This is a genomic window from Devosia sp. WQ 349K1 (assembly GCF_016595685.1).
Lineage (GTDB): Bacteria > Pseudomonadota > Alphaproteobacteria > Rhizobiales > Devosiaceae > Devosia.
Map to the genome: position 1 here is coordinate 225,800 of NZ_JAENGO010000005.1, position 111,651 is coordinate 337,450.

Genomic DNA, 111,651 nt, shown 5'->3' on the forward strand with positions numbered 1-111,651 from the left:
GTCGCCTGGGTCGCCTTAAAATTAGGCGGCGCGATAACACTCTGATTTAGAACGATTTTCTTACGGCAACTATAGTTGGCATGGCGCTTGAGTCTGAGTTGGCATTCCACACTGCGCCAGATGGCGCCAAGGGGGTAAGATGAAACTCGTTGTTGCCATCATTAAGCCGTCGCGCTTGGAAGAAGTCCGTCAGGCACTGAATTCGCTCGACGTCCACGGCATGACTGTCACTGAAGTCAAAGGCTATGGTCGCCAGAAGGGCCATTCCGAAATCTATCGCGGCACCGAATATGCCGTGCATTTCCTTCCCAAGCTGAAAGTCGAAATCGCTGTCGAAAGTGATCAGGCCGACGCTGTTGTTGTCGCCATCCGCGACGCCGCCCAGACCGGCCGCATCGGCGACGGCAAGATTTTTGTCCTCGATCTGCTCGCAGCGACCCGGATTCGTACCGGTGAAACCGGCGCGTCCGCGCTCTGATCCGCCCTTTCAGGAGAATTATTGTATGATTGCGTTGAACGCTCCTCTTAAGATTGCAGGCGGTGTCGCGCTCGCGACAGCTTTGCTGGCGCTGCCCGCCGCAGCCCAAGATGCAGCTCCAGAAGCCGTTGCAGCCATTGTTGGTGAAGCGACGCTTCACACCCAGTTTATTCTGAACAGTTTCCTTATGTTGTTCGGTGGCATCCTTGTTTTCTGGATGGCTGCTGGTTTTGCCATGCTCGAAGCGGGCATGGTCCGTAAGAAAAACGTCTCAATGCAGCTGCTCAAGAACATCTTGATGTACTCGCTCGCATGTCTTGCTTACTACGTCATCGGCTACAAGTTGATGTACCCCGGCGATGCGTGGATCATCCCGAACGTCTTGGGCGCGCTTGGCATTGCTGTTCTAGAACCCGTTGGCCTCACTGCTGACGCTGCTGATCTGACCTACGCAACCACCAGCTCGGACTTCTTCTTCCAGGTGATGTTCTGCGCCACTGCTGCTTCGATCGTATCGGGCACTGTTGCCGAGCGCATCAAGCTGGTTCCGTTCATGATCTTTGTCGCGATCCTGACTGCGCTGGTTTACCCAATCCAGGCATCTTGGAAGTGGGGCGGCGGCTTCCTCGACACCAACTTCGGTTTCCTCGACTTCGCCGGGTCGACAGTTGTTCACTCCGTTGGCGGTTGGGCTGCCCTCGCAGGTGCAATTGTTCTGGGTGCTCGCAAGGGCAAGTACAATGCCGATGGTTCGGTGAACCCGATCCCGGGCTCCAACATGCCGCTTGTTGTTCTGGGCATGTTCATCCTCTGGATGGGTTGGTACGGCTTTAACGGTGCGTCGCAGCTGGCCATGGGCACTATTGGTGATATCGCTGACGTTGGTCGCGTTATGGCAAACACCAATGCCGGTGCTCTTGGTGGCGCGCTTGCAGCCGCTCTGCTGGCTGGCGTGATGTATAAAAAGGTCGACCTGACCTTTGTGGTCAATGGCGCTCTCGCAGGCCTCGTCTCGATCACTGCTGAACCACTCACCCCAGGCCTTGGCACCGCATCGCTGATCGGTGCTGTCGGTGGCGTTATCGTTGTTCTCTCCGTTCCGCTGCTCGACAAGTTCAAGATCGACGACGTTGTCGGCGCGATCCCAGTTCACCTATTTGCAGGCATGTGGGGCACCATCGCCGTCGTCTTCACCAATGCTGATGCCACCCTTGGCGGCCAGTTGATCTCGATCCTTGTTGTTGGTGTGTTCACCTTCGTCATCAGCTTTGCTGCCTGGACCATCCTCAAGGCAGTGATGGGCCTGCGCCCAAGCGCCGACGATGAAGAAGTTGGTCTCGACGTTGCTGAAGTCGGCGTCGAAGCCTACCCGCAGTTCAAGTAATTGCCGCGAAAGCCGGGCGTGTCTCACGGCCGGCTTTCCCTCCTCTTATTAGCGGCGTGCAGCTCGCGTCCCTCTTGGCCCGCCACAGAGGCTTCCCACTCGCACTGCGCGTGCTGCACACCCCTAATAAGCTCTGCACAAATAATAAGCGTCGAAAGAATATTCCGCTCAGTAATTGTGCAAATTAGATCTCCGTTTTTAGCGGACGCATTCCCCAACTTCCTAAGTATTTGTTGCTTCTGCAAGATTCTTGTTTCGCTCAATTGGCATGCGAATTGAGTCTCATCTTGTATTCGACACTGCGTCCTGTGACGCGAAGGGGGTCAGATGAAACTTGTTGTTGCCATCATCAAGCCATCGCGGCTGGAAGAGGTCCGGCAGGCGCTCAATTCACTGGATATTCACGGCATGACCGTGACCGAGGTGAAAGGCTATGGGCGCCAGAAAGGGCACTCGGAAATCTACCGTGGCACTGAATATGCCGTGAATTTCCTGCCCAAGCTCAAAATCGAAATCGCCGTTGAAGACGATCAGGCGGACACCGTCGGCTCGACCATCCGCGATGCTGCCCAAACCGGCCGTATCGGCGACGGTAAAATCTTCACTCTCGACCTGCTCGCTGTCACCCGTATTCGCACCGGCGAAACCGGCGCATCGGCGCTTTAATCACTCCTGGAGACCAAGATGAAATCATCAAAACTTTTTGGGAGTGCGGCGTTAGCCTCCCTCTTATTAGCCTTGCCGGCCCTCGGGCAGGATGCCGCCCCCGCTGAAGTGGTGGAGATCGCAACCATCGACTCTGGCGACACTGCTTGGATGATTGTTTCGACCCTGTTGGTCATCCTGATGACCATCCCGGGCGTTGCCCTGTTCTACGGCGGGCTGGTGCGGTCCAAGAACATTCTCTCGGTGATCACCCCAGTCTTCGGCGCCTTTTCGATGATAGCGCTGCTTTGGGTCGCTTTCGGATATTCCCTAGCCTTCTCGGGCCCCAGCGAAGGTGGATTGTCGGCGTACATCGGCGATCTCTCCAATCTCTTCCTCGCCAATGTAACCCCAGACTCGGTGTCAGGATCAATTCCAGAACTCGTCTTCGTTGTCTTCCAGCTGACCTTCGCTTGTATCACCGCGACGCTGGTTGTCGGCGGCATTGCTGAACGCATGAAGTTCGGTGCTGTGATGGCGTTTCTCGCCATCTGGTTTGTTTTCTCCTACCTGCCGATTGCACACATGGTGTGGTCTGGCGCCGGCCTGTTCTTCAACATGGGCGCGCTCGATTTTGCTGGTGGCACGGTCGTCCACATCAACTCCGGCGTTGCTGCACTGGTCGCGGCCATCGTGCTTGGGCCTCGCCTTGGCTACATGAAAGAGCCAATCGCGCCACATAACCTCGTCTTCACCTATGTCGGTGCTTGCCTTCTGTGGGTTGGTTGGTTCGGCTTTAATGCTGGTTCGGCTCTGGGTGCGAACGGGCTGGCCGCTCAAGCCTTCCTCAACACCATCACGGCTCCTGCTGCGGCTGGCATTGCCTGGGCTGTCGGCGAAAAAATCACTCGCGGTCATGCGTCGTCGCTGGGCTTTGTTTCGGGCGCTGTTGCGGGCTTGGTCGCCATCACTCCGGCAGCGGGTTTTGCCGGTACGTTCGGCGCGATCGTTCTCGGCGCTGTCACCGGCTTTATCTGCCTGTGGGCCGTTGTGACCCTCAAGCCACTGCTCAAATACGACGATAGCCTTGACGTCTTCGGCATTCACGGGGTCGGCGGGATTGTCGGCGCTATCGGCACAGCCATTGTCGCAGCACCTTCCCTCGGCGGGTTTGGTGCGGAAGGCTATGACATGTTTGCTCAACTCGGAACGCAGACGCTGGCCGTGCTTGTGGCAATTGTCTGGTCCGGCGTGGTGGCCTTTGTCGCAATCCTGATTGTGAAAGCGATATTCGGCGGCATCCGCGCTTCGGAAGCTGCAGAAATCGATGGTCTCGATCTCTCGAGCCATGGCGAACGCGCTTACAACTAAGCTCTTGGTGGCCGGAGTGATCCGGCCACCGAAACTTGTTAGTGGCGTGCAGCTCGCGTCCCTCTTGGCATCAAGAGAAGCTTCCCACTCGCAATGGTCGAGCTGCACACCACTAACAAGCCCCTCGCTTTAGCCGAAATGCGTAGCACTTGTCGCGGCCAATTTGATTCTCGTCTTTATCGCCGACAAGCCCCGCTAAACGCCTCAGGTCCTATCATTTTAGATGGTTAGCACCCGATTAACCCCACATGGTTAGCATAGGGCGCAAACGGCCCAGTCCGATGGTTTGAGGGCCGGCAACGAGTACGCGTATCCATGCCCAGCCATCCTCTTCCCTATGTCGAAGACACCAGACCCGTACCGCCACGCGGCAAAAGCGCAGGCAAGGTGCCAACGCCGCCGCCCGCGATAGCCATTCGCATCCCGCTTCGGGTTGCGGGCGCTATCCTGCTGGTCCTGTCCGCCATCATTCTGGCGTCTATGGCCTCATGGTCGGTCGATGATCCAAGCTTTTCGCTGGCGACGGCGAAATCGGCTGAGAATTGGTTGGGCTATCCCGGTGCGGTGATTGCTGATCTCGTGTTCCAGTTTCTGGGGCTGGGCGGCATTGTCATGGTTGTGCCGCTTGCTCTGTGGGGCTGGGCTATGGCGCGACGTCACTCGTTAACGCGAACCGGCTTGCGGGTGCTGTGCTGGTTGGGCGCAACTGTTTTGTCGACTGGCGTTTTCTCATTCGTGGCGATGCCACAAAGCTGGCCGCTGCCGACAGGCTTGGGTGGTCTCAGCGGCATGATGTTCAGCAATCTGGCGAGCACCATCGTTGGCGACGAGCCGCAGGCTATCACCTCGACTTTGTTCGCGATTATTTTGGCTGCACCAGCATTTGCACTCCTTTGGGTGGCCATGGGCCTCGGCACGACCGTCCCCGTTAAGCCCCAAAAGGGCAAAGCTGGGAGCAAATCGGCTCGCGACGAGGACTACGACGAGCCAGAAAACAGCCCGTTCCTTGATGTTGCTATGGGCGCAGTGGTCCATGCCGGCTATTCGATCCGCACCGCTTTCCGCCGGGCGCGGCAAAGCTATGCCGATCGTCAACGCGCCGACGACCACGATGCGGTTTACGATCACGACGAAGAGCCCTCCATGGAGCCCGCGCGCGCGGCTCAGCCTGCCTCGGCGCGCGAAGTCTTCCGTGAGCCCATGCAGCGCCGTATTCATGCGCCAGTTGATCACGATATCGAGCCTGCCTTCGGTGATGAACCGGCGGTGGCCGCGAGCCCGCGTGTCAATATGGGCCCGTCCTATGACGAGACCGCGATCGATTATCCCGATGATCTGGAAGATGACGACGTGGGCTACGTGCCGGACGCTCCGGTTCCAGCACATACCCAGCGCGGTGATTCTCGTTTCCAGGCCGTCGACCCAGTGGCGCCTCGTGTGACCGCTCCGGCGCCGCGCCCCGCTCAGGGGCAGCGCCAGTTCCGCGAAGCGCAGCCTTCGTTGCTCGATGAGCCACAGGGCTTTGAGCTGCCAGCCCTTAGCCTATTGGCAGAACCGAAGCGGAGCGGTCCATCTCCGGAGCACGATCCTATTCGCCTTGAATCGATGGCGCGCCAGCTTGAGGCGGTGCTGCAGGACTTTGGCGTTAAGGGCGACATTATCAACGTTCGCCCCGGTCCGGTCGTCACGCTGTTCGAACTCGAACCGGCTCCGGGCATTAAGTCCAGCCGCGTGATTTCACTGGCTGATGACATTGCCCGCTCGATGAGCGCGATCTCTGCCCGTGTTGCCGTCGTTCCTGGCCGCAACGCTATCGGTATCGAACTGCCAAATCAGCAGCGCGAAACTGTGTTCTTCCGCGAAATGTTGGCCTCGTCCGATTTCGAAAAGATGAAAGGCAAGCTGCCGATCTGTCTGGGTAAGACCATTGGCGGCGAACCTGTTATCGCCGATCTCGCGCGCATGCCGCACTTGCTGATTGCCGGTACCACCGGCTCGGGCAAGTCCGTGGGCATCAACACCTTCATCCTCTCGCTGCTCTATCAGATGACGCCTGATCAGTGCCGCATGATCATGATCGACCCTAAGATGCTGGAGTTGTCGATCTATGACGGCATCCCGCATTTGCTGACCCCGGTCGTGACCGACCCGCAGAAGGCCGTCGTGGCGCTCAAATGGGCCGTGCGCGAGATGGAAGATCGCTATCGCAAGATGAGCAAGATCGGTGTGCGTAACATCGACGGTTTCAACCAGCGCGTAAATGAGGCAGCTGCCGAAGGGCGCGTTATCAGCCGTACAGTGCAGACTGGCTTTGATCGCGAAACCGGCGAAGCGATCTTTGAGAGCGAAGAGTTCAATCTTGAGCCCTTGCCCTATATCGTCATCATCGTCGACGAAATGGCCGATCTGATGATGGTTGCTGGTAAGGACATCGAAGGCGCGATCCAGCGTCTGGCACAGATGGCCCGTGCGGCAGGTATTCACATCGTAACCGCCACGCAGCGTCCATCCGTCGACGTCATCACCGGTACCATCAAGGCTAACTTCCCGACCCGTATCTCCTTCATGGTGACGTCCAAGATCGACAGTCGCACCATTCTGGGCGAGCAGGGCGCGGAACAGCTCCTTGGCAACGGTGACATGCTCTACATGGCCTCGGGCGGCCGTACTAAACGTCTGCATGGCGCATTCGTTTCGGATCTGGAAGTCGAATCCGTCGTCAATCACCTCAAGTCGCAGGGCTCGCCTGATTACCTCGAAAACATCACCGAGGAAGAAGAAGAGGGCGGCTATGGCGAGGGCGGTTCAAGCGAGGAAGGTTACGCCGGGTCTGGCGACGAGCTTTACGACAAGGCCGTACACATCGTCCTTACGGACAAGAAGGCTTCCACCTCCTATGTGCAACGACGCTTGGCCATTGGCTATAACAAGGCTGCGACCCTGATTGAGCGCATGGAACGCGAAGGCGTGATCAGCCCGGCGAACCATGCGGGCAAGCGTGAAATTCTCGTCGGCAACAATGCTGACGGCTATTGACCTGTCGCGCAGATGATCTCTTCGGGCTGCGCCTCAAACTGGCGTGGCCCGACCATCATTGTTCCCCCGTTTGACGCGACGTCCTTAATCCGTACGGCAAGAGTGCAGTTGCCCGAGGTGACGACATAGAGGTCGGGTTCAGTCAGCTCTATTGTGTCAATGATGTGCTGCACGCCCAAAACCTCGGTCGCCGCGTTGAGCACGGCAACAAACTCGGCCTGCCGTTGATACTGCGGAGGAAGTGCTGCGTGAGCGGGGATTGTGGCAATGGCTGCTATAAAAATTGCCGAAATTATTGTTTTCATGACTTTAACTCCCCACATGCAAGCAGCATCGGAACCTTCCTGCTGTTGCCGTAATTGCTGACTAGGCTAGGTTTAGTCAAACGCCTCGAGAGGACAAGCTGCCAATGATTCGACGCCATGCTTTGATGCTCGGTTTTGCTGCCGCCCTAGTGTCAGCGTTCCCCGCTTATGCACAGCGCACGTTGACGCCAGAAGAGCAGCAATTGGTCAGTGAGATCAATGCGCACAACGGCGCCATCCGCACCATGGTCGGACGGTTCTTGCAGATTGATACCAATGGTGGCCGTAGCGAGGGGACCTTCTTCCTTGAGCGCCCCAACAAGATTGCGTTCCGCTATGCTCCGCCCTCGCGTGAGGAAATTGTCTCGCGCGGCAGTGGCTTTTACGTCGTCGATCGTCGGGAAGAGACCTATTACGCCTATCCGCAGGATTCGATCCCGCTGCGCCAGTTTTTGGGCACAGAAATCAATATCCTGTCGGGCAATGTTGTCGATCTCACCACCACTGATGGTTACCTCAGTGTGACCCTGCAAGATCAGACCATCGCCGGGACCGTGCAAGTCTCGCTCGTCTTCGACACACAAACCAAAGATTTGGCACAGTGGACACTGGTGGAGCCCAATGGCAGCCAGCTGACCTTCTCGCTCTACGATGTGCAGCAGGGCGTAGAAATCCCAAGCCACTTCTTCACCTTCCCGTCGACCTTCAAGGGACGGGACCCGGCCAAGAACTAGGCCTTCTTCGGAAATGGAAATCCCCGCTGCAGCGGGGATTTTTGTTTTCAGAGGCCAAAGCCGAGAATGGCGATGAGGCCTATTGTGCCAATCGCAATACGCCACCAGGCAAATGGCGCAAATCCGTGCTTGGAAACAAAGTCCAAGAGATACCGAACCACAATCGCACCCACGACAAACGCCGCGGCAAAGCCAATAGCGATATTGATGCCAAGGCTCGCGTCCAGCATGTCGCGGCTCTTGTAAAGGTCGTAGCCAAAAGCCCCAACCATGATCGGCAGCGCGATAAAGAAGGTGAACTCTGCGGCAGCGCGTTTGGTCGCGCCAAACAGCATTCCGCCCACGACAGTTGCCCCAGAACGCGAAACACCGGGGATAAGTGCTACCATCTGAAACAGGCCCATGATGAAGGCGAGTTTCCAAGGGAAGGCATAAATTACGTCATGCTCTTCGCGCTTTGGCATGCGGTCAACGATAAGCAAAATGATGCCACCGACGAGCAAGGAGACGCATATCACTATCGGCGTTTCGTAGATAACGGTCTGGATGAAATCGCGTAGCAAAACACCCGCCAAAGCCGCAGGAATGCTGGCTAAAATCACAGCTACAGCAAAGTGCCAAGCGTAGGCTTTGCCCTTCAAAGCGTCTGCGATGAGCAATGCGAGTTTGGCGAAATAAATGGTGACGACAGCGAGAATTGCACCGAGCTGAATGAGCACGATGAAGGTCGCTGGCTGGCTCCAGCCGAAGAAGTGTCCGGCCAAAAGCAGGTGCCCGGTCGAGCTGACGGGAAGGAATTCGGTCAGGCCTTCGAGAATTCCCAGTGCCAGCGGCACAAAAAGACCTTGATCCCCGTTCATTTCATCCCCTAACTCGTCCAAGAAGGCTTCAGTCTGCCAAACCTCTTAGCCTTGTTCGCGAAACGCGCCAAGGCAGAGCGGCAGGCAGGTTGGCCCCCAACAGTAGAGCGTCCTTATGCCCAGCCTCGTGCACTACCCTCTTGATCCCTCATCCCGCCTGATCCGGCTGATGTGCGCGGAATACGGTGTGCCTCTGGACCTTGAGGAAATGCGCCCTTGGTTGCGTGAAGCAGAGCTACTGGCGGTTAATCCGGCCGCGACGCTCCCCATTTTGCTCGAAGGGGAAACCCCCATCGTCGGCATTTGGGCAGTGATGCATGCCGTAGAGGATTTTTATACGCCGGACACTGTTGGCGGATTGGTGCCGCCCGACCCTCTTGCGCGCGCAGAGATGTGGCGCTTGGTTGAGTGGACACTGGTCAAACTCAATGAAGAAGTGACGCGCTATCTCTTTGAGGAAAAAATCTCCAAGCGCGACATCCGCGGCGCGACGCCGGACCCTTCGGTACTGCGGGCCGCTAAGGCAAACCTGAATGAGCACATGCTGTATTTCAACTGGCTTTTAGCCAGCCGCAATTGGCTCGCAGGTCCCGACATGACGCTCGCCGACTTTGCGCTGGCAGCGCATCTATCGACGTTGGACTATATGGGGGACGTTGATTGGTCCAAGTCCGCGGAGACCAAGGATTGGTATTCGCGGATTAAGTCGCGTCCGGCGTTCCGCACCCTTCTCAATGATCGCGTCGTCGCCATGCCGCCATCGCGCGGCTATTCGGATCTGGATTTTTGAGTGACCTGAATGTTCTCGTTAAAGAGCTCAAGCATCGTGCCTCATCCCTAGGGTTCGATGCTTTTGGCATTGCGCCAGCCGATGCGCGGCCTGATCTCCCAGAAAAACTGCGCCATGCGATAGAGCTGGGCTATCACGCCGAAATGGAGTGGATGGCCGAAACTGAGGATCGCCGTGGTCATCCCAATCAGCTTTGGCCAGAGGCGCGCTCGGTCATTCTCGTGGGCATGAACTATGGCCCGGCGACCAATCCGATGGATTTGCTGGCAGAAAAAGACATCGGAATTCTGTCGGCCTATGCGCGAAATCGCGATTATCACGAGATCATCAAGGGCAAGCTGAAAGAGCTTGCTGGCATTTTGGCCCGTCGGTCGGGGGCGGACGTAAAAGTCTTTGTCGACACCGCTCCGCTAATGGAAAAGCCGCTGGCCGAAGCTGCGGGCCTAGGTTGGCAGGGTAAACATACGGTGCTCGTCAGTCGCGATATGGGCTCTTGGTCGTTCTTGGGCGCCATTCTCACCACGGCGGAACTGCCAGCTGATAAGCCCCACAAGGAAAGTTGCGGCTCCTGCACGCGCTGCCTCGATACCTGCCCAACCAACGCCTTCCCTGCACCCTTCCAGTTGGATGCCCGCAAATGCCTGGCCTATTATTCGGTCGAGCATAAGGGACAAATTCCGCGCGAGCTGCGTACGCCCATGGGCAACCGCATCTATGGCTGCGACGATTGCCTCGCTGTCTGCCCATGGAACAAGTTTGCCAAAATCGCCCACGAAGCCAAGCTGATCGGCCGACCCGAACTGGAACGGCCGGCCCTGGCCGACCTCGTCCAGCTCGATGACGAGGGTTTCAGGGAGATGTTTTCTGGCTCGCCGATAAAACGTATCGGTCACGCTCGCTTCTTGCGCAATGTTCTCATCGGTATCGGCAATTCGCAAAATACCGCCTATTTGCCAGCTATACGCCAGCGCCTGAACGATCCGTCCCCGCTCATTCGCGGTGCTGCCATCTGGGCACTCCGAAAGCTCGCTTGGGAGGAAGCCGAAACGCTCAAGGCCACTCGGCGCATGCGGGACGAGGACGCTGAAGTGGAGCGGGAGTGGGAAGGGCAGGTGTGATGCAGGTTTTGTTTTTTGGTTTTGGCTATTCCTCAAAAGCCAGTGCCGAGGCACTCGAATCGATCGCCCCAAGCGCCGTGCTCTTGGGCACCTCGCGGACACCGGGCTCGCCCCAGTCGGTATTTTTTGATGGGACCAGTCCCAGCCAAGCTCTCAGTGAGTTTCTCGCCAATTCTGCCACCCACGTCGTTGGCTCCATCGGCCCAGACGCTGATGGTGACCCATCACTGCGCCACCATCGCGATGACATTTTGAACGCGCCCGACGTCAAATGGCTGGGCTATTTTTCTACCGTTGGGGTTTATGGTGATCGCAATGGCGCTTGGGTCGACGAAACAGCCCCGCTAGAGCCCGAAAACCTCCGGTCGCAATGGCGGGTTGCGGCGGAGGCTGAATGGCAGTCCTTGGCCGCCGAAAAAAACGTTCCGCTTTTCATCCTGCGCCTTGCCGGGATTTACGGCCCCGGCCGTTCGGCTTTTGACAAGCTGCGCGACGGCACCGCCAAACGCATCATCAAGCCGGGCCAAGTGTTCAACCGCATCCATGTTGCCGACATTGGCCGCGTGACCGCCTTGGCCGCAGAGCGCGGGCTGGGTGGCGTGTTCAATCTTGCCGATGACGAACCGGCGCCACCACAGGATGTCATCACCCACGCTGCCGCCATGATGGACCTCCCCGCACCGCAAGAGGTTCCGTTTGAACTAGCGAACATGTCGCCCATGGCGCGGAGTTTTTACGCAGACAACAAACGCGTCGCCAACAGCGCCATCAAGCAGGCCCTGCAAATTGAATTGCTCTATCCAAACTTTCGCGTGGGATTGGAAAGCATTTTAGAGAGTGAGCGATGAGCCCAACACCGGCTAAATCTATCGAGCGCATTGTGCTTGAGGGGCGTTACATTCGCCTAGAACCGGTCGAACAGCGCCACGCTTCGGAGCTTTTTGCGGTCTCGTACACGCCAGATGCTTCGGCGCGCTATCAATGGTTGCCGAGCAATCCCCCCGAAACGGAGGATGCGGTCGCGCAATGGATCGAACACGCCAATGCGGGTGATGACATCTATTATGCGGTTATCGACAAAAGAACGGGCAAGGCTGTTGGTCGTCAAGGCTGGATGCGCATACGGCCTGAGCATGGTTCGGTGGAAATCGGCGGGATCTACTGGGGGCTTCCCATGGCCCGCTCGCGGCTTTCGACAGAAGCGCTTTTTCTCTTCGCTCAGCACGCCTTTGATAACCTCGGATATCGGCGTTTTGAGTGGAAATGCAACAATCGCAATGAACCCTCTAGGGCGGCCGCTCAGCGCTTTGGCTTTGTGTATGAGGGCCTGTTCCGTAATGACATGATCGTTAAAGGCGAGAGCCGCGATACGGCTTGGTTCTCAATTATTGAGAGCGAATGGCCAGTGATCCGCGCTGAGTTTGCGCGCTGGTTGGACCCCGGCAATTTTGACGATTTGGGCCAGCAGAAGTCGAAGCTGGTGACCAGGCGCTGATGGCGAGCGGCAATGTCCAATCCAAAAAAGAAAACCCGGGTTTTGGCCCGGGTTTTGTATTTCGTAGATCTTGGATCGCTTAAGCGTCTGGGTGCTTAAAGACCAGAGCGGCATTTGTGCCGCCGAAGCCGAACGAGTTCGAGAGCACATAGCCCAGATCGACATTGTCGCGACGCTGACGCAGAATTGGCATGTCGGCCATAGCTGGGTCGAGGTCGACGATATTGGCGCTTTCGGCAATGAAGCGGTGCTTCATCATCAGGATCGAATAGATCGATTCATGCACCCCAGTCGCGCCTTGGCTGTGGCCGGTAAGCGACTTCGTGGCAGAGATCGGCGGGCAGCTGTTTTCGTTGCCGAAAACATTGCGCAGCGCTTCAATTTCCTTGAGATCGCCCACTGGCGTCGAGGTGGCGTGCGGGTTGATGTAGTCAATTGGTGCTTTGACATTGGCCAGAGCCAAACGCATGCAGCGTTCTGCGCCTTCACCCGATGGGGCAACCATGTCGAGACCATCAGAGGTCGCGCCGTAACCCACCAACTCAGCCCAAATCTTGGCGCCGCGAGCCTTGGCGTGTTCGTATTCTTCGAGCACGAGAACGCCTGCACCACCAGCGATAACAAAGCCATCGCGGTTCGCGTCGTAGCAACGCGAGGCGACCGATGGGGTCTCGTTATACTTCGAGCTCATCGCGCCCATGGCGTCGAAGAGGTTCGACAGCGACCAGTCGAGATCTTCGTGACCACCAGCGAACATGATGTTTTGCTTGCCGAGCATGATCTGCTCAGCGGCATTGCCAATGCAGTGCTTGGACGTCGCGCAGGCTGCGGTGATCGTATAGTTGATGCCCTTGATGGCAAAGGCCGTCGCCATGGTTGCCGACGCAGTGGAGCCCATTGCCTTTGGCACCGCCAAAGGCCCAATCCGCTTGGGACTAGTGTTTTTGCGGGTGATGTCGGCCGCATCAACGATCGTGCGCGTCGATGCGCCGCCAGAACCCATGACGATACCGGTCATCGGGTTCGACACGTCGCTTTCAGACAGGCCTGCGTCAGCAATTGCCTGCTGCATGGCCATATAATTCCACGCAGCACCCTTGCCCATAAAGCGGGTGACGCGGCGATCCAGAATTTCGAACGGATCAATGCGTGGATCGCCCTTTACCTGGCTACGGAAGCCCAGTTCGGCATAATCCTCGGCAAAAACAATGCCTGACTTTGCTGTGCGCAGGCTTTCAGTGACCTCATCGAGGCTGTTGCCGATCGGGGAGATGACTCCCATTCCGGTTACAACAACACGTCTCATTTGGTCCTCGTCAGGTCGTATACAAAGTTCGCCATGGGGCGGGCGAATCCTTTTCCCGGTGCTAATCCAGAAATGGGCTTAGCGTTTTTGTTCAAGCAGTTGCGAGTCGGTGAACAGGCCAACGCGCAAATCCTTAGCTTCATAGATGAGCTTGCCATCGGCCTTCACCCAACCGTCAGCAATGCCGAGGGTGAGCTTGGACTTCAGAACCCGCTTCAAATCGATACCATACTCTACCAGCTTGACGTCATCGGTCACCTGACCGGTGAACTTGATCTCGCCGCCAAGAGCACGGCCTTTACCCGGCTGACCGAGCCAGCTCAGGAAAAAGCCAGTCATCTGCCAAATTGCGTCAAGGCCAAGGCAGCCCGGCATAACCGGATCACCAATGAAGTGGCACTTGAAGAACCAGAGGTCTGGGCTCACATCGAGCTCAGCGCGCACCATGCCCTTGCCATAGGCGCCGCCATCCTCGGAAATTTCGGTGATGCGATTAAACATCAGCATTGGCGGCGCAGGTAGGCGCGCATCGCCCTGACCGGGCAGTTCACCGCGGCCATGGGCCAGCAATTCTTCATAATTAAATGCGTGTTGCCGGTCGGCCATCAGCACGTCCCCACTAAAATTCAAGCCTTGTCTCGTATAGGGGCTCCCCCGGAGGGTCAAGCCAGCCGGTAGGCTTACTCAGTAACCTTATACGGGCCAGAGCTTGTCTCCGCAGCCGTCCGGCACTATAAAGAAGGCAGGATTTCCGGATGCAAGAAGACGACTAGTTCTCGCCACATGCACGATAGCAGCCTAGCCGCTCGGCCTCAATCGCACAGACCATGTTTGACAGCAGTTCTGCGAATGGCAGGATTGCGCCCTACGCGACAACGTGTTGCGCTGGCTGAACTCCTGTTTAATGGACCGCACCGGCACGTTAGCGCCGAGCAACTGCATGACGAGGCGGCCACTGCCAGCGTCGATGTCTCGCTCGCGACAATCTACAACACGTTGCATCAGTTTCATGAAGCAGGCTTGCTGCGTGAAGTCGCGATTGATGCCTCCCGCTCCTATTTCGATACCGACACCTCAGATCACCACCATTTTTACGTGGAAGACGAGCAACGGATGATCGATATCCCCGCTGATTCGGTGATCTTCAAGTCGCTACCTGCGGCGCCTGAAGGCATGGAAGTGGCGCACGTTGATGTCGTCATCCGCGTCCGCAAAGCGATCTAACGAGCAGCACAGAGCAATGCTGTGATGAACCATTACAACCCCGTGGCGTTGCCAAGGGGTTCTTTTTTGCCCTTCTGAGCAACTGTGACTTTTGCCAAGAGGGTGGTAAAAGAGACGCGATATAAACAGCGGCAAGGATGGCTTATGGCTGACAAGGTCAATCTCAAAGCCTATTTCGACCGAATCGGATTTGCTGGATCGATCGCCCCCACTCTGGCGACACTTGAGGCGCTTCATGCGCTCCATCCAGCGGTCATTCCCTTTGAGAACCTCAGTCCATTGCTCGGTGTGCCTGTCGCGCTAGACCAGCTAAGCCTCGAGAAAAAGCTGCTGATTGATCGGCGCGGTGGGTATTGCTTCGAGCACAATACGCTTTTGCAGCGTGTTTTAACCGATCTCGACTACACGGTCCGGCCGTTGCTGGCGCGCGTGGTCTGGACGGATGAAACTGGAAGGGATCGGCCTCCGACCCATATGCTGCTGCTGGTTGAAATTTCTGGCCAAAGCTACATTGCCGATGTGGGCTTTGGTGGGTTGTCGCTGTCTGCGCCTTTGCGGTTACGAGCCGATGTCGATCAGCAGACCCCCCATGAAGTGTTCAAGCTGACCCAATCGGATGGACAGTGGACGCTGCTTGTTAAAATCAATGATGACTATAAGCCGGTTTATGTTTTCACCACCGAAACGGTGAACGAGGAGACCATCGCGGCGATCAACCATGAGATCGCGTTTGGGGACGGCAGCCCATTTACAACAGAGCTGCGGGTCGCCCTCGCTCCGCCTGGGAAACGCCTGAAACTGCACAATACAAGCTATGCCGAGCAGGTTGTGGGCGAGGCGCCAGTAAAAACCGAACTTACCGCCTGGCAGGATATCAAGCAGGTCCTGATTGCCGATTTTGGTTTAGTTCTGCCCGAGCCCGATCTCATTGACCCCATTCTGGCGCGGTTTGCACCACCAAGACCGGTCGTAGATCCAGTGACAAGCGAAGCCTAACGATGGCGCCGGTCGTTGTTGCTCAAGAGGCACTGCGAGAGTTTGTGAGCTTTCAGGAGTTCTACGACTGGCTGGCGAACCACCACGATCGTGACGCAGAAATATGGATTCGGATTTTCAAAAAATCCTCGGGTCGCGCCACAATTAGCCCAGTAGAGGCGATAGACGCGGTTCTCTGCTGGGGATGGATTGATGCGATTAAGAAGAGCTGGGACGACGTCTCCTTCGTGCAGCGTTATTGTCCGCGCCGAAAGAAATCCGTGTGGAGCCAGGTCAATAGAGACAATGTCGCGCGGTTAAGTGCGGCGGGGCTGATGACACCATACGGCCTCGCTCACGTGGAGACCGCCAAAGCGGACGGTCGCTGGGACGCGGCTTATGCGACGACACAAGAGGCTCCCGACGACCTCCTTGCTGCGATTGCCGCCAATCCATCGTCACAAAGACAATATGATATTCTCACCGCCCAAAACCGCTTCGCTCTGATCTATCGCACAAATGGGGCTAAGACGGCCGCGACGCGCCAGAAGCGGATAGCGCAATTTGTCGAGATGCTGGCGCGCGGCGAAACGATCTATCCGCAAAAAGCGCGATTGGCTGAGACATGAGTGTCTGGGTGGGATTGCTGCAGGGCGTCAATGTCGGCAAGCGCCAGATGAAAATGGTGGAGCTGAAAGCAGCGCTTGAGAAGGCCGGATTTGAAGAGGTGCGAACCATATTGGCGAGCGGCAATTTCTGCGCTCGATACGACGGGAGCGAGGATGAAGTGAAAGCGAGAGCAGAGGCAGCGCTGGCTGCTGCTTTCGATTTTCCGGTTCTCGTTGTCGTTCGCACCGGTCACGAGCTTGACGCCTTGCGCGCGAGCGAGCCGTTCGCATCGCTTGACCCCAATGCAGACCTTACCCGGCATGTTGTTTTCTTTGACACGCCGCTGCCGCTTGACGTGAGCGTCGAAAGCAGGCCGCGCGATACCGAAATCTTGCGCATTACCGAGCGTGAGGTCATCATTGCGGCTTATCGCCAGCCCAATGGGCGCTATACAGAGAATGTTGAAGCGGTTCTCAAGCCGCTCTACCGGGCCCTGGGAGACTCTAGGCTCAGCACCATGCGCAACTGGAACACAATAGAAAAGCTGCTCACGTGATTACTGTTTTTGGTTCTACCAATCTCGACCAAGTCGGCACTGTGACCCGTCTGCCCAAGCCCGGTGAAACAGTGGCCGGTGGCACCTTCTCCATGGCCCCAGGGGGAAAAGGCGCGAACCAGGCTTTGGCCGCCCGCCGCGCTGGTGCGGAGGTGCTGCATGTCTCGGCGGTCGGCGACGACGCCTTTGCAGGCATGGCGCTTGAGTTATTGGAAAAGGGCGGCGTTGACCTGTCGCAGCTGCGTAAGGCGCAAGCCGCAACTGGCATCGCGATGATCTTTGTCGACGCGGATGGCGAGAACGTCATCGCTGTTCTGCCCGGTGCCAACGGCACGGTGAGCGCAGCAGACGCCGACACAGGGCTGGCCAGGCTCTCGGCCAACGACACTCTTCTCGTGCAGCAAGAAGTGCCTCAGGCAGCGACCCGGCGTGCGCTTGAAATTGCCCGCGAAAAAGGTGCGCGCAGCGTGCTCAACACCGCGCCATTCCTCGAAGACACATTTGAGCTCGCCCCACTTGCCGATATCGTTGTGGCCAATGAAACGGAGTTTTCTCTGCTCTCGGGGCGTCCGATTGAAGAGCTGGATGCCGCAATGGCCGAATGGGCTGACAAGACCGGCAAGACTATTGTTGTCACCCTGGGGCCTGACGGTGCGCGTGCGAACGGGCCAGAAGGCGTCATTTCCGTTGCGGCTCATAAGGTGACCCCTGTCGATACCGTTGGCGCCGGTGATACCTTCTGTGGCTATCTTGCGGCAGCACTCGACGCAGGTTTTTCACTCAAGGACGCGATGGCGCGGGCAGCAGTTGCCGGCTCGCTTGCCTGCCTCAAGGCTGGTGCCCAGCCAGCCATCCCAACCAAGGCAGATGTCGAAGCCATTTTGGTCGCTTAACAGTTAGACAGCAGATGCCTCATTGATCCCCGCGCGAGCGGGGATTTTTGTTTTTAAGGATCACATTTGCGGCATGGCGCAGGTCTGCTCCTTCGCCGCGTAATGGTGCAGCCAATAAAAAAGCGGGCCCGAGGACCCGCTTTTCAAAACTCGTATAAGTCGGTGCGACTTATTTCGGTGCCAACACCATGACCATCTGACGGCCTTCGGCGCGCGGCTGAGATTCGACCTTAGCAACAGCTTCAGTCTGTTCTTTGACCTTGATGAGCAAGGCCATGCCGAGATCTTGGTGTGCCATTTCACGACCACGGAAACGCATCGTGACTTTCACGCGGTCGCCGTCTTCGAGGAAGCGCTGCACAGCCTTCATCTTGGTGTTGTAGTCGTGGTCATCGATGTTCGGACGCATCTGAACTTCTTTGACTTCAATAACCTTCTGCTTCTTGCGCGCTTCCGCTGCCTTCTTTTGGGCGGCGTACTTGTAGCGGCCAAGATCAAGCATCTTGGCGACCGGCGGCTGCGAATTAGCGGCGATCAGAACTAGGTCAAGGCCAGCTTCCTGCGCTTCGGCGAGCGCTTCGCGGGTGCGGACGATGCCACGATTCTGGCCTTCCGCATCAATGAGCTGAACGTCGGGGCTAGTGATGTCCTCGTTTGCAAGCGGCCCATCTTTCTGGGGCGCAACGGGTCTCATTGGACGGCGAATGGCAAGCGTTCCTTGTGCTATTATTAGGAAGGGCTGAAATCGGCCCTAAAATCGTGCTAGCTGCGTCATAAGTCAACAGCCGAAGCAGTTGATTTATGCGCTCAATGGCATGAAATCCATTGCTGCTCTATCACAAAATCGACCAAGTCACGCATGAGTTCCTTAAACAAACGCATTATTACCCTTGGTAACGGCTCTGAAGCCCGAGAAATCGCCTCATTGCAGCGTGACGGACACGGCCCCGGGCTATTTTGGATTAATGGTTTTCGATCCGGTATGACCGGCGACAAAGCAACGGCCTTGGATGCGTTTGGGGCAGAAAAGGGTCTTTCGGTCACGCGGTTTGACCACGCTGGCATTGGCGACTCGCCCGGAGACTTTAACGCGGGAACCATCAGTCGCTGGCTGGAAGAGGCCGAGGCGGCGTTTTCGACGACGACGGGACCGCAGATTGTTGTCGGCTCGTCCATGGGCGGTTGGTTGGCGCTGCTGCTCGCGCGTAAACGCCTCGACGAAGGAAAACCTCTAAAAGGTCTCGTCTTGATCGCTCCTGCGGTGGACGCCACGGAAGTGTTGATCCCAGCGCGGCTTAGCCCGGAAGAGCGCGCGCTGATTCTCACTCAAGGCTATTATGACCGTGTCAGCGCCTATGGAGACGGCAGCTATCGCTATACGCGAGAACTGCTCGAAGACGGGCGTAATCATTTGCTCTTGGGCAAGGTGATTGAGACGGGGTGTCCGGTGCATATTCTGCAAGGCGGTTTAGACACAGACGTGCCGCGGCAGCATGTCGAAAAACTGCTCACCCATATTCTGCATGATCCGGTGACGTTCTCTTTGATCCCCGATGGCGACCATCGCTTATCGCGGCCACAGGATCTGGCCCTCTTGCGCGCGGCGCTAGAGCCCATGATTGCCTCTTAAAGGGCAATCTCGGTAAACCGCGCGTCCTTGGCGTCATAGAGCATCAGCCGACCGATCAGCGACGTGCCAACACCGCTGACGAGCTTAATGGCCTCCATGGCCATCAGCGTACCGATGACGCCAGTCACCGGACCCAAAATGCCATTGGCCTCGCAGGAGGGGAGGGTGTCATCGTTTGCCTCATCGGCAAAGACGTCGCTGTGCTTGGGGCCGCCCAGATGCGGCGCAAAGACGGTAAGTTGGCCTGAAAAACTCGACACGGCACCAGAGACGAGCGGCTTTTGTAATTTTTCGCAGGCGTCTGCCACGGCGCGGCGCGTGGCGAGATTGTCCGTGCCATCAAGCACGATGTCATAGGGCGTGAGGAAACGCTGCGCGGTTTCACCCGTGAGCCTTTCGGCATAAAGCTCGAGTGCGACATGCTCATTGAGTGACAGGGCAAAGCGTCCAGCGCTTTCGGCCTTATTGATTCCAATGCGAGCCGTGCTGTGCACGATCTGCCGCTGCAAATTGCTCAGCGAAACAGTGTCGGCGTCGAAAATCCCCAAGCGGCCAATGCCTGCGGCCGCGAGATAAGCAATGGCTGGGCTGCCAAGGCCGCCCGCGCCAATAATCGCTATTCTTGAGCCCTTGAGCGCTTGCTGCCCCGCACCCCCAAAATCTTTGAGCACAAGATGACGCGCGTAGCGCTTGGTCTCATCACCAGAAAGATGGGGCGGGGTGTGGGGCGTCATTTAAGCCGTGCCGGTCGATCCAAAGCCACCTGCGCCACGCACGGTCTCGTCGAGATCGGTCACGACCTCAAAGCGAGGCTGCACCACAGGGGCAATCACCATCTGTGCAATGCGTTCGCCACGCGTGATTGTGAAGGGCACATCGCTGGTGTTGAGCAGGATCACCATGACCTCGCCGCGATAATCAGCGTCGATCGTGCCTGGAGAATTGAGGACTGTGAGACCATGCTTGGCCGCGAGACCCGAACGCGGGCGGACTTGCGCCTCATAGCCAGCGGGAATGGCCATGGCGAAACCGCAGGGAATGATGGCGCGCCTGCCGGGCAAAAGCTCGACAGGCTCAGTTTCACCAACCGCAGCTCGCATGTCCGCCCCAGCCGCTAAAGCCGACTGATAGGCCGGGAGGGCAAGGCCCTCGCCATGGGGGAGGAGTTTAAAGCGAACGGTCAGGTCTTGTGTCACGGAGTGCGTACCAGTGCGTAGTATTCTTCAGGGAATTCGGTGTCGCCCGCGAGGAGCTTGGCGAATTCGAGTTCGAGGGAAACCGAGGTCTTGTCGTCAGACACGGTCATATTGGTGTCGAGGATCTCTTCGCCAATAATGGTGAAGGTGATGGCATGGCCTTCGAACATAGCGACCATCATCGCCTTGGTGTCCGCATCCATTTCTTCCTCAGCACCCAGCTGGGCGTTGAGTGCGGACATCGGCATAGAGACGCGGACCGTGCCATCGTCCTGAGCGGCGAACTGAATGCCGCCTTCTTCTTCGTTCTGCGCGTTTAGCTCATCGAGCGTGCCGTGCATCATTTCAACGCAAACAGCGCTGCCATCGGCGTTTTCAGTCAAATCGCCTTCCGCACAGAAGGATTCGCTGAATTCGCCCATGGCATCGTCGCCATCGGCTGGAGCTTCGGCCTCGGCGGCCTTGATCATGCCGTAGAAGTCCGCACCCATGGTTGTTGTGGTCATGACATGGGCGGTTTCGCTATCCATGAACGACACTTCTACGTCGGCGTCCATGCAGCCAGCCAAGCCAGCGCCAAGAAGCAGGACCGCCGCCAGTTTGCCAATAATGTTCGAAGTCATGGGTATCCCCCCATATTGAAATTAGCGGGCAAATTATTGTGGGCGTGCATTTTGCGCAAGACGATGCTCCGCCAAGCCAATTTCTTAGTTTATGAAGTGGCCAATCAGCACAAAAATAAGAATGAGCCCGCCCAATTGTAGCCCGAGCGAGAGCGCTTTCGAGAGGCGTTTGTGCGGGCGATTGAGGAAAGCGCGGTGCTCTTCCAGCGTGGCTTCAGCTTGCGCGATCAAATTGGGCACTCGCCCCGCTGCTTCATAAGCGCGGGTGAAGTGACCATAGAGATCTGCTAAGCGCCCGATCGGGCCTTGTTCACGGCGCAACCACTCGCCAACCACAGGCTCTGCCACGGTCCAGATATCGAGCTCTGGATCAAGGGTACGAGCGACCCCTTCGACCAGCACCATCGACTTCTGCAGCAGCACCAGCTCCGGACGTGTCTGCATTTGGAAGAGGTCGGTGATGGTAAAAAGCTGGCCGAGGACGCGCGCCATGGAAATGTTCTCGGCTGTGCGCCCGTGCAGCGGCTCGCCGATGGAGCGAATGGCAAGAGTGAAATCATCCACCGATTGGCTCGGTGGAACATAGCCAATGTCGAAATGGCGCTGCGCTACGAGACGATAGTCGCGGGTGATGAAGCCATAAAGAATATCGGCCAGGAAGCGACGCTCGCGCATCGACAGGCGTCCCATAATGCCGAAGTCGACAGCGATGACATCGCCGCTCTTTGGGTCGGCAAAGAGATTTCCCGGATGCATGTCGGCATGGAAGAAGCCGTCACGAATGGCGTGGCGCAAGAACGACTGGAGCACGTTGGAGGCCAGTTTTTTGCGGTCGATGCCAGCGGCGTCTATCGCCGCGTGATCGCGAATGGGAATGCCGTCCACCCAAGTGGTGGTCAGCACATTCTGCGCGACATGGTCCCATTGTACGTCCGGGATTTGGAAGCCGGCGTCGTCTTTAATGTTCTCGGCCATTTCCGAGATGGCCGCAGCCTCAAGGCGCAGGTCCAGCTCAAGGCGCATAGAATGGTCGAGTGTTTTGACCACCTCTGTCGGGCGTAGACGTCTGCTCTTGGAGGAGAAAGTTTCGGCAAGGCGTGCACCGGCGTAGAGCGCGTCAGTGTCGGCATGAAAACGCTCAGAGACGCCCGGGCGGAGCATTTTGACGGCGACAGTTTTCGGCAGCTCACCGGGTTCGACGAGCTTTGCCCTATGCACCTGCGCAATCGAGGCAGCAGCAATGGGGCCGCTCATTTCGGTCAGTTGGTTGGCCTTGGGGCCTAGCGCCTCAGACAAAATGCCGGGCACCAGCTTTTCGTCAAAAGCGGGCATGCGGTCCTGCAATCCGGAAAGTTCGGCCGCCGCCTGTGCGCCAACAATGTCAGGACGCGTTGCTAGAGTCTGACCAAACTTCACAAAGCTGGGGCCCAGCTTGTGGAGTGCCGCGTTGAGACGCTCGACGCTCCCCGTTTTGCGCACTGAGGGACGCTCGACGATGCGCCCCATGCGAATCCCCAGCTTCATCATTGGCGGTAACGATTCGCTTGGGAGCACCGATAGGGCGCCTTCGCGCGCCAAAACCCAGCCAGCGTTGAGCAGACGGAAATACGACGTCAAAGCCATGCTTAGAGTTTCCACCCGGAGAAGAGGGTGGCGATATTGCCTGTCATAGAGGTGTGTTTGACGCGTTTGAACGCAGCTTGGGTCATCATCGCTTCAAAAGCGGGCGGGTTCGGGAACTTCCGAATCGATTCGATGAAATATTGGTAGGGCTGCGCGTCGCCCGTGACGAGCTTGCCCATCGGCGGAATGACCGTGTCTGAATAGAAATTGTAGACCGCGTCAAAGCCTGGGACATCCACTTGGCTAAATTCGAGCACCAAGAGGCGTCCGCTACGCTTCAAAACGCGATGGGCTTCGTCGAGTGCCCGCTGGATACGAGGCACATTGCGAATGCCAAAAGCGATTGTGTAGGCGTCAAAGCTATCGTTCTCGAAGGGCAGTTCTTCGGCATTGGCCTCAACAAAGCTCACCTGATCGGGATAGCGCCACGTTTTGGCGCGCTCGGCGCCGACGCGCAGCATGTCCGAATTAATGTCAGAGACGACGACAGAAGCGTGGCCGAGCGATGAGTTGATGATGCGCTCGCCTATGTCGCCTGTGCCGCCCGCCATATCGAGCACACGATAGGGGCGCGAGCCGGACTTGGGCGGCGCCAGCTCGGCGACCATAGCGCTTTTCCAGAGGCGGTGGACGCCGACACTCATCAGATCATTCATCAGATCGTAGCGGTCCGCTACGTCATGGAACACCTTGTTGACGAGGCCCTGCTTTTCTTCCAGCGGGACTGTCTGCTCGCCAAAATGTGTGGTTTCGCGTGGCTCTGTCATGGCTTGGCCTCGATAGTCGGTTTTGCGCGCACCATATATAAAGCCCAACAAAATGCCCATGCCTGTTCGGCAAGAGGGTGAAGGAGTTCAGAGACGATGCCGGAATTGCCAGAGGTAGAGACTGTTCGCAGAGGCTTGGAGCCTTGGCTGACGGGCGCGCGCTTTGAGGCTGTCACGCTCAACCGCCCGAACCTGCGCTTTCCCTTTCCGGTCAGTCTGAAAGAACGGCTCGAAGGGGCGAGGGTGCTCAACGTTGGGCGGCGCGCAAAATACCTTCTTATTGCGCTTTCAAACGGCCACACCTTGCTCAGCCATTTGGGCATGACCGGGTCATGGCGCTTTGCCGAACATGGAATCGATAAGCCTCCGCGCTATTACGAACCGGGCACTGAACCCAAGCATGATCACTTTGTCGCAGAGATCTCTCATCCAGAGCATGGATCGAGCCATCTCATTTATGCAGACCCGCGGCGGTTCGGCTTTCTCGATCTCTTTGAGACCGGCGCCGACAATGCCTATCTTTTGGGAATCGGTCCCGAGCCTTTAGGCAATGATTTCAATGCTGAAGCATTAGCCAGAGGCTTTTTCGGTAAAAAAGCTCCCGTCAAAGCCGCGCTGCTCGATCAACGAGTCGTGGCGGGCCTGGGTAATATCTATGTCGCGGAAGCCCTTTACCGCGCTCATATCTTGCCAACTGTTGAGGCGAGATCTTTGGTGACACCCAAAGGAAAGCCCAAAAAAGCACTGGAGGATCTCACCATTGCTGTCCGTCATGTGTTGACGGAAGCGATCCATTCCGGGGGCTCGACCTTGCAGGATTTCCGCAATGCAGAAGGTGGAACTGGCTATTTCCAGCATAATTTTGCTGTCTACGATCGAGAAGGGGAGCCCTGCCGGAGCGCCAATTGCGCAGGTCAGGTTCAACGCATTGTGCAATCAGGGCGCTCGACTTTTTTCTGCCCTTCGTGCCAGAAGAGCCATTAGCGCATTTGGTATGCGGCAGAGCAGCTCTCAGGGTTTGAATCCAGTTGACGCTCCACTGCCAATCCCCTATAGCACCCCGAACTTGGCGGCATCTTGCTGCCGCATTCATTTTTCCCGGTGGGCCGGACGCGAGCAATTCGCGCTGAGTTTGCCGGCTGGACGATCAAGAGGACCGACATGGCCAATACGCCGTCAGCCAAGAAGGCGACCCGCAAGATTGCTGCTCGCACCGCGATCAACAAGTCGCGTCGCAGCCGCGTACGTACCTTCATCCGTAAGGTTGAAGAAGCAATCACCGCTGGTGATCACGCAGTAGCATTTGCCGCTCTCAAGGTTGCGGAACCAGAAATCAATCGCGCTGCGACCAAGGGCATCGTTCATGCCAACTTGGCAGCTCGTAAGGTTTCCCGCCTGAACAGCCGCGTTAAGGCTCTCGCCGTCTAAGACGCGAGGCTCCGCGGCGCCACTCGGCAGACGCGGGACGTCAGAAAATTGGGCTCCTTAGGGAGCCCTTTTTGTTGGTGAGTCCCGGGAACGCTTTTCTGTCATCAATTTGTAATGTGTCGATCTACGGACACGACTGCACGATCCGGAACGGATCGGGCACAGGCTGTTTTATTCCTTTAGGGCAGCGGGTTGATGCGGTTAGGGGTTGCGCGGAGAATGCTGCGGCAAAGCGACTTTCAGAGCTAGGCCGAATAAATTTTTCACCTTTATCGTTCAGCTAAGGTTTGGAATCTGCTTTGAGTCACAAGCCCTTGCTGAGAGGGGCTTTTGAGAGGCGGGTGACGTGAAAAAATGAGGTTCGGAGTCAAGCCCCTATTTCAACGATTCACGTGTTGCGGCATGAAAACCGTCACTCTAATGTACCTTGGTCAGCGGGAGAAAACGGAGCCTGAATACAGGAGCCGACCCAAAGATAAGCCCAGTTTGGGTGAGGGTTTGGGGTGGTACTTTTGACGGCCTCGTCAGAAGGAATGCCAGAGTTAGATTGTTTTGGCGGCAGCGTAGCGTAACGCCGTCGGGTCATTCGAGGTTGGCATAGCGTAGACCTTCGGCCGGGTAGGCCGGATCAATAAAAGGTCAATAGGATAACGGCGACGTCTGTCGGCCGGGGATTTTATTTGTGCCCGAATTCGGGCGCAACGGCGAAGCATTGCGTCTGGCGGAAAGCTGGCGCGATGCGAATTTGAACACTACTGCCGGGCTTTGCGGATCCGGCAGAACAACCATGGGGTCACGACCAATGATGCGACAGGCGACCGCGGGCAGGGATGACTTGGCTTTAGCTAGCGACCCCTCCTCTACTATTTTGAACAAAGGCGGCGATTCTGTTATGTCGGGCACCCAAGACTCTTCCGAAAATCAGCGCGAACTTTGGGTTCGTGTCCGTGCCCGTCTGAAGGCATCTGTCGGTGAAGACGTCTTTACCTCCTGGTTTGCGCGTCTCGAACTTGAAGAAATCGTCGAAGATCTGGTCCACTTGAGCGCGCCAACGCGTTTCTTGTGCTCGTGGGTTCAGTCCAATTATTCCGATCGTATCGTTGAGGCTTTCCGCAATGATCTGCCTGATCTTGCCCGCATCCAGGTGACCATGCGCGTCAACGGTCAGGTCAAGCGCATCATGCCGGTCGTTGAAGCTCCTGCCCCAGAAGCGCCAGTGCTGGAAATCGCCCACAGCTCAAGCGCTGCCGCATCGCCTTCAGCCTCCGCAGCTGCCCAGCCGCGTCTTGTGCCGCAGAGCACAGCAAAGAATGGTGACGCCCTTTCGGGGAGCGCGATCGATCCGCGCATGACCTTCGAGACCTTTGTCTCCGGCGAAGCCAATGACATGGCCTTCGGTGTGGCCAAGCAGATTGCCAACGCTGCCATCAACAATACCGTGACCTTCAATCCGGTCTTTATTCATTCCTCCGTCGGTCTGGGTAAATCGCACCTTCTCAATGCAATTGCGCATGCTGTTTCGGAAGCCGATCCGTCCAAGAACATCGTCTATCTGACCGCTGACCACTTTATGTATCACTTCATTACTGCCGTTCAGCGCCAGTCCGCGCTCGGCTTTAAGGAATGGTTGCGCCGTGTTGACCTGTTGCTGATCGATGACATGCAGTTCCTGCAGGGCAAGTCGGCGACCGAGTTCGGTCACACGCTGGGCACTCTGCTCACCGGCGCCAAGCAGGTTGTTGTGGCGGCCGACAGCCCGCCGCGCGATCTCGAAATGCTTGATGATCGGGTTAAGTCGCGTCTGTCGGGCGGCTTGGTCGTTCCAATCCAGAATTTTGATGTCGAGCTGCGCCGTGCCATCGTTCAGCGCCGGGCTGATCAGGTCAATTCGCGCTTTGGCATGCAGTTCCCAACTGCGGTCATCGACTACATCGCACGCGCTGTGAATAGCCATGGTCGTGACCTAGATGGCGCCGTGAACCGTCTCGTGGCTGCAAATCAGCTGACCGGTGAATTGATCACCGTACCGCTTGCGGAAAAGACCCTCGCCGATCTCATTCGTGCTCGCGATGCCAAGCGCGTCCGCATTGAAGACATTCTCAAGATCGTCTCGCGCCACTACAAGGTGCCACGTAACGAGCTTTTGTCGGCCCGTCGTTCGCGTGACGTTGTGCGCCCACGCCAGATCGCCATGTTCTTGGCCAAGGCGCTCACCCAGCGTTCGCTGCCGGAAATTGGCCGCCGCTTTGGCGGTCGCGATCACACCACCGTTCTTCACTCGGTTCGTAAGGTCGAGCAGATGATCAAGGACGATGTGGAATTGGGTCAGGAAATCGAGCTCTTGAAGCGCATGCTTGAGGAATAAGCCTCCTCGTCTGACACGCAATCAAAGGGCGGCCCTAGGGTCGCCTTTTTTCGTAAGTGCGGGTTGTGGATGGCGAGAAAATGAAGCCCTGATCCACAGCTTGCAGAGGAGTGGTCTTGCCAATTTGCGGCGAAACTGTAAACGTCCCAGACCCGGCCATCGGCCGGTGTTTGCAGCAGCGTACCGCCAGGATTAGCCGGATATGAAAGTTACCCTCGAACGCAATCACCTGCTCAAGTCGCTGAGCCATGTGCATCGGGTGGTCGAGCGCCGTAATACCTACCCAATTCTGGCCAACGTGCTGTTCAAGGCCAGTGAAGACCATATCGAGTTGCGCGCGACCGACCTTGATATCGAGGTCACCGAAAGCGTGCCTGCCATGGTCTCGACCCCAGGGTCGACCACCGTTCCGGCTCACACCCTTTATGAAATCGTGCGCAAGCTCGCCGATGGTTCAGAAGTGAAGCTCGAAACCGACGGTGGGGACAATATGGTCCTGACCTCCGGTCGTTCGCGCTTTAACTTGGCGTGCCTGTCGCCTGACAGCTTCCCCGATCTCAAGTCGGGCACATTCGCGCATGAATTTGAAATCGCAGCGTCTTCGCTGCGAGAATTGATCGAACGCACACAGTTTGCGATCTCAAACGAAGAAACCCGTTATTATCTCAACGGCATCTACTTCCATGCCATTGAAAACTCGGCGACCGGCAGCCTCTTCCGCGCCGTTGCGACGGACGGTCACCGTATGGCCCGTGCTGAAATCCCAGCGCCAAATGGCGCCGAAGGCATGAGCGGCATCATCGTCCCGAAGAAGACCGTTGGCGAAGTTCAAAAACTTCTCGATGGCGTTGATGGTGACATCCACGTTGAAGTGTCGGACACCAAGATCCGCTTCACCGTTGGTCCTGTTGTGCTGCTCTCCAAGCTCATCGAAGGCACCTTCCCGGACTACGATCGCGTCACGCCAAAGAACAACGACAAGCTGATGATCGTTGATAAGGCGGGCTTTGCGACCGCAGTTGACCGTGTGTCGACCATTGCTTCGGATCGCGGCGGTAAGGCTGTAAAGCTTCAGGCTTCCAATGGCCTTCTCGAACTCACTGTGACCAATCCGGATCACGGTACGGCAAGCGAAGAAGTGGCGGTTGAGTTCGACGTCGACGGTTTTGAGATCGGCTTCAATGCCCGTTACCTTCTCGACATCATCACCCAGATCCGCTCTGAAAGCGCCGAGTTCCTGTTTAACGACGCGAACTCGCCAACGCTCGTCAAGGAAGAGGGCGAAGCCAATGCGCTTTATGTCCTTATGCCGATGCGCGTCTAGGACGCTTCGGCGTTAGAGCCCATCTATAGACGAACAGGACCTCTCCCGTCGGGGGAGGTCTTCCGATTCAAAGGCCTAGTGGGAAAGGGGCTAGAATTTGATCCGCCATCTTTCTCGTATTCGCCTTACCGCCTTCCGGAATTATGCGAGCGCCGCGCTCGACATTGATGAGCGCCATGTCGTGCTCACAGGCGCAAACGGCTCGGGTAAAACCAATCTATTGGAAGCGGTGTCTGTTTTATCACCCGGTCGCGGATTGCGCGGGGCCAGCTTTGACACGCTCCAGGGTTACGGATCGGATCTGCCGTGGGCCGTCGCCGCGACAATTGAGACCGAGCTGGGTCCCACAGATATCGGCACTGGCGCCTTGGCCGACGGCGGTCGTCGCGTGCGGATCAATGGGGCCAATGCGCGATCCATTGAGGCCATGAGTGACTATATGCGCGTGCTCTGGCTCACCCCGGCCATGGATGGGCTTTTCTCGGGGCCCGCAGGCGAACGGCGGCGGTTTCTCGATCGCTTGGTCACGACACTCATCCCTTCCCACTCCTCCGCTGTAACTGACTTTGAAAAAGCCATGCGGCAACGCAATAAGCTGCTTGAAGAGGGCGGGGACGCGCGTTGGCTTTCGGCGGTCGAGGCGCAGATGGCGCAGTTCGGCGCATCGGTCTATCTCAATCGGACCGACAGCCTACAGCATCTTCAGGCGCTGATCGTCGAAAGTGTTGAAGAGGGCAGTTTCCCAGCAGCACAGTTGTCGCTGACGCCCTTGTTTGACGATGTGGCTGTGCCTGAGACGTCTGCTGATCTTGAAAGTCTTCTCGCGCAACGCTGGCATGATTTGCGGGGGCTTGATCGTGCTGCAGGACGCACCACATCAGGACCGCATAGGGTGGATCTCGAAGTCGTCCACAGCCAAAAGGCGATGCCTGCCGCCTTAGGGTCTACTGGGGAGCAAAAGGCGCTCCTAATCGGGCTTATTTTGGCGCACGCCCGTTTGGTGCGACTGCGCACCGGGATTGTGCCTTTCCTGCTTCTTGACGAAATTGCCGCCCATCTCGACCCAGATCGGCGCCGGGCCCTTTTTGCAGCCCTTGATGGGCTCGAAACGCAGTGTTTTTTGACGGGTACAGACCCTATTCTCTTCGAGGCGCTCGAAGATCGGGCACAAAGAATTACCGTGCGTGATGGGCGCTTGAGCCTTCATTCGCACTAAGCTGCGAGAGGGTGCGGCAATACCGGCCGCAATCCCCGGTCAAACACCGTCAAAGTGCCAATTTCCTTGGGGTTTGCGCCCCTTTGGGCTAGTACTAAAGATATCTGAAATCGAGCGATTCGGACCTCATGAGCGATAGCGAAAACCCGACCCCGAATGAGTATGGTGCCGACAGCATTCGCGTGCTGAAAGGCCTCGACGCGGTGCGTAAACGCCCCGGCATGTACATCGGGGACACGGACGACGGTTCCGGCCTGCACCACATGGTCTATGAGGTGGTCGATAACGCCATCGACGAAGCTCTGGCCGGGCACGCCGACCTTGTGACGGTAACGCTGAACGCAGACGGTTCTTGCACCGTGACTGACAATGGTCGCGGTATTCCTGTGGGCATCCACAAGGAAGAAGGCGTTTCGGCTGCCGAAGTGATCATGACCCAGCTGCACGCTGGCGGTAAGTTCGACCAGAACTCCTACAAGGTTTCCGGTGGCTTGCACGGCGTGGGCGTGTCGGTGGTGAACGCGCTGTCAGTGTTCCTGAAGCTGCGCATTCGTCGCGATGGTCAGATCCACGAGATGAGCTTCACCCATGGGGACGCCAACGAGCCGTTGGCGGTCGTGGGCGAATATGAAGGTCGCTCGGGCACCGAAGTCACCTTCCTGCCAAGCACCGACACCTTCACCATGGTGGAGTTTGATTACAAGACGCTGGAGCATCGCCTGCGCGAGCTCGCGTTCTTGAATTCTGGCGTTCGCATCAATTTGGCGGACAATCGTCCGTCTGAGCCGATCACCACCGAGCTTTTCTACGAAGGTGGTCTTGAAGCCTTCGTGTCCTATCTCGATAAGGGTAAGACACCTGGCATCGACAAGCCCATCTACATGATCTCGGAAAAAGACGGGATCACAGTGGAAGTGGCGCTGCAGTGGAACGACAGCTACCACGAAAACGTGCTGTGCTTCACCAATAACATCCCCCAGCGCGATGGCGGCACGCACCTTGCCGGTCTGCGCGGTGCGCTGACCCGTCAGGTGACGGGCTATGCCGAAAGCTCTGGCATCACCAAGAAGGAAAAGGTCAATCTCACTGGTGATGACACCCGTGAAGGCTTGACCTGCGTTCTTTCGGTGAAAGTGCCAGATCCCAAGTTCTCGTCCCAGACCAAGGACAAGCTGGTTTCTTCCGAAGTTCGCCCGGTCGTTGAAAACATCGTCAACGAGAAGCTCGGCCAATGGTTTGAAGAGCACCCGGCGGAAGCCAAAGCCATCGTCATGAAGGTGGTGGAAGCGGCGTCGGCGCGTGAAGCGGCGCGCAAGGCACGCGAGTTGACCCGTCGTAAGGGCGCGCTCGAAATTTCCTCGCTCCCCGGCAAGCTTGCAGACTGCCAGGAGCGCGATCCGACAAAGTCTGAAATCTTCATCGTGGAAGGTGACTCCGCAGGTGGTTCGGCCAAGCAGGGGCGTGATCGCTCCAATCAGGCTGTGCTTCCCCTGCGTGGTAAAATCCTCAACGTCGAACGCGCACGCTTTGACCGTATGATCTCGTCCGATCAGGTCGGCACGCTCATCACGGCGCTGGGCACCGGTATTGGTCGCGAAGAGTTTGATCCTGATAAGCTGCGCTATCACAAGATCATCATCATGACCGACGCGGACGTCGACGGCGCGCATATTCGCACCCTGTTGTTGACCTTCTTCTACCGCCAGACCCCAGCTCTGCTGGAACGTGGTCATATCTATATCGCGCAGCCGCCGCTCTATAAGGCGACCCGTGGTCGTTCTGAGCTTTACCTCAAGAACGAACGCGCGTTGGAAGATTACCTGCTCGAAAATGGTATTGAAGACGCTGTCTTTAACACCCGCAACGGCTCGAGCCATGCTGGCGCTGACCTGCTTTCCATTCTGCAGCAGGCCCGTGACATCACCCACGCCATCAACAATCTGAACCTGCGATACAACCGTAGCCTGGTTGAGCAGGCCGCAATTGTTGGCGGTTTGGATATGGAAGGGCTGACAGAACCTGCAAAGATGCAGGAGACGCTGACCCGCGTATCAAACCGTCTGGATCGCATTTCGGACGAGCTTGAGCGCGGTTGGACGGGTGCGGTCAATGACGAGGACGCCCTTGTCTTCTCGCGCACTGTTCGCGGCGTGACCGAGAACCATGCGATTGACCGGGCGCTGCTTCAGTCCGCCGATGCGCGCAAGCTGCGCCAGATGGCCGAGCGTCTCGATGATCTCTACGGCGGCGTACCGACCCTAACTCGTAAGGGCGATACCATTCCCGTCTATGGTCCCGGTTCGCTGTTTAAGGCGGTCACGGACTTTGGCCGTAAGGGACTGTCGCTGCAGCGTTATAAAGGTCTTGGCGAGATGAATGCCGAGCAGCTTTGGGAAACGACGCTCGATCCAAATGCTCGTACTCTGCTGCGCGTTCAACTCAATGAAACGGCCGGTGAAGCCGATCAGATTTTCACTCAGTTGATGGGGGATCTGGTTGAACCTCGCCGTGAATTTATTCAGGAAAACGCACTGAACGTTTCTAACCTGGACGTGTAAGGCCGGGGATAAGTTTGACGATAAAAGCGGCTCCTTCGGGGGCCGTTTTTTTGTTTTGCGCGAGCCGAAATTGTTCAGGAAACCGAACATCACTGTTCCCTGCGCGGGGGTTATCTCGGGGGCCGACAGCGCCTAAATTGGCTGTCAATGTTGCGCTATCGCGCTGAAAGGTTTGCCATGAAAAAGATTGGCTTTTTGTCCTTTGGACATTGGAGTGCTGCGCCCAATTCCCAAGCGCGGAGCGCTTCGGATGTTTTGCTGCAGTCGATTGATTTAGCTGTTGCCGCAGAAGAACTTGGCGCTGATGGCGCGTATTTCCGCGTGCATCATTTCGCCCGCCAACTGGCTTCGCCTTTCCCTCTTTTGGCGGCTATTGGCGCGAAAACCAAAAAGATCGAAATCGGCACGGCCGTTATCGATATGCGATATGAGAACCCGCTCTATATGGCGGAGGACGCTGGCGCAGCCGATCTCATTTCGGGCGGCCGTTTGCAGCTTGGTATTAGCCGCGGCTCGCCGGAGCAGGTGATCGATGGCTATCGCTATTTCGGCTACAACCCGGAAGAGGGCAAAACCGATCAGGACATGGCGCGCCAAAACGCCGAGATCTTCTGGGAGGTGTTGAAGGGGCGCGGGTTCGCGCAGCCTAACCCACGGCCGATGTTCCCTAATCCTCCAGGTCTCCTGCGTCTCGAGCCACATTCTGAAGGTCTTCGTGACCGGATTTGGTGGGGTGCAGCGAGCGATGCGACGGCGATTTGGGCTGCGCAGCTCGGGATGAATTTGCAGTCTTCGACGCTGAAATTTGATGAGAGCGGCAAGCCCTTCCATGTCCAGCAAGCCGAACAAATTCGGGCTTATCGGGCTGCTTGGAAAGAAGCGGGACATGAGCGGGAGCCGCGTGTTTCGGTGAGCCGGTCGATCTTTGCGATCACCTCTGACGAGGACCGAGCCTACTTTGGCGCAGGTCAGCGCGAGGAAGATCAGTTCGGCTATATTGAGCCAGAAAAACGCGCTGTGTTTGGGCGCGGTTATACCGGCGCGCCGGAGCGGATTATTGAGGAGCTGCGGCAGGATGAGGCGATTGCAGAAGCCGACACGCTGCTCATTACGGTGCCGAACCAATTGGGTGTCGACTATAATGCTCACGTGATCGAGAATATTCTCAAGCACGTGGCCCCGGCGCTTGGCTGGCGCTAGGGCGATAAAGCCGACCTCTCGATTTTCGACTGGTCGGCTTTTTTAAGGCGGAGAACTGCCAGCTTGTCTGCCCTGTCCGTGCCGTGTTCAGTGGCGCTATGGAGCACCTGTTGAAAGACAGCCGGTTGATCATCAAGCGGCTTGAACACGATGGTTTTGTGTTGATTTCGGTGCGCGGGTCCCAGCACAAATTTAAGCATCCAATGACCGGAAAACTCGTTATTGTAACGCATCCTAGGCGGGACATTCCGACGGGAACGGCGCGTTCGATTTATCGACAGGCGGGTTGGTTAGATGACAACAGCTAGTGCTCACTATGTGGTTTTGATTCACAAGGACGAGGGCTCGGGTTATGGTGCGTCATTTCCCGATGTCCCCGGCGTAACTGCTGTCGCTTCGACCTTGGACGAAGCTGTCGCCGAAGCTGCCGCCGTGCTGGAGTTCGCATTTGAGGACTGGGATGGCGACTTGCCCAAACCACGCGATCTCGATGCCTTGCGGGCCGATCCTGCCTTTCGATTAGCGTCGCAAGATGCCGTCGTGGCGCTGGTTAAACCGTCTGCGCAGTACTACGCCGCAGCGGAGTAGCCCGCTATGGCATTTTATGGGCGGAGTGCTGGCATTTATTGGCCTCCCAATAGGCATCTACGCGCGAAAAAGAGCCTGAGGCCAAAAATTCTACCTGCGCAGCGAAGGCCATAGCGCGGCATTCGTCTGGTCCGGCGACGACGTGAACGAGTTCATGTAAAATGGTGAGGGTGCGTAGCCCATCTGAGCCTTGCCGCGAAAACTGCGGGCAGAGGGTTAGCGTGATTGTACCATTGCGCGGCGGGGTGGTGACAAATGCCGCAAACTTACCGCAGAGGCCGCTGGTGTCGGGTTGATCGAAAATGATGAGCTCGACGGTTTTGCCCCAATAGGGTGAGGTAAAGCGGCGGTGCTCGAGGGCGTCGCTATAGGCGCGCAGATCGATGTCGAAGGCAGCGCCGTTCAGTGCGGGCGCTGCAGAGCGAAAATAGGCTTTGGCATCATCGAGCGAGCGGCCAATAGGGTCTGCTTGCGTTGGGACAACGCAGGAGAACAGGGCGAAAAGAACCAAAAGCCAAAGACGCATTTGGTTGTTCTCGCCGCAAATTGTGGCAGTGACAAGCCTAGGTTTTGAGGAAGCGGATCAGGTCTGCGACCAACTCGGTTTTGTGGGTCGCAAAGAGCCCGTGCGGGCCATCGTATTCAATCAGCGTCGCATCCTTGATCCCGGCGGCAGCGGCATGCGCGGAGGCTTCAATCGGCACCGTCTTGTCCTTGGTGCCGTGAATAATGAGGGTTGGAACGTTAAAGGCTGCAACATCGGGCCGGAAATCGGTCGTGGCAAACGCCGCAGCGCAGGCTAGAGTTGGTTTTAGCCCTGCCTGCATGGCAACCGCCCAGGCGTGATGCACTTCTTCGTCAGAGGTGGCGTTGCCGAAGAGGCCAATCCCAAAAAAGTCCTGAAAGAAGCTGGCAAAGAACTTGGCACGATCCTCTTTCATGCCTGCGGTCATGTCGTCGAAAACCGATTGCGGCGTGCCGTTGGGATTGTCCTCGGTCTTGAGCATATAGGGAACGACGGAGGCGACTAGCGCTGCTTGGCTGATTTTAGCGCCACCGTGGCGGGACATATAGCGGGCGACTTCTCCTCCGCCCATGGAAAAGCCAACGAGGGCCGCATCGTCTGCCCCGGTATGGGCAATAACATCGGCGAGATCATCAGCCAGCGTGTCGTAATCGTAGCCGTCCCAAGGCTGTTCGGAGCGGCCAAATCCCCGGCGGTCATAGCTGATGGCGCGGAAGCCCGCCTCGGCGAGCGCCAAAGCGCCATCGTCCCAGCTGTCAGCCGAGAGGGGCCAGCCATGAAGCAGGATCACAGGGCGTCCTGTGCCCCAATCCTTGTAATAGAGCGCGGTGCCGTCACGGGTGTTGAGATAGGGCATATCAGCCTCCAGGGGTTTTCCTGAGAAGGGTGCTGGCCCCAAATTGTTCCCAAGTGTCGGCTCCTGCGCGCATGGGTTAAGCCTACTCCCTTGTTTCTACACGGATCGGTGAGCCGCTAAACGCTCTACAAAGTGCCACATTTTGGGGCGATAAGGCGCAATCGCGCTGCGAAGCAATGGGGAAGGGTGCGTTCATCTTCTCCATTCGCTCGGCCGTGGTTTCCCTCAGCTTGGGAAAGAGGTAGAAGCTGCGTAATCCACTTCTGGACAGGACTGCTTGATGGACTTCCGCATTTCGGCCGATGACCGCGTTGGTGCCCCAGCCAAATCGCAGGGTAAAGCTCAAAGCCGCACCGCGCCTAAGGGGCAGCGTCAAGAGCCGTCCCTGTCTGGTGCCAGCATGGGCGAGAGCATGAGCTTCTCGGTTGACGCCGAACCGCCGCGCGTTGGCGGTGGCTCAGGGCGCGGGGGCAATGGCGGTCGTGGCGGTTCGGGTGGTGGCAAGCCTCCGAGAAGCGAAAAGCCCGCGCGTCGCGGCAAAGCACAGCCAACGCGTCAGAAAAAGCGTAAGAAACGTTCAGGCGGTTTCCTGCTCGGCCTTGTGTGGTGGGGCTTTGTGGCCTGCCTATGGGGCGGCTTGGCTGTTATTGGCGTCATCGTTTATTACGGCGCGCAGCTGCCGTCGTCCGACACTTGGGCGATCCCAGAGCGTCCGCCCAATATTCGTATTCTGGCGGCAGATGGCAGCCTCATTTCCAACCGCGGTCAGACCGGGGGTGAAGCGATCACCTTCCGCGAATTGCCAAGCTATGTCCCGGCAGCGTTTATCGCTTCGGAAGACCGTCGCTTTATGAGCCATTTTGGTGTCGATCCGATCGGCCTGATGGCTGTGGCGGTGGAATCCATCCAAGCGCGCGGTGTGACCCGTGGTGCATCGACCCTGACCCAGCAGGTGGCAAAGAACCTATTCCTGACCCCAGACCAAACGCTTGGTCGTAAGGTGCAGGAAGCCATTTTGGCGGTCTGGCTCGAACAGAGCTTTACCAAGGAAGAAATTCTCGAACTCTATATGAACCGCGTCTATTTCGGCGCTGGTGCCTATGGGATCGAAGCGGCGGCACAGACCTATTTTGGTGTGTCGGCGCGCAATCTCTCGCTCGGACAGGCTGCGATGCTGGTGGGTATTCTGCCTGCGCCGTCGGCCTATAATCCCAAGACAAACCCTGAAACGGCCAAGAACCGTCAACGTCTTGTGCTCAATGCCATGGCGCAAGAGGGCTATATCTCGACCGCTGAAGCCTCGGCGGCGCAGATCAACCCTGACCAGCAGGTTCGCACCGTCGTGGCTGGCGCAGAAAGCTATGTTGCGGACTGGGTTGAAAGCCTGATGACCGCCTATATTGGCGATATTTCTGGCGACGTCGTGGTGCAGACCACCATCGACTACAAGCTGCAGCGTGACGCCGAGTTTATCGTCAAGGAAGCTGTTGCCAGTGAAGGGCCAAAGCGTGGCTTTACGCAGGGCGCCTTGGTGGCCATGGACATTGATGGTTCGGTCCGCGCTATGGTGGGCGGTGTTGATTATCAGCAGAGCCAGTACAACCGTGCTGTGACGGCCAAGCGCCAACCCGGTTCAGCCTTCAAACCATTCGTGTTCCTCGCAGCTATGGAAAAGGGCTACACGCCCGAGACTTTGGCTGAGGATGCCCAGTTTGACTACAATGGCTGGAGCCCCCGAAATGCGACTGGCAAGTATTCTGGCACGGTGACGCTGCGTCAGGGGTTGGCTTACTCGCTCAACACGATTGCAGCGCGTCTGGCGATTGACGTTACCCCTGAAAAGGTCGTGGAAGTGGCGATGCGTTTGGGCATCTCGTCCAATCTCACGGCCGTGCCTTCGATCTCGCTGGGCACGCAGGAAGTGAACCTGCTTGAGTTGACCAATGCCTATGTGCCGTTCGCTAACGGGGGTAATGGCGTTATTCCAAACGTGATCACCAAGATTTCCGATATGGAAGGCAAGGTGCTCTATGAAGCCTCTACAGCTGGTCCGGGCCGTGTGATCGACCCAACAACGCTCGCCTATATGAACGATATGATGGAAACCGCTGTTGAAGTGGGCACCGGTCGTGGGGCGAACCTTGGCGGCTGGCAGGTTGGTGGCAAGACCGGCACATCGCAGGAAAGCCGAGACGCGCTCTTTGTGGGCTATACCTCGGCTATGATCACCGGCGTGTGGTTGGGCAATGACGACAATAAGGGCACCAAGCTTTCGGGCGGCAATGTTCCGGCCACCATCTGGCGTGATTTCATGACCAAGGCGCTGGAAGGCAAATCGCCAAATCCAATTCCCGGTGGCAGCTACGCCGGCCAATTGGTGGCCCAGCAGATGATCGATCCAAACACCGGACAGGTCGCGATTGACCCCAATACCGGCATGCCGATGGTTCAATATGTCGATGGTGGTACAGGCCAGCCGGTTCAGACCGTGCAGGACCCGAACACCGGGCAGATTTTTGGCGTTGATCCGAACACCGGACAGCCCATTGAAGGTCTGCAGCCCTTGGCGAACCCGCAAGCGGGCGGCGGCATGATGCAGCCGGGCGTGGGTACAGATCCTGCATCTGGCATGCAGATTGATCCCAACACCGGTCTACCCTTGTCGAGCCAGATTGACCCGAACACCGGCATGCCTATGGGCCAGCAGGGCGTTGATCAGGGCTTCGGCCAAGCGCCGATTGATTCCGGGTTTGGGCAGGCGCCGATTGATCCGGAAACCGGGATGCCGATGACGCTGATCGTTGACCCTCAGACGGGCCAGCAGGTTTGGGTGCCAAGTGCACCAGTGTCACAGAACCAGCCGCTCCAACAGCAGCAGCCCACAACCATTTGGGGTGATCAGGTGATCCAGCAAGTGCCCAATGGTGGTCAGCAATTTGCGCCACCGGCCGATCTGGGACAGCAGCCTGTCTATCAGAACGAGAACAGCCAGCGCACGCTGATGGACATGATCTTCGGCAACTGAGGATCACACACATCATCATACAAAAGGCCCCGGACACGTGTCCGGGGCCTTTTTGTTTGCTGGCATGGGCCGACTAGATAACGACGATCTTTGAGCCCGGAATGACGCGATCATGCAGATCGATGACATCGTGGAAGAGCAAGCGCACGCAGCCGCTCGATACGGCCTTGCCAATGGTGGGGACGTCCATGGTGCCGTGGATACGGTAGAGCGTGTCCTTCTGGCCCTGATGGATATAGAGCGCGCGCGCGCCCAGAGCATTGTCCAGGCCAGGCGGCTGACCGTGACGGTACTTTTCGATCTCGGGCTGACGCAGGATCATTTCGGCAGGCGGGGTCCACACGGGCCATTTGCGCTTGTAAGCAATGTGACCTTCGCCGGACCACTCAAAGCCAGCGCGGCCGAGGCCGACGCCATAGCGCATGGCGCGGCCGTTAGGCATGGTCCAGTAGAGAACGAAATTGGCCGTATCGACGACAACAGTATGCTGTGGCTGACCGGTGATGTTTTCGACTTCCTGACGCCAGAAGCGCGGGTCCATGAGGGACACGTCAGCCGCCGGAATAGGGAATTCTTCGAGCGGCAATGGGCCGTACATCATGGCGACATCTGGCGGTACGATGGGGCGCAGTGGCTCAACGGGAGCGCTTGGGCGCGCGGTGGTGGCGCAACCGGCCAGAAGCAAAGCGCTGGTGCTGGCGAGGCCTGCCAGCAAGGTGCGGCGCGACAGCGTCGCGTCGAGAGCGATAGTCATATGAAATCCTTGGGCCCAAGGGGCCGAGAGTATGTGCGGGAAGAGGGCGTGACGGCGAACTAGCCGTGCCGCGGTGGCCGCAAAATACTCAAACGCGTGCCTGCAGGGGCGGTCTCATCAACCATCAGGACATGATGGTCTTCGCCTTCAGTCTTGGGCAATTGCGGCACATCGGGCGCAATCGCGAGGTGCGAACCACAGGAGAGAACCAAGCCATTGCCAAGGTCGATATGCCCACAGGGCTGGATTTTGACCACGACGGGGATCGGGCGATTGTCCTCATCGACGTGGTTGAGAACCACAAGCGGCTGGGCGACATCGACCACATAGCGGTGCGAATGCGCCAAGACACTCCCCGCCATATTGGCGAAGGTGAACAGCATGGCGATGAGCACGAGCAGGCGTTTCATAGCTCGCTCCTAACCGAGACAATGCGGCGCAAACAAGACCGAACGCGGAAAGACGTGGTTTTTAAGGAGCTTGCCATGACATGAGTTGGCGGCCGTGTGTTTTTAGCCACGCTCGTCCGCGCTCCATATCGGGCAGGGTGCGCTCCACCGTCGCCCAGAAGGCTGGCGAGTGGTTCATCTCTACAAGATGGGCAACCTCATGGGCGGCCACATAATCGAGCACGTGGGGCGGCGCCAGGATCAGTCGCCAATTGTAATTGATCGAGCCGGTTGAGGAGCACGAGCCCCAGCGGCTGGCTTGGCTGCGCAGGCGAACGCTTTCCACTTTGACCCCGAGCCGCTGGGCGTGAAATGCGCTTTGGGTTGTGAGGTCGTGGAGGGCTTCAGCCTTGAGCCAATCATAGAGACGGCGCGGCAGGTGTTCGGGCGCGCCAGGCACGCTGATCCGCCGGTCTGGGAGGACTTCTACCCGCCCGCGCACTTGGCCCGAGGCGATGATCTGATAGGGGAGCCCACGTACAGGAAGCTCAACCCCAGGGGCCAAGATTTGTGGCCCAGCGCCTATGGGCAGGCGTTCGGCCAGCCAATCGGTGTGGCGATGGAGAAAGGCTTCAGCGTCCGCCCAGCGCGATTTAACCGGAATGGTCAGCAGCGGCCCAGCCGGCGGCAGCGACAGGCGAAAGCTTTTGGCGCGCGCGCTGGTTTTTACGCTCACAGTGACAACCCGCCCTGCGAACTCGACCTTGGTTTCGCTGGGAGGCTTGTTGGCACGAGCACGCAGGAACGACAGCATGGGCACTTTCAGGAGGGGTGAGTCGGTGGCGCCAGTTTAGCCAAACAGAGCGGGCAAAAGGCAAAGAAAAAGCGCCCCGAAGGGCGCTAGTGGGGAGGGATGATGATGGGGCTTAGGTGTTGTCGCTATAACCCTGGCGGGAGCCGCGGTGCTCAGACATGAAGCGATCGAACTCTTCACGGTCGCGCGCCTTATGCAGGTTCGCCATATATTCCTGGAACGCACCAACTTCAGCGTCGAGACGGGCGCGCTCTTCGTCGAGGCGACGGAGCTGTTCTGCGCGGTAGTCGTCAAAAGCGGCGTTGCCCGAGCCGCCAGCGGTGAATACTGGGCCCGAGGATTTCTTGGTCATATTGCGCACGAAGTCTGTTCCCTTGTTCACATAGCGCTGTGCCTTTTCGGCAGAGCCGCCAAAGTTTTCGCCCCACAAAATATAGGCCAGCATGGCCAGGCCGGCGGGGAAGAAGAAGATAAAGCCCAGCACCATCAACGTGATGGTGAGGGGCGACCATTGCGGTTTGATAATTGCTGTGCTCATGTTGTTGCACTCTCCTGTGTCACTGCACAGGAGGTGGTTCTGTTTTGGGACAGGATCAAGCGTGTGCCTACCGGTATTTTACTCTTGAAATCGCCACGGCACGTCCCTAAGCGCGGAAGCGAACGAGGACATTAGATGAGCGAATTCACGAGTGTTTCCCCATTAGCGCCAGAGCCTTGGCGCCCATTGCGGATGCAGACCCTAGTGCTGTTGCGTTGGCTCGCTGTGGCGGGTCAGACCGGGGCAGTGCTGTTTGTGCATTGGGGGCTGGGCTTCCCATTGCCCTTGTGGAGCTGCCTAGGGCTAATCGCTTTTTCGGCGCTCCTCAATATCTTGATGGTACTGCGCTTTGGCTCGATGGGCCGGTTGACGGCCCGCGCCGCTGGTTGGCTGCTGGCCTTTGACGTCTGCCAATTGGCGGGGTTGCTGGCGCTCACCGGGGGGCTAACCAATCCCTTCTGTATTCTTCTTCTCGCGCCGGTTTCGGTCGCAGCGACGACGCTTCCGGCCAAACAGGCCTTTCTCATCGCCTTCATGGTTTCGGCCTGTGCATCGGTGATTTCCATCCTTCACCTGCCCCTGCCATGGATGCCTGGTGAGGATTTGGTCTTTGATCGCATATTTGTGATCGGGATTTGGGTGTCGATCGTGTGTGGGGCGGTTTTCATCACCGCCTACACCAATCGGGTTGCTTATGATGCGCGCCAAATTGGCGATGCGCTGGCGGCGACGGAGCTGGCTTTGTCGCGTCGCGAGCAGCTTTCCGCGCTCGATGGTTTGGCGGCGGCGGCGGCCCATGAGCTGGGGACACCGCTTTCAACAATTGTTTTGGCTGCCAAAGAGATGCGTGCCGACGTCGAGCCCAAGACGCAACTGGCCGAAGATATCGAACTGATCATTGAACAGGCCGCGCGCTGTCGGGCAATCTTGGCCAAGTTGCGCAATCTTGGGTCCGAACCTGCTGAGATGTTCGCAGAGGCGCCACTGCTCGAAATCCTAGATGAAGTGGCCCGTCCGCATGAAAGTCGGGGCAAGGTCATCCTCTTTTACTCAGAGGATGTTACCGGCGACATTCCGGTGTTCCCGCGCAGTGTCGGATTGCTCTACGGCCTTGGTAACCTTATTGAAAACGCTACGGACTTCGCCAAGCAAACGGTTCGGATCGAGACCAAGTGGGATGACGAAAGAATTAGCGTCAGCATTATTGACGATGGTCCCGGTTTTGCTCCAGAACTTGCCGCACGGCTCGGAGAGCCTTATCTAACCACCAGACCGCGCGACCCCGCCGGTAGCGATGCGCATAAACCCGGCGGACTTGGGCTGGGTATTTTCATCGCGAAGACGCTTCTGGAACGAACCGGGGCTCGCCTCACGTTCGATAATGCTGAAATACATGGTCATGCGCGCGTACATATCGTGTGGCAGCGGAATGGCCAGTCGTCGCGTTAGTAGCTCCGGCTTTTTGACGGAAAGGCTGCGAGCGCCTAAGGAAGAACAATGGATACGATAGAAGATCTTTTGGCAGGAGACCCGAGCTTATTGCTTGTGGATGACGATGCCGCCTTTCTGACCCGCCTCGAACGTGCCATGGCGCGCCGTGGTTTTGAAGTACGTGTTGCCAATTCGGTTGCTGAGGGTCTTGCGGCCGTCAACGAGCGCGCGCCGGCCTATGCGGTCGTGGATATGCGCCTTGAAGACGGCAATGGCCTGGAAGTGGTTTCGGCTCTGCATCAGAAGCGCGCCGATGCGCGGGCTGTTGTGCTGACCGGTTACGGCAATATCGCCACGGCTGTGACCGCTGTTAAGCTCGGCGCGACGGACTATTTGTCTAAGCCTGCCGACGCCGACGACGTGATCAACGCACTGCTGGCGACAGGCGAAGAAAAGCCAGAGCCACCGGAAAACCCAATGTCGGCCGATCGCGTCCGTTGGGAACATATCCAGCGCGTTTATGAGCTGTGTGATCGCAATGTGTCGGAAACCGCACGTCGCCTCAACATGCACCGCCGGACACTCCAGCGCATTCTGGCCAAGCGCGCTCCGCGCTAAGCGACACGGAAACTGAACAAGAAAATGGCGGGCCTTGGCCCGCCATTTTTGTTTTAGACCGCTGCAATGCTGGCCCGGCGTGATCCGATCATGGCGACGATGAAAACGACGCTCATGAGCAAGACGATTGTCGGGGCTGGAGCGCTGTCGAGAAAGAAGCTGATATAGACGCCCAGCAGGCTGCACACCGTGGCGACTATCACGGAGATGATCAGCATTGTCCCGAAGCGCTTGGTGATGAGAAACGCTATAGCGCCCGGGGCAATCAGCAGGGCAATGACGAGCACAATGCCAACGGCCTGCAATGCACCCACCACGGTGAGCGAAATCAGCGCCAGAAGGCCATAGTGCAGCATTCTCGTCCGCAGACCGATGGCACCGGCCTGCTGGGGATCGAAGATGAAGAGCATCAGGTCACGCCATTTCGCGCCGATGATCAGGGCTACGACCAAAGCAATGACCCCTGACTGGACGAGATCGAAGGTGCTGGTCCCCAAAATATTGCCGAAGAGAATATGGGTGAGGTGAACATCGGTCTCGATGGCGGTGAAAAGAACGATGCCGAGGCCAAAGAGGCCAGCAAAGACCACGCCCATGACCGTATCTTCCTTTATCCGGCTGTTTTCCTTGAGAAAACCAACCGAAAGCGCGCAAACCATGCCTGCGATAAAGGCGCCGACACCAAGGGGTAGGCCCACGACATAGGCCAAAACCACGCCCGGAAGCACAGCGTGAGAGATCGCGTCACCCATGAGCGACCAGCCCTTGAGCACCAGAAAGCACGAGAGAAGTGCCGCTGGAATGGCCACCAGAACAGCAATGACCATGGCCTGAACCATGAAGGGCAGTTGGAACGGCCACAGGGCTAATTCATACCAAGCCATTAGGCGTTCTCCTCGGCTATGCGGCGGCGCGCGGCGAGATAGCCATGCTTGGGGGCGAACACAAAGGCTGTGAGGAAGACCAGCGTTTGCAGCACAACAATGATGCCGCCCGTGGCGCCATCGAGGAAATAACTCAAATAAGCGCCCAAAAAGCTCGTGAGCACGCCCAGTGTGATGGCGATGAGGATCAACCGAGGGAAGCGATCGGCAAGCAGGTAGGCCGTTGCGCCGGGCGTGACGACCATGGCGATGACGAGAAACGCACCAACCGTTTGCATGGCAGCAACGGTTGCAGCGCTCAGCAGCGCAAAGAACACCAGCTTCAAAAGCGTGGTGCGAATGCCGATGGATCGCGCATGGTTTTCATCAAAGAAGGTGACCATGAGGTCTTTCCAGATGACGGCCATGACCAGAAGTGTAATCGCGCAAATGACGACCAGCTGCAGCGTGTCGCTCGGGGTGATGGCCAAGATATTGCCCAGCACAATCGACTGTACGTCGACCGCGGTGGGGGAGACCGAAACCATGAACAGCCCCAAGCCGAAAAAGCTCGAAAAAATGAGCCCGATCACCGCGTCTTCGCGCAGCTTGGTGCGCTGCGTAAGAAACAGCATGGCGCCAGCTGCCAGACCCCCGGAGAGAAAAGCGCCGAGCGAGAACGGCAGGCCCAACATATAAGCGCCAGCAACGCCGGGCACGATGGAGTGCGAAAGGGCGTCGCCAATCAGCGACCAGCCCTTGAGCATGAGATAGGCCGAGAGAAAGGCGCAGACCCCGCCGACGAGGGCGGAAACCCACATGGCATTGACCATGTAATTGTAGCTGAACGGCTCAAGCAGCACTTCGATCATTGCTTGTCGCTCGATTGCTGGTGCGTTTCATTGCCCTTCTCGCCGTAAAGAACGAGCGGGCGCTCGTCGTCCGTCAGCACCGAGAGGTGGCGCGGATCATCGTCGTCATGGAGGCCTGCGCCAGACAGAACGAAATGGCGCAAGACGCCGCCAAAAGCGACTTCGAGCTTTTCGCGGGTGAAAATTTCTGGCGTGGGGCCATAGGCGAGGACAGTGCCTTTGACCAAAACGGTGCGGTCGCAGAACTCGGGCACAGAGCCCAGATTATGGGTGGAGACAAGGATCACCTTGCCCTCGTCGCGAAGGTCGCGCAGCAGGGCAATAATGGCATCCTCGGTTTTGACATCGACGCCGGTGAAGGGTTCGTCGAGGAGGATGACTTCGCCTTCCTGTGCGAGGGCGCGGGCCAGAAACACACGCTTCTTTTGGCCGCCGGAAAGCTCGCCGATTTGCCGCTTGGCATAGGCGGTCATATCCACGCGCGCCAAAGCGGACGCGACTTTTTCACGGTCGACAGGGCGGGGTATGCGCAGCATGTTCATGTGACCAAAGCGGCCCATCATCACCACGTCTTCAACGAGCACTGGGAAATTCCAGTCAACGTCTTCGGACTGAGGCACATAGGCGACCTTGTTTTGGCGCTGGGCGTTTTTGCCATCAATGCCCAAAATCGAAATGCGGCCGGAGACCACGGGCACGAAGCCCATGATCGCCTTAAAAATGGTCGACTTGCCCGCGCCATTGACGCCAACCAAAGCGGTGATGGAGCCGCGCGGGCTAGAGAAACTGGCCTGTTTGAGCGCCGTTGTGCCGTTGCGATAGGCTACGGTGATATTGTCGACCAGAATCCCATCAGCGTCGGTCATTTCGTCAAGCCTTGTGCGATCGTTGTCGTCGTCACGCGCAGAAGGTCCAAATAGGTCGGCACTGGACCATCAGGTTCTGAGAGTGAATCGACATAGAGAACGCCGCCATAGGCTATTCCGGTCTCGCGCGCCACTTGTTCCGCAGGGCTCGAGGAAATGGTCGATTCGGAGAAGATCACCGGAATAGAATTTTCGCGGACGGCATCGATCACATCGCGCACCTGACGCGGCGAGCCTTGCTGATCGGAATTCATTGGCCAGAGATAAAGCTCTTTGAGACCAAAATCGCGCGTCAGATAAGAAAACGCACCTTCCGAGCTGACGAGCCAGCGCTTGTCTTCCGGCACGCCAGCGAGGGCTTGGCGGATGGGTTCGGCAGTGGCTGTGATCTGCGCGCTATAGGCTTGTGCGTTGGCGGCGTAGATTTCCGCATTGGCAGGGTCCACCTCCGCGAAGGCCTTGCGAATGTTTTCGACATAAATGAGCGCGTCGGTCGGTGACATCCACGCATGGGGGTTCGGCTTGCCTTCGTAGGGGCCTTTGCCAATGCCGATAGGCGCGATGCCGTCGGTCAGCACATAGCTTGGGACATCAGGAAGATTGCCCAGGAATTGCTCGAACCATTGTTCGAGATTGAGGCCGTTCCACAAGACGACATCGGCGTCCTGCGCTGCCAAGAGGTCGCCGGGGGTTGGCTGGTAGTTGTGGATTTCGGCGCCAGGCTTGGTGATCGAGACGACATCGGCGGCGTCACCGGCAACATTGCGCGCCATATCCGCGAGAATGGTGAAGCTCGTGACGGCCTTTATGCGCTCCTGGGCAATGGCAGGCATGGAGAAGGCAGCGGTGGCGAGCAGGGTGGCGACAAGAAAACTTCGACGAAGCATGAATGTTCCTGGGAGGAGACGAATAGGTTGCAGTTGCAAATCATTTGCAAGAAGCGACTTGTATGTCAACACACGTGTGGAAAGTTTTTTGAGAATGAAAAAAGGCACTTGCTCAAAGCGGAAGGGATGGGGCATATGCGGGTCAACGAACTGATGCGCCCTTCGTCTATCGGTTAGGACGGCACCCTTTCACGGTGCAGAGAGGGGTTCGATTCCCCTAGGGCGTACCAATCGTGCTTCACGAAACACGTGAAGCGAAGGCTTATGATGATCTTCGGATCACGGTATGCGCCCTTCGTCTATCGGTTAGGACGGCACCCTTTCACGGTGCAGAGAGGGGTTCGATTCCCCTAGGGCGTACCATTTTTTAAGCCTGAGATGAGCAAATCCAACTACATTGCTGAACGCTTCATTCAAGAAATGTAGCGTGTGCGTAGAAATTGGACGCAGCCAGTTTACTGGTTTTCATGCAGTCCCGTCTCATCTAGTTTGCGCGCGTCCGGGCATTGTTGGAGCAGGGTTTGTCTTTTCATAGTCTCACGGTACGCGTTGCCACTGTTATGGCAGTTCTTGCGTGCCTCAGCATTTTTGTAGCTTGGGCGATTTTTGGAAACTACGCTGCCTACATAGGTGCGATCTTCGTTGTCCTTGCGTTCATTCCCACAGCGTTCGGGGCGCAGTGGAAGCAAGTTATGCTTGCGCCTTGGGTTTTGGCATTCGTGAGTGCGTTTTTCCTCGTAACGCTGGCTTTCAGTCTGCAGTCCGCTCACGGGAGTACGAACTTCATTGGTGACTTTGCACTTTTCGCACTCGCACCTGTCTTTGCAGTGGCAGCGCAGCCACTGGCGGAAAAGCGTTTTACGGTGATCCATTTCGGATGGATATTTTGGTCAGGCTCGGTAGTTGCGGCTGGTTGGGCGTTGTTCCGTCAATCCCAGGGAGTTTATCGCGGCACGGCCATTGAGTTGAGCCCAATTCATTTTGCGGACCTTGCAATGATTTGCGGCTTCTTGGGGCTGGTGGTGCTGTTTGACACAGCCTCGCGTTGGCGCTGGCTTGTTCTGAGCGGCCCGATCTTCGCAATTATTGCCGTGCTGATCGCCGAGACGCGGTCTGCCGTATTGGTGGGCATTTGCCTCTCTGGGGTATGCGGCGTGTTCTTGTGGCGCGCGTGGTCGATCGAGACCTGGAAAAAACTGGTCGTATTGGCTTGCGTACCCTTGTGCATGGTTACGGCCTTCTATTTGGCGAGCCTGCTGGGTTTCGACAGAGCATTTCAGGTGTTCGACGCAGTGGGGAAGACGCTGACTGGAGACGAAGGCCTAGATTCTTCCTCTTATGCCCGGGTTGAAATGTATCGCGCGGCGCTGATTGCTATCGCTGATTCACCCTGGATTGGGCACGGTTGGCATGAACAGCTTGCCGTCACGCTCGAGCACATGTCCGAATATGCTCAACAGCGGTACGAAATAGAAAAATGGGGCTACATCCATAACGACTTCCTGAGCTTAACAGTATCTGCTGGCCTTGCAGGTGCGCTTGCATATTTCCTTGCATTTGCAGCTCCGTTGTTGGCCGTGCGCTGGCGCTCTGGTCGTGATGAACGCCTTGTATTCGTTGCTGTGACGGCTTCTAGCGGCATTTTTCTAAGTGGTATGACCGACGTTCTTTTCATGGTTGAGATCCCCAAGATCTTTTTGGTCATGACTGCGGCGGTGCTGTTTGCGTTGAGCGCCTCGAACCGGACATCAATCGCCCATGACTGACGTGATTCATATTGGCCTTTCATTCGACGATAATTTTTGGGCGCCGGCCTATGCGACGATGCGGTCAATCTGTATCTCGACGCAGCGACGGAAAGATTTGGTCTTTCATCTGCTCCATTTCCCACTCAGCGATGAGCATCGTGCGGACTTGGAAAAGATCACGTCTGAATATGGCGCCAAGCTCAACTTCTATCCACTGGAGAGCCAACCAGATTTTCAGGCTCTGGTTCAGAACTTGCCCACCAGTGCGCGATGGCCTGCCATCGTTTATGCGCGTCTCGCGCTGACAAAGCTCCTGCCAGCGGACATCAACCGGGTCATTTATCTTGATACTGACGTTCTCGTCCGCTGGCCGATCGAGAAGTTGTATGAGACGGATCTGGCCGGCGCTGACTTAGGCGCCGTGAAGGAGGCTTTGTCTCCTTTCATTCCTTTGCGTACTGACATGCGCCAAAACGCTGATATCTTTGACGGGGCTGAGCCTTACTTTAATTCTGGGGTTCTGCTGATTGACCTGGATGCTTGGCGCAGAATTGACTTTCCTGCGGAGATCGCCGCGCTAGCCTCGAGCGGCGTACTGTCTCGCCTCTATTTTGATCAGGATATGCTCAACCTGATCTTCCGTGGTCGCTGGGCACAGCTTGAATGGCGCTGGAACACGATCGACGCTCACCCGGCACACGAGGCCCTCGATCCGGCAATTTTGCATTTCACTTACGCGACGAAGCCTTGGGCACTGCGAGCCGGCATCATGCGCTCGACGGCTTATGCGCGTTGGTATCGCCACGTCATGACCAATGAGCTTTTCTATCGTTTCGCGCGCCATCGCTGGAAGCGTTGGTGGCTAAAGCGATTGGGTATTGGGCGTTAAGGCGCAGTTGACAGCGGAATAGCTATTGGTGAACAGCCATAAGCAAGCGCAAAAGCGGATGGAATGAACGATGGCTATGCACATTGCCCTGACATTTGACGAGAATTTCTGGGCCCCAGCCTTCGCAACCATGCGTTCGGTTTGTTTATTTACACAGACACCTGAAGAGCTGGTTTTTCACCTCTGCCACCGGACGCTGAGCCGGGGCCATAAGGCCGACCTTGAGGCAATACGAAAAGAGTTTGCCGTCGAGCTGCGCTGGTATGATCTCGATCAATCCGACCTTTTCCGAGACATTGCGACCCGCATGCCGGAAAACAAGCGTCTCTCCAACATCGTCTATGCTCGATTGATGATCGATAAGCTCGTTGGCCCGGACGTCGAGCGCATTCTGTATCTCGATTGCGATATGATGGTACGCGATGACGTACGCTACCTCTTCGATATTGATCTAGAGGGTAATTCCATCGCTGCAGTACGCGATACCGCGGGTGCACTGATCACCGGCGGCCGCGATCTCTTGGGCAATCGCGACATTTTTAATCCGGCGGATTACTACTTCAACGCGGGCATGGTCCTGATCGACATTACCAAATGGCGTGAGGCGGACATTCTTGCTCGGATGGAAGAGGCTTACGCGACAGGCGTTATGCAGCGCATCTACTATGACCAGGATTTGCTCAACCTCATTTTTAAGGGCAAGTGGCATCGCCTCAATTGGCGCTGGAACCTTATTGACGCGCGCGTGGTCCACGAAAGCTTCGACCCTGCCATTGTTCACTACACGGGCGATATGAAGCCGTGGGGCACGCTTGCGGGTCTATTCCGCACTGTCGCCTTTGCCCGCCTCTATCGCCATGTCATGACCAATGAGCTGTTTTATCGTTTTGCCAAGCACCGTTGGATGCGGTGGTGGAAGAAGACGTTGCGGATTGGCTGAGATCTAGACGCTGGTGGGGTCGAAGTTCTCGGCCGCGCAAAGCTGAGCGAGGGCGCTTCCCGCTTCAGGCAGGGGCATGTCGCCGCGACCGCGATTGGTCAGCTGACTGCGCCAGATATGAATGCCCAAGGTTTCGGCTGTTACTGACGATGCGAGGCTCGACCCGGCTTTGATCAGCTCGGGAATGCCTTCATAAGGCACGGGATAGAAAGTCGCGGCAGAGCGTACCTGATCCTTAAAGCCATGCTTTTGGACGTAATAGGTCAGAGCCATCGGGCCGGTCGCGCCATATTGCATGTGCTCAGGGGTGACCCGATCGCCTAAAAGGCGGCGAATGGCCACTTCGTAACGACGCAGGGGCGGCAGGTGAGGCTCCAAGAGTGGGCGCTTTTCCTGCGTGAAGATGGTCATCAGATCGGCCAGAAGCGGCGCGTCGGCGGGGATGTGCAACACCGCGCCATTGATCGAGCCCGGGCGCTCCCAAGCGAAGAGATAATCTGGCGGCCCCTCGATGGCGCGAACGCAATAGATGTCGAGATCTGAGTAGATGCCGAGGCCCGCTTTGAGAGCGGCGTAGCGGAAATGATCGGAGAAGACGCCCGGCGTGCCGCGGCCTTTGTAGAACACCAGCTTTTCTTGTGGCAGGACTTCATTCGCATCATGCCACACGGCGCCTTCGGGCAGGTTCTCGATCCGCTCATAGGAATAGACCGAAACCGGATGACCGCGGCGGCGGAAGGAGATGATGGAGAGGTGCTCCAGCCAGCTGAGCGGGCCATGCCAAAAACTGACGATCGTGGGCAGGGTCATAGCGCCTCAGCAAGTTTGTTTGCCGCGCTCTAGCATGTTTGATGGAGCGGTTGAACCGGGCAGATGGTCTCCGCCCGGTGATGCTGGTTTAGTTCGCTGCAGAGCGTCGGCGATATTCGGATGCCGCCACCATGAGAACGATGGCAACAACGACACCAATGCCCGCTTGCAGCCAATCATAGGTGGAGAGGAAGTGGGTGGTGAATTCACCCGTGTTCCAATTGGATGCGCCATCCAGCACCGAGCCGACATAGTCGGTGTCGATGGGCAATTGCGAACGCGCGTTGAGGAATTCCCAAGTGCGCGTCGCAAAGGGATGGGGCCCGCCCAAGGCGACCCACTCAACCGATGAGATGAGGGCCGGCACAAAGAACGACAGAGGGATCGCCCAGCGTCCCACAGCGGTGGCCATAGACCCAACGAGAGCCATATAGGGCAGGTACCAAAGGAGGCCCGCTGCGACGACGGCGAGGAAGAGGAGACTCATCTGGCCAAAACTGCCGACAATCGCGCTCAGCAATTCCCCTGAGCCCAAGCCTGCGGCCATGCTGGCGACATAGGCGACGCCGTAGAGCAGCGCGAGGCTGATGAGCGCGACCGCAAAGACCGTACCGGGCAAGAGCGTGATGGCTGCGGTCAGCTTGGACATCAGAACTTTAAAGTCCGATACCGGCATGGACTTCCAAAACAGCATGGCATTGTTGCGCTTGTCGGCTGCAAAGCCGTCGGCGCAATAGAAGAACAGCACGAATGCGAGGTACAGCAGCCAAGCGCCAGCCAGGCCCGCATAGCTGGCTTCAAACACCCAAGTGGGCACGACCGTGGCCAATTGGCCAGTTGTGGTAAAGTCGACGCGATTAACGCCAAAGGCAAAGAGGGCAAGCGCCAGAACAACGGCAACGAGGCCGAGCGGCGCATAGAAGAACGCGCCCTTGTGTTCGAGAAATTCGCGACGGATGAGGGCTACAAAACTCTTCATTTTGCGCCTCCCACACTGGTGGTGGGTCGTTCCATCATGGCAACGAAGAGATCGGAAATGGTTGGAGCGGACAGTCGGCCATAGGGTTCAAGACGATCTGCACCGATGCCATCAAAGATCATGACAGTCTGGCCAAAGCGGGTTTCCTCATACACAGGATTGAGCGCGCGCGCGGCGTCTTGATGGGCTGGATCGCTGAGCACCAGCTGGGCGAAACGGGTTGAGACCGCGTCCATGGGGGCATCCAAGATAATGGAGCCGTCGCGGATAAAAATGAGGTCGGTGAGCATGAATTCGATCTCATCCACCTGGTGGGTGGTGATGATCAACGTGCGTTCGCCGGTCATATAGTCTTCCAGCAGGCGCTTGTAGAACCGCTTGCGGTAGGTGATGTCGAGGCCAAGGGTCGGTTCATCAAGGACCAAGAGTTTGGCATCAATCGCCATAACGACAGCCAGGTGGAGCTGCGCCAGCATGCCCTTTGAGAGGGCTTTGATTTTTGCGTCCGGTTTGACGTCCGTGCCCTCAAGAAAGCTCTTGGCCTTCTCAACGCTGAATTTGGGGTGGATGTCGCTGAGCATGGTGAAGAGCTCGCGCACGCGCAAGAAGCGCGGCAGGCTCGCCACATCGGAAATAAAGGCAACGTCCTGCATCAGACGCGCGCGGTGAGCAAATGGGTCCTGACCCAGAACTGTCATCTTGCCTTGATAGCTGGTCAGGCCCAGCATGGCGTTGAGCGTTGTGGTCTTGCCCGCGCCATTGTGCCCGATCAAGCCATAGATGCGGCCCGGCGGGATGTCGAAATCTAGACCGTGCAGAATTTCTCGCCCACCGAAGGATTTCTTCAGGCCGCGTGCCGACACGATTGGCACAGGGGCGACGCTCGTCGTTGTCATCAAGAATTGTCTTTCGGCTCAGAGCTGCGCCATGCAGCGGTCCAGTAATGTATCGAACGCGACACCATCGTCATGTGATGAAGGGGCGATGGCTGTAGAGGATGAGGAAAGCCTAGGCGTTTAGAGGATCAGGGTTGGGGCGGCGCACCGCACGCCGAGCACTTTGACATCTGCCTCACCCAGTTTGACACCGAGCAAAGATAAAAGCCCATCTATGGTCATGTCCAGTGTTGGGGCTAAGGGCATGATAAGCGTTCTCACAAGGCCAGTTACAACGTCTACAACCCCCAAGAGCGGGAGTTGATCCACACGCAATTCCAAGCCCGTCAGAATGGCTGTGCCCAGTGAGCCGACGATCGTGCTGGTCTTGGCTGATTTTATCGTGCCATTGGCAATCTCGGAGGACGAAAAACTCAGCGGTATGGACTTGGTTTGGCCCACGGCGAGATCGATCCTTCCACTGACACTCAGCAGCAAAACGTCGATCATCTTCGTCCACTTCGCCACGGGCTTTTTGGTGAGGTCCAATATCTGGCTTTGCGGCAGGTCTGACATGCCAACATGGGCGATGCCGGGTGTCACATTGAGCACAGCGGCACCATTGGGGGCGGCGGAGCTGGGGCAGGAGAGCGAGCTCAATTGGGCTTCGGCATAAGCGACGTCGATCCAAAGCGGCAGACTAACGGTGGCCCCTAAAAGACCCAAGCCCCCCAATAGCTCGGCTTTGAGGTAGAGTCGGATTTGCGCTGTGCGCGCAATAGTCGAGGCGGGGCCGAACTGGAACCACGGCACTGTGTTGGGTGGGTCTCCAACCGCCAAGGCGAGATGCAATGAGGCAAGACCGGGAACGCCGGCATTGAGCCCAAGGTCGATCATGCGCGCGCCATTGCTCACCGAGGCAGCGGCCCCCAGCAGCTCCATCGCGGACAGCTGTAGTCCCGCCACGCCGCGCGCATCGCCCAACGCCATATTGGCCATGCGCCCGACAGAGATGAGTTTGTTTAAAGGCACAGTGCTGCCGTCCTCGCCAGAAGCGCGGGGCTGTTGGTTCAGAACATCTAAAGCTGATTTGGTGAGGCCACTGGCGGTCTGCGTCAACGCACGGGACAATTGCCCGGCTGTCGCGTTCATTTTTAGGAGGTCGGAATAGGTGCCGACATCGGCGTCCATCTCTTGGGCGAGCTGATCAAGGAAGTTCAGGAGTTCTATGCGCGCGCCGATCAGCGAATTGTAGTCGGCAACTTTAAGAGACACATTGGTGCCGAGCAGTGCGCCGAGCAGCGCGTTGGCAAGGCCATCATTAAGGCTCGCTAGTCGGGAGCCGACATAGAACGAGGCTTCAGGGATGCGCGTCGCGGCTCCGGAAACTTTGAGCTCCGGGGGCGCAATCAGGCTCTGACCGAAGAAGAGTGTTCCCTTTTTCGCAAAGGAGACATCGACAGCATTATAGGGCTGAGTGCCAGCAACGAAGCGTTTGGCAGGGTCGGTGATGGTGGTGTCATAGCGCCCGAGAGTGACGGTCAGCCCGGCCGTGGAGCCGGGTGCCAGCTGGCCGGAGTCGACGAGGGTCTGGTGCGCGAGAAACTGCGCTTTGGAGACGTCGGAGGCCGCCGCGATTGCGGCCAGATCGACCGCCGATTGCATCTGGCGACGCTCATAATAAAGCGACCCGGCATCGACCACTAAAGTAGAGGCCATGAGCCCCAGGGTAATAGCGACAGCAAACATAATGCCCATGTTTGCCGACGTGTCGCGCCAAAACCGGGACAGCATTTAGATGCCGCCGTTACGGATGGTCGCCTGATGCTCGATTATTTTGCTTGGCAGGGGGAGCGGAACATAGAGGTTCCAAATCGGGAGGTCCGAAGCGTCATAGGTGAGGGTAACAGCAAACTGATTGGCGTCTTTGCGGGTAATCTCAAAACTATGGGCAATCGTGGCGGTGTTCAAAAGCACGTAGGCGCCAGCATTTTTGACGAGGAATCGTTGGACGAGCGTGCGCCGTTCCGTGTCATTGATCCCCGCTATGGAGGTGCGAGCGGCGTCGGCGGCCAGTTGTTGGAGGCTTAATGACGCCCCGAAATATATGCCGTATGCGAGCATGCCGGTGAGCAAAAACAAAAACACCGGCGTGAGAATGGCGAACTCAACGGCCGCCGCGCCCTTGGTATTTTTCCGTATAGTGGCAAATGCTTTAAACACGTATGCCTCCGCGGCTAACGCCCTAAAAACATTAGGCTGGACCGCTAAAATTACTGAACTGCTAATATAGGCACTCAAAAAACCCTGGGATTTCTACGTATAAAAATTCACGGCACCGTAGACTTTCCAATGCCCCCTTCAAGCGGTAGGTAGAGCCAACAGGAGAGTCTGAGTTGACGCGCAACTTTCTTTTTGCCCCCTCTGCCGATGATATCGCGCTCACGCGGTTTATCGCGACCGCTGATGCCGTCTCGGGGTTTTTAAAAGGGGCGCCGGGTGGCCCCTTGCCGGGTTGGTATCAGATGGGGGGCAATAACTTAGATTTCCTCCAGCACATGAACGCGCATTTAGCGCTTTCGTTCCCGGCTGCGGGACAGCCTTTTTACGCGGTACGGCTGTGGACCAATGTGCTCTGGCAGCCAGCTTATATTGCTGTTTTGGGAGCTCATGTTGTCGGCTCAGTGCCCAATATGGGACTGCTGTCGCAGGCGCGGCAGAACAATGACATCAACGGCTATCGTCTACTCTCCTCGCCGCAGGTCTCGGGCAGTCTCGAGACCATGATTGACCACGCAGGGCGACAGCTGCGCGCCTTAGCCGATGTCGCTTTGGCCGAGATAAATACGGTGACCAAGCTCAAGCGCGTGCCAGCACTGCGCTTGCTGACTGATCGCATGCTCTCGCTCATGGTCCGGCTAAAGGATTATGTGCCGGGCATTAGCCCCCAAGAGCAGCACCATTATTGTGCGCTGTGGCTCGATGCGATGGGGCTGACCGGCATGGGCACGCTTGAAACGCTGGACCTTCAGGATGGGCGGCAGGTGGTCATTACCGCCCGCAAGGGCTGCTGCCTCGACTATCTCGCCTTCCCAGACGCCTATTGTGCCTCTTGCCCCAAACAAGACGACGCCTTGCGCCTAAAGCGGCAGCGAGACGATGCGGTGGCCGAGCTTGATGCGCGGGATTAGTCGAAGACTTCGTTGGGATAAACGCCCCAAAGTTCTTCCTGCTTGACCCAACCATTATAGCTGGCGCGTTCGCCGGGGTGCCCGGCCGACACCTGACACCATTGCCCATCACACTCACTGACCGAGACGCGCACGCCCGCCTTGAGGTGAGCGCGCGGAGCCGATTCGGCTGAGCGATTGGCGCGCATCAGCACGTCGCCATTGGCAAGCAGAGGCTGGGCGTAGCCCGCACGATTGCCGGACAACAGGTTCTGGTGAATCCAGCCCTCTTCGCCGTCGGCATCGCGGATTTTACGCCAAGTGTCGAACTCTTGGATGATCTCGACCGGAACGCCCGATACCAGATAGTTCCACGCGACTTCGTATTTGGTGCCGGGGCCAACGCGCACGTTGATCGGGTTAGAGCGCGTGGTGACGAAACGGGGCAGTGGTAGACCGCTCGGATTGTCCTGCGCCAAGCTTGGGACAGGAGACAATACGGGGACTGCACACAGCGATAGGACGGTAAAAAGAATAGGGCGCAGGCGACCCGCGAGGGCTGACACTAACAACATCACTTTGCAGACAGTTCGGAATTGCCCTATCACTAGCCCATGATCCTTAATGGTCACTGAACCTTGGCTCAATCCAAGCAGACGTGATCGGGCCCGACTGGTACGAATGACATCAACAAAACCCAAGATTTTGGTCACTCGACGGCTGCCTGCGACGATTGAAGCGCGCATGGCCACCTTGTTTGAGACCGATGTCAACGAAGCGGACGACGCCTTGAGCGGGGCGGACATCGTGTTCGGCCTCGCGGGTAAGGATGTGTTGGTGTCCACCATCACCGACCGAATTGACGCGTCGCTCATTGCCCAACTCCCTGCCAGCGTGCGGTTGATCGCGCAGTTTGGCAATGGGGTGGACAATATTGACCTTGAGGCCGCTTGGGCCGCTGGCATTACGGTGACCAATACGCCCAGCGTGCTCACTGAAGATACGGCTGATATGGCGATGGCGCTGATGCTGGCGCTGCCGCGGCGCTTGGTCGAGGGCACTCAAATCCTTCTGCGCGATCGCGCCTGGGCGGGCTGGTCCCCAACCTCCATGCTTGGCCATCGTTTGCGCGGCAAGGCCTTGGGTATTGTCGGCATGGGGCGCATTGGCACGGCGGTGGCGCAGCGGGCCAAGGCCTTTGGGCTCTCGATCCATTACTATTCCCGCAATCGGCGTCCTCCAGCGGTGGAAGCGCCGCTTGATGCAAGATATTGGGATGATCTCGATGCCATGTTGGCCGAGGTGGACATTGTCTCCCTGCACACGCCCTTAACACGGGACACCAATGGGATTTTGTCCGAGCAACGTCTCGCGGCGATGAAGCCGGGAGCCTATGTGGTCAATGTCAGCCGCCCCGAATTGATAGAAGAAACCGCGCTGATCGAGCGGCTTGAGGCCGGGCATTTGGCAGGCGCGGCGCTCGACGTGTTTGACAACCGTTTTGGCATCAACCCGCGACTGCTGGAGTTGGCGCAGGACAATCGCGTTGTGCTCACCGGCCATATGGCGTCAGCAACGCTCGAAGCCCGGGTTGAAATGGGCGAGGCCGTGATCGTCAATATCCGCACTTTTATGGACGGGCATCAACCTCCCCATCGCCTTTTGCCCGAAAGCTTAGGCCCGCGATTGTCGCGCGGCGCTTGAAAACTGTTGCGCATCGGACGCAGCACTAACTTTGCGTCAATCAGAATTTGTTCTGCTGCTTGCATGCAAGTTCGCGGGGCCATAACTCTGCAACGACTACGCTAGTGGCTCGTTGACTACTCAAGAGCCGCGCTTGGAACTGCTGCGTAGGCGAGGAGTATGCCGTTGAGACGCCCCTTAATTGCCGTGTGTTTGCTGTTTGTTGCGCCCGTTTATGCGCAGGGTCTGGGTGATGCCCCTCTCAGCGAAGTCGACGGCCAGCTGGCGCTGGATGCTTTGGGGCAACGCTTGGTCATGCCCATGCCGGATTGGGCGGCGGATACCAAAAGCCTCGTCGAATTGAGCGATAAGGCCCTCGCACGCTATTCCGAGGACGACAGCCAAGCGCAGTTGGAACTCTATCGCGCGGGCGAGAATGAAAAATTCTGGACCACCATGTATGGGGCGCGCCTGAGCACGCGCGCCAGCATGAGCCTGCAGGATTTTCGCACCTCGGTGATCAATGTGTATGCGCAGGGGTGCGATCCGGACACGATCGCGCTGTTCCAGCTGGAGCCGGACGAAGGCGATGTTCTGCCGCCCCTGGGCTATGTCTGCGGCGCCTATGCCGATCACATCATCGACTTTGTCGGCGAAGGCGAAGTGATGATCATGGGCTTTTATCGCTCTGAAGTGGGCATCGGCATGGTCTATCAAGAGTGGCGCACGCCGCGCTTTGATGCGAGCAAGAGCGATACTTGGCCGATCTCGCCCGACGAGATCGAAGCGCGAATTGCCCAGCTCAAGGAACAGGTATCGCTGCTGCGAGCGGATTGACGAGAAGCCCACAAGGGCCTATCGCAACGCTTATGAAGAAAGACAACAAGCCCTCAGGCCCGAGCCAGCGCCAGCTGCGCGTTGGGGAACTGGTGCGCCACGCAATGGCGGACGTGCTCGCGCGCGGCGAGATCGAAGACGAAGCTCTGGTTGGCACAGTCGTGACCGTGCCAGAAGTGCGTATGTCGAACGATCTCAAGCTCGCGAATGCCTATGTCATGCCGCTCGGTGGCTTGCACGCGCAAGAAATCGTTGACGCACTCAACCGCCACAAGAAGTTTGTCCGCGGTCGCATCGCGCCGCAGCTGAACCTCAAGTTCGCGCCGGACATTCGTTTCCACGTGGACGAGACCTTCGAAGAAGCCGGGCGCATCGATGCGCTGCTGCGCTCTGACCGCGTAAAGCGCGATCTCGAAGACAATTCTGACGACAGCGAAGACTAAGCCTTGACGCAAGCCAAGTCGAAGAAGCGCGCCATCTCCGGGTGGATCGTGCTCAACAAGCCATATGACTTCACCTCCACCCAAGCCGTTGGCAAGGTGCGTTGGTTATTGTCTGCAGCCAAGGGCGGCCACGCCGGAACCCTTGATCCGCTCGCGACCGGTATTCTGCCTATTGCCTTGGGTGAAGCCACCAAGGCTGTGCCGCAGGTGCAGGACGGAACCAAGGTCTATCGGTTCACCATCGGTTGGGGCAAATCCACAACTACGGATGACACTGAAGGCGAAGTGGTCGCCACCTCGGATGTGCGCGCCGATCAGGCTGCGCTTGAAGCGGTGCTGCCACAGTTCACCGGCCTCATCATGCAGCGCCCGCCGATCTTTTCGGCGATTAAGGTCGATGGCGAGCGCGCCTATGATCTTGCGCGCGCAGGCGAAGAGGTCGAACTGGCGGCTCGCCCGATTGAAGTGGACGCGATCAACATCGTGTCGCATGGCGATAGCGAAACCGTTCTGGAAGTCACCTGCGGCAAGGGCACTTATGTGCGCTCATTGGCGCGTGACATTGCCGAAGCACTCGGCACCGTCGGCCATGTGACAACGCTCCATCGTGCGCAGGTTGGTCCTTTCACCGACGCTGACGCGGTGACGCTCGAAGAGCTGGAAGCAGCGGAAGCGGGCGAGGTGCGCGATGCGCTGCTGAAGCCCGTACATGCGGCCTTGGTTGATGTTCCAGAGATCCGTCTCGACGCTTTGCAAGCAACAGCGGTGCAGCATGGCAATGCGGTTCTACTGACGGGCGCTAATGCGCCGGTCAACATGGACGAATGCTGGGTCAGCTTTAAGGGCAAAGTGATCGCTACGGGCGGAGTGGCATTTGGCCAGTTCCAGCCTCGGCGCGTCTTTAACCTCTAGACGCCATCCAATCGCGGACCCGGGTGCATCAAGGCATGGATCCGGTTCGCGCCCAAACGCGCCAGTTTGAGCATCATTGCCTTACGGCGTGCGGGCGGAAGCGGGGTATCCGGGCTGTCCCGCAGAATTGCGCCATCATGGCCATCGGCCACGATGAGACCTTCGCTCTCCGGAAAAATCTCGCTGTCGAGTTCCGGTGGCTTGGCGAAGAAGAATTTATCAGAATATTCGCGGTACTCGGGCCATTTCCGGTCGACCTGAAAATCGATCAGGCTCGATTTGATCTCGATGATCCAAATCTCGCCTTTGGGACCGACGGCGAGCACATCGGCACGCCGCCCATTATTGAGTGCGACCTCAGCATAACAAGCCATATCGTGTCGCTCCCGCAGCATCCGCATCACCCCGCGCTGGACGCGCAGGGCTGTTGCTGATTGCCGGAGGTCAACAATGGCGGGCAGCTCGTCACTCATGCTCTGCGCTTACCCCGCCGCTTTGGCAGAACTGTGTTTGCCGCCGAGCGCAAAGCTCGACGCCCAAAGACCTGCAATGAGGAGCGGTAGGCAGACCATGTAGGAGGCGCGAATGCCGAAGAATTCGGCAACAAAGCCGAGCAGCGGCGGCGCGAGGAAAAACACTACAAAGCTCACCTGACCAAGCGCCGCCACGTTGACGGCCGCCGGACGATCGGTGCGCTGCGCGGCAGCGGACACAGCCAGCGGATAGACAGACGAGCAACCTGCACCCATGAGGGCAAAGCCAAGGAGGGCGAGCTCGGAGTTTGGTGCGAGCCAAACCAAGGTTGCGCCAAGGCTTGCGACTGCAAGCATGACCATGGCGACATTGCGTGGACCATAACGCGCGACGACCGGGTCAGCGGTAAGGCGGACGAGGGCCATGAAGAATGCGAAGATGGTGAGGCTCATGCCGCCGACGAATGGCTCAACAGCAAAGACATCGCGCATATAGATCGCCGACCAATCGATGCCCGCGCCTTCAACCAAGAAGGCGGCAAAGCCGATGAGGCAAAGGGGCAGCAAGCCAAGGGTTGGGAAGGCGAACTTGTGGGTATCGCCGTCGGTAGCGCGGACCGGCTTTGGGGCGTTAGTTGCGCCATAGATCAACCAGCCAGCAATGGCGACAACAATGACGGCAATGGCCAGCAGGTGCCAATTGGTGGTGAGACCCGATTGACGGATCATCGCGCCAAACAGTGCGGTGACGAAAAACCCGACGCTCCAGAAGCCGTGGGCCCGGTTCATAAACCGCCCGCCGGTTTGCGTTTCGAGGCGGTCGATTTCGACGTTGAGGTTTATCTCCAGCGCGCCTGAACAAATGCCGGCCAAGAACAGAACCGCAAACATGAAGGGCGCGGAGGGCAACCAAGGAATGGTTGCGAACAGCAATGATGGTCCCAACACCGTGATGAAGGCCGTGGTGCGGAAGCCCATTTTCTCGATGATCGGCGCTCCAAAGGTCAAGGATAGGAGCGAGCCGATTGCCATGCCGATCATGGTCAAGCCGAGCTGGCCCTCAGAAAGGCCGAACTGAGTTTGAAGGTCTGGCAGGCGCGCCATCAGCGCGCCCGTTGTCAGCGCAAAGAAGAAGAAGCTGGCGTAGATGCGGTGTTGTGGAGCGATCATCGGGGAACAGTCGTAGAAACGGGCTTGGGCGCCAGAACGTGGGAGGTGAGGAGGCTGATCAGGATTAGGGGCAGGCCCACACCGAACGTCCACTGAATGCCCCAATGCTCGGCGATGAAGCCAAGAAGCGGTGGGCCAAGCAAGAAGGCTGTAAAGGAGAACTGGGCAAGGGCTGCGACATTGATCGCCGCTGGGCGGTCGGTTTGCTGCGCGGCGGCCGACATGGCCAGCGGGAACAGCGCTGAGGAGCCGACACCGATAAGAGCAAAGCCGAGATAGGAGGCGATTGCCGATGGAGCCCAGAAAACGATGAGGGTGCCGATGAGCAAAATGGTCAGCAGAACGCGGGCGACCCGAACCGGGCTATAGCGTTCAACAAAGCTATCGGCGACGAAACGGGTCGCAGCCTGGCTGCCCGCCACAAAGGCAACGGCAATGCCGGCCCAGAACGGCTCAACGCCGAACAGGTCCTTCATATAGATCGCAGACCAATCAATGCCAGCGCCTTCCATCAGCATGGCCGAAAGGCAGACGCCGACCAGAGCCATAATGGTCATCGTCGGGCGTGCAAACTTTGGTCCGCTCTCCGCGCTGGTCTGGCGATGGGGAGCGGCCTTGAATTGACCCAAGAGCAGCAAGGTCGCGACCAGCACCACGGGAACCATCAGCATCAGATGTAGCTGAGGCGATAGGCCGGTCTGCGCAACCGTGGCTCCGACAATGCCAGCGGCAAAGAACCCAAGGCTCCAGAAGCCGTGGGCGCGGTTCATAATCCGACGGCCAATCAGATGCTCGACGCGATCGGCCTCGATATTGATGATGATCTCAATGGCGCCAATGGTGAGGCCCACCGGCACGAGCAACAAGAAGAACGCCAGTGGTGTCTGGGCCCACATCGACGCGGCGTAGAGCACCGAGAGTAGGGGAATGGCGATCAAGAGCACGCGCTTATGGCCATATTTTTCGATAACCGGGCCTGCAAAGGTCAGAGAGATTAGCGTGCCAACAGCAGAGCCGATAAGGGCCAAGCCGAGCATGCCCTCAGCGACATTCATGGCAGAGCGAATATCGGGCAGTCGGGGAAACATGCTGCCCATGCAAAAGGAATATACAAAAAACGCCCCGAAGACGGAAATCTGGGGCGGCAGGCTTAGGCCGAATCGCATGGTCAAAGTGCTCGAACTCGAAGTTGAGCTAAGCTAGGCCAAGCAGATCACTGAGAGAATAGTTGGCGGCTGAAATTATATCGATTTCGAGGCGCGCAAGAAAAAGGCCGCCCGGAGGCGGCCTGAACGTCTCAGCCCTCAGAGACGGTCATTTTTGCGCGATGCAAACCGAAGTGACACCAGCGTTCTTAAAGCCAAGAGCGCTTGCTGCAGCCTTGGACAGATCGATGATGCGCTTGCCATGGAATGGACCACGGTCATTGATGGTGACTTCGATTGATTTGCCGGTGCGTTGATCTTCAACTTCCACGACGGTTCCAAATGGAAGCGTGCGGTGCGCAGCGGTCATTGCATTTTCGTTGAACACTTGGCCAGAAGCAGCAGTTTTGCCGTGGAAGCCAGGTCCGTACCAAGAGGCGCCGCCGCATTGGGCGTAGGCTGCTGGGACGAAGGCGAAGAGTGCCGCAGCCGAGGCAGCAACAATGAGGACTTTCTTAGTCAATGATCTAGAGCTCGCAGTAGTTGTCGTTGCCGACTAACTACCCCGTGGCGCGGACAAGATTGTGGGCAAGTTGCCACACTTTGGTAATTGCGGGCTCTGAAGGGGCGAATTTGGCGCATTCACGCGGGTTTCACGCAAAGTTGCGAGTCTAGCGATCAGCTGATTTAGAGATTCAGAATCTCAGCTTTTTTCTCGATCGCTGATCTGGAGCAAGATGAGGAACGGAATCCGGATTCATTTTCTCCCTGTGGGAAATGTGCAACGGTTCCCGATTAGGTGGCATTTTTCTCCAAATATGGCCCGTGGAGAATGTGGAAAAAGCCCTTGCAAGCGCCGAAGCGCCTCCATTTGTGGCGTGATTTGGGCGGGAGAGCCCGATTTTGGCGGCCGAACGAGCAAGAAAAAGGGCGATGACAAGGTCACCGCCCGAAGGTCAGTCAGGGAGAAAACAGGGTGCCGTTAGTTCTTCGGCTGAGGAACAATGCGCAGATATGGCTTTAGTTCCGTCCAGCCTTCAGGAAATTTCGTTTTGGCCTGTTCGTTGGAGACGGCGGGTACAATGATCACGTCATCGCCGCTCTTCCAATTGACCGGCGTCGCTACCTGATGCTTGGCGGTGAGCTGGAGGCTGTCGATGACGCGGATGACTTCATCGAAGTTCCGGCCGGTTGACGCTGGGTATTCAATTTTCAACTTCACCTTCTTGTCCGGGCCGATGACGAAGACCGAACGCACGGTGAGCGTGTTGTCAGCGTTAGGGTGGATCATGTCGTACTTGCGTGCGACTTCACCCTTGGTGTCAGCCAGAAGCGGGAAGTTAAGAGCCGCGCCCTGAGTTTCCTCAATGTCGCTGGCCCAGCCTGCGTGATCTTCAAGCTTATCGACCGAGAGGCCCAAAACTTTGACTCCGCGCTTCTCAAACTCAGGCTTGAGCTTGGCGGTGTAGCCCAGTTCGGTGGTGCAGACCGGTGTGAAATTCTTCGGGTGGCTGAAGAGAACGGCCCACGATCCTTCGATGAAGTCGTGGAAGTGGATGGTGCCCTCAGTGCTTTCGAGGGTGAAATCTGGTGCGGTATCGCCGATCAGGATCGCCATTGTCTATTCCTTCGCCCAAGCGGTGGGCTCTGTGCTTGTTTGTAGAATATCGTGCCCGTGATTGCCGATTGAAGTGGGGGCGCGGGGAACGCTTTTGCCAATGCGGGACGGTTTGGATGCGTTCCTTGCGCAAACCAAAGTGAAAAGGAAATGAGCGTTCTATTCGCCCGAAATCATGACGGAGCCCTGCATCGGCGTGGTGGCTGGAGCGCCATTTTCCCAAGTGACATCAAGCCCGTTAAGGGGAACCACCGAGAGGCTCATTTTGCCAGAGCCTTGGTTCACCTCGCGCGCGTGGGCGAGATAGATGAGGGCATTATTGGCGCTGTCGTAGATGCGGGTAACGCGGAGCGACTTCCAAATCAGAGAGCGGTTCTGTTTGAAAATCTCTTCGCCACCCGAGCTGGTGCGGATGTTGCCAATGGTGATTGGGCCCACAGCATTGCAGTCGAGGGCGGAATGGGAGGGGTCTTCAAACCAATTGCCCTGGCTCACGCGGTCAATGAACGAGCGGTTGAAATAGGAAAGGTGGCAGACAACGCCTTGCACATTGGGATCGGCGACAGCCTCAATCGAGATGTCATTGCCAGTCCAGTCGACGCCAACACTGCCCACTTCGGATTGACGCCCACAGGCGATCAGGGCAAGCGCAGCAGTGGCGAGAACGGCAACTCGGGCAATAGCGTTCATCAACTTCTCCATTCGTGTCTCTATGAGATTGGGAACGATCTGCCGCGCTACAAGGTTTCGCGGAGCCTTAGCGCAAGTTTTGTCGGTCCATGACTTTTTCGAGCCATCGCACCAGCAGCGAAAGCGACAGCGTCATGGTCAGATAGAGAAAGGCCACAACGTTATAGGTCTCGAAGAACAGGAAGCTGTTCGAGGCGGACAGCTTACCCAGCTGGGTAATGTCCTGAACGCCGAGGGCTGACACAAGCGCGGAATCTTTGACCATAGAGACAAAGTCATTGCCGAGCGGTGGCAGCACAGTGCGGAACGCCTGGGGGAAGATGATGTGACGGAAGCAATTCCAACGCGACAGACCAAGCGCGCGGGCGGCCTCGATCTGGCCCTTGTCGACGGACTCTATACCAGCGCGGAAAATCTCGGCGATGAAGGCCGAGTAGCAGACCGTGAGCGCGAAGATGGCGCGCCAGACGAAATCAAAGCCGCGCACACTGGCCGGAGCCAGCCAGCCCAGCTCGATCACAGGCGAGAAGAGCCAGTTAAAGCCCGACACCATGGCCGGTGCGGCAACGAAGGCGATGTAAAAGAGGAAGACCAGGATGGGGATGCCGCGGATCAATTCAACGTAAAATGTTGCGATCTCGCTCAAGACCCGAATGCCCGAGGTGCGCGCTAAGGCCACCAAAAGGCCGAGCACGATTGCTGCGGCAAAGGCAAGTAGCGTGACCCAGAGTGTCGTGACCACGCCACCCGACACCGTGTCGAAGATTTTCGAATAGGTTTGATCGGCCGATATCGCCCAGAAGCCAAGAACGAAGATCAGGGCAAGGGTTACCAGCCACCAAGGCGTGCGGCTCATGAGCGAGGGGCGGCGGGGTTTATAAGTCATCAGACGCCAGTATTTTCTTTCGCCCTATAGGGCATAGCAAAGGCCCACTCGGCAAGCCGGAGTGGGCCTTTTTCAGTCAAAGCTCTGTCTTGAGCGTGCAGACTATTCGGCGGCGTATTCGAAGAACCAATAGTTGATGCGCTCATCGAGCCAGCCATCCTCGCGCATGCTGTCGAGGGCGGCATTGAACGGCTCAACGAGATCGGAGCCTGGGGTCAGAATGAAGCCCAGAGGGTCGGATTTGAGCGTTTCATCAATCTGCTTAAAGGCTCCGGGATCAGCGCCCATATAGCCGGTCGCAGCGGCCTGATCGGCGATAATGGCGTCGACGTCGCCAGCCTTTACGGCTTGAACGGCAGCGCCAAAGCTATCGAAGGTTTTGACGCGCGGATTGGCTTCGTCGCCATCAAGCACGTCATAGATCGCGGTATAGAAGGAAGAAGTGCCTGCCTGCGCGCCAAAGAGCAGATCGGCGTTTTCGGCAAAGCTCTCAGCACCCGTGATGCGCTCTTCATCGGCGCGGACGAGCAGATATTGCTCAACAGTGATGAACGGATCGGTGAAGTCGATCACCTCATCACGCTCTTCGGTGATGGTGATGCCATCGGCACCGATGTCAAACTGGCCGGAGCGGACCGCTTCGATCATCACGTCCCAAGCCGACAGATCCCACTCGATCTTGGCATTGAGGCGCTTGGCCACTTCGTTGATGACATCATATTCAAGGCCAATGCCGTCGCCGGTCTTCGGATCAGCAAAGTTCAGCGGGTAATAGGCGTTCTCGGTCACCGCATGGATGGTGCGGCCATCAAGGTTCGGCAGCTCGGCCGCAAAGCTCTGCGCGCTCAGCGCCAAAGCCAGTGCAGATACCGCTGCGCCGGTCAAAATCGTCTTCATGGAATTGTGTCTCCCAAGTCTCTGGGAGAGAGACTAGCTGAGTGCGCGAAATCTGCAAATATGTGGCGAGGAAACGCTTGGCTCAGGAGCCGCTTGAAATCAGAAAATTCGCTCGCCCCCAGTGGGTTTAAGCAAAGGCGTGGCGCTAGCGCGTCGGTCCCATCTCATGCAGGAGCCATTGGCGGAAGGCGCGAAGTTTGGGTGTTTCGCGACGCCCTTTGGCGGTGACCAGATAATAGGCATTATTGCCGGTGGTCGCACGGTGGAAGGGGCGAACCAAGCGCCCCATTTCCACCAATTCATCGGTCATCATGTCGACGGCGAGCAATAATCCTTGACCCGATAGGGCGGCATCGAAGGCTAGCGAGGCGTCGGAAATGACCGGGCCGTGCCCATGCGCGAGCGGAGATTTGCCCGCAGCTTTGGACCAGCTGGGCCAATCGAGCATGCTGGTCGTATCGATAATGACCGGCAGTTCGGCGTAGGGCCGATCTTTATGTGTTGCCCAGAAGTCCGGGGAACAGACCGGCTGGAAACTCTGGCCGCCGATTTTGGTGGCGTTGACACCAGGCCATTGCCCCGAGCCAAATCGCACCCCGCAATCAATGTCGCGCCGGTTGAGATCGGTCATCGCGGCAGTGACGCACAAGCGCAGCTCGATGTCAGAATGCGCTTGCGCAAAATTGCCCATGTGCCAGATGAGCCAGCGAGACGCAAAAACGCTGCCGACTGTGAGATTGAGCACGTTATCGTCGTCGCCCGTGACTTGCGCCAAAGCATCGCCGAGCGCAGCAAAGCCCGAGCTTAGTTGCGGCATGATCTCCATCAAGACTGGCAATGGGCGCAGGCCGTCACTGGTGCGCGCAAACAGCATCACGCCTAATCGCTCTTCGGCGCGGCGTATATGTTGGCTCACCGCCCCAACGGTGACGCCCAACTCATTTGCTGCGGGCGCGAGCGCACCGAGACGGGCCACGATTTCAATGGCCCGTAGCGCGTTCAGCGGAATAGGAAGTTGCGCACTCATATAGTTTTTCTATACGCGGCGGCAGGTCTTGTCGATTGGATAGGTGCAGTCGTTGGCGCAAAGTGAAGGTCATTCATTTTGTGAAAGGATACAAAATGTCTATTCTTGTTCCCGCGCTGCACCGTCTCAAACTGCTTTTCAAAAAGCTTGTGACGCCGCTTAATTGCGATGAGCCTGACCCACGCGACTGGGCCGATCTGCCGCCGCACCATCCCAAGTGCGAGTGACTTATTGACAATATCTCCCCGCGCAATCGTCGCCACGGCATTTCGCGTCGACGTGGAAGTGATTGGCGTGGGCGGCATTGGCATCGGGGCCAAGAACGGTGTTGAAGCGTTCGCAGGCTGCTTGCTGCGCAAACCTCAGGAACTGGCCCTCAAGCGCATCGCTCGGGCGCCAATCTTTTAAAACGTCTATCACCCGGCCATCGCCGAGGATAAAGCCGTGGACGTCGAGCGCATTGGCAAAGCTGTGCTCCGATACGCCGCCAGAGCGTGTGCCAATACGGGCGCGACACACCATAGACCCGCCTGAGGTTACGCTGGCGAGCGGGCTGTCCGTGAGTTCTTGGGCTTGGGCGTCCAGCACTGCGACCCAATCGGCGACGGCGGTGGCGACGCCGCAGGTAACGGTTGCTGGCATGGCCAGCGGAATATCGCGCCGTCCCACTTTTACTCCGGTCATCAGAATGGGCGAGGCGGTGCCACAGCGGCCTTCGGAGATCGGGGCGATCATCTCGCCGATCACCGTGCCATTCTTCAAAGCGGGGCAGGAGGCTTGTTCAGCCTGGGTTGCGGGCTCTGCTTGTTCGGGCTTTTCAGTGGGCTGGTCGCTGGTCGGCGCGACGGGCCGAACCTCTGGTCTTGGCGTCGGCATTGCGGGCGCCGCCGGTTCGCTCTTGCCGTTGTTGACGATGGTGATTTGGGACGCGAAGGGGTCCGGCGCAGTTTGCGCATTGTCTTGAGCCGCGCTGGCGGCGGAGAGAAGAATGAGCGTTACGAGGGCGAGACTGGGGCTTTGCATCGCTCGCTAACGTCGACTTAACGAAAGAGTTGCCGCAAAACCCACCTTTACTGCGCTGAAACCATCTTCTCGCCCTTGTTTGCATCTGCTATCAGCGCGCTCATGACAACGCCGCTCAAAAACATCCGCAATTTCTCCATCGTCGCGCACATCGACCATGGGAAGTCGACTCTTGCTGATCGCCTGATCCAGTTCACCGGGGGCCTAGAAGCCCGCGAGATGAAGGAGCAGGTGCTTGACAATATGGAGATTGAGCGCGAGCGCGGGATCACCATCAAGGCACAGACCGTGCGCCTCAACTATAAGGCGCAGGATGGTGAGGACTATGTTCTCAACCTTATCGACACGCCCGGACACGTTGACTTTGCTTATGAAGTCTCGCGCTCGATGTCGGCGGTGGAAGGTTCGCTGCTTGTCGTCGACGCCTCCCAGGGTGTGGAAGCGCAGACGCTCGCCAACGTCTATCATGCGTTAGAAGCCAACCATGAAATCGTCCCCGTCCTGAACAAGGTCGATCTGCCCGCGGCGGATATTCCGCGCGTAAAGACGCAGATTGAAGACGTAATCGGCATTGATGCTTCGGACGCGATTGAAATTTCGGCAAAGACCGGCCTCAACATTGAGGGCGTTCTGGAAGCCATCGTTACCCGTCTGCCAGCGCCGAAGGGCGATATCGACGCGCCGCTGAAGGCACTGCTGGTTGATAGCTGGTACGACACCTATCTCGGCGTTGTCGTTCTGGTTCGCATCATTGATGGTGTGATGAAGAAGGGCCAGCGCATCCGCATGATGGCCTCCGGCGCCGTCTATGATCTCGACCGCGTTGGCGTGAACACGCCTAAGCTGGTTGAAGTCAAAGAACTGACCCCAGGCGAACTTGGCGTTTTCACCGCTTCCATCAAGGAAGTGGCGGACACCAACGTTGGTGATACCATCACCGACGACCGTAAGCCGACCGCTGAGCCGCTGCCAGACTTCCGTCCGGCGCAGCCCGTGGTGTTCTGCGGTCTCTTCCCGGTTGATGCCTCGGACTTTGACGAGCTGCGCTCTGCCATGGGCAAGCTGCGCCTCAACGATGCGTCCTTCTCGTTTGAAATGGAAACTTCGGCCGCGCTCGGTTTCGGCTTCCGCTGCGGTTTCCTTGGGCTTTTGCACCTCGAAATCATTCAGGAACGCCTAAGCCGCGAGTTCGATCTCGATCTGATCGCGACGGCGCCATCCGTGGTTTACGAGATGGAGCTGACCGACGGCACCTCCATGCTGCTGCACAACCCGGCAGACATGCCGGACGTGATGAAGATCACCGAAATCCGCGAGCCGTGGATCAAGGCGACCATTCTCACCCCTGACGAATACCTCGGTTCGATCCTCAAGCTTTGCCAGGATCGTCGCGGCATTCAGACCAATCTGTCCTACGTTGGTTCGCGCGCCATGGTCGAATATGACCTGCCGCTCAACGAAGTGGTGTTCGACTTCTACGATCGCCTCAAGTCGATCTCGAAGGGCTATGCGAGCTTCGATTACCACCTCGACAACCATCGCGAAGGCGATCTGGTAAAGCTTTCGATCCTCGTCAATTCCGAACCGGTCGATGCGCTGTCCATGCTCGTTCACCGCACGGTGGCTGAATCGCGCGGTCGTCAGATGTGCGAAAAGCTCAAGGAACTGATCCCGCAGCACTTGTTCGTGATCCCGATCCAGGCGGCCATCGGCGGCAAGGTTATTGCCCGCGAAACCGTTCGCGCCATGCGTAAGGACGTGACGGCGAAGTGCTATGGCGGTGACGCCACCCGTAAGCGCAAGCTGCTCGATAAGCAGAAAAAGGGTAAGGCCAAGATGCGCCAATACGGCAACGTCAACATCCCGCAGGAAGCCTTCATCAAGGCCCTCAAGATGGGCGACGAATAGTTATTTGGGGCCTTTGGCTTCGTGAATACCAAGACCCCGGTGCGGAAGCGCCGGGGTCTTTTTGTTCGCGAATTAGCTGCCAGGCCGCTTTACGAGGGGCGCTGTGAGGATGTCTGGATTGACGAGCGGCCGAGCGATGACGCGATCTCGGGTAAATCCCACCATGGCCACCCAACCTTGCAAGCCATCGGCCGTGGTTGAGAAGCAATAGTCGTCCATGCAATCGCCCAGCTCAAACCGTGTTCCTTTCGGCATGAGGTAGACTTTAGGGGCCAGGCTCGTCGGCAGCATGCGGACGTTGAGGTCCGTATGTGCGGTCGCGACGCCTGCCGTTGGCTGGTTGGGCACGCTGTGCCTTACGGGCCAGACGCGCAGGTCATTGAGGACATAGCCAGTCAGGCGCGTGCGCAAATGCACGACGCGACAGAAATTGCCAGCGCAGCCCATGTTGTAAACCGCGTCACCAGCAGGGATCGTGAGGAATTCAGCGCTTGTACCGTTTGGTTCCAGGCTGAGCCTTTCGTGATGGTCGGTAAATTGGAAAACGACCGGCAGTTCTTCCGCGCTATTGGGTGATACTGCTAGTAATGCAAATAAAGGAGCCGCTAGCGCGGCTTTGATATTTTGAAATGCCATCATACCCTCCTTGATATGACGGTACGCTAAGACGATCTTCCTGAATGAGAAATGAATAGTGCTGTGGAACTAGCAAATGTGATGCGGTGTGTGAAATAAGTGCTTTGACCAAATGAGGACTAGTCTTTGAGCGGTAAAAGCCTGCGGAAAACCCCGGCAGGGTTGCCGGGGTACAATGTTGAGCGCGGTCAGCTAGGCCGCGACGCGCCAGCTGCTGGTGTTATTCATGTCGAGATAGAACATGGTGCGGTAGCCGTTGGCGAAGCCATTGAGGCTGTCGAGCGTGATGATGCCATTGTCGGTCTTAACGCCGAGCACCGCATGCCATTCGCCCGAACGCAGCTGGCCAATCTTGATGCGCATTGCCGAAACCGGATATCCCGCTTCGCTCAGTGCCATGATTTTGGCGAGCACATAGTCTTCGCAATCGGCGACGCCTCGCATCGGTACAGTCCAGTGGTCGCTCACGCCATAGGCGCGGCTATCGGACGAAAAGCGGTAGCGGGAATTGATCTGCTGGCTGATGCTCTGCAGCGTCGCTTCGAGCTCGCGCGAATAGGCGATAGACGAAGGGCCCGCAAAAGAGCTGCAAAAGTTCATGGGCTGGTCGCCGCGCATGCACATGTCCTCCCAACCGGCCTGCCGAACGGAGGAATAATCTACGGCATAAGCGGACAGTGGCTGAGCGAAGGTTAGGGCAGCCAATGCGATGCCAGCGACGCGGCGAAGCGAAGTAAAAATCTGCATGGTTCATCACCGAAAACGAGCGGACGCGTGGCCTCGCCAAGCAGGCGATTCCGCGGGTCACAACATGGATCTAGGGTTGCGTTGACCGCTCACATAGAGGGTGATGTTGGCTGGGTTAATACCGCTCACGAGAACGTAAATAACCAAGTTGTTATAAGTGGTTAGCTGCGCGAGCGCCGGTGGCGGCGCAAATCTTGGCGCAATTAAACTTGCCGTTATCCGGATCAAGTTTTCGAATATATCGCAAGGCTAGTGGTTTAGAATTGCCTGTAATTGGCAATTTGAAAGCTGCGTGGCGCAATATTCATTGGCCGGATTGAAGTATAAAGCGTTCGTTGGGCGACATTGCGCTGTCGGCTTTGTGATCGCTGATTGCAGGCGAAGTGCCGTGAACGCGCGGTAGCGTCGACATTTCAACGGCGTAGGCTTGGGTTGAGGTGGAAGAACTGTGTTTTAGTAAAGCCAGTTGCTGCTAGATCTGCGTCTTCCTCTGCGGGCGAGAGGCATGGGTTTGCGCGATAGCACTGGAGGATGGCCTTGCTGATGGTTCAGGCAAGGCGACCTCCGGTGGCTTATCGCCGGCTTTTCTTAAGGACGCGGATGGTGCTGCAACTGCCCACCCTTGGTGGCATCATCAATGGCCGCGATCTCTTCGGCGCTCAGGTCGATATTATTGAGCACACCAAGATTGTCCTTGAGCTGCTCAAGCGAACGCACGCCGATGAGGGCCGAGGTCATCTCCTTGCGGCGCAATACCCAGCTGAGCGCCAACTGCACCATGGTCTGGCCGCGGGACTTGGCAATTTCACCCAGTTTCTCGACGGCATCCAAAACGCGCGGTTCAATCTGATTGGCGCGCAACGACCCATTGGGGTTTTCAGCGCGTGTGCCCGCCACAGTGCCCGAATTATACTTGCCCGAGAGCACGCCCTGCGCCAGTGGCGAGAAGGCGATCACGCCAATGCCCAGCTCGCCGCAAGCGTCGATGGTTTTGTCGTTTTCAATCCAGCGATTGATCATCGAATAGCTGGGTTGGTGAATGGTGGTGGCGACGCCCATGTCCTTGAGTATGCGATGGGCTTCTCGGGTTTCTTTCTCCGGATAGGAGGAGATACCGACGTAAAGCGCCTTGCCGGATTTCACAGCGTGCGCCAGCGCGCCCATGGTCTCTTCAAGCGGCGTTTCGGGGTCGAAGCGGTGCGAATAGAAAATGTCGACATAATCGAGCCCCATGCGCTTTAGGCTCTGATCAAGGCTGGCGAGCATATATTTGCGGCTCCCCCATTCGCCGTAAGGGCCTGGCCACATATTGTAGCCAGCCTTGGTCGAGACGATCATTTCATCGCGATAAGGGCGGAAGTCACGGGTCATGACCTGCCCAAAGAGCTCTTCTGACGAGCCCGCTGGCGGGCCGTAATTATTGGCTAGATCAAAGTGGGTGATACCCTGGTCAAAAGCGTAGCCCAAAATCTCCATGGCGCTCGGATAGTCGCGTGTGCCGCCAAAATTTTGCCAAAGGCCGAGACTGACGACGGGGAGTTTCAGACCCGAATGGCCCGAACGACGATAATGCATCGTGTCATATCGAGCAGGGTCGGCGCGGTAGGTCATCTCAGTCTCCCAAACAAATCTTGCCTGCCCGTGACGCCGGGCTTTTGTGGTGCTATGAGCGGGTCAACGAAGACGTCCGCACCCAGCTCAGATAGTACAGTGTCCCAGCAAGATCATCCATACAAGGTATTGGCCATCTACAAGTTTGCCTCTCTGCCCGACGCGGCGGAGATCAAGGCGCCGCTTGCGGAATTTTGTTGCGCGCGTGGTATTAAGGGGACGTTGATCCTCGCGCCTGAGGGCATCAATGGCACTGTCGCAGGTGCGCCGGACGCGATCGACGCTCTTTCCGATTATTTGTTTGCTTCCGGGCCTTTCGGCACACGTTTGGCTGGCGCGGAAGCCAAGTATTCCTTCGCTGACAGCGAGCCGTTCCTGCGCATGAAAGTGCGGCTCAAGCCCGAGATCGTCACCCTTCGCGCGCCGCAGGTTGATCCCAACCGTGAGGTTGGCACCTATGTCGAGCCAGAAGACTGGAATGCGCTGATCGAGCGTAATGACGTCATCCTGATCGATACGCGCAACGATTACGAAGTCGATATCGGCACCTTCCAGCGGGCCATCGACCCCAAGACCGAGAGCTTTGTCGAGTTCAAGGATTATGTCGCCAATAATCTCGACCCTAAGCAGCACAAGAAGGTCGCCATGTTCTGCACCGGCGGTATCCGGTGTGAAAAGGCGTCGAGCTATATGCTCAGCCAGGGGTTTGAAGAGGTCTTCCACCTCAAGGGCGGGATCCTCAAATATCTTGAGAAAGTGCCGGAAGAGAACAGCCGCTTTAACGGCGAGTGCTTCGTGTTCGACGAGCGCGTTTCGGTCGGTCATGGTCTGGAGATTGGTACGGCAACGCTCTGCCGTTCATGCCGCCATCCGCTGACCGAACAGGACCGCGCGCATGAGCACTATGTTGAAGGCGTAAGCTGCTCGCACTGCATCAACGATGAAGGTAAGCGCAAGGCTGCGGCTGAGCGTCAGCACCAGATCGATCTCGCTGCAAAGCGTGGCTTGGCGCATATGGGTGACGCGGCAGTTGAAGCTGCACGCAAGGCTCGTGAGGCGAAAAAGCAACGTGCTGAGCAATCGCGAGCGCTCAACGCTAAGGCGGCGGCCAAAGCGGCTCACTAAGGCCGTCGCACTAATTTGAATTCAGGAGGGGGCCACTTGGCCCCCTTTTTGCGATTTAGAGTGTGAGGCCTGCCGCTTTGACAGCTTCAGTATAGCTGCGGCTGACCGGCACGCGCTTCCCCGTTTCAAGTTCGAGCAGCAGCTTACCATTCTCCCGGACGCAACCGCGGACAGCATCCAACGCTACCCAATGGGAGCGGTGTACCTGTAGCCCGGCGATTGGGGCGGTTTCTCGCATGGCATCCGACAGGCGCAACAGCAGCAAGGCTGTGCCGCGATCGGTGGAGACCTCAACATAGTGGTCAGCCACAGCCAAGTGAAGCAACCGACCTCTCTGGTGCAGCGGCATGCGGCTGAGTAGAGCTGGCGTCGCGTCCGCCACGTTGGTGGGCGCTTGGCGCGGTGTGAACACTGCACTCAGCACTGTGACAGCGGCCGAAATCGCTATGCAATAGAGCGTTAAACTCGCAGCTTCTCTGGTCGGGAAGGACCAGCCAAAAGCGAGTTGATTGACACCGATGACGCAGGCGACGACTGGCAGCCCGGCAATGCTTCCAGCGACAAGGGCTCGCGGCACGGGCGGCAAGCGGGTGCCGAGCAATAGCTCAAAAAAACTTGCGGTCGCGGTGCCAATGATTGCGGTGACGACGACCACTGCCGCCCAATAGGGCAGGCGAATATGAAGCGGTAAATCGAAGGAGCCGAAAGGCCCAATCATCCCCACCAGTAAGGCGATGATCGTGAGCGTTATCCAACTGCGCGCATCACCCGCAAGGGTGCGCATTTCACGAAGCGTAGACTGCAGGATGGTGTGGTTCACGTAGGGGAGCGGCCATTGGCGAAATGGAGGTTGTACGGGGCGAGCTTATAGAGCCATGGCGAAGAGGCAAGCAAGATCAAGGTCTCCCATGTCGCTCACTCCTCTGCTCAATGCTGGTCTCGTGATCCAAATTCATGTCATCGCGGCCATTGCCGCATTCCTGCTGGGCGCCTTGGTGCTGTGGCGTCGCAAGGGGACGCGGCTGCACAAGGCCTTGGGCAAGGTCTGGGTTGTGCTGATGCTGGTGGTGGCCACCAGTTCGTTGTTCATCCATGAGGGCCGGCTGTTCGGGCCGTTCAGCCCGATCCACATTCTGACGCTTGTTACCTATATCGGGATTGGCCAAGCCCTATGGGCGATCAAGGTGCAGCGCGATGTGGTGGCACACCGTGCTGGCATGCAGGGCACCTATATTGGCGCGCTGTTGCTTGCGGGCGCATTCACCTTCTTGCCGGGTCGTCGCATGCACGCGGTCTTGTTTGGCGCAGAGGCGGGGTGGACCCCGTCTCTCGTGATTATCGGTCTGGCGCTGAGTGTCGCTGCGTTGTCGTGGTGGCGACTGTTGCGCGGCGCACATTCTGTCCAGCGCTAGGCGTTGCCGATGAGAATGCCGGCGGCGAAAACCAAGGCGCCGCCGAGCACCACTTGCAATACGGCGCGCCAGAACGGGGTCTGCATATAGCGCTTTTGAATGTAAGCGATGGCCCAGAGCTCGAGAATAACGACGGCTGCTGCCACCCACGTCGCAACCCAGAAGTCTGCGATGAGATAGGGTAGAGCATGGCCCAGGCCGCCAACAGCTGTCATGATCCCTGCAGCAAAGCCGCGCTTGATCGGCGAGCCACGCCCGGTCAGCTTACCGTCGTCAGACGCTGCCTCGGTAAAGCCCATGGAAATGCCCGCGCCAACGGCTGCGGCAAGACCAACCAAAAATGTCTGATGCGTGTCGCCCGTGGCGAAGGCGGCGGCAAAGACCGGGGCCAAGGTCGAGACGGAGCCATCCATCAGGCCGGCAAGGCCGGGCTGGACATAGGTGAGCAGGAACTGACGATGGGTTTCATTCTTCTCGCTCTCGTGCCCGTCGGCGCCGAGATGGGTCTCGTCAAGGTCAGTGGCGCGCTTGGCGTGGCCCTTTTCGGCCTGCGCCAGATCGCCCAGCAGCTTGCGGGTCGACACATCGCTCACCTGCGCGGCAGCGGCGAGGTAGAAGCGGAATGCGGCTTCTTCCATCTCCCAAACCTGCTGACGTGCCTGCTCAAGGGTGAGCGTTTTCAAAAGCCAGATAGGCTTGCGGGTGAGAAAGCCACGAACGTGTTCGCGGCGAATGGGCACCAGATGCTCGCCGAACTTGGTCAGGTACAGATCGAGCAGGCGACGCCTATGTTCGTTCTCCTCAGCGGCCATGCCTTCAAACAGCGCGCCAGAGCCTGGATAGGTCTCGCCCAGACGGCTAGCAAACTCCAGATAGATACGCCCATCTTCCTCTTCCGCAGCAATCGCTAGTGCGAGAATTTCGCGTTCGGAAAGGGATGAAAAATCGCGGCGGGCATCAGGCCAGAGCTTCAGCATCGTTGTTCACTGTTTAGAATGGTTCTAATCATTGTTTAGAATGTTTCTAAACTTAGCGCAAGCGTGATCGCGTGTCGCGCTTGAGCCTTGCGCCAGTTCCGGCTATGGCTGGCGCCATGGCAAACCGCAGACATACATTGGCGCGTGAAACTGGCATCGCTCTGGCGGTGCTGGCGATGTATGTACTGACGCTGCTGCTGCCACTGCACAGCGCAGCTGGTTTGCAACGCGATCTCAATGCGCTCGGCTTTTCCAACCTCGCCAGTTGGTCGGTCTGCTCGTCCATTGCCAATGATCGGGACACTGATCCAACTGACCCGGCAGCGCTGACGTGTCCTGCAACGGGCGTAGCCAAATCGCAGCTGACCGCCGTATTGCCGCCGGCAATCACGATCGAAGTGCCTGAAGCGCACGCGCTTGGCAATTTCGTTCCTTCAATCCTTGCTGCGGCGGGCTCCCTGCCAGCGCACTTCGGTCAATCGCGCGCGCCTCCAGCTCTGGTCTGACGTCTTGGGCCAAGTGCCCGACTAGACCCCTTTGATCTGGAGATTTCCATGTTCCGTTCCGCCCTCCGCGCGACCCTTTTTGCTTTGCCGCTTGTCGTTGCAGGCCCTGCTTTTGCTCATAATGGCGTTGACCACAGCAAGGACGCTGAAACGTCCACCCCGGCAGAAGCCCACGCTGAAACCAAAATCGGCGATCTGACTATCACCGGCGCATTTACCCGCGCGACCCTGCCCAAGGCCCCAGTTGGTGGTGGCTACTTCTCCGTCCAGAATTCTGGCGACGCCGATGACCGCCTGATTTCGGTCTCTTCGCCCGTTGCCAAGGAAGGCCAGATCCACGAAATGGCTATGGTCGGCGATGTCATGAAAATGCAGCAGCTGTCCGATGGACTGGTTATTCCGGCAGGTGAAACTGTCGAGCTTAAGCCAGGTGGTTATCACCTGATGCTAATGGGCCTGAGCGAACAATTGGTGGAGGGCGAAACCATTCCACTGACCCTGACTTTTGAAACTGCTGGCGAGATCACCATTGATCTGCCGATCGCAGCGACTGCCGCCTCTGGCGCGCCTTGCCATATGAGCCACGAATAATGTCCCGCATGAAAAACATCCGCGTCCTCCTTTGGGCCTTGGTTGGCACGGCCGCTCTGACCGCGACCGGGCTTTATGTTTACAACGCCAATCGGCCTGCCGTTACCGCGAACTTTGGTGCCGGGGACTATACGCTCGAAGCCGGGAATGGAGATAAGTTCACTTATGCCTCCCTCAGCGGCAATCCATCCATGCTGTTCTTTGGCTTCACCCATTGTCCGGATGTCTGCCCGACAACTCTGGCGGAAATGACCAGCTGGTACGAAGTTCTTGGCCCTGAGGCGAAGGATTTGAAGGCCTATTTCGTGACCGTTGACCCAGAGCGCGATACGCCACAAGTGGTCGCTGACTATGTGTCCTGGGCTGAGCCTGTTGTCGGCTTGAGCGGTTCGCTCGAAGAGATCGACAAGTTCGCCAAGGCCTGGGGTGCATTCTACGAAAAATCGCCGCTCGATAACGGCGACTACACGATGAACCACACTGCATCGGTGTATCTCATCAATGCCAATGGCGAGTTTGAAGGCACGATTGCCTATGAAGAGGGCGGCGCAACCGCCATCGGCAAGCTGAAAAAGCTGCTCGCTAAGGGCTAGAATTTTCGAATGTAGAAGGGCGGCCAGTTGGTCGCCCTTTTGGTTTTCGGTCGCTAGTGCAGGAAGCGCTCCATGCGGAATGGCGCGATGTTGATCGCAGTAGGCTCCCCGGTCATGGTCTGCGCCAGAAGTTCGCCCGTTGCCGGGCCAAGGGTGAACCCGTGGTGGGCGTGGCCAATGCCGACATAAAGCCCGTTATGACGTGGGGCTTTGCCAATGATCGGCATCATATCGGGCGTGCAGGGGCGCGCGCCCTTCCAGGGTTGCGGATCAACGCGCTCGCCGAGGGGGAAGATTTCGCGCGCTTTGGCCTCGGCTTTGGCCAGCTGAACGGGCGTTGGTGCTGCATCGCGCAGCGCAAACTCCGCACCCGTCGTGATGCGCACGCCGCGCGCCATGGGCGCCATGGCATAGCCGACCTCGGGATCGAGTAGCGTGTGACCAAGGGTGGCATTGCCCTCAAGCGTATAATGCATGTGATAGCCGCGCTTAACAAAGAGCGGCAGGCGATAGCCTAAGGGCTCGAGTACATCGGGTGCCCATGGGCCGAGCGTGACGACAGCCTGCTTGCCGGTGACGGTCGTGCCGTTGACCTTGGTCGACCACACGCCTGCACTCTCGGAAAGGTCGGAGGCCGCGCCCTTGATGAAGGTGCCACCCATCGCGCGGAAGAGCTCAAAATAAGCTGTCACGAGGGCACCCGGGTCGCTCACCGTCCACGGGTCTGTCCAATGAATAGCGCCGACGATTTTGCTCGTGACATAAGGTTCGATGGCGCTGAGCGCGGCGTGATCGACGACTTTGTACCCGACACCAAACAGCTCGTTATCGCGTTTGGCTTTGGCCGCTTCTGCCTGCAGTTTTTCTGGCGTGCGGAAGGCCAAATACCAACCCTCGCGCTTGATGAGCTTTTCGGCATCGGGCCCGGCGGCGTTGATCAGATCGGAATGGGCGTCAATTGAGCGACCTATGAGCGGCGCATAATTTTCCACCACACGGCGATAGTGTTCGGGGGAGGATTCCCACCAATAGCGGAGCAATGGTGGCGCCAGCTTGGGCAAGGCAAGAGGCGCATAGCGAGCCGCAACGGAGAGATGAAGGCCCACTTGAGCCAATGTGTGCAGATCACGTGGGAAAGGGTGTGGGCGAACGCCCTCGCGCTGGATGATGCCAGCATTGCCAAATGAGGTCTCGCGGCCCGGGTCATTTTTATCAATGATGGTGACGCTTCGGCCGCGACGCAGCAGATGGATCCCAGTTGAAATACCAACAATACCAGCACCAAGGATAATGACGTCGTTCATAATGACCGCCTTTCAATAGTCCAAGGCTAGAGCAAATTTTTCTCTTCTGCCACTCGGAGGGCGTAGAAAAAGACTATCGCTCTGCGGCGGATCTTGCCGGGTTTGGAGAACAATAAGGCGCGGGCCGAAGTTGATCAAAAGAAAAGCCCGTGGCGATTACCACGGGCTGAGAAATGTTCTGTTCGTGACAGTTGCGAGCCTATGCTTCAGCCACGTCGGCGTCTGGGCCGCGTTCTTGCAGCGATTTGATCGCGTTTTTAGCAGAGGCTTTCGAGGTATAGGTCTCGGTGCGGACCATGGTCTCGCCATTGGAGGCGACGAAGCGCACGAAATGCTGGCCGTCCTTGGAGGCCACGATTTCAAAGCGATAGCCCGAGCCGGTCTCGTCTTTGGACAGATCGACCGTCGGTGCGGCTGGCGCGTTTTTCTTGAGGCTTTCGATGGCGCTCTTGGCCGAGGCCTTTTGCTTGTAGTTTTCGGACCAGAAGATTTTTTCCGAATTATAGGAGAAATCAAATTTGAACTGGTCGTTGGCTGCGCCGGTAATATTGAAACGATGTGGCATGACGAAATGTCCCCTCCGTGAGTCGGCCTCGTAAGACTAGCGCAGGCTAAGTTGTTGGTCAGCCCTCGATTGTGGGCGCGCGGACGCCGTCGGTATGGCCAAGGCTGCGTTCAGGATCAATCCGATCGCGCACCATTTGCTTGAGCACGCGACTATCGGGAAATCCGCCATTGGCCTTGCGTTCCCAGACGAGATCTTCCCCGAAGTGGATCTCAAATATGCCGCCGGTGCCGGGGATAAGCGTTACCGAGCCCAGCGTGTCACTAAAGGTCGAGAGCAGTTCCTGCGCCATCCAGGCCGACCGCAGCATCCAATTGCATTGGGTGCAGTAGGTGATGGAGACGGCTAGTTTTTCCAATTTCATCCCCTGCGACATCGTCGGTAGAACCATGCCAAATCTAGATGTCCATGGGTATAAAAATATTTAAGTGTTTTTCCTTGCGTATCAATACCTAGGCAGTACCTTGTCCCAAGGGGGCAAGTATGGCTGCGGGCGTTTTTATTCATCGCGTCGACACGAATTATAACGACGCACCCGGGCGCTATCATTTCCCCGGGCGTTACTACTCGCGTGTGAAATCGCTTGAAGGGCAATGGGCGGTTTATTACGAGCCTGTGAAAGTACGAAACTCCCGCGGTTTTTATGCAATGGGGATCGTCGATAAAGTGGAGCCTGACTTCGTCGGCGGTGGCGACATGTTTTACGCCCACATCGACCCAGCCAACTTCGTCGATTTCCCTTATCCGGTACCGCAGCGGGGCGCTGATGGCCGCCTAGTGGAAAGAGCACTTGAAGGGCAGAGTGGCGGTGTTTCCGGAAATCGTCAGTCAGCAGTAAGGCCGCTGGCTGACGCTGATTTTCGGCGCATTGTAGAGCAAGGTTTTCGGCGTCCGTTTGAAGAGGTTTTTGGGGCAAATCAGGTGGCGCCCCCAATTGGCGGTGGCCTATATGACCAATCTGTCCCCTTCGAGTACGAAGTATCGCGTGAACGAAAAGCTCGCACCGTGAATGCGGTCGTCCGAGCGACAGGATTTCGAGACGCTGTGCTTAGGGCTTACGATAATCGATGCGCGGTGACAGGATCAAATATTTCGTCTTTGGATGGTTCGGTGGAAGCGCAAGCAGCACATATTCGTCCAGTAACGAAAGGTGGGCCCGATGTCATTTCCAACGGCATTGCGTTGAGCCACACAGCGCACTGGTTGTTCGACAACGGGCTACTCTCGGTGACAGATGATCGTTCGATCCTTGTCTCCCGTCACCTCAATGACGCGGAAAGCGTGCGAGCATTGCTAAACGCTTCGGGCCGCATCATCGACCCGATGGATTTTCGACATCGGCCGCATCCTGTCTTTTTTCAGTGGCATCGGGACAATGTTTTTAAGCACTAGTCATGCCTAAAACCCCTTGAGCATGGATTGTTGGAGGCCGATGGCGGCCATGGAGCCGGCGTGTGTGGAGATGGTCACGGAATGCATGCCGGTGGCGAGGTCGCCGGCTGCAAAGACGCCCGGGCGGGAGGTTTGCTGCATGCCTTCTACCGTGATCATTGAGCCGGTGAAAGTTTCGCTGGTGACCAGCCCCAGTTGCTCATGAAGATTGGATGAGGGGCGGTTGCGCGGATGGGCGAAAAGAGCGTCAAGAGCCAGCGTCTTGTCATTGTCCAGCGTCACGGCTTTGACCATGCCATTGACCTGATCGATAGCGGTCAACTTGCCATCTTCTATTGCAATCCCGGAGGCCAAAATTTTGTCGCGCATTTCGCGCTCGATCTGATGCCCATCGAGAATGAGGGTCAACTGGTCAGTCCAATCGCGGTACAGCGCCAGAGCATGCAGCGCGGGCGCGCCAGCATAGAGCAGGGCCCAACGCTGTCCGGCCACTTCATAGCCGTGGCAGAAGGGGCAGTGGATGACAGTTTTGCCCCAAGCTTCGGCAAAACCGGGAATGGCTGGGAATTCGTCGGTAATGCCGTAGGCGAGCAACAAGCGGCGGCTGGTGATTGTCTCGCCCGCGTCCGTGGTCACGGTGAATGCGTCGGGCGCGCCGGAAGCCGTTTCGGCCCTGGCCGCAATCAGTTTGACCGTGGGATAGGTGGCGAGCTGAGCCCGTGCTGTCGCGAGAATCTGCGACGGTGGCACGCCATCGAAGCCAAAAATATTATGCGCCTCGTGGGCGTACCGATTGCGATTGAGACCAGTGTCGAGCACGGTGACTTGGCGGCGACCGCGACCCAGCTGCATGGCGGCAGCAAGCCCAGCAAAGCTGCCCCCGATGATGGTGACATCTTCCATGATAAACTCCAGAGTTGAATGTGACAGCGCTAGAGGGTCTTGAACCCGGCGCTTATCGCTTCTGTCGCCAAATCGCTGAGACGGGTGCGGGCAAGCCGCGCTGACAGCAGCGTTTCGGCGTCTTCAAGAAATTCGTGCATGACCCGGTCAACGGAGCGCACAATCGCGCAAGAGCAGTCGCCCGGATCGCTTTCGGTGCGGACGAGAAGACGCTCGCCCAAAGCTTGATAAATGTCGCGCAAGGTAATCTCGCCTGCGGGGCGGGATAGGCTCCAGCCACCGGTCGGTCCCTTGCTGGCCGTCACGATATCGGCGTCTCGCAGCTCTCCCAAAATGCGGCGCACCACCACTGGATTGGTTTGCAGGCATGTCGCTAAACCCGCCGAGGAGACGGTTTTGTCTGGCTGTGCATGCAGATGCACCAAGGCATGGAGGGCGGTGGAGAGACGACTGGAACGCTTCATGTAACTTTTATAGTTACATATAAATGCCAGCGTCAAGGGTCAAAAAAAGACCCCGGGCGAACCCGGGGTTAAGGCAGGGAGAGATGGAGTGAAGTGACGAAAATTCTGCCTACCCTAACCGTCCATTCGTCAAGCTGGACGCTAGAGGTTCCGGCCGCTCGACCGGCGTCTTGATGAAGACGGTACGGTTTTCACGAGCCGAAATTTCAAAGGCTTCCATGACTTCAAGAACATGGAGGGCCAGATCGCCATTGGCGCGATGTGGGCGATTGTCCAAAATGGCTTGCGCCATCTCGGCGACGCCGAGCGAGCGATAATTGCCGTCGGCATAAGGCTGTTCGACAGCAACGCTCGTCCAGGTTTCGTCGCGACCGCGTTTGCGCAACTCAACCTCGCCGCCGAAGAAATTCGGGTCGGGGACAATCATTGTTTGTTCGGTGCCGTAGATTTCGAGCGGCACATGCTTTTGAGCGGCGACGTCAAAGGACATGGCGACCTGCACGATAGCGCCACTGGCAAAACCCAAAGAACCGGTGACGTGTGTATCGACCAAGACGGGCATTTTCTGACCGTTCTTGGGGGCTGAGGTGATTGTGCGTGCGCTGCGAAGGCGCGAGCTCATCCCTACGACACGCTCGACCGGCCCCAAAAGATTGACGAGATCGGTGATGTAGTAGGGGCCCATGTCCAGCATGGGGCCGCCGCCGATGTCATAGTAAAAAGCCGGATCGGGATGCCAGCTTTCGTGGCCTGGGCATTGGAAATAGGCTGTGCCGCCAATGATGGTGCCAAGCGCGCCACTATCGATGACAGCACGCGCCTGCTGATGCGAACCGCCCAAGAAAGTATCCGGAGCAGAGCCGATACGAAGACCAGCCTTCTTGGCAGCGTTGAGAAGGGTCTGCCCTTCTTCAAAATTAATGCCGAAGGGTTTTTCGGAATACACATGCTTGCCAGCGAAGAGGCATTTTAGCCCCACATCGACATGGGCGCGAGGAATGGTGAGGTTAATGACGAGCTGGATCTCGGGATCGGCGAGCAGCGCTTCAATGCTTTTCGCAGCGAGCCCAAACTCGTCGGCGCGCGCCTGAGCGGCTTCTGGACGCACATCGGCCAAGGCCTTTACGTCCAATACCGGAAAGCCGGATAGGCCATCTCTGCCCAAGATTGCCTTCAAATAGGCCGACGAAATATTGCCGGTACCGATAATTCCGATACCCAGGCTCTTGCCCGACATAAGCGCACTCCTCCCAGATGTACGTACGTCAACCTAACCAAGCGCAATGTGTTCGGGAAGGGGTATTGTATGATTTTTGTATCGTTTTCATCGCCCGTCCGGGCAGAGAGAAATTGAGGCTATGCTTTTGGCAGTTTACTGCCGTTGCGAACTGCGCGACGCTTGAGTGAGGTGAGGGAGACGCCATGCAAGGGATCACGTTATCGCGCCGGTTCTATGAGGATCTGGTGGCTCCGTTTCTGGCGGAGCGTGTGCCGAACATGCCCTATGCCGCGGCGCTGTTGGGATTTGGCTCCGACGTATTGGGCTATGACGATGAGATGTCGCGCGACCACAATTGGGGCCCGCGGGTCCATATTATCGTGAGCGAGGCCGATTTTGACGCGCATGCTCGCGCGCTAGTTGTGGGGTTCATCGCCCACGCGCCGCAGAGCCTGCATGGCGAACCTATCGCGTGGCGATCGCGCCCGCACCCGCCTGCTAACCGTCGTTGGGCTGCTGGTGATATGGGTCACGGGCTGGAGATACACACATTAGCTGGGCGCTTGGAGGATCATTTTGCGCGCGGCGATATCAATTGGACCGCTAGCGACTGGTTGGGCGTTCCTGAACAAAAGCTCTTGGAGTTTTGCGGCGGCGCAGTGTTTCGGGACGACGCTGGCACGCTCACCGCTGCGCGTGACGCGTTGGCCTATCTGCCCGATGATGTGTGGCACTATAAAATCGCCGCGCAATGGGCGCGGATCGGGGAAGAACAGGCCTTTGTCGGGCGCACCGGAATGAATGGAGATGATCTGGGCTCGCGCATTATTGCGGCGCGTTTGGTTCGCGACGTGATGCGCTTGGCCTATCTGCTGGAACGACAATATGCACCATATGCCAAATGGTTCGGCACGGGCTTTGCCCAACTGACGGTTTCCGACAAGCTTAGACCTGTGCTGGAGCGTGTGTTGGGCGCAAAATATTGGGGCGAGCGCGAAAGCGCCCTAGCGGATGCCTATTTGCTCATGGCGCAATTGCAAAAATCCCTCAACATCGCCCCGTTTGACGGAAAGATTGGGCCCTATCACGAGCGCGGATTTCAAACGATCAATGTGGAAGCGGCCGTCGAGGCAGCGCTTGCCAAGATTGGCGATAGCACCCTTCTGGCGCGCTTCCCCTTTGGAGGGATCGATCAGCTTTCCGATGCCACCCCGGTGCTGGAACGTGCCGCTGTCTCACGGCGGCTGAACTCGGCAATCGAAAACTAAAACGGCCCTCTTTGGGGAGGGCCGTTAAATAGGCTAGGTCACGAGAAAAATAATGATGATCAGCCAAATCGGCACGCCGAGAAGCCAGAGAGCGAGACCTTTGAACATGGTGTTCTCCTTGTTTCTTTAAGCGCTAGAAGCGGCGGAAGACGCCAGCGTGAACGGTGTTTTCGTCGCGATGATTGCCGCCTTTCTGGGCCGCCCAGAACGCGCCAATGGCCGAGACCAAAGACGATGCTGCGATCAGGAAGGCGGCAAGAATGCCTGTGTTGCGGGCTATACGAGCCGCTTCAAGTGCTGTGTCGCGGGCCTCGGCAATTGTTGCGTTCACTTGATCAACGCGCGCTTCAGCTTCTGCTGGGGGCAGTGCGGTGGTCGAAGCGACAAGGCCAACAAGGTAGCTGCGGTCCTCGGCGCTGATCTCACCATCTGTGAGGGCTGATTGCGCATAGATCCGTAGAGCTTCGTCACGGGCGACGCCGGGATCGACCGGAATGCTGGCCCGGAACAGAGTGTCGACAAAATAATCATTGGGGCTTGAGTCATCGGCAGCCATTGCTGTGGCCGCAGTTGTTGCGGCACTCCCCACAGCGGAGCCAAGGGCCCCAATGCCGCCGACAGCCAGCGCTGCACCAAAAATCATCGCGCCGCCCCAGACCAAGAGGCCATGGGCACCATCGCGCAGGTCGGATTCATCGGCGGTGGCGTCGAATTTGCGGCGACGCAATCTGCCAGTGAGATAGCCTCCGGCCATAAAGCTGGAGATCTGGATCCAGAGAAACCAGAGGGCGGCGCCTATGCCGACGAGCCAGATTGGCGCGCCGTCGCGACCATGAAAGTCGACAAAGTTAAGTCCAATGGCAGAACCAAAGCTAATCAGGACCAGCGAGATAGCGGTGGCCAGAACGATCCCCGCAATAATCGCGGGCCAATCGACATAGCTGCTTTCTGCTACAGGCGCGGGAGCGGTGTCTATGACGGTAACACCGGGGGGCGTGTTGAGTGCCATGAGATGCTCCTCCCTTTCGCTCAAGCCAAGCCGATGAAGGAAAGAATGGCGAGGACGATTACGACCAGACCAACGAGGTAAATAATGGAGTTCATCGATAAGCCTCTCTTTGGATTTGTATCGAAGAGGTAATCCCTTGTCAGGCTGGATGGTTCCGATGGTCGCCGCAAAGCTGCCGCAAGATAAACAAAAGCGGGAGCCCGAAGGCCCCCGCTCTGCAAAGCTGATGGATTGGAAAACTTACTTCAGTGCGTCGGTGACGACAGTGGTGTAAGCGCCTTCTGGCAGAGCCTTGACGATCTTCTGGTCAAGGAGCGCCTTGACGGTACGATCATAGGTCGCCATGTCGAGCGCAGCATCATCTGGGTCGACGAGCTTGGTCACTTCCTTGACCATGTAGAGCTGGTGCGCCAGTTCGGCGGCGCCGGTTTCGTCGGCGTCGACAACGATCTGTGCGGCCTCATCTGGGTTCTCGAGCGCATAGCCCCAGCCCTTCATCGAAGCGCGAACGAAGCGGGCATAGGCGTCAACCTTGGCCGGATCCTTCAGGCTATCTTCCATGACGTAGAGACCATCTTCGAGAAGGTCATTACCCATTTCGGTGTAGTTGAAAATGGTGAGATTGTCTGGGCTGTAGCCAGCATCCAGCGCCTGACCATATTCGTTATAGGTCATCACCGAGATACAATCTGCCTGACCCTGGATCATCGGCTGGACGTCAAAGCTTTGCTGCAGCACGGTGACGCCGCCTGCCGAACCATCGGTGGCCAGACCGAGCTTATTCATCCAAGCAAAGAACGGATATTCATTGCCGAAGAACCAAACGCCGAGCGTCTTCCCGGGGAAGTCGGCTTCGGTTTTGACGCCGGTTTCAGTCGGGCAGATCATCATCAGGCCAGCGCGCTTATAGGGCTGGGCGATGTTGACGAGTGGCACGCCGCTTTCGCGCGCGGCCATGCCTGCTGCCATCCAGGTGACGATAATGTCGGCGCCGCCGCCAGCGATCACCTGTTCTGGGGCGATGTTGGGACCGCCGGGAAGAATGGTGATGTCGAGGTCTTCTTCGTCATAAAAGCCCTTGGCTTCTGCAACGAGATAGCCCGCAAACTGGGCTTGCGTGACCCACTTCAGCTGCAGGGTGAGTGCGTCTGCAGACAGTGCTGAACTTGCCGACATAACCATTGCGGTTGCGACAAGGCCTCCAAGAATTTTCTTCATTTTTGCGTTCCCGTTTCCCTTTTACGCCCGTCCACCACGGACAGACGGATGCCAGAAGGTGACACCTTTCTCGATGAGAGCGATGACACCGTAGAAGGCGGACCCCGCGACCGCCGCAACAGCGATCTCCGCCCAGACCAGATCAATGGCCAAACGGCCAACACCGGTCGAAATTCGGAAGCCCATTCCCACGACGGGCGTCCCGAAAAACTCCGCTACGATTGCGCCGATCAAGGCCAAGGTCGAATTGATCTTGAGGGCGTTGAATATGAAGGGGCCCGCAGCGGGAAGCCTGAGCTTCATAAGGGTCTGCCAATAGTTGGCGGCATAGGTGTGCATGAGATCGCGCTCGATAGACGAGGCTGCGTTGAGCCCGGCCACCGTGTTGATCAACATGGGAAAGAAGGTCATGGCGACCACGACGGCAGCTTTACTCTGCCAATCGAAACCGAACCACATGACCATAATCGGCGCGATCCCGATGATCGGAAGCGCCGACATGAAATTGCCAATCGGCATGATGCCCGCCTTCAAGAAGGGCGAGCGATCAACCGCAATGGCAACAAGGAGACCGGCAAGACAGCCAATGGCATAGCCGGGCAGCACGGATTTGATGAATGTCTGAATGAAGTCCTGAGTTAGAATATAGGTCTCGGCCGCCATACGGGCGGCGATGGCTGAAGGGGAAGGCAGAAGCACGGGCGGCACGCCAGCGCCGCGCGTGATGACTTCCCAAACAATGAGCAGGGCCAGGCCAAATATGGTTGGAATGACCAGCCCCGTGCCGGTGTGCGGCAGTTTTCCTAAGCGAATGGCGGTGGAGAGCTCTTCAACGAACAACCAAGAAAACGCCCAAGCCGAGATCAGCGCTAACCAATGATGGCCGGGCATCGTGCCTTCAGCAGGCAAGGACGCGATGAGGGCATAGGCGCCAAACACCATCAGTACGCCGTCGACCCAGATCGGCAGCGGCTTTTTAAAGCGGATGAGCGTGAGTGCCCCCACGATAAAGAAGATCAGCAGCAGTGGCGACGCACTCAGATTGGTCAATGACAAGACCAAGCCAAGCCCGGCGCTGCCCCCTGCGACACCGGCGAGAAGCTTTTGCATGGGCGTGAAAGCGAGCGAGATCATGCGCGAGCTCCCATGCGAGCGTTGACGTATTTTTCAGCCGAACCGACCAGCGCCACCAAAACGGCGGCAATCCCCGCGGCCAAGAACAGCGCCGCCCAGATTTGCACGGTTTGGCCATTGTAGGAGCCCGTGAGCAGACGCACGCCAAGGCCACCACCGGCGGCATTGGACAGCTCTGCCACCACGGCGCCGATCAGCGAAATGGCAATGCCAACCTTCATCGAGGCGAAGAGGAAAGGCATGGCCGCTGGCCAGCGCAGCTTCCAGAACACCTGCCAGGAATTGGCATCATAGGTGCGCATCAGATCGAGCTGAATATTCTCCGGCGAGCGCAGCCCCTTCACCATGCCGACAACGACGGGGAAGAAGGAGAGATACATGGAGATCAACGCCTTCGGGATCATGCCCGTGAGGCCGACGGCTCCCAGCCCCACCACAATCATCGGCGCAACCGCCAAAATTGGAATGGTCTGGCTGGCAATGATCCACGGCATCAAAGAGCGGTCGGTGGCATCATTGTGAATGATCGCGACAGCCAACAGCACGCCCAAAACCGTGCCAAAGGCAAAGCCGAGAAGCGTCGCTGAGAGGGTGATCCAACTGTGATAGGCGAGCGAGCGCTTGGAGGTGAGATCCATCGCCACCGTTGCGCTCCAAATCTCGGAAAACACCTGATGGGGTGCTGGAAGCACAGGTTTGGCCTGCGCCCAAGTTTGCTGAGCAAACTCGGTGAAGGGCACATTTTCGAGATTTGCGCGGGTGTTGAGCGTGTTCTGCCAGGGCGCATTCATATGGATCGCCATCGCGTACCAAAAGGCGACAATGGCGATGAGAATGGTGAGAACGGGGAGAATGCGGTTCAGCATGGGGGAGATACCCCCACCCAACCTCCCCCTGAGAGGGGGAGGGGTTTAGCTGGTGAGTTCACACGCGGCGTACTCAAGACGCGATCTGATCGCTCTCCCTCATAGGGGGAGGTTAGTTGAGGGCCTTCATGATGAAGAGAAGGACACATGGCTATACGTGCTCCTCGTCATAGGAATGACCGGCCCGCAGGCCGTCACGCACACGGGCGGCGATTTCCAAGAACTCAGGCGTTTCGCGAATGTCGAGGGGCCGCTCCTTGGGCAGCGTGCTCTCGATAATGTCGGTGACGCGGCCTGGACGAGGGGACATGACGACGATTTTTGTCGACAGATACACCGCCTCGGGAATGGAGTGGGTGACAAAGCAGATGGTTTTTTCGGTCCGCGCCCAGAGTTTCAAAAGCTCGGAATTGAGATGGTCTCGGACGATCTCGTCGAGCGCCCCAAAGGGCTCGTCCATCAGTAGAAGATCGGCGTCAAAGCTGAGCGCGCGAGCGATGGAGGCACGCTGCTGCATGCCACCCGACAGTTGCCATGGGTATTTCTTCTCAAAGCCGGAAAGGTTCACCAGCTCCATGGTGCGCTTGATGCGTTCGGCCTGCTCACTGGCAGAATGCCCCATAATCTCGAGGGGTAGGGCGACGTTCCTTTCAATGGTGCGCCACGGATAGAGCGCGGCGGCCTGAAACACATAGCCATAGGAGCGGTCTTTTCGCGCCTGTTCGGCAGTCTTTCCATTGACGGTCAGCGTGCCGGATGTGGGGCGTTCAAGATCGGCAATGGTGCGCAAAAATGTCGTTTTCCCGCAGCCAGAGGGGCCGATGAAGGAGACAAACTCACCCTTGTTGATGGTCAAATTGACGTCAGAGAGCGCAACAACGTCGCCGTCGCCGGTGGGGAAGGTGAGGCCAAGATTTTGAGCGTGAACGACAGTGGTCATTGCGCAAAGGCCCCCTCACCTGACGCGTTGCGTCGACCTCTCCCCCAAGGGGAGAGGTTAACCAGTGCACCCTCTTCACCTCTCCCTAGGGGGAAAGGTCGGCCCATTGGGCCGGGTGAGGGGGCCTTCGGTAGAAAACTAGTCAAAAAAGTCATCAAACCCCCGTCGCTGGGATGCCAGCGCGTTCGATCTTGCGAGGAGAGACGATGTCCTTCCACGTGCTGAGCGCGCGGTTGACCGGGTTCTTGGCTTCACGCGCCACAAACTTGCCGTGGCCTTGCTCGCCCTGGAACTTGTCTTCGACGACCGAGACATGGCCGCGGGTCAGCACAAAGCGCGGCATGCCCTTGCATTCAAAGCCTTCAAACACATTGTATTCGATGACCGATTGCTGGCTCTTGGCCGAAATGGTCTTGGTGCGTTCCGGGTCCCACACGATGAGATCGGCATCGGCGCCAACCAGCACAGCGCCCTTCTTTGGGTACATGTTGAGGATTTTGGCGATATTGGTCGAGGTGACGGCGACGAACTCATTCATGGTCAGACGACCGGTGTTCACCCCTGCGCTCCACAACACGGGTAGGCGATCTTCGAGGCCACCGGTACCGTTCGGAATTTTCGAGAAATTGCCAATGCCATTGCGCTTCTGCTCGGAGGTAAAAGCGCAGTGGTCGGTGGCGACGCAAGAGAGCGAGCCGGATTGCAAGCCTGCCCAGAGCGAGTCCTGGTGCTGCTTATTGCGGAACGGAGGAGACATGACGCGACGGGCGGCGTGGTCCCAATCGGGATTGAAATATTCGCTTTCGTCGAGCGTCAGATGTTGGATCAGCGGCTCGCCATAAACGCGCATGCCCTTGGCGCGGGCCCGGCGGATGGCTTCGTGGGCCTGCTCGCAAGATGTGTGAACGACATAGAGCGGCACGCCTGCCATATCGGCCAGCATAATGGCACGGTTGGTAGCTTCCCCTTCCACTTCGGGCGGGCGTGAATAGGCGTGGCCTTCAGGGCCCGTATTGCCTTCGGCAAGGAGCTTTGCCGTCATCGCAGCAACAATATCGCCGTTTTCAGCATGAACGAGGGGCAGCGCACCAAGGTCGGCGCAGCGCTGGAACGAGGAGAACATCTCATCGTCATTGACCATCAGGCTGCCCTTATAGGCCATGAAATGCTTGAACGAGGTGATGCCTCGATCGACCACCTCGGCCATTTCATCAAACACCTGCTCGCCCCACCAGGTGACAGCCATGTGGAAGGAATAGTCGGCATAGGCTTTGCCAGTTTTATTGTCCCACATTTTGAGCGCTTCTAAGAGGCTCTGGTTGGGATTGGGCAGGCAAAAATCGATGACCATGGTGGTGCCGCCCATTAGGCCAGCGCGTGTGCCGCTCTCAAAATCATCGGCTGAATAAGTGCCCATAAAGGGCATTTCGAGGTGGGTATGCGGATCAATTCCGCCGGGCATGATGTAACAGCCGGTCGCGTCCAAAACCTCATCGCCGGAGAGGTTGTCGCCGATCTCAACAATCACATCTCCTTCGATTTTCACGTCGGCTTTGTAGGTCAGGTCGGCCGTGACCACCGTGCCGTTCTTGATAACTTTACTCATTGTCATTCCCTCTACTCCTTGTGCGTCGCAGCCGAAGCTCGCCGCCCTATCTGTCCTCTCCCCAAGGGGGAGAGGGTGGCCGGAGCGAAGCGCAGGTCGGGTGAGGGGAACCCCTCAATCACCCTCAAGATGGCGCCCAAGACTGCGTCTCGCTCCGCCATCACCTCGCTGTTCCAGAAGCGCAGAACCGAATACCCCTCAGTATTCAAATAGGCCGTACGCCTCAGGTCGCTCTCGCTGTCGGCATGCTGCCCACCATCCAGTTCGACAATCAGTGCTGCCGAGCGGCAGGCAAAGTCGACGATGAACGGCCCCACGGGCAGTTGCCGAACAAACTTGTGTCCCGCTAATCCGCGATTTCGCAAAATCCACCAGAGCCGGTTTTCAGCGTCACTGGCGGCCTTGCGTAAGGCGCGGGGGCGGGCGGTCATTGCTAGGCCCCCTCACCGTCACGGCTGAGCCGTGCCACCTCTCCCCGTGGGGGAGAGGACAGGCAGAGCACAGGCCTCTTTTTCCGGACCAAAAAACTCACCCCACGATCTCCGCTGTTTCGAGAACGGCGTGCAGCAACACGTCGGCTCCGGCTGCGGCCCATTCGGGGGAAATCTCTTCCGCTTCGTTGTGCGATAGCCCACCGACGCAGGGGCACATGATCATGGTCGAGGGCGCGACCTTTGCCGCCCAGCACGCGTCATGGCCCGCACCAGAGATGACATTCATATGGCTGTAGCCAAGGCGTTCGGCGGCTGCGCGCACACGGCCAACAAGCGTTGGGTCAAAGGTGACCGGATCAAAATGGCCAATGGCTTCAACTGCGCATTTAACGCCGATTTCGTCGCAGATCGCGGCCGCACGCTTTTCGATTTCGCCGCGCATGCGATTGAGCTTGGCGAGGTCTGGCGTGCGGATGTCGACCGTGAAGATGACCGTGCTTGGGAGCACATTGCGCGAGTTTGGGGAGAATTTGACCTGCCCCACGCCGCCAACGGCGCCCGGCTGTTCGCCCATTGCCACGTCCTGCACCATCTCGAAAATGCGGGCCATGGCGAGCCCGGCATTGACGCGCATGTTCATGGGGGTGGAACCGGTGTGCGCCTCGCGACCGGTGAGAGTGAACTCGAGCCACCACAGGCCTTGGCAATGCGTGACGACGCCGATCTGCTTTTCTTCGGCTTCGAGAATAGGCCCTTGCTCAATGTGATACTCGAAATAGGCGTGCATTTTGCGCGCGCCGACCTCTTCGTCACCCAGCCAGCCGATGCGCTTGAGCTCATCGCCAAAGCTTTTGCCGTCCTGGTCTTTGCGGCCATAGGCGTGGTCTTGGCTAATGACACCGGCAAACACGCCTGAGGCCAGCATGGCGGGGGCAAAGCGCGCGCCTTCTTCATTGGTCCAGTTGGTGACGACGATGGGATGCTTGGTTTGAATGCCGAGATCGTTCATCGAGCGCACAACTTCGAGGCCTGCGAGCACGCCCAAGACGCCGTCATATTTGCCGCCGGTTGGCTGGGTATCGAGGTGCGAGCCGATGTAGACGGGCAGGGCGCTCGGGTCCGTGCCCGCGCGGGTCATGAACATTGTGCCCATTTGATCGACGCCCATCGTGAGCCCGGCTTCGTCGCACCATCGCTTAAAAAGCTCGCGTCCTTCTTTGTCGCTGTCGGTGAGGGTTTGACGGTTATTGCCGCCAGCCACACCGGGGCCAATCTTGGCCATCTCCATCAGGCTATCCCAAAGCCGGTCGCCATTGATCTTGAGGTTTTCACCGGGTGCGGTCATGCGTGTGTCTCGTCATTCTTAAGGTCGAAATAAAAAGCCCTGCCGTCGCGGTGCGCGAGCGGCAGGGCTTACCTTCAATAGCATTATGTGCGGCGCTGGGCCGCCGGAGCGGGGTCGCAGAGATCAACTTATGTTCGATCCTGCTCCTCATCTTTGCCTACTTCACACTTGGGAAGCTAAATTCGGCACCACCCTTGATGCCGGCTGGCCAGCGGGTGGTGACGGTTTTGAGCCGCGTATAGAAGTGAATGCCTTCAGGCCCGTAGATGGAATGATCGCCAAATAGGCTGCGCTTCCACCCACCAAAGGAGTGGTAGGCCACCGGCACGGGGAGGGGCACGTTAATGCCCACCATGCCCACTTCGATCTTGTCCGCAAATTCACGAGCGGCGTCGCCGTCGCGGGTGAAGATGGCCGTTCCATTGGCATATTCGTGCCCGTGGATGAGATCGACAGCGTCTTGGAAACTGTCCCGGCGCACAACCGAGAGCACCGGTCCAAAAATTTCTTCCTTATAAATCTTCATCTCGGGCTCGACATTGTCGAACAGAGTGCCGCCGACATAATAGCCGTTTTCGTAGCCCTGTAGGCTAAAACCGCGGCCATCGACGACGAGCTCAGCGCCGTCTTCAACGCCGCTATCGATATAGCCGACGATCTTATCGCGGTGCATTTTGGTGACGACCGGACCCATTTCGGCGTCCTTATCAGTCGCTGGGCCAATTTTCAGAGCCTCAACGCGTGGTTTCAGCTTTGCCACCAGCGCATCCGCTGTCTGCTTGCCAACGGGCACGGCTACAGAGATAGCCATGCAGCGTTCGCCTGCTGAGCCATAACCTGCGCCCATCAGCGCATCGGCTGCTTGATCGAGGTCCGCGTCTGGCATGATGATCATGTGGTTTTTGGCGCCGCCGAGGGCCTGCACGCGTTTGCCGGCCTTGGTGCCGCGCTGGTAGACATATTCGGCAATCGGGGTCGAGCCAACGAAGGACACTGCCTTGATGTCGGCATGGTCCAAAATCCCGTCGACCATTTCCTTATCGCCATGGACGATATTAAGAATGCCTTCGGGAAGGCCTGCTTCCATAAAGAGGTTCCAAGCCAGCATTGGCGCGGATGGATCGCGTTCCGATGGCTTGAGAATGAACGCATTGCCACAAGCGATGGCGGCTGGATACATCCACATCGGCACCATGGCCGGGAAGTTGAACGGGGTAATCCCAGCAACAACGCCCAGCGGCTGGCGATCCGAATAGCTGTCGATGGACGGGCCAACATTGCGGCTGAACTCGCCCTTTAAGAGATGCGGAATGCCGCAAGCAAAGTCGACGCAATCGATGCCACGCGCCACTTCGCCCAAGGCATCGTCATGCACCTTGCCGTGTTCTTTGGAGATTTCACGCGCCAGATCATCAGAATATTGATCGAGCAGCGCCTTGAACTTGAACATCACGCGGGCGCGCTTCATCGGCGGGGTATTGCCCCAAGCCACTTGGGCTTTCTTGGCATTGGCGACGGCGGCGTTCAGCTCGTCGAGTGTCGACAGCGGCAGTTCGGCCGATTGTTCACCAGTAGCTGGGTTGAAAACCGGGACGCGGCGCGTCGATGCGGAGACATAACGTTTGCCAGCAACGGCATTCTCAATGACCTGCATTCATTCCTCCAAAGTGAACGAGCCGACCCGGTCTCCCAACCGTATCGGCTCGCTTGTGTTAGTCCAGCGTCTTGAGAATGTCGGACAGTGTGGTGACGATCTGATCGATCTGGCTTTCCGAAACGATCAGCGGTGGCGACAGCGCAATGATGTCGCCCGTAGTGCGGATGAGCACGCCCTTTTCATAGGCCTTGAGGAAGGCCGAGAAGGCGCGCTTGGTCGGTGCGCCGTCGATGGGTTTTAGCTCAATCGCGCCAACCAGACCGATATTGCGGATGTCGATGACATGCGGCAGGCCCTTGAGGGAGTGCAGACCATCTTCCCATACCTTGGCGAGTTCGGCGCCGCGCGTGAGCAGACCTTCGTCCTTATAGGTTTCGAGCGTGGCGAGACCCGCCGCCGAGGCAATAGGATTGCCCGAGTAGGTATAGCCGTGGAAGAACTCGATCATGTTCTCCGGGCCGGTCATGAAGGCGTCGTGGATTTCCTTGGTGACCATAACGGCGCCCATTGGAATGACGCCATTGGTGAGGCCCTTCGCGGTGACCATAATATCTGGCGTCACGCCAAAATAGTCGGCCGCAAATGGGGTGCCCAGACGGCCGTAGCCGGTGATGACCTCATCGAAAATAAGCAGAATGCCGTGCTTCTTGGTGATGTCGCGCAGGCGCTGCAGATAGGCTGGCGGTGGAATGAGAACGCCTGTGGACCCGGCGACAGGCTCTACGATCACTGCGGCAATGGTTGAGGCGTCGTGGAGCGTGACGATGCGTTCCAGTTCATCGGCCAAATCCGCACCATGCTCGGGCAGACCGCGCGAGAAGGCATTTTTGGCAAGGTTATGGGTATGTGGCAGGTGATCCACGCCGGTGAGCAGCGTGCCGAACATTTTGCGATTGGTTACAATGCCGCCAACGGAAATGCCGCCGAAATTGACCCCGTGATAGCCGCGTTCGCGACCGATCAGACGTGTTCGTGAGCCTTGGCCGATGACCTTCTGATAGGCGAGCGCAACTTTGAGCGCGGTCTCAACCGATTCAGAACCCGAGTTGGTGAAGAGAACATGGTCGAGCCCGGCAGGGGAGATGTCGACGAGGCGGTTTGCGAGCTCGAACGCCTTGGGATGCCCCATTTGGAAGGCAGGCGCGTAATCCAGCTCAGCGGCTTGTTTGGCAATAGCCTCAACAATTTTTGGGCGTGCGTGGCCAGCATTGCAGCACCACAGGCCTGCGGTGCCATCGAGCACTTGGCGGCCATCAGCGGTGGTGTAGTGCATGTCCTTGGCAGCCACGAACATGCGTGGGTTCTGCTTAAACTGGCGATTTGCCGTAAACGGCATCCAGAACGCGCTGAGGTCGTTTGGCGCAACGGTGGATGATGGCGACACTATAGAACTCCCCCCTGAACTTAAGTCTTGCGTCAAACAGACTTGACGATGACGCCAGAAGTCAGGAAATTTTGACCAATTGGAAAAATGTTACCATCCCTATCCATTCCCGCAAGGCGAAAATGAGCACGAACAATACAAAGACGAGCGGGAAACTTATGGGGGTGAGTAAAAATTCAGCAATGACTGGTCATGATGTGATCGCGAAGCCTAGTAAAAAGCCTAAGGCGCTGACTCGAATACAGAAAGAAAAGCACGACCTTATCCTTGGTGCGGCGCTTGAGGTCTTCTCTGTCCATGGCTTCCGAGGGTCGACCATTGACCAAATCGCCGAAGTGGCGGGAATGAGTAAGCCCAACTTGCTTTATTACTTCCCACGCAAGGAGGAGATTCACCGCCGTCTCATTTCCGAGCTGCTGACCACTTGGCTGGCCCCGTTGCATGAAATGAAGGCCGATGGCGACCCGGCCAGCGAAATCCGTTCGTACATCCGGCGCAAACTGGAGATGGCGCGCGATTTCCCCCGCGAAAGTCGTCTCTTCGCCAATGAAATGCTGCGTGGGGCCGAACATGTCATCGACATGATCGAGGTGGATCTGAAAAATCTCGTCGACGAAAAAGCGCAGATTTTGCTGCGCTGGATGGACGAGGGCAAGCTGGCGCGCACCGACCCCTATCACTTGATTTTCGCCATCTGGGCGACGACCCAGCACTACGCCGATTTTGACGTGCAGGTTCGCGCTATTCTCGGGCCAGGCCGCAACGGAGAAGGCCGCTTTGAAGACGCCGCCCGCACGCTGGAGCATGTGTTCATGCAGGGCATCCTGCGGACGGCGAGTAGCCCATAAAGACGGGCGCAGGAAAACTGCGTTAACTCAGCGACTGAGGGGACGCGTCATCCCGCGTATAATCTTGCCAACGAGCGTCGATGGACTGTGCCGGAAAAAGCGCAGATCCCGATAGGCCTTCCGCAGTTTTGGGCCGATTGGACGTTCTGTTGGTCGCTGCCTGTCGGCCATCCATTCGTCGATATTGTCTTGGCGAACCGTGGCGTTGAGCGCGGCCATGAACGTGCTTGGAACGTCATGCGCGGTGTGTTGTGTCAAAAACTGAAAATAGGCCAGAGCATAGGCCTGCAATCCGTGGCGTCGAATGCGGGCTTGAAGCGCCACCCAGTCAATCGCGTTAGGCACAGTGGCGAGTAGCGCATGGCCCTGAAGTATCGCTGTGAAACAGGCGATGTCGTCATGAATTGCGGGTTGCACGCAGGCACAAAAGAGTAGCTCGGTCGGAGATAGCACCCGCACATGCCTGTCTTGGAATTGGTGCATGTGAGACGCTGCGATGCACTCTTGTACGAAATGCGGATTGGTCAGACTGGGTAACGGGCTCGTTCTGAGAATGATTAGACAGTCGCTGCTCGGCGGGTGCCAAGAAGCGTTGTCTGGCGCGGGCCTTTCGCTTGCGGGGCGATAGGCATTTGCTTTGAAGAGGTCTTGGGCCACATGAAATTGTGCGGCCGGGATCAGCAGCTCCAGTGCGCCGAGAACCATCCCATCCAAACGCACCGCCTTGTGCGCGTGCAAAGCCAAACCTGACAGCAGGATGGGCGCGATGGTCTGCTGGGCCATTAGATCCAGAACCTGCCGCAAGTGGTGCAGGTTCGCCGCGTTTCTAGTGAAGAGATTTCGGCTCACGCCGCGCAGGCGCTCGTATTCACGCTCTGCGATATTCTCCCGGGTCACGAAATCGGCAAGCATCGGGAACGCACGGTGTTGTGCAAAGGGAACGGCGCTCAAAGGGGTTAGCGCGCGCCATTCTGTGTATGCGTCTACAGAGGCCGCCCCGCTCTGCGCAATCGCTCGCAGCACGAGCGCGTAGGAACGATCAAGGTAGGGAGCAAGCGCGCTCTCTGGAGGTGACGCGGTCATAGTTGTGGCTGAGTTCGCCTCAGTCCTTCTTTGCAAGCGGCCAACCGACTTCAGCGTCCACTTCATGCACGGGGTCCAACAGCAAAAGGCTCTGCATGTCGCCAAAGGATTCCAGTTCGGGCAGATCTACGGCATCTGTAAAGGCGGCGAAGCTGGGAGCTGTGCTCGGCACCGCGGCGCTATCGACGCGGCGCATCAAGCCGTGATCCTGCAACTGCTGTATGAAACTGTCTGTCGCGACCGCGAGATCGCCGCGCGCGCTGGCGAGCGCTCGGATCGTTTCGATCGAGTGACCGGCATTGAGGTCAGCCCAAATAGCGGCGCCGGAGGCCTTGATACTGAAATAGATGCCAGTTTCGAGATTGATGGCCACCAACTCGCCATCAAATTCCTCGGCGCTGCAATTGGGTTCAGCTGTTTGAAGGAATGTCTCGGTCATCTCAAGGTCTCCATATAGTGGTGTTGGCGCAGGCCAGTTCGCGTCACGATCTGACTTTGTAGTCTGCGCCTTCGGCAATCGTCGCGAGTTCGAGCCCTGTCTCATCAATGAGATAGTCGTAGTTTTCGGTCTGAAAGCGATTGGTCGGGTCTAGTTGTTTGTAGCGGTGATATCTGGCCAGACGATCCGCGGCATCGATCATACGCAGATGATAAATTGCGTAAGGCAATTGCCCACCGACCGCATGGAGCCGCATGACGATCTCCAGCGGCATCCAATGGCGATGCAATTGGCGCGGATCAAATTTGTTGTGCGAAGGATTGTTCTTGAACAGGCGATAGCGCGCCTTCTGGCCCCAGATCCCGTCCACCCGATACGTGCGGTCGTCGTTCCACATTTCACGTAGGCGCAGGGAAAAGGCCTCAACGCCACGAACGTCTGCTTCTTTCAGTAGCGCTGGCAGCGACGCGCCAAAATTGAGTTCGATACGTTCATCGGCATCGATGCATAAAAACCAGTCCGCCTGATGACGACGGCCTGCTTTGATGAGTTCAATATGGTTGTCGCGTTCTCGCCAGGGTTGACCTGGAGAACGTTTGATCAGCTCAGCAAGCTTTGGGTGAGCGGACAAAATATCCGCTGTCTTGTCCATTGACCCGTCGTCGATGGCTACAATCGCATCAACGACTGGAGCGATATTCTCAAGCCATTCGGAGAGGTAGCGCTCTTCATTGCGCGCTTGCAGCAGAGCGACAACTTTCATGATTTTTCCTGTAGCGCGCGGCGTCGATCGATAAGCGCTTTTAAAACAGGCGCATAGCTCTGATTTCGCAGCGTTTTCGTGCTGTGGTTAGAGCTGTGGACACGGCGCATCGATACTGTCGCGTCCAGCATAGTTGTCACAAGGCCCGCATCTTTCGCTCTGCCGTACCAGTCCATGAACTCGCCGACTTGAAAAGTCTCATTGAACGGCCCGACCGCTCGGATGTCCTCTACAGCGGCGAGCAGAGTGCCTGCCGAAAAAGCAGGCATTGGATCGGGAGGACAGGCTAGGGTTCTGGTCAATTCAGGGGGCAGTTCGGGCGACAGAAAATGTTGCATGTGGCCGAACACCAATGTCTTGGACTGGCCTGCGAGCGCGATATGCTGGAGTTCAAGCTTTTCGGGCGTCCACACGTCATCTGCACTGAGAAACGCAATCGTATCGGTCATGGCCAACCGAACACCATGATTGAGAGCTGCAGCAACGCCGGCATTGGCCTGGTGCACATAAGTGACGCCCTGGTAGGACTGTGCAATCTCTGGGGTGCCGTCGGTTGAGCCATCATCGACTATGATGATCGCGGCAGCAGGCCGCGTTTGCCGCACAACACTGTTGATGGCTTCGCGCAAGTATTTTTCCGCATTGAAAGCCGGTATGACGACGGTTGTGTCGGCGGGGGAGGTCTTATTCAAACCGAATTACCTGATGTCAAAGTCTTATGCGCACGACGCAGGCCGCGTAGTGCTTAAAAGCGGGTGTAGTTATCTGGGCACTGATACATTAGAGCTTGACCAATGCGAGTGCCATTAATCAAATCAACCAATTTCTTCGCGGTAAAATTAGAAGTGACCATCTTCTTGGCTGGCTTCAATAACCTAATTTTTAAATCGTTATAGTCGTCCTGTGTCGCATTCGGCAAGACCGCGAGGAGCGGATACGCAGCGGTGTCTGCATGCTGATTTTGGTTGCTTGAAAGTTTTGAAAATATTTCACAGGCATAACACCGAACTGAATAGGCAAAGGCTAATTGCATGACCCAACTCAGCTGCGAGCAATTCAGCGGATCAACCGAAATGAACGGGTGAAGATCGAAGGCGGTCTGATGGCCCGCCGCGTTCTGAGCCATCCAAAAATAGCCGATTTTGTTGTGCTGTTGAGCAAGCTCCAGAATGATCCGGCTGACGTTTAGATTGACTAAGCGGTAGATTTCCGTCTCGTCCGCGCCGATGTCGTGGTAGCCGGTCGGCCATTCATGTATCGAGAACCATGAGACATGCTCACCATGCGCGATACGCCCGTAGCCGACGCAGGCGACGACCTCTATGCCGAGCCTTGCAAATTCTTGCGCCATGAAAAACTCGGTGGCAGCCTGCTGAAACGATGCGCCTCCCACGAAAGCAGTGTTGTGGCCGCTGGCCACATCCACCATCATCCGTCCATCGAAATCAAAGCGCGGTGCGGTCGGTCCAGACGCTACGTGCGTCCCAAATTTTACACCACCGCCACGATAACCTGCCCCTTTGATCTTTAGCGAATAACCGCGTTTATCGGGGTGGGGTAGATGGATCGATCTGCCGCCATCAACCAAGGCAATCCGAGACGGTTTTTCGAACCAAGCCCGTACCCGTTGGGATATTGCCGGGGGTGCATGGCGAACTTCTATTGAACTGACGGTCATCGGAGTGAATAGCATTTCTGAGAAATGTATTTTATCAGACGGTTAAGCTAGCAAATCGTCCTTGTGCACAAGCAAAAAGAGCATGCAGATGGCAGGACTAACTGAATTTTCCACCTCCTGTCTAACAGTAGACGGTGCCACTGCAGTTCAATGGATGCGCCAGGTGATCAGCCATTTGGCTACGGCGCCGCAACCCGTTTGGCATCGTCGCAAAATTTTTCTCGCGGACCTACAGCTTGAGCTTGTTTTTGATGATGCCCCGTTGGCCGATGACTATGTCGGCATCTTGTCGTCGCGCGCCGTGGAAGACCTCTGTGAGCATCGTATTTTCATTCTAACGGGCACACAGACGCCGGCATTTGGGGTGCCGCGACTGGATCAATCGACATGCTCCCCCGAGGCTTTTCAGCACTTAGCTCGCGCGGCAGGATTGCGTGCGGCCTATCCGTTTCAGGAAGGGACTTGGAAGTTCTACGATACGGAGCGACGCATTGGCGTCCAGCTGACAGAACGCAGAGAAACTCTGCCGCTTTGGGACGCGACAGCGCCGTTGCGCCAGCACTTGCACTGGATATTCGATGAGCATGAGCAGCGGCTCGCCCATGCCGCAACCCTAGGGCTTAACGGCGCTGGCATAGTGATGTTCGGGGCCGGAGGCGCAGGAAAGTCTGGAACTACTCTTGCGGGCTTGTCCGTGGGTCTCAAGACCGTCGGCGATGACTATATTGCCTTAGACATGGCGGGGTCCGGTATAGCGCGAGCACTATACAGGGTTGTCAAACAAGATCGAGCAGGTTTGGCGCGCCTACCTCATTTGCAGCAGGGCACGGCCGATTTGGCCGACAATTGGCGCGGCAAGGTCATGTTTAACCCCGACCAGTATTTTCTTGAACCCTTTGTGAGTGAACTCCGGCTCGGTGCCGTGGTTTTGCCCCGTATTGCGCACGCTGCGGTTCCGGCTTTGCGCCCGGCCAAAGCGCGCGAGGTCATGCTTGCATTGATGACGTCCAACCTCTTTCAATTCCCTGCAGAACAAGAACGCGGTATGTCGTTTTACGCTAAGCTTCTCAGACAGCTCCCGTGTTTTCATCTCGATCTCTCAGCTGACGCCGAACAGAATGGCCGCCTATTAAAGGCTTTTATCGAGGCGAATTTTCCGCACGACGGCATGCGGTTCTCGGCCGAACTTACGGGATAGGCTCTGCGCCGATTTGCCGTGCGAATGCGGGAAGGCAATAGCGCAGACGTCTGTCAAAGGCATCCGCTTGTGCCACCAAATTGCGTTCTCGGAGCCAAGCCAACTGTCGTTCAGCATGGACATCGTGGAAGCATGAGAGTTCCATGGCCATGTTCAGATGAGCCTCGCTCTTGGCGTCGTCAACGTTGCGATACGCATCCGCGCACAGGAGGCGCAGCGCGATATTTTCGCCGTCCATGGACACGGCGCTTTCGAGCAGGCTGATGTTTTGGAGCGGGCCATCATGTTCTTCAGTGCTCGCCAGCCGATAAGTGCGCTCCAATTGGCGCGCTCCCCGCGCCGCACCGACACTATAGGCCCAGCTCCCAATGCTGAGAAAAGGTTTGACTGCAGCAAGAGCTGACTGATCCAGACCGATGAAATCGGACGCTATCTTGTTGGCAGCGCGTCTACGTTGGCGGGCATTTGCAGAGACGGTTTTGAATTGAGCCAATGGCGTAGGTGACGCCTTGTCGGTAGGGGTGCCTCGTGCAGCTCGACGCCCTCGTGCATAGAGGTCTTGGGTGAGCGACCACCCTGTTTGAGGATTGGCATGCTCAGTCTGTACTTCGGGCGCCCAAGCGGCAAAGACGTGACGTCCCAGCCGTTGGGCAAAGGAACTGTCTTCAGCGATTCGGGCGGCGGTGTTGAAATACCCAAACTCAGCAAAGACATCGCGTTTATAGGAAGCGCCATACCGTAGTGCATATGCGGGATGGATCTGGGGGGAGCGAAGGCCAAAGAGCAGCAAGTGGGCAGCGAGAGCGGGGGCATTTCGCAGGCCAGGCAAGGCGATGGCCGAAGCGACAGCGCGACTACCCTTGGCATGTCGTTGCAATCTCGCGCTGACCCAGCCTGGTCTGGCGATGCAGTCCCCGGCGAGAAAGCCAACATAGGGTGCTTGCGTCGCGTCAATGCCAATATTACGCGCTGCGCCGACGCGCAAAGGTCGCTCGATATCTATGACTCGGATGCGTCCACTAAATTCGCTTAGAAGCGCCCCCGCCCCTCCGCCTCCGGAATTCACCACTACAACTTCCGCCGGGCAATCTTGGCGGAGCAGGGAGGCGACTGCTGCAACTAAACCCGTTTGCGCGCGGAAACCAATAACGACGACGGCCAAGTCGGCGCGGTGCAGGTTCGTCGGAGATACATGTTCTGATGGCCCGGTGACCCAGCGCTTCCACGTCTCGGAGGCCATCGATAGCACTTTCTTACATCATTGAACCGGCGACGGAATCCTTAACACCACGTAGCCCAATGTGTATAGAATCTGTCTTTCACGAGGACTTATGAGTTCGTGGTGCTGACGTTCATACTGTGTGGACGTCAGCACGGTCGAGGCATGTCGGCTATGGGATCGCTTATGAAATGACACGTCTAGACCTGCGTACATTTGCTCAGATCGGTTTCAATGCGGCTAAGGGGCAATACCCACTCGCACAATTGCGTCACTTGCGGGCAGCTGGCGTGTCCGTCCAAAGCATCGAAACTTTAGCTACGCGGCACAGGCTTAAACCTATTTTTGCCTATCTGCTCTCGGAGGTGAACTGGGATACGGCCCTTCCCAAGCCAGCATATTACGTCGCGCGGCATCTCCATATGCGTCAACAATTATTGGAACTGGATCGTGCCCTCCAAAATGCTGGGGCGCGGGTGATTTTGCTCAAGGGCGCTATCCAGATTTTTCGGCCAATTTATCCGCGTCCCGGCCTTCGGCAGATGGCGGACTTGGATATATTGGTGAGCACCCCCCAAGCCCTGCAAGTCTTTGCAAAGCTCGGCTATATCACCGTGGATCCGGTAGACGAGTTTCCAACGACACTAGAGCTCAAAATCGGCGAGCATCACCTTGCGCCAATTGGGCGAGAAGGAGATGCGGCGCGGGTCGAGCCGCATGTGCTATGCGTACCTCCCGCATATGTAGGTTTCCTCGGCGATGTCGAGGGCAGTGCCATCGCAGCTTCGGGAGCCCCTAGCCTGCTTATGCCCTCGCGCGTCGATCAGATCGTTATCACTCTTATCCACGCGCTCCGAGCCGACAGAAACAGCATGCATGGTGGATTGTTTCTACGCTCCTTTATCGAGCTGGAACTGTTGTACGAGGGGCTGGAGGCCTCTGAGCGCATTGCGCTAGAGAGAGCAATGAGTACGAAGACTAATGCGCGGTTGTGGGACGACTGGCGCGTCGTTGCTGACTGGGCGTTGCGCGGTGATAACAGAGCGCGCTGGCGGAGTGTCCGTGCAGCACGGCTGATTGCTGAAATCGAGTTAAGGCACCTCGGTAGCAGCGGAACGATGATCGCAGCGAGCCTCAATCTGCTCGCCGACATGACACGGCCGCAGTTCTGGAAACATGCACGGCCCCAGAAATTTTTCGGTAAATTGTTTGATCGTGCTTTTTGGCGACGCCTGACTGCCTCTTTTAGAGCCTGAGGAAGTCCAGAAGTGTTTTCGGCACTTGCCGTCCGGTCGGCTGTTGTCACCATGGCCAACACAGCACACACCCGCTTTTAACCACTCTTGTTCCAGAACTAAGCCTCGCGTTGGAGGGCAGGGCGTGTCGGGGGACAGATCGAGTTTGGAGCGCCGCGAGTGGGCGCTGGTCGGCGCTGTCTGGCTGGGCGCAGTAGTCGTGATGCTCTACCGTGTTTTCGCGGCAGGCGAGGTGCAGCCCCTTTTCGCCGACACCGACGACGCGATGCGGCTGGCTTTTGCGCGCGACTTTCTGAACGGTCAGCCGTGGTTTGATTTTATTGCGCACCGGCTCAATACGCCTTTTGGCGCGGAGCTGCACTGGTCGCGCTTCGTCGATCTGCCAATCGTCGCCCTGCTGGCAGTTTCGACATGGGTTTTCGGCGCGAGCACGGCGGTGGTTGTCACCGGGATGGTCTGGCCGCTGTTGCTCTTGGCCGTTTTGATTTATCTCACCGTGCGCATCACCAAAACTTTGGTGGGGCCAGAGGGTGTGCTTCCCGCTGCGCTTCTGCCCGTGCTGAATCCAGCGCTGATGGCCGAATTCTCACCGGGTCGGCTTGATCACCATAATGTCGTGGTCGTGCTGACCTTGGCGACGGTCTTGGCAACGCTGATCGGGCAGCGTCGCTCGGTCGGCGCATGGCTCGCGGGATTTTTCGCGGCCTTTTCTATCGCCGTGGCGATTGAGGCTCTGCCGCTTGTCGCCGGAGCAATCTTGGCCTTTGGCCTTGCCTATGTGCTCGACGGACAAAAGCGCCATGCGATGATGCGCTTTGGAATAAGCTTTGCGCTCAGCAGCGCCTTCTTTCTCGCCACCGCGCGTATGCCGGATCGCTGGTTGGAAGCGGCATGTGATATGATCTCGCCAGTCTATGTGCTCGCCGCCGCTTTGGTTGGGCTGAGCTATTGCGCGGTCGCGCTGCTGCCCCAACAAAACCACGCGTTCGGCCGTTTGGCTTTGTTAGCGCTGTTCGGGGCGGGAACACTGAGCATTCTCGCTTTTGCCTATCCGCAGTGCTTGCAAGGCCCCTACAGCACGCTCGACCCCTGGCTGCAAGCCAATTGGCTGAATAATATTGTCGAGGCAAGACCATGGCATGTGAGCCTGGTCGACGGACCGGTTTATGCTTTGGTTGTGACTGTGCCCGTGGTGTTGGGGCTTATCATCGGTGTGGTAGCGCTCAGGCGTGGCGTGAACATCGACCTTTGGCTGGCTCTGGTGTGCTTTCTGGCTCTGGCCAGTCTTGCCATGCTGTTTCAGATCCGCGGAGCGCGTCTTGCCACCAGCCTATCTGTCCCGATGGCAGCATGGCTGATTGTGGTGGCTCGGCAGAACTATCTTCGGAACACCAATCTTTTGAGTACGCTGGGGCTGCTTGTGAGCTGGCTAGTCTCTGCAGGTGCAGTGCTGGGCCTTGGCGGTAATGCCGTATTGGCCCTGACGGGCAATGCGCCCTCCGTAGAGGCCTCTTTAGACATAGGCGCACGGCAAGAATGCCTACTGCCTGACGCGTTTGTCGATCTGGCAGGCTTGCCAGTTGAGCGGATCATGACGCCTATCGATCTGGGGGCGCATATGATGCTTTATACGCCGCACCATGTTGTGGCCGCGCCTTATCATCGCAATGAGCAGGGGGTGTTGGACGCCTTCCGCTTTTTCCAAAGCAGCGAAGCTGACGCTTTAGCGATTGCGCGCAAGCGCGGTCTAAATTTGGTGGTCACATGCCCGTCCATGCCTGAAATGGGCGTCGAAAAATCGGGGGATGGTCGATCGCTTTTGCGCCTCATCGTCGCGGGGCAAGTGCCCGAATGGTTGCATGAGGTGCCGTCTGCAGGCCCGCTCAAGGTCTACGCTATTGCGCCGGAATAAGCCCGAGCTCGGCTTGTAATCGTTTGGAGAGTTTTGCAGCAACCAGCCGGCGTGCTTCCACGATATAGGCGCAAATGTCTTGCTCGGTCAGTGGGCTGCGATGGGAGATCGCCACCCAACCGGCGCGGGCGAAGTAAGGCGCGGGGCGAATGCCTTCCACCTCAATCATCAGGGAAAAACTCATAGGCGACACTTTGAGCCAGATCTCGCCCGGATTCTTGTCGAGCAAGCAAAACACCTTACCGCCAATCTTGGCGACAGAGTCGTCGCGCCATTGCCGGACCAGCGTTACGGCCGGAAGGCTTAAGACGAAGCTCTCAAACGGCTCCCGATGCATGATCGCTGGATAAGTCACGGCCGGTCCGGAAAGAAAAAAAGCGCCCCGACGGATCGGAGCGCGAAATGCTTACCATGTGAGGGGACAGCGCCTCAACTAGGCCGAGACGCCCAAGCCTATTGGGCAGCTGACACCTGTGCCCGCTAGGCCGCAATAGCCATTTGGGTTTTTGGCAAGATATTGCTGATGGTAGGTTTCTGCATAATAGAAGGGGCCGGCAGGGCCGACCTCCGTGGTGATAGGTCCCAAGCCACGCGCCAGCAGCGCCTCTTGATAGGCAGCGCGGCTTTTGTCGACCACTGCTGCTTGCTCGGGTGTCGTCGTGTAGATGGCGGACCGGTATTGCGTGCCCACATCATTGCCTTGGCGCATCCCTTGAGTTGGGTCGTGTTCTTCCCAGAAGGTCTTCAGCAGTGCCTCAAGCGAGATCTGCGCGGGGTCATAGACCACTTTAACAGCCTCGGTGTGACCGGTGAGGCCAGAGCAAGCTTCCTCATAGCTCGGGTTCGGCGTGTGCCCGCCTTGATACCCCACTGCAGTGACCAGAACGCCTGGTACTTGCCAGAAGAGGCGCTCGGCCCCCCAGAAGCACCCGAGTGCGAGATAGATTGTCTGGCTCCCGTCGGCATAAGGCCCCTTCAGCGTCGTGCCATTGACGAAATGGTGTTCGGCAATAGGCATCTCGGTAGTGCGGCCGGGCAGGGATTCGCTGGCAGAAGGAAGAGTAGCTGGCTTGCGGAAAAACATGAACCGCTCCTGTGTCTGCGTTTGAGGCTGTGCACCCTACATGGGGATTGGAGCGGCGAAGCGCCAGAGCTGGAGGTTAGATGTACTCAGGCTGCAAAAAGCGTTCGCGGCGCGGACGACGCCCCACCAGCGCAAGAACTATCCCCAGGATTCCGAACACCGCAAAAGCGGGGTAACCCAACAAAGTCGAGAGACCGGTCTGCAGCATGTCTGCAAAGTAACGGCTTCCTACAAAAGAGAATGTCGCCTCGAGCGTGGATGGGTTCAGTTGGGTCCAGAAGTTTTCAAGGCTAGTCCAAGTAATTGACTTGGAGGCGAGGGATTTTGTGCCGTCGATGATCAGCATAATCAGGCTGAGGGCGATAATCCATGTGCCCAAAAACCTCAAAACTGCGCGCATACTACCCTCTTTCGTTCGTGGGGCGGGGAAACACAGTTATTGGCGCAACCCTTTCACCCCTCATGTCGACCATCTTATCACCCTCGCTGGTAAGCTGAAACGGATGATGGTGATAAACTCAAGAATGTCGGCGAACGATCCCTTGCGTCCGAAACGATCCTGAGTATATTGCGCCTCGCTCGCAGGGATTTCCAACCCCTATCGGTTCGTCCGAAACAGCGATGCGGAGAGGTGGCCGAGTGGTCGAAGGCGCACGCCTGGAAAGTGTGTAGGCGGGGAACCGTCTCAAGGGTTCGAATCCCTTTCTCTCCGCCATAATTCCCAAGAACCCCGCATTCCTTGGGAACACAGCAAATTCAATAGCTTGAGCTTCGCACAGGTCCATTACACTGGTACAGTGGAGCTATGAGCGACATGCCCAAACATCCTCGTCTGATTAAACGCGGCACAACATACTATGTGCGCGCGGCTGTGCCTTTGGACATCAAGGCTACCTATCCGAAGTCTGAGGAAAAAGTGTCCCTCGGTACCGGTAATCACAGCGAAGCGGTGGTGTTGGCTCGGAAGATCTCTCGCGAGATCGATCTGCGGTTTGAAGCGCATCGTCGAAATCTAGAAGTCAAGTCCACCGCTCCCGTCCAAGCCTTAACCGATGCTCAGTTGCTGGCCGTTGAAGAGGCGTACTTCCGTCATCTGCTCGAGGAGGACGATGATGTGCGTGACACAGGCTTTTACGAGTTAGACGAGCCTCTACCGAAAACTCCCGTCCAATCTTTTGATGAATACGCCGAGGAGTTCGGGGAGTTTGCTGATGTTGCTCGCCATCTGTATGCGCGGGGCAAGGTCGAATCCTTTTATAGGGATGAGGCTGAGGAGGTGCTGTCTTGGACCGAACTAGGGATTAACCTAGCGCCCGACTCTCCGAGCTGGAAACCTGCGGTCAGGGCTATTCTGGCTGCGATTGTGCGCGCTCAGGGCGTCGTGGAGGCGAGAAATCGAGGGGATGTTGTTCGCACCGCAGAGGTTGCTAAACGCTCGTCAGTCGGCATTGCTGCTAGCGTTGCGGTTGCCTCTGGTGCGGGGCCACTGGCGTCTGTCGTTCGCAAGGCTTGGATTGAAGAAAAGTCGCGTTCGGCGTGGGTTGAGAAAACGCGGCGAGAACATGAAGTCTGGTCTGCACATTTTCTCAGTCTGGTCGGTGACCGTCCCATCGGAGATTATAGCAAGTCGGACGGACGTGCGTTCAAGCAAGCTTTGCAGCGACTGCCTCCCAACTGGTCCAAGCATTCGGCTCTTGCCAGTTTGGGTTTCGCGAGCGCTAGTGAGAAGGCCTCAGAATTGGGTCTGCCTCCAATGTCTGACCGAAACATAAATAAGGTCATTATGTTTTTGGGGTCATTCTGGAATTGGGCAGCCGAGAATTACGACGAGGCCAAGGGCAATCCATTCGATAAGCTCAAGCTCAAAATCAAGGCTAGCGCACGAGATGAACGAGACCCATTCACGATAGCGCAGCTCAACGGAATTTTTCGTGCCCCCATATACACGGGTTGTGTGTCCAATCGCTTCTGGGCACGAGCGGGTAGCGAGGTGCTGAGCGACAGTGGTAAGTACTGGGTTCCCCTCATAAGCCTTTATTCAGGCGCACGATTGGGAGAAATAATTCAGCTCAGGACGGCGGACGTCCAAGAGGCTCAGGGTGTGCTGCATTTCGTGTTGGTCGATGAGCATGAGGACCAACGCCTTAAAACCGCGAATGCCCAGCGACTAATTCCTGTCCATCCTGAATTGGTGAAGATGGGGCTAGCGCGTTTGCTCGAGCGCAGGCGTAGGGTTAAGCAGGAGCGACTTTTCCCTGATCTGCCAATGGGTGAGGATGGTTATTATTCCTCACCATTCTCCAAGTTCTTCACCCGCTTTCTTGTTACATGCGATGTGAAGACGGCCAAGACTAGCTTTCACAGCTTCCGGCACAATTTTGAAGATGCTTGCCGAGACGCCGAGAT

Annotated in this window: 116 protein-coding genes, 3 tRNA genes and 1 pseudogene (1 of these 120 running past the window's edge); 53 read left to right on the forward strand and 67 right to left on the reverse strand. The window is 57.5% G+C overall.

Features of this window, described 5'->3' with window-relative positions; translation table 11 throughout:
* Positions 1-139 precede the first annotated feature (139 nt).
* The 5 genes from JHL21_RS11750 (at position 140) to JHL21_RS11770 (ending at position 6,914) form a co-directional block, all read left to right on the forward strand.
* A complete protein-coding gene (locus JHL21_RS11750) occupies positions 140-478 on the forward strand; it encodes a P-II family nitrogen regulator (RefSeq protein ID WP_169194307.1) in 339 nt (112 codons plus the stop codon).
* A 25-nt stretch (positions 479-503) separates the two neighbouring features.
* Positions 504-1,862 carry an ammonium transporter gene (locus JHL21_RS11755; RefSeq protein WP_199531140.1) on the forward strand — a complete coding sequence of 453 codons (1,359 nt, stop codon included), beginning with the start codon at positions 504-506 and terminating at the stop codon, positions 1,860-1,862.
* 327 nt (positions 1,863-2,189) lie between these two features.
* Positions 2,190-2,528 (forward strand): P-II family nitrogen regulator, encoded by a 339-nt coding sequence (locus tag JHL21_RS11760; protein ID WP_200213617.1) that lies wholly within the window; start codon positions 2,190-2,192, stop codon positions 2,526-2,528.
* Between the two features lie 18 nt (positions 2,529-2,546).
* The gene (locus JHL21_RS11765; protein ID WP_200213619.1) at positions 2,547-3,878 is read left to right on the forward strand and encodes an ammonium transporter; all 1,332 of its coding nucleotides are present in this window, start codon (positions 2,547-2,549) and stop codon (positions 3,876-3,878) included.
* Positions 3,879-4,193: 315 nt separating this feature from the next.
* Positions 4,194-6,914 (forward strand): DNA translocase FtsK, encoded by a 2,721-nt coding sequence (locus JHL21_RS11770; protein WP_200213620.1) that lies wholly within the window; start codon positions 4,194-4,196, stop codon positions 6,912-6,914.
* On the opposite strand, the gene JHL21_RS11775 is transcribed toward JHL21_RS11770, so the two are convergent.
* Complete coding sequence (locus tag JHL21_RS11775) at positions 6,908-7,219, reverse strand: hypothetical protein (protein WP_200213622.1); 312 nt, start codon at positions 7,217-7,219, stop codon at positions 6,908-6,910. The two genes, JHL21_RS11770 and JHL21_RS11775, sit on opposite strands and share 7 nt — an antisense overlap.
* 104 nt (positions 7,220-7,323) lie before the next feature.
* Here JHL21_RS11775 and JHL21_RS11780 point away from each other — a divergent pair, with 104 nt between their 5' ends.
* A complete protein-coding gene (locus JHL21_RS11780; protein ID WP_200213623.1) occupies positions 7,324-7,953 on the forward strand; it encodes an outer membrane lipoprotein carrier protein LolA in 630 nt (209 codons plus the stop codon).
* A gap of 47 nt (positions 7,954-8,000) precedes the next feature.
* Here the strand turns inward: JHL21_RS11780 and JHL21_RS11785 are convergent, their stop codons facing one another.
* Positions 8,001-8,813, reverse strand: coding sequence for an undecaprenyl-diphosphate phosphatase (locus tag JHL21_RS11785; RefSeq protein WP_169194300.1), 813 nt, complete (start codon positions 8,811-8,813; stop codon positions 8,001-8,003).
* 115 nt (positions 8,814-8,928) lie between these two features.
* Here JHL21_RS11785 and JHL21_RS11790 point away from each other — a divergent pair, with 115 nt between their 5' ends.
* Genes JHL21_RS11790 through JHL21_RS11805 form a run of 4 tightly spaced genes read left to right on the forward strand, consistent with a single transcriptional unit; the run spans position 8,929 to position 12,216 of the window.
* Positions 8,929-9,603, forward strand: coding sequence for a glutathione S-transferase family protein (locus JHL21_RS11790; RefSeq protein ID WP_169194299.1), 675 nt, complete (start codon positions 8,929-8,931; stop codon positions 9,601-9,603).
* Positions 9,600-10,721, forward strand: coding sequence for a tRNA epoxyqueuosine(34) reductase QueG (gene queG / locus JHL21_RS11795; RefSeq protein ID WP_210338893.1), 1,122 nt, complete (start codon positions 9,600-9,602; stop codon positions 10,719-10,721). The genes JHL21_RS11790 and queG overlap by 4 nt, the downstream gene beginning before the upstream one ends.
* Positions 10,721-11,569, forward strand: a complete 849-nt coding sequence (locus JHL21_RS11800) for an SDR family oxidoreductase (protein ID WP_200213625.1) — start codon at positions 10,721-10,723, stop codon at positions 11,567-11,569. The genes queG and JHL21_RS11800 overlap by 1 nt, the downstream gene beginning before the upstream one ends.
* Positions 11,566-12,216 carry a GNAT family N-acetyltransferase gene (locus JHL21_RS11805; RefSeq protein WP_200213627.1) on the forward strand — a complete coding sequence of 217 codons (651 nt, stop codon included), beginning with the start codon at positions 11,566-11,568 and terminating at the stop codon, positions 12,214-12,216. The genes JHL21_RS11800 and JHL21_RS11805 overlap by 4 nt, the downstream gene beginning before the upstream one ends.
* A 79-nt stretch (positions 12,217-12,295) precedes the next feature.
* Here JHL21_RS11805 and fabB read toward each other — a convergent pair whose 3' ends face one another.
* A complete protein-coding gene (gene fabB, locus JHL21_RS11810; RefSeq protein WP_199531149.1) occupies positions 12,296-13,522 on the reverse strand; it encodes a beta-ketoacyl-ACP synthase I in 1,227 nt (408 codons plus the stop codon).
* A gap of 78 nt (positions 13,523-13,600) precedes the next feature.
* Complete coding sequence (gene fabA / locus JHL21_RS11815) at positions 13,601-14,128, reverse strand: 3-hydroxyacyl-[acyl-carrier-protein] dehydratase FabA (protein WP_200213628.1); 528 nt, start codon at positions 14,126-14,128, stop codon at positions 13,601-13,603.
* A 177-nt stretch (positions 14,129-14,305) separates the two neighbouring features.
* On the opposite strand from fabA, the gene irrA reads away from it, so the two are divergent.
* From irrA to JHL21_RS11840, 5 genes are all read left to right on the forward strand, one after another.
* Entirely contained in the window at positions 14,306-14,746 is a 441-nt protein-coding gene (irrA, locus tag JHL21_RS11820) for an iron response transcriptional regulator IrrA (protein ID WP_169194293.1), read from the forward strand.
* A gap of 84 nt (positions 14,747-14,830) precedes the next feature.
* Positions 14,831-15,742, forward strand: a complete 912-nt coding sequence (locus JHL21_RS11825; RefSeq protein WP_200213630.1) for an arylamine N-acetyltransferase — start codon at positions 14,831-14,833, stop codon at positions 15,740-15,742.
* Positions 15,743-15,744: 2 nt separating this feature from the next.
* Positions 15,745-16,350 (forward strand): YdeI family protein, encoded by a 606-nt coding sequence (locus JHL21_RS11830; RefSeq protein ID WP_200213632.1) that lies wholly within the window; start codon positions 15,745-15,747, stop codon positions 16,348-16,350.
* Positions 16,347-16,886, forward strand: coding sequence for a DUF1697 domain-containing protein (locus JHL21_RS11835; RefSeq protein ID WP_200213633.1), 540 nt, complete (start codon positions 16,347-16,349; stop codon positions 16,884-16,886). The genes JHL21_RS11830 and JHL21_RS11835 overlap by 4 nt, the downstream gene beginning before the upstream one ends.
* Positions 16,883-17,779, forward strand: coding sequence for a ribokinase (locus JHL21_RS11840; RefSeq protein ID WP_200213635.1), 897 nt, complete (start codon positions 16,883-16,885; stop codon positions 17,777-17,779). The genes JHL21_RS11835 and JHL21_RS11840 overlap by 4 nt, the downstream gene beginning before the upstream one ends.
* Positions 17,780-17,948: 169 nt before the next feature.
* Here the strand turns inward: JHL21_RS11840 and infC are convergent, their stop codons facing one another.
* Positions 17,949-18,485: a translation initiation factor IF-3 gene (gene infC / locus JHL21_RS11845; RefSeq protein WP_182396073.1), complete on the reverse strand. Its 537-nt coding sequence runs from the start codon at positions 18,483-18,485 to the stop codon at positions 17,949-17,951.
* 153 nt (positions 18,486-18,638) lie between these two features.
* On the opposite strand from infC, the gene JHL21_RS11850 reads away from it, so the two are divergent.
* A complete protein-coding gene (locus tag JHL21_RS11850; protein ID WP_200213637.1) occupies positions 18,639-19,409 on the forward strand; it encodes a carboxylesterase in 771 nt (256 codons plus the stop codon).
* Here the strand turns inward: JHL21_RS11850 and JHL21_RS11855 are convergent.
* The 5 genes from JHL21_RS11855 to ubiE all read right to left on the reverse strand — a co-directional run bounded on the left by JHL21_RS11855 (position 19,406) and on the right by ubiE (position 23,618).
* Positions 19,406-20,143: a HesA/MoeB/ThiF family protein gene (locus tag JHL21_RS11855; RefSeq protein WP_200213638.1), complete on the reverse strand. Its 738-nt coding sequence runs from the start codon at positions 20,141-20,143 to the stop codon at positions 19,406-19,408. The two genes, JHL21_RS11850 and JHL21_RS11855, sit on opposite strands and share 4 nt — an antisense overlap.
* A complete protein-coding gene (dut, locus tag JHL21_RS11860; protein WP_199531156.1) occupies positions 20,144-20,605 on the reverse strand; it encodes a dUTP diphosphatase in 462 nt (153 codons plus the stop codon).
* Entirely contained in the window at positions 20,602-21,228 is a 627-nt protein-coding gene (locus tag JHL21_RS11865) for a hypothetical protein (protein WP_200213640.1), read from the reverse strand. Before JHL21_RS11865 ends, dut begins: the two co-directional genes overlap by 4 nt.
* Positions 21,229-21,312: 84 nt before the next feature.
* The gene (gene ubiB, locus JHL21_RS11870; protein ID WP_200213642.1) at positions 21,313-22,851 is read right to left on the reverse strand and encodes a 2-polyprenylphenol 6-hydroxylase; all 1,539 of its coding nucleotides are present in this window, start codon (positions 22,849-22,851) and stop codon (positions 21,313-21,315) included.
* A 2-nt stretch (positions 22,852-22,853) separates the two neighbouring features.
* Positions 22,854-23,618: a bifunctional demethylmenaquinone methyltransferase/2-methoxy-6-polyprenyl-1,4-benzoquinol methylase UbiE gene (ubiE, locus tag JHL21_RS11875; RefSeq protein WP_200213644.1), complete on the reverse strand. Its 765-nt coding sequence runs from the start codon at positions 23,616-23,618 to the stop codon at positions 22,854-22,856.
* Positions 23,619-23,714: 96 nt separating this feature from the next.
* Between ubiE and mutM the strand changes: the two genes are divergently transcribed.
* The 9 genes from mutM to JHL21_RS11920 all read left to right on the forward strand — a co-directional run bounded on the left by mutM (position 23,715) and on the right by JHL21_RS11920 (position 34,297).
* The gene (gene mutM / locus JHL21_RS11880) at positions 23,715-24,602 is read left to right on the forward strand and encodes a bifunctional DNA-formamidopyrimidine glycosylase/DNA-(apurinic or apyrimidinic site) lyase (RefSeq protein WP_200213646.1); all 888 of its coding nucleotides are present in this window, start codon (positions 23,715-23,717) and stop codon (positions 24,600-24,602) included.
* A 177-nt stretch (positions 24,603-24,779) separates the two neighbouring features.
* On the forward strand, positions 24,780-25,046 hold the full coding sequence (rpsT, locus tag JHL21_RS11885; RefSeq protein ID WP_169194280.1) for a 30S ribosomal protein S20: 267 nt from the start codon (positions 24,780-24,782) through the stop codon (positions 25,044-25,046).
* 892 nt (positions 25,047-25,938) lie between these two features.
* Positions 25,939-27,411, forward strand: a complete 1,473-nt coding sequence (gene dnaA / locus JHL21_RS11890; protein WP_200213648.1) for a chromosomal replication initiator protein DnaA — start codon at positions 25,939-25,941, stop codon at positions 27,409-27,411.
* 202 nt (positions 27,412-27,613) lie between these two features.
* A complete protein-coding gene (gene dnaN / locus JHL21_RS11895) occupies positions 27,614-28,735 on the forward strand; it encodes a DNA polymerase III subunit beta (protein ID WP_200213650.1) in 1,122 nt (373 codons plus the stop codon).
* A 97-nt stretch (positions 28,736-28,832) separates the two neighbouring features.
* Complete coding sequence (gene recF, locus JHL21_RS11900; RefSeq protein ID WP_169194277.1) at positions 28,833-29,951, forward strand: DNA replication/repair protein RecF; 1,119 nt, start codon at positions 28,833-28,835, stop codon at positions 29,949-29,951.
* A 128-nt stretch (positions 29,952-30,079) separates the two neighbouring features.
* Entirely contained in the window at positions 30,080-32,509 is a 2,430-nt protein-coding gene (gyrB, locus tag JHL21_RS11905; protein ID WP_182394634.1) for a DNA topoisomerase (ATP-hydrolyzing) subunit B, read from the forward strand.
* A gap of 177 nt (positions 32,510-32,686) precedes the next feature.
* Entirely contained in the window at positions 32,687-33,709 is a 1,023-nt protein-coding gene (locus tag JHL21_RS11910; RefSeq protein ID WP_200213652.1) for an LLM class flavin-dependent oxidoreductase, read from the forward strand.
* A 107-nt stretch (positions 33,710-33,816) separates the two neighbouring features.
* Positions 33,817-34,017, forward strand: a complete 201-nt coding sequence (locus tag JHL21_RS11915) for a type II toxin-antitoxin system HicA family toxin (protein ID WP_200213786.1) — start codon at positions 33,817-33,819, stop codon at positions 34,015-34,017.
* Entirely contained in the window at positions 34,004-34,297 is a 294-nt protein-coding gene (locus JHL21_RS11920; RefSeq protein WP_200213654.1) for a type II toxin-antitoxin system HicB family antitoxin, read from the forward strand. The genes JHL21_RS11915 and JHL21_RS11920 overlap by 14 nt, the downstream gene beginning before the upstream one ends.
* 4 nt (positions 34,298-34,301) lie before the next feature.
* On the opposite strand, the gene JHL21_RS11925 is transcribed toward JHL21_RS11920, so the two are convergent.
* Both JHL21_RS11925 and JHL21_RS11930 read right to left on the reverse strand, forming a co-directional pair.
* Positions 34,302-34,823, reverse strand: a complete 522-nt coding sequence (locus tag JHL21_RS11925; RefSeq protein ID WP_200213656.1) for a hypothetical protein — start codon at positions 34,821-34,823, stop codon at positions 34,302-34,304.
* A 37-nt stretch (positions 34,824-34,860) separates the two neighbouring features.
* Entirely contained in the window at positions 34,861-35,679 is an 819-nt protein-coding gene (locus tag JHL21_RS11930; RefSeq protein WP_200213658.1) for an alpha/beta fold hydrolase, read from the reverse strand.
* A 280-nt stretch (positions 35,680-35,959) separates the two neighbouring features.
* Between JHL21_RS11930 and JHL21_RS11935 the strand changes: the two genes are divergently transcribed.
* Positions 35,960-38,704 (forward strand): transglycosylase domain-containing protein, encoded by a 2,745-nt coding sequence (locus JHL21_RS11935; RefSeq protein ID WP_200213660.1) that lies wholly within the window; start codon positions 35,960-35,962, stop codon positions 38,702-38,704.
* Positions 38,705-38,777: 73 nt separating this feature from the next.
* Here the strand turns inward: JHL21_RS11935 and JHL21_RS11940 are convergent, their stop codons facing one another.
* From JHL21_RS11940 to JHL21_RS11955, 4 genes are all read right to left on the reverse strand, one after another.
* On the reverse strand, positions 38,778-39,458 hold the full coding sequence (locus JHL21_RS11940) for a L,D-transpeptidase (RefSeq protein ID WP_169194271.1): 681 nt from the start codon (positions 39,456-39,458) through the stop codon (positions 38,778-38,780).
* 59 nt (positions 39,459-39,517) lie between these two features.
* Positions 39,518-39,868 (reverse strand): hypothetical protein, encoded by a 351-nt coding sequence (locus JHL21_RS11945; RefSeq protein WP_169194270.1) that lies wholly within the window; start codon positions 39,866-39,868, stop codon positions 39,518-39,520.
* 61 nt (positions 39,869-39,929) lie between these two features.
* Complete coding sequence (locus tag JHL21_RS11950; protein ID WP_200213661.1) at positions 39,930-40,661, reverse strand: M48 family metallopeptidase; 732 nt, start codon at positions 40,659-40,661, stop codon at positions 39,930-39,932.
* A 112-nt stretch (positions 40,662-40,773) separates the two neighbouring features.
* Positions 40,774-41,199 (reverse strand): DUF2852 domain-containing protein, encoded by a 426-nt coding sequence (locus JHL21_RS11955; RefSeq protein WP_169194268.1) that lies wholly within the window; start codon positions 41,197-41,199, stop codon positions 40,774-40,776.
* A 135-nt stretch (positions 41,200-41,334) separates the two neighbouring features.
* On the opposite strand from JHL21_RS11955, the gene JHL21_RS11960 reads away from it, so the two are divergent.
* Positions 41,335-42,648: an ActS/PrrB/RegB family redox-sensitive histidine kinase gene (locus JHL21_RS11960; protein ID WP_200213667.1), complete on the forward strand. Its 1,314-nt coding sequence runs from the start codon at positions 41,335-41,337 to the stop codon at positions 42,646-42,648.
* Positions 42,649-42,696: 48 nt separating this feature from the next.
* Complete coding sequence (locus tag JHL21_RS11965; protein ID WP_169194266.1) at positions 42,697-43,248, forward strand: ActR/PrrA/RegA family redox response regulator transcription factor; 552 nt, start codon at positions 42,697-42,699, stop codon at positions 43,246-43,248.
* Positions 43,249-43,301: 53 nt separating this feature from the next.
* Here the strand turns inward: JHL21_RS11965 and JHL21_RS11970 are convergent, their stop codons facing one another.
* The 4 genes from JHL21_RS11970 to JHL21_RS11985 are packed head-to-tail and all read right to left on the reverse strand — an operon-like array spanning position 43,302 to position 46,736.
* Positions 43,302-44,132 carry a metal ABC transporter permease gene (locus JHL21_RS11970; RefSeq protein ID WP_200213669.1) on the reverse strand — a complete coding sequence of 277 codons (831 nt, stop codon included), beginning with the start codon at positions 44,130-44,132 and terminating at the stop codon, positions 43,302-43,304.
* Positions 44,132-44,983, reverse strand: coding sequence for a metal ABC transporter permease (locus JHL21_RS11975; protein WP_200213671.1), 852 nt, complete (start codon positions 44,981-44,983; stop codon positions 44,132-44,134). Before JHL21_RS11975 ends, JHL21_RS11970 begins: the two co-directional genes overlap by 1 nt.
* A complete protein-coding gene (locus JHL21_RS11980; RefSeq protein ID WP_169194263.1) occupies positions 44,980-45,849 on the reverse strand; it encodes a manganese/iron ABC transporter ATP-binding protein in 870 nt (289 codons plus the stop codon). The genes JHL21_RS11975 and JHL21_RS11980 overlap by 4 nt, the downstream gene beginning before the upstream one ends.
* Complete coding sequence (locus tag JHL21_RS11985; protein ID WP_169194262.1) at positions 45,846-46,736, reverse strand: metal ABC transporter substrate-binding protein; 891 nt, start codon at positions 46,734-46,736, stop codon at positions 45,846-45,848. The genes JHL21_RS11980 and JHL21_RS11985 overlap by 4 nt, the downstream gene beginning before the upstream one ends.
* 155 nt (positions 46,737-46,891) lie before the next feature.
* On the opposite strand from JHL21_RS11985, the gene JHL21_RS11990 reads away from it, so the two are divergent.
* The 5 genes from JHL21_RS11990 (at position 46,892) to JHL21_RS12010 (ending at position 50,313) form a co-directional block, all read left to right on the forward strand.
* A tRNA-Glu gene (locus JHL21_RS11990) sits at positions 46,892-46,966 on the forward strand.
* 58 nt (positions 46,967-47,024) lie between these two features.
* Positions 47,025-47,099: transfer RNA gene (locus JHL21_RS11995), tRNA-Glu, on the forward strand.
* Positions 47,100-47,257: 158 nt separating this feature from the next.
* Entirely contained in the window at positions 47,258-48,502 is a 1,245-nt protein-coding gene (locus tag JHL21_RS12000) for an O-antigen ligase (protein ID WP_200213673.1), read from the forward strand.
* On the forward strand, positions 48,495-49,373 hold the full coding sequence (locus JHL21_RS12005; protein WP_200213675.1) for a glycosyltransferase family 8 protein: 879 nt from the start codon (positions 48,495-48,497) through the stop codon (positions 49,371-49,373). The genes JHL21_RS12000 and JHL21_RS12005 overlap by 8 nt, the downstream gene beginning before the upstream one ends.
* Before the next feature lie 70 nt (positions 49,374-49,443).
* Complete coding sequence (locus JHL21_RS12010; RefSeq protein WP_200213677.1) at positions 49,444-50,313, forward strand: glycosyltransferase family 8 protein; 870 nt, start codon at positions 49,444-49,446, stop codon at positions 50,311-50,313.
* A 3-nt stretch (positions 50,314-50,316) separates the two neighbouring features.
* Here the strand turns inward: JHL21_RS12010 and JHL21_RS12015 are convergent, their stop codons facing one another.
* The 5 genes from JHL21_RS12015 to JHL21_RS12035 all read right to left on the reverse strand — a co-directional run bounded on the left by JHL21_RS12015 (position 50,317) and on the right by JHL21_RS12035 (position 55,200).
* Complete coding sequence (locus tag JHL21_RS12015) at positions 50,317-51,123, reverse strand: hypothetical protein (protein ID WP_200213679.1); 807 nt, start codon at positions 51,121-51,123, stop codon at positions 50,317-50,319.
* 88 nt (positions 51,124-51,211) lie between these two features.
* Complete coding sequence (locus JHL21_RS12020; RefSeq protein ID WP_182394648.1) at positions 51,212-52,102, reverse strand: hypothetical protein; 891 nt, start codon at positions 52,100-52,102, stop codon at positions 51,212-51,214.
* On the reverse strand, positions 52,099-52,998 hold the full coding sequence (locus JHL21_RS12025) for an ABC transporter ATP-binding protein (RefSeq protein WP_169194256.1): 900 nt from the start codon (positions 52,996-52,998) through the stop codon (positions 52,099-52,101). The genes JHL21_RS12020 and JHL21_RS12025 overlap by 4 nt, the downstream gene beginning before the upstream one ends.
* 120 nt (positions 52,999-53,118) lie before the next feature.
* The gene (locus JHL21_RS12030; protein ID WP_200213681.1) at positions 53,119-54,771 is read right to left on the reverse strand and encodes a pilus assembly protein TadG-related protein; all 1,653 of its coding nucleotides are present in this window, start codon (positions 54,769-54,771) and stop codon (positions 53,119-53,121) included.
* Positions 54,772-55,200: a TadE/TadG family type IV pilus assembly protein gene (locus JHL21_RS12035; protein WP_200213683.1), complete on the reverse strand. Its 429-nt coding sequence runs from the start codon at positions 55,198-55,200 to the stop codon at positions 54,772-54,774.
* A 173-nt stretch (positions 55,201-55,373) separates the two neighbouring features.
* Here JHL21_RS12035 and JHL21_RS12040 point away from each other — a divergent pair, with 173 nt between their 5' ends.
* Positions 55,374-56,168 (forward strand): siderophore ferric iron reductase, encoded by a 795-nt coding sequence (locus JHL21_RS12040; protein WP_200213685.1) that lies wholly within the window; start codon positions 55,374-55,376, stop codon positions 56,166-56,168.
* Here JHL21_RS12040 and JHL21_RS12045 read toward each other — a convergent pair.
* On the reverse strand, positions 56,165-56,644 hold the full coding sequence (locus JHL21_RS12045) for an SH3 domain-containing protein (RefSeq protein ID WP_248305889.1): 480 nt from the start codon (positions 56,642-56,644) through the stop codon (positions 56,165-56,167). The two genes, JHL21_RS12040 and JHL21_RS12045, sit on opposite strands and share 4 nt — an antisense overlap.
* Positions 56,645-56,828: 184 nt before the next feature.
* Here JHL21_RS12045 and JHL21_RS12050 point away from each other — a divergent pair, with 184 nt between their 5' ends.
* The 4 genes from JHL21_RS12050 (at position 56,829) to truB (ending at position 60,022) form a co-directional block, all read left to right on the forward strand.
* Positions 56,829-57,851, forward strand: coding sequence for a D-glycerate dehydrogenase (locus JHL21_RS12050; protein WP_200213687.1), 1,023 nt, complete (start codon positions 56,829-56,831; stop codon positions 57,849-57,851).
* Between the two features lie 165 nt (positions 57,852-58,016).
* Positions 58,017-58,667: a hypothetical protein gene (locus JHL21_RS12055; protein ID WP_169194251.1), complete on the forward strand. Its 651-nt coding sequence runs from the start codon at positions 58,017-58,019 to the stop codon at positions 58,665-58,667.
* A 32-nt stretch (positions 58,668-58,699) separates the two neighbouring features.
* Complete coding sequence (gene rbfA, locus JHL21_RS12060; RefSeq protein ID WP_169194250.1) at positions 58,700-59,110, forward strand: 30S ribosome-binding factor RbfA; 411 nt, start codon at positions 58,700-58,702, stop codon at positions 59,108-59,110.
* A 3-nt stretch (positions 59,111-59,113) separates the two neighbouring features.
* Complete coding sequence (gene truB, locus JHL21_RS12065; protein WP_200213688.1) at positions 59,114-60,022, forward strand: tRNA pseudouridine(55) synthase TruB; 909 nt, start codon at positions 59,114-59,116, stop codon at positions 60,020-60,022.
* On the opposite strand, the gene JHL21_RS12070 is transcribed toward truB, so the two are convergent.
* From JHL21_RS12070 to JHL21_RS12110, 9 genes are all read right to left on the reverse strand, one after another.
* Positions 60,019-60,495 carry an MmcB family DNA repair protein gene (locus tag JHL21_RS12070; protein WP_200213690.1) on the reverse strand — a complete coding sequence of 159 codons (477 nt, stop codon included), beginning with the start codon at positions 60,493-60,495 and terminating at the stop codon, positions 60,019-60,021. The genes truB and JHL21_RS12070 overlap by 4 nt on opposite strands.
* Positions 60,496-60,504: 9 nt before the next feature.
* Positions 60,505-61,665 carry a sugar MFS transporter gene (locus tag JHL21_RS12075; protein WP_200213692.1) on the reverse strand — a complete coding sequence of 387 codons (1,161 nt, stop codon included), beginning with the start codon at positions 61,663-61,665 and terminating at the stop codon, positions 60,505-60,507.
* Entirely contained in the window at positions 61,662-62,831 is a 1,170-nt protein-coding gene (locus tag JHL21_RS12080) for an MFS transporter (RefSeq protein ID WP_169194510.1), read from the reverse strand. The genes JHL21_RS12075 and JHL21_RS12080 overlap by 4 nt, the downstream gene beginning before the upstream one ends.
* 148 nt (positions 62,832-62,979) lie before the next feature.
* On the reverse strand, positions 62,980-63,333 hold the full coding sequence (locus JHL21_RS12085) for a septal ring lytic transglycosylase RlpA family protein (protein ID WP_169194246.1): 354 nt from the start codon (positions 63,331-63,333) through the stop codon (positions 62,980-62,982).
* A gap of 459 nt (positions 63,334-63,792) precedes the next feature.
* Positions 63,793-64,428 carry a peroxiredoxin gene (locus JHL21_RS12090; protein ID WP_200213694.1) on the reverse strand — a complete coding sequence of 212 codons (636 nt, stop codon included), beginning with the start codon at positions 64,426-64,428 and terminating at the stop codon, positions 63,793-63,795.
* Positions 64,429-64,587: 159 nt separating this feature from the next.
* The gene (locus tag JHL21_RS12095) at positions 64,588-65,109 is read right to left on the reverse strand and encodes a CreA family protein (protein WP_367948186.1); all 522 of its coding nucleotides are present in this window, start codon (positions 65,107-65,109) and stop codon (positions 64,588-64,590) included.
* A 76-nt stretch (positions 65,110-65,185) separates the two neighbouring features.
* A complete protein-coding gene (locus JHL21_RS12100; protein ID WP_199531184.1) occupies positions 65,186-66,004 on the reverse strand; it encodes an amino acid ABC transporter permease in 819 nt (272 codons plus the stop codon).
* 102 nt (positions 66,005-66,106) lie between these two features.
* Entirely contained in the window at positions 66,107-66,901 is a 795-nt protein-coding gene (locus JHL21_RS12105) for an ABC transporter substrate-binding protein (protein ID WP_169194243.1), read from the reverse strand.
* 145 nt (positions 66,902-67,046) lie between these two features.
* Positions 67,047-67,928 carry a LysR substrate-binding domain-containing protein gene (locus JHL21_RS12110; RefSeq protein WP_200213697.1) on the reverse strand — a complete coding sequence of 294 codons (882 nt, stop codon included), beginning with the start codon at positions 67,926-67,928 and terminating at the stop codon, positions 67,047-67,049.
* Positions 67,929-68,023: 95 nt separating this feature from the next.
* Between JHL21_RS12110 and JHL21_RS17910 the strand changes: the two genes are divergently transcribed.
* The gene (locus JHL21_RS17910; protein WP_302052398.1) at positions 68,024-68,155 is read left to right on the forward strand and encodes a hypothetical protein; all 132 of its coding nucleotides are present in this window, start codon (positions 68,024-68,026) and stop codon (positions 68,153-68,155) included.
* A gap of 1 nt (position 68,156) precedes the next feature.
* On the opposite strand, the gene JHL21_RS12115 is transcribed toward JHL21_RS17910, so the two are convergent.
* Positions 68,157-68,951, reverse strand: coding sequence for an extensin family protein (locus JHL21_RS12115; protein ID WP_200213699.1), 795 nt, complete (start codon positions 68,949-68,951; stop codon positions 68,157-68,159).
* Positions 68,952-69,053: 102 nt separating this feature from the next.
* On the opposite strand from JHL21_RS12115, the gene lepA reads away from it, so the two are divergent.
* Positions 69,054-70,859, forward strand: coding sequence for a translation elongation factor 4 (lepA, locus tag JHL21_RS12120; protein WP_182394656.1), 1,806 nt, complete (start codon positions 69,054-69,056; stop codon positions 70,857-70,859).
* Positions 70,860-70,931: 72 nt separating this feature from the next.
* Here the strand turns inward: lepA and JHL21_RS12125 are convergent, their stop codons facing one another.
* From JHL21_RS12125 to JHL21_RS12135, 3 genes are all read right to left on the reverse strand, one after another.
* Positions 70,932-71,495, reverse strand: a complete 564-nt coding sequence (locus JHL21_RS12125; protein WP_200213700.1) for a hypothetical protein — start codon at positions 71,493-71,495, stop codon at positions 70,932-70,934.
* A gap of 192 nt (positions 71,496-71,687) precedes the next feature.
* Positions 71,688-72,242, reverse strand: coding sequence for a transglutaminase-like cysteine peptidase (locus tag JHL21_RS12130; protein WP_200213702.1), 555 nt, complete (start codon positions 72,240-72,242; stop codon positions 71,688-71,690).
* Positions 72,243-72,830: 588 nt separating this feature from the next.
* A complete protein-coding gene (locus JHL21_RS12135; RefSeq protein WP_200213704.1) occupies positions 72,831-73,853 on the reverse strand; it encodes an aldo/keto reductase in 1,023 nt (340 codons plus the stop codon).
* Between the two features lie 99 nt (positions 73,854-73,952).
* Between JHL21_RS12135 and JHL21_RS12140 the strand changes: the two genes are divergently transcribed.
* Entirely contained in the window at positions 73,953-74,978 is a 1,026-nt protein-coding gene (locus JHL21_RS12140; protein ID WP_367948182.1) for a rhodanese-related sulfurtransferase, read from the forward strand.
* A gap of 55 nt (positions 74,979-75,033) precedes the next feature.
* On the opposite strand, the gene JHL21_RS18015 is transcribed toward JHL21_RS12140, so the two are convergent.
* Positions 75,034-75,798 carry a LytTR family DNA-binding domain-containing protein gene (locus tag JHL21_RS18015; RefSeq protein WP_200213708.1) on the reverse strand — a complete coding sequence of 255 codons (765 nt, stop codon included), beginning with the start codon at positions 75,796-75,798 and terminating at the stop codon, positions 75,034-75,036.
* Between the two features lie 88 nt (positions 75,799-75,886).
* On the opposite strand from JHL21_RS18015, the gene JHL21_RS12150 reads away from it, so the two are divergent.
* Entirely contained in the window at positions 75,887-76,390 is a 504-nt protein-coding gene (locus tag JHL21_RS12150) for a DUF2306 domain-containing protein (RefSeq protein WP_200213710.1), read from the forward strand.
* Here the strand turns inward: JHL21_RS12150 and mbfA are convergent.
* A complete protein-coding gene (gene mbfA, locus JHL21_RS12155; RefSeq protein WP_200213711.1) occupies positions 76,387-77,367 on the reverse strand; it encodes an iron exporter MbfA in 981 nt (326 codons plus the stop codon). The genes JHL21_RS12150 and mbfA overlap by 4 nt on opposite strands.
* Positions 77,368-77,438: 71 nt before the next feature.
* Here mbfA and JHL21_RS12160 point away from each other — a divergent pair, with 71 nt between their 5' ends.
* From JHL21_RS12160 to JHL21_RS12170, 3 genes are read left to right on the forward strand one after another with little or no spacing between them, the layout of a single operon-like run.
* Positions 77,439-77,873 carry a hypothetical protein gene (locus JHL21_RS12160; RefSeq protein WP_210338895.1) on the forward strand — a complete coding sequence of 145 codons (435 nt, stop codon included), beginning with the start codon at positions 77,439-77,441 and terminating at the stop codon, positions 77,871-77,873.
* 48 nt (positions 77,874-77,921) lie between these two features.
* On the forward strand, positions 77,922-78,464 hold the full coding sequence (locus JHL21_RS12165) for a copper chaperone PCu(A)C (RefSeq protein WP_200213714.1): 543 nt from the start codon (positions 77,922-77,924) through the stop codon (positions 78,462-78,464).
* Positions 78,464-79,057, forward strand: coding sequence for an SCO family protein (locus tag JHL21_RS12170; RefSeq protein WP_200213716.1), 594 nt, complete (start codon positions 78,464-78,466; stop codon positions 79,055-79,057). Before JHL21_RS12165 ends, JHL21_RS12170 begins: the two co-directional genes overlap by 1 nt.
* A gap of 53 nt (positions 79,058-79,110) precedes the next feature.
* Here the strand turns inward: JHL21_RS12170 and JHL21_RS12175 are convergent, their stop codons facing one another.
* The 4 genes and pseudogenes from JHL21_RS12175 to JHL21_RS12185 form a co-directional block, all read right to left on the reverse strand.
* Positions 79,111-80,364, reverse strand: a complete 1,254-nt coding sequence (locus tag JHL21_RS12175) for an FAD-binding oxidoreductase (protein WP_200213788.1) — start codon at positions 80,362-80,364, stop codon at positions 79,111-79,113.
* 196 nt (positions 80,365-80,560) lie between these two features.
* Entirely contained in the window at positions 80,561-80,758 is a 198-nt protein-coding gene (locus JHL21_RS17770) for a DUF1508 domain-containing protein (protein ID WP_248305898.1), read from the reverse strand.
* A pseudogene (locus JHL21_RS17775) lies at positions 80,744-80,926 on the reverse strand (YegP family protein); the annotation flags it as partial. The gene JHL21_RS17770 and the pseudogene JHL21_RS17775, both read right to left, overlap by 15 nt.
* Before the next feature lie 58 nt (positions 80,927-80,984).
* A complete protein-coding gene (locus tag JHL21_RS12185; protein WP_200213717.1) occupies positions 80,985-81,290 on the reverse strand; it encodes a SelT/SelW/SelH family protein in 306 nt (101 codons plus the stop codon).
* Positions 81,291-81,409: 119 nt separating this feature from the next.
* Here JHL21_RS12185 and JHL21_RS12190 point away from each other — a divergent pair, with 119 nt between their 5' ends.
* Positions 81,410-82,318 (forward strand): HNH endonuclease, encoded by a 909-nt coding sequence (locus tag JHL21_RS12190; protein WP_200213719.1) that lies wholly within the window; start codon positions 81,410-81,412, stop codon positions 82,316-82,318.
* 6 nt (positions 82,319-82,324) lie between these two features.
* Here JHL21_RS12190 and JHL21_RS12195 read toward each other — a convergent pair whose 3' ends face one another.
* From JHL21_RS12195 to JHL21_RS12205, 3 genes are all read right to left on the reverse strand, one after another.
* Complete coding sequence (locus JHL21_RS12195) at positions 82,325-83,221, reverse strand: NAD(P)/FAD-dependent oxidoreductase (protein ID WP_200213721.1); 897 nt, start codon at positions 83,219-83,221, stop codon at positions 82,325-82,327.
* Positions 83,222-83,250: 29 nt separating this feature from the next.
* Positions 83,251-83,685: an Rrf2 family transcriptional regulator gene (locus JHL21_RS12200; RefSeq protein WP_200213723.1), complete on the reverse strand. Its 435-nt coding sequence runs from the start codon at positions 83,683-83,685 to the stop codon at positions 83,251-83,253.
* Between the two features lie 109 nt (positions 83,686-83,794).
* Positions 83,795-84,922: a Gfo/Idh/MocA family protein gene (locus JHL21_RS12205; RefSeq protein ID WP_200213725.1), complete on the reverse strand. Its 1,128-nt coding sequence runs from the start codon at positions 84,920-84,922 to the stop codon at positions 83,795-83,797.
* Positions 84,923-85,107: 185 nt separating this feature from the next.
* Here JHL21_RS12205 and JHL21_RS12210 point away from each other — a divergent pair, with 185 nt between their 5' ends.
* Positions 85,108-86,172 carry a DUF4037 domain-containing protein gene (locus JHL21_RS12210; RefSeq protein WP_200213726.1) on the forward strand — a complete coding sequence of 355 codons (1,065 nt, stop codon included), beginning with the start codon at positions 85,108-85,110 and terminating at the stop codon, positions 86,170-86,172.
* Between the two features lie 133 nt (positions 86,173-86,305).
* On the opposite strand, the gene JHL21_RS12215 is transcribed toward JHL21_RS12210, so the two are convergent.
* The 10 genes from JHL21_RS12215 to JHL21_RS12260 all read right to left on the reverse strand — a co-directional run bounded on the left by JHL21_RS12215 (position 86,306) and on the right by JHL21_RS12260 (position 97,717).
* Positions 86,306-87,181: a hypothetical protein gene (locus tag JHL21_RS12215; protein WP_200213728.1), complete on the reverse strand. Its 876-nt coding sequence runs from the start codon at positions 87,179-87,181 to the stop codon at positions 86,306-86,308.
* 240 nt (positions 87,182-87,421) lie between these two features.
* Positions 87,422-88,399 (reverse strand): ABC transporter substrate-binding protein, encoded by a 978-nt coding sequence (locus tag JHL21_RS12220; RefSeq protein ID WP_169194220.1) that lies wholly within the window; start codon positions 88,397-88,399, stop codon positions 87,422-87,424.
* Positions 88,400-88,420: 21 nt separating this feature from the next.
* The gene (locus JHL21_RS12225) at positions 88,421-89,509 is read right to left on the reverse strand and encodes an ABC transporter permease (protein WP_200213789.1); all 1,089 of its coding nucleotides are present in this window, start codon (positions 89,507-89,509) and stop codon (positions 88,421-88,423) included.
* A 20-nt stretch (positions 89,510-89,529) separates the two neighbouring features.
* Positions 89,530-90,399 (reverse strand): ABC transporter permease, encoded by an 870-nt coding sequence (locus tag JHL21_RS12230; protein WP_200213730.1) that lies wholly within the window; start codon positions 90,397-90,399, stop codon positions 89,530-89,532.
* A 151-nt stretch (positions 90,400-90,550) separates the two neighbouring features.
* Positions 90,551-91,339, reverse strand: a complete 789-nt coding sequence (locus JHL21_RS12235; RefSeq protein WP_200213731.1) for an ABC transporter ATP-binding protein — start codon at positions 91,337-91,339, stop codon at positions 90,551-90,553.
* A gap of 154 nt (positions 91,340-91,493) precedes the next feature.
* A complete protein-coding gene (gene hydA, locus JHL21_RS12240; protein ID WP_200213732.1) occupies positions 91,494-92,945 on the reverse strand; it encodes a dihydropyrimidinase in 1,452 nt (483 codons plus the stop codon).
* 11 nt (positions 92,946-92,956) lie between these two features.
* Complete coding sequence (locus tag JHL21_RS12245) at positions 92,957-93,376, reverse strand: endonuclease domain-containing protein (protein ID WP_200213733.1); 420 nt, start codon at positions 93,374-93,376, stop codon at positions 92,957-92,959.
* Positions 93,377-93,473: 97 nt separating this feature from the next.
* Positions 93,474-94,724 carry a Zn-dependent hydrolase gene (locus tag JHL21_RS12250; RefSeq protein WP_200213734.1) on the reverse strand — a complete coding sequence of 417 codons (1,251 nt, stop codon included), beginning with the start codon at positions 94,722-94,724 and terminating at the stop codon, positions 93,474-93,476.
* Between the two features lie 157 nt (positions 94,725-94,881).
* Complete coding sequence (locus tag JHL21_RS12255) at positions 94,882-96,378, reverse strand: CoA-acylating methylmalonate-semialdehyde dehydrogenase (protein WP_200213735.1); 1,497 nt, start codon at positions 96,376-96,378, stop codon at positions 94,882-94,884.
* 58 nt (positions 96,379-96,436) lie between these two features.
* Entirely contained in the window at positions 96,437-97,717 is a 1,281-nt protein-coding gene (locus JHL21_RS12260) for an aspartate aminotransferase family protein (RefSeq protein ID WP_200213791.1), read from the reverse strand.
* Positions 97,718-97,947: 230 nt separating this feature from the next.
* Here JHL21_RS12260 and JHL21_RS12265 point away from each other — a divergent pair, with 230 nt between their 5' ends.
* Positions 97,948-98,613, forward strand: coding sequence for a TetR family transcriptional regulator C-terminal domain-containing protein (locus JHL21_RS12265; protein ID WP_200213792.1), 666 nt, complete (start codon positions 97,948-97,950; stop codon positions 98,611-98,613).
* A gap of 27 nt (positions 98,614-98,640) precedes the next feature.
* Here JHL21_RS12265 and JHL21_RS12270 read toward each other — a convergent pair whose 3' ends face one another.
* From JHL21_RS12270 to JHL21_RS12290, 5 genes are read right to left on the reverse strand one after another with little or no spacing between them, the layout of a single operon-like run.
* The gene (locus JHL21_RS12270; protein ID WP_200213736.1) at positions 98,641-99,696 is read right to left on the reverse strand and encodes a nucleotidyltransferase family protein; all 1,056 of its coding nucleotides are present in this window, start codon (positions 99,694-99,696) and stop codon (positions 98,641-98,643) included.
* Positions 99,697-99,715: 19 nt separating this feature from the next.
* Positions 99,716-100,135, reverse strand: a complete 420-nt coding sequence (locus JHL21_RS12275; RefSeq protein ID WP_169194213.1) for a PqqD family protein — start codon at positions 100,133-100,135, stop codon at positions 99,716-99,718.
* Between the two features lie 43 nt (positions 100,136-100,178).
* Positions 100,179-100,898: a glycosyltransferase family 2 protein gene (locus tag JHL21_RS12280; RefSeq protein WP_200213737.1), complete on the reverse strand. Its 720-nt coding sequence runs from the start codon at positions 100,896-100,898 to the stop codon at positions 100,179-100,181.
* Positions 100,895-101,590: a glycosyltransferase gene (locus JHL21_RS12285; protein ID WP_200213739.1), complete on the reverse strand. Its 696-nt coding sequence runs from the start codon at positions 101,588-101,590 to the stop codon at positions 100,895-100,897. The genes JHL21_RS12280 and JHL21_RS12285 overlap by 4 nt, the downstream gene beginning before the upstream one ends.
* A gap of 53 nt (positions 101,591-101,643) precedes the next feature.
* Positions 101,644-102,576: a hypothetical protein gene (locus tag JHL21_RS12290; protein WP_210338897.1), complete on the reverse strand. Its 933-nt coding sequence runs from the start codon at positions 102,574-102,576 to the stop codon at positions 101,644-101,646.
* Between the two features lie 88 nt (positions 102,577-102,664).
* Here JHL21_RS12290 and JHL21_RS12295 point away from each other — a divergent pair, with 88 nt between their 5' ends.
* Entirely contained in the window at positions 102,665-103,774 is a 1,110-nt protein-coding gene (locus tag JHL21_RS12295; protein ID WP_200213742.1) for a hypothetical protein, read from the forward strand.
* On the opposite strand, the gene JHL21_RS12300 is transcribed toward JHL21_RS12295, so the two are convergent.
* Positions 103,764-105,014 (reverse strand): glycosyltransferase family 2 protein, encoded by a 1,251-nt coding sequence (locus JHL21_RS12300; RefSeq protein ID WP_200213744.1) that lies wholly within the window; start codon positions 105,012-105,014, stop codon positions 103,764-103,766. The two genes, JHL21_RS12295 and JHL21_RS12300, sit on opposite strands and share 11 nt — an antisense overlap.
* Before the next feature lie 170 nt (positions 105,015-105,184).
* Here JHL21_RS12300 and JHL21_RS12305 point away from each other — a divergent pair, with 170 nt between their 5' ends.
* Both JHL21_RS12305 and JHL21_RS12310 read left to right on the forward strand, forming a co-directional pair.
* Complete coding sequence (locus JHL21_RS12305; RefSeq protein WP_200213745.1) at positions 105,185-106,249, forward strand: nucleotidyltransferase family protein; 1,065 nt, start codon at positions 105,185-105,187, stop codon at positions 106,247-106,249.
* A 124-nt stretch (positions 106,250-106,373) separates the two neighbouring features.
* The gene (locus JHL21_RS12310) at positions 106,374-108,161 is read left to right on the forward strand and encodes a hypothetical protein (protein ID WP_200213747.1); all 1,788 of its coding nucleotides are present in this window, start codon (positions 106,374-106,376) and stop codon (positions 108,159-108,161) included.
* Here the strand turns inward: JHL21_RS12310 and JHL21_RS12315 are convergent.
* The 3 genes from JHL21_RS12315 to JHL21_RS12325 form a co-directional block, all read right to left on the reverse strand.
* Complete coding sequence (locus JHL21_RS12315; RefSeq protein WP_200213748.1) at positions 108,145-108,516, reverse strand: MmcQ/YjbR family DNA-binding protein; 372 nt, start codon at positions 108,514-108,516, stop codon at positions 108,145-108,147. The two genes, JHL21_RS12310 and JHL21_RS12315, sit on opposite strands and share 17 nt — an antisense overlap.
* Before the next feature lie 78 nt (positions 108,517-108,594).
* Entirely contained in the window at positions 108,595-109,245 is a 651-nt protein-coding gene (gene msrA / locus JHL21_RS12320) for a peptide-methionine (S)-S-oxide reductase MsrA (RefSeq protein WP_200213750.1), read from the reverse strand.
* Between the two features lie 76 nt (positions 109,246-109,321).
* Positions 109,322-109,645 (reverse strand): hypothetical protein, encoded by a 324-nt coding sequence (locus JHL21_RS12325; RefSeq protein ID WP_200213752.1) that lies wholly within the window; start codon positions 109,643-109,645, stop codon positions 109,322-109,324.
* 225 nt (positions 109,646-109,870) lie between these two features.
* On the opposite strand from JHL21_RS12325, the gene JHL21_RS12330 reads away from it, so the two are divergent.
* Positions 109,871-109,960: transfer RNA gene (locus JHL21_RS12330), tRNA-Ser, on the forward strand.
* 90 nt (positions 109,961-110,050) lie between these two features.
* Positions 110,051-111,651: the 5' portion of a site-specific integrase gene (locus JHL21_RS12335; protein WP_200213754.1), read on the forward strand. 151 nt of this gene lie beyond the right edge of the window; 1,601 of the gene's 1,752 nt are visible here — the first part of the coding sequence; its start codon is at positions 110,051-110,053; its stop codon lies beyond the right edge, outside the window.

Coding starts and splice junctions, on each gene's coding strand:
- JHL21_RS12090 (WP_200213694.1), bottom strand. CDS start 64,428: ATGGCGATCCTGATCGGCGATACCGCACCAGATTTCACCCTCGAAAGC.
- JHL21_RS12205 (WP_200213725.1), bottom strand. CDS start 84,922: ATGTCGGGCAAGAGCCTGGGTATCGGAATTATCGGTACCGGCAATATT.
- JHL21_RS12215 (WP_200213728.1), bottom strand. CDS start 87,181: ATGGCACTCAACACGCCCCCCGGTGTTACCGTCATAGACACCGCTCCC.
- msrA (WP_200213750.1), bottom strand. CDS start 109,245: ATGTTTTTCCGCAAGCCAGCTACTCTTCCTTCTGCCAGCGAATCCCTG.
- JHL21_RS12015 (WP_200213679.1), bottom strand. CDS start 51,123: ATGACCCTGCCCACGATCGTCAGTTTTTGGCATGGCCCGCTCAGCTGG.
- JHL21_RS11970 (WP_200213669.1), bottom strand. CDS start 44,132: ATGGCTTGGTATGAATTAGCCCTGTGGCCGTTCCAACTGCCCTTCATG.
- JHL21_RS11935 (WP_200213660.1), top strand. CDS start 35,960: ATGGACTTCCGCATTTCGGCCGATGACCGCGTTGGTGCCCCAGCCAAA.
- JHL21_RS12195 (WP_200213721.1), bottom strand. CDS start 83,221: ATGGAAGATGTCACCATCATCGGGGGCAGCTTTGCTGGGCTTGCTGCC.
- JHL21_RS11960 (WP_200213667.1), top strand. CDS start 41,335: ATGAGCGAATTCACGAGTGTTTCCCCATTAGCGCCAGAGCCTTGGCGC.
- JHL21_RS12265 (WP_200213792.1), top strand. CDS start 97,948: ATGACTGGTCATGATGTGATCGCGAAGCCTAGTAAAAAGCCTAAGGCG.
- gyrB (WP_182394634.1), top strand. CDS start 30,080: ATGAGCGATAGCGAAAACCCGACCCCGAATGAGTATGGTGCCGACAGC.
- JHL21_RS12220 (WP_169194220.1), bottom strand. CDS start 88,399: ATGAAGAAAATTCTTGGAGGCCTTGTCGCAACCGCAATGGTTATGTCG.
- JHL21_RS11910 (WP_200213652.1), top strand. CDS start 32,687: ATGAAAAAGATTGGCTTTTTGTCCTTTGGACATTGGAGTGCTGCGCCC.
- JHL21_RS12150 (WP_200213710.1), top strand. CDS start 75,887: ATGTCGCTCACTCCTCTGCTCAATGCTGGTCTCGTGATCCAAATTCAT.
- JHL21_RS11800 (WP_200213625.1), top strand. CDS start 10,721: ATGCAGGTTTTGTTTTTTGGTTTTGGCTATTCCTCAAAAGCCAGTGCC.
- JHL21_RS12185 (WP_200213717.1), bottom strand. CDS start 81,290: ATGAAATTGGAAAAACTAGCCGTCTCCATCACCTACTGCACCCAATGC.
- rpsT (WP_169194280.1), top strand. CDS start 24,780: ATGGCCAATACGCCGTCAGCCAAGAAGGCGACCCGCAAGATTGCTGCT.
- mbfA (WP_200213711.1), bottom strand. CDS start 77,367: ATGCTGAAGCTCTGGCCTGATGCCCGCCGCGATTTTTCATCCCTTTCC.
- JHL21_RS11775 (WP_200213622.1), bottom strand. CDS start 7,219: ATGAAAACAATAATTTCGGCAATTTTTATAGCAGCCATTGCCACAATC.
- JHL21_RS11985 (WP_169194262.1), bottom strand. CDS start 46,736: ATGCTTCGTCGAAGTTTTCTTGTCGCCACCCTGCTCGCCACCGCTGCC.
- JHL21_RS12010 (WP_200213677.1), top strand. CDS start 49,444: ATGGCTATGCACATTGCCCTGACATTTGACGAGAATTTCTGGGCCCCA.
- JHL21_RS12190 (WP_200213719.1), top strand. CDS start 81,410: ATGGCTGCGGGCGTTTTTATTCATCGCGTCGACACGAATTATAACGAC.
- JHL21_RS11865 (WP_200213640.1), bottom strand. CDS start 21,228: ATGACTTCGAACATTATTGGCAAACTGGCGGCGGTCCTGCTTCTTGGC.
- JHL21_RS12250 (WP_200213734.1), bottom strand. CDS start 94,724: ATGACCGCACCCGGTGAAAACCTCAAGATCAATGGCGACCGGCTTTGG.
- lepA (WP_182394656.1), top strand. CDS start 69,054: ATGACAACGCCGCTCAAAAACATCCGCAATTTCTCCATCGTCGCGCAC.
- JHL21_RS12295 (WP_200213742.1), top strand. CDS start 102,665: ATGGCAGGACTAACTGAATTTTCCACCTCCTGTCTAACAGTAGACGGT.
- JHL21_RS12325 (WP_200213752.1), bottom strand. CDS start 109,645: ATGCGCGCAGTTTTGAGGTTTTTGGGCACATGGATTATCGCCCTCAGC.
- JHL21_RS12200 (WP_200213723.1), bottom strand. CDS start 83,685: ATGAAGCGTTCCAGTCGTCTCTCCACCGCCCTCCATGCCTTGGTGCAT.
- JHL21_RS12005 (WP_200213675.1), top strand. CDS start 48,495: ATGACTGACGTGATTCATATTGGCCTTTCATTCGACGATAATTTTTGG.
- JHL21_RS11930 (WP_200213658.1), bottom strand. CDS start 35,679: ATGCCCTATCTCAACACCCGTGACGGCACCGCGCTCTATTACAAGGAT.
- fabA (WP_200213628.1), bottom strand. CDS start 14,128: ATGGCCGACCGGCAACACGCATTTAATTATGAAGAATTGCTGGCCCAT.
- JHL21_RS12025 (WP_169194256.1), bottom strand. CDS start 52,998: ATGACAACGACGAGCGTCGCCCCTGTGCCAATCGTGTCGGCACGCGGC.
- JHL21_RS12110 (WP_200213697.1), bottom strand. CDS start 67,928: ATGAGTGCGCAACTTCCTATTCCGCTGAACGCGCTACGGGCCATTGAA.
- JHL21_RS12260 (WP_200213791.1), bottom strand. CDS start 97,717: ATGCCGTTTACGGCAAATCGCCAGTTTAAGCAGAACCCACGCATGTTC.
- JHL21_RS12270 (WP_200213736.1), bottom strand. CDS start 99,696: ATGACCGCGTCACCTCCAGAGAGCGCGCTTGCTCCCTACCTTGATCGT.
- dnaA (WP_200213648.1), top strand. CDS start 25,939: ATGTCGGGCACCCAAGACTCTTCCGAAAATCAGCGCGAACTTTGGGTT.
- JHL21_RS11955 (WP_169194268.1), bottom strand. CDS start 41,199: ATGAGCACAGCAATTATCAAACCGCAATGGTCGCCCCTCACCATCACG.
- JHL21_RS11765 (WP_200213619.1), top strand. CDS start 2,547: ATGAAATCATCAAAACTTTTTGGGAGTGCGGCGTTAGCCTCCCTCTTA.
- fabB (WP_199531149.1), bottom strand. CDS start 13,522: ATGAGACGTGTTGTTGTAACCGGAATGGGAGTCATCTCCCCGATCGGC.
- ubiB (WP_200213642.1), bottom strand. CDS start 22,851: ATGGCTTTGACGTCGTATTTCCGTCTGCTCAACGCTGGCTGGGTTTTG.
- mutM (WP_200213646.1), top strand. CDS start 23,715: ATGCCGGAATTGCCAGAGGTAGAGACTGTTCGCAGAGGCTTGGAGCCT.
- JHL21_RS12115 (WP_200213699.1), bottom strand. CDS start 68,951: ATGCAAAGCCCCAGTCTCGCCCTCGTAACGCTCATTCTTCTCTCCGCC.
- JHL21_RS12070 (WP_200213690.1), bottom strand. CDS start 60,495: ATGAGTGACGAGCTGCCCGCCATTGTTGACCTCCGGCAATCAGCAACA.
- JHL21_RS12230 (WP_200213730.1), bottom strand. CDS start 90,399: ATGCTGAACCGCATTCTCCCCGTTCTCACCATTCTCATCGCCATTGTC.
- JHL21_RS11805 (WP_200213627.1), top strand. CDS start 11,566: ATGAGCCCAACACCGGCTAAATCTATCGAGCGCATTGTGCTTGAGGGG.
- JHL21_RS11920 (WP_200213654.1), top strand. CDS start 34,004: ATGACAACAGCTAGTGCTCACTATGTGGTTTTGATTCACAAGGACGAG.
- JHL21_RS12275 (WP_169194213.1), bottom strand. CDS start 100,135: ATGACCGAGACATTCCTTCAAACAGCTGAACCCAATTGCAGCGCCGAG.
- JHL21_RS12125 (WP_200213700.1), bottom strand. CDS start 71,495: ATGGCATTTCAAAATATCAAAGCCGCGCTAGCGGCTCCTTTATTTGCA.
- JHL21_RS12075 (WP_200213692.1), bottom strand. CDS start 61,665: ATGATCGCTCCACAACACCGCATCTACGCCAGCTTCTTCTTCTTTGCG.
- JHL21_RS17910 (WP_302052398.1), top strand. CDS start 68,024: ATGTCTATTCTTGTTCCCGCGCTGCACCGTCTCAAACTGCTTTTCAAA.
- JHL21_RS12080 (WP_169194510.1), bottom strand. CDS start 62,831: ATGCGATTCGGCCTAAGCCTGCCGCCCCAGATTTCCGTCTTCGGGGCG.
- JHL21_RS11940 (WP_169194271.1), bottom strand. CDS start 39,458: ATGACTATCGCTCTCGACGCGACGCTGTCGCGCCGCACCTTGCTGGCA.
- JHL21_RS12170 (WP_200213716.1), top strand. CDS start 78,464: ATGTCCCGCATGAAAAACATCCGCGTCCTCCTTTGGGCCTTGGTTGGC.
- JHL21_RS12235 (WP_200213731.1), bottom strand. CDS start 91,339: ATGACCACTGTCGTTCACGCTCAAAATCTTGGCCTCACCTTCCCCACC.
- JHL21_RS11790 (WP_169194299.1), top strand. CDS start 8,929: ATGCCCAGCCTCGTGCACTACCCTCTTGATCCCTCATCCCGCCTGATC.
- irrA (WP_169194293.1), top strand. CDS start 14,306: ATGCACGATAGCAGCCTAGCCGCTCGGCCTCAATCGCACAGACCATGT.
- JHL21_RS11965 (WP_169194266.1), top strand. CDS start 42,697: ATGGATACGATAGAAGATCTTTTGGCAGGAGACCCGAGCTTATTGCTT.
- JHL21_RS12165 (WP_200213714.1), top strand. CDS start 77,922: ATGTTCCGTTCCGCCCTCCGCGCGACCCTTTTTGCTTTGCCGCTTGTC.
- JHL21_RS12105 (WP_169194243.1), bottom strand. CDS start 66,901: ATGAAGACGATTTTGACCGGCGCAGCGGTATCTGCACTGGCTTTGGCG.
- JHL21_RS11750 (WP_169194307.1), top strand. CDS start 140: ATGAAACTCGTTGTTGCCATCATTAAGCCGTCGCGCTTGGAAGAAGTC.
- JHL21_RS11925 (WP_200213656.1), bottom strand. CDS start 34,823: ATGCGTCTTTGGCTTTTGGTTCTTTTCGCCCTGTTCTCCTGCGTTGTC.
- JHL21_RS12100 (WP_199531184.1), bottom strand. CDS start 66,004: ATGACTTATAAACCCCGCCGCCCCTCGCTCATGAGCCGCACGCCTTGG.
- ubiE (WP_200213644.1), bottom strand. CDS start 23,618: ATGACAGAGCCACGCGAAACCACACATTTTGGCGAGCAGACAGTCCCG.
- JHL21_RS12130 (WP_200213702.1), bottom strand. CDS start 72,242: ATGCAGATTTTTACTTCGCTTCGCCGCGTCGCTGGCATCGCATTGGCT.
- JHL21_RS12245 (WP_200213733.1), bottom strand. CDS start 93,376: ATGACCGCCCGCCCCCGCGCCTTACGCAAGGCCGCCAGTGACGCTGAA.
- JHL21_RS11755 (WP_199531140.1), top strand. CDS start 504: ATGATTGCGTTGAACGCTCCTCTTAAGATTGCAGGCGGTGTCGCGCTC.
- JHL21_RS11850 (WP_200213637.1), top strand. CDS start 18,639: ATGAGTTCCTTAAACAAACGCATTATTACCCTTGGTAACGGCTCTGAA.
- hydA (WP_200213732.1), bottom strand. CDS start 92,945: ATGAGTAAAGTTATCAAGAACGGCACGGTGGTCACGGCCGACCTGACC.
- JHL21_RS11980 (WP_169194263.1), bottom strand. CDS start 45,849: ATGACCGACGCTGATGGGATTCTGGTCGACAATATCACCGTAGCCTAT.
- JHL21_RS12255 (WP_200213735.1), bottom strand. CDS start 96,378: ATGCAGGTCATTGAGAATGCCGTTGCTGGCAAACGTTATGTCTCCGCA.
- JHL21_RS12305 (WP_200213745.1), top strand. CDS start 105,185: ATGACACGTCTAGACCTGCGTACATTTGCTCAGATCGGTTTCAATGCG.
- JHL21_RS11835 (WP_200213633.1), top strand. CDS start 16,347: ATGAGTGTCTGGGTGGGATTGCTGCAGGGCGTCAATGTCGGCAAGCGC.
- JHL21_RS12225 (WP_200213789.1), bottom strand. CDS start 89,509: ATGCAAAAGCTTCTCGCCGGTGTCGCAGGGGGCAGCGCCGGGCTTGGC.
- JHL21_RS12280 (WP_200213737.1), bottom strand. CDS start 100,898: ATGAAAGTTGTCGCTCTGCTGCAAGCGCGCAATGAAGAGCGCTACCTC.
- JHL21_RS12290 (WP_210338897.1), bottom strand. CDS start 102,576: ATGACCGTCAGTTCAATAGAAGTTCGCCATGCACCCCCGGCAATATCC.
- JHL21_RS11950 (WP_200213661.1), bottom strand. CDS start 40,661: ATGCTGTCGTTCCTGCGTGCTCGTGCCAACAAGCCTCCCAGCGAAACC.
- JHL21_RS11855 (WP_200213638.1), bottom strand. CDS start 20,143: ATGACGCCCCACACCCCGCCCCATCTTTCTGGTGATGAGACCAAGCGC.
- JHL21_RS12210 (WP_200213726.1), top strand. CDS start 85,108: ATGCAAGGGATCACGTTATCGCGCCGGTTCTATGAGGATCTGGTGGCT.
- rbfA (WP_169194250.1), top strand. CDS start 58,700: ATGAAGAAAGACAACAAGCCCTCAGGCCCGAGCCAGCGCCAGCTGCGC.
- dnaN (WP_200213650.1), top strand. CDS start 27,614: ATGAAAGTTACCCTCGAACGCAATCACCTGCTCAAGTCGCTGAGCCAT.
- JHL21_RS11785 (WP_169194300.1), bottom strand. CDS start 8,813: ATGAACGGGGATCAAGGTCTTTTTGTGCCGCTGGCACTGGGAATTCTC.
- JHL21_RS12050 (WP_200213687.1), top strand. CDS start 56,829: ATGACATCAACAAAACCCAAGATTTTGGTCACTCGACGGCTGCCTGCG.
- JHL21_RS11770 (WP_200213620.1), top strand. CDS start 4,194: ATGCCCAGCCATCCTCTTCCCTATGTCGAAGACACCAGACCCGTACCG.
- JHL21_RS11760 (WP_200213617.1), top strand. CDS start 2,190: ATGAAACTTGTTGTTGCCATCATCAAGCCATCGCGGCTGGAAGAGGTC.
- JHL21_RS11780 (WP_200213623.1), top strand. CDS start 7,324: ATGATTCGACGCCATGCTTTGATGCTCGGTTTTGCTGCCGCCCTAGTG.
- JHL21_RS11975 (WP_200213671.1), bottom strand. CDS start 44,983: ATGATCGAAGTGCTGCTTGAGCCGTTCAGCTACAATTACATGGTCAAT.
- JHL21_RS12300 (WP_200213744.1), bottom strand. CDS start 105,014: ATGGCCTCCGAGACGTGGAAGCGCTGGGTCACCGGGCCATCAGAACAT.
- JHL21_RS12135 (WP_200213704.1), bottom strand. CDS start 73,853: ATGACCTACCGCGCCGACCCTGCTCGATATGACACGATGCATTATCGT.
- JHL21_RS12030 (WP_200213681.1), bottom strand. CDS start 54,771: ATGCTGTCCCGGTTTTGGCGCGACACGTCGGCAAACATGGGCATTATG.
- JHL21_RS12020 (WP_182394648.1), bottom strand. CDS start 52,102: ATGAAGAGTTTTGTAGCCCTCATCCGTCGCGAATTTCTCGAACACAAG.
- JHL21_RS11945 (WP_169194270.1), bottom strand. CDS start 39,868: ATGAAACGCCTGCTCGTGCTCATCGCCATGCTGTTCACCTTCGCCAAT.
- JHL21_RS11830 (WP_200213632.1), top strand. CDS start 15,745: ATGGCGCCGGTCGTTGTTGCTCAAGAGGCACTGCGAGAGTTTGTGAGC.